This is a genomic window from Nocardioides sp. GCM10030259 (assembly GCF_042666375.1).
GTDB lineage: Bacteria > Actinomycetota > Actinomycetes > Propionibacteriales > Nocardioidaceae > Nocardioides.
In genome coordinates this window covers 1-112839 of the sequence record NZ_JBHTDF010000011.1, presented here as the reverse complement: position 1 = coordinate 112839, position 112839 = coordinate 1, and the positions used below count along the sequence as shown (strand labels likewise).

At 72.0% G+C, this 112839-nt stretch carries 102 protein-coding genes and 3 pseudogenes (1 of these 105 only partly in view); 52 read left to right on the top strand and 53 right to left on the bottom strand.

Features of this window, described 5'->3' with window-relative positions:
* The 9 genes and pseudogenes from ACFQQI_RS12205 to ACFQQI_RS12165 form a co-directional block, all read right to left on the bottom strand.
* A pseudogene (locus tag ACFQQI_RS12205) lies at positions 1 to 705 on the bottom strand (acetylxylan esterase); it reaches 254 nt to the left of the window's first position.
* Between the two features lies 1 nt (position 706).
* Positions 707 to 2995 carry a beta-glucosidase gene (locus tag ACFQQI_RS12200; protein ID WP_378563160.1) on the bottom strand — a complete coding sequence of 763 codons (2289 nt, stop codon included), beginning with the start codon at positions 2993 to 2995 and terminating at the stop codon, positions 707 to 709.
* Positions 2992 to 4035, bottom strand: a complete 1044-nt coding sequence (locus tag ACFQQI_RS12195) for a LacI family DNA-binding transcriptional regulator (RefSeq protein WP_378563157.1) — start codon at positions 4033 to 4035, stop codon at positions 2992 to 2994. Before ACFQQI_RS12195 ends, ACFQQI_RS12200 begins: the two co-directional genes overlap by 4 nt.
* Before the next feature lie 13 nt (positions 4036 to 4048).
* Positions 4049 to 4888 (bottom strand): carbohydrate ABC transporter permease, encoded by an 840-nt coding sequence (locus ACFQQI_RS12190; RefSeq protein ID WP_378563155.1) that lies wholly within the window; start codon positions 4886 to 4888, stop codon positions 4049 to 4051.
* Positions 4889 to 4896: 8 nt separating this feature from the next.
* Positions 4897 to 5880: a carbohydrate ABC transporter permease gene (locus ACFQQI_RS12185; RefSeq protein ID WP_378563152.1), complete on the bottom strand. Its 984-nt coding sequence runs from the start codon at positions 5878 to 5880 to the stop codon at positions 4897 to 4899.
* 7 nt (positions 5881 to 5887) lie between these two features.
* Positions 5888 to 7180: an ABC transporter substrate-binding protein gene (locus tag ACFQQI_RS12180; RefSeq protein ID WP_378563149.1), complete on the bottom strand. Its 1293-nt coding sequence runs from the start codon at positions 7178 to 7180 to the stop codon at positions 5888 to 5890.
* A gap of 162 nt (positions 7181 to 7342) precedes the next feature.
* Positions 7343 to 7972: a cytochrome b/b6 domain-containing protein gene (locus ACFQQI_RS12175; protein ID WP_378563146.1), complete on the bottom strand. Its 630-nt coding sequence runs from the start codon at positions 7970 to 7972 to the stop codon at positions 7343 to 7345.
* A gap of 38 nt (positions 7973 to 8010) precedes the next feature.
* Positions 8011 to 9615 (bottom strand): fatty-acid--CoA ligase FadD8, encoded by a 1605-nt coding sequence (gene fadD8, locus ACFQQI_RS12170; RefSeq protein ID WP_378563143.1) that lies wholly within the window; start codon positions 9613 to 9615, stop codon positions 8011 to 8013.
* Between the two features lie 23 nt (positions 9616 to 9638).
* Positions 9639 to 10409: an NAD(P)-binding domain-containing protein gene (locus ACFQQI_RS12165; protein ID WP_378563140.1), complete on the bottom strand. Its 771-nt coding sequence runs from the start codon at positions 10407 to 10409 to the stop codon at positions 9639 to 9641.
* 180 nt (positions 10410 to 10589) lie between these two features.
* Here ACFQQI_RS12165 and ACFQQI_RS12160 point away from each other — a divergent pair, with 180 nt between their 5' ends.
* Entirely contained in the window at positions 10590 to 11966 is a 1377-nt protein-coding gene (locus ACFQQI_RS12160) for an FAD-binding oxidoreductase (protein WP_378563137.1), read from the top strand.
* Between the two features lie 16 nt (positions 11967 to 11982).
* Here the strand turns inward: ACFQQI_RS12160 and ACFQQI_RS12155 are convergent, their stop codons facing one another.
* Both ACFQQI_RS12155 and ACFQQI_RS12150 read right to left on the bottom strand, forming a co-directional pair.
* Positions 11983 to 12660 carry a sortase domain-bontaining protein gene (locus ACFQQI_RS12155; protein ID WP_378563134.1) on the bottom strand — a complete coding sequence of 226 codons (678 nt, stop codon included), beginning with the start codon at positions 12658 to 12660 and terminating at the stop codon, positions 11983 to 11985.
* A 28-nt stretch (positions 12661 to 12688) separates the two neighbouring features.
* A complete protein-coding gene (locus ACFQQI_RS12150) occupies positions 12689 to 13732 on the bottom strand; it encodes an LLM class F420-dependent oxidoreductase (protein WP_378563131.1) in 1044 nt (347 codons plus the stop codon).
* Positions 13733 to 13807: 75 nt separating this feature from the next.
* Here ACFQQI_RS12150 and ACFQQI_RS12145 point away from each other — a divergent pair, with 75 nt between their 5' ends.
* The 4 genes from ACFQQI_RS12145 (at position 13808) to ACFQQI_RS12130 (ending at position 17399) form a co-directional block, all read left to right on the top strand.
* Positions 13808 to 14773, top strand: coding sequence for a Zn-ribbon domain-containing OB-fold protein (locus ACFQQI_RS12145; protein ID WP_378563128.1), 966 nt, complete (start codon positions 13808 to 13810; stop codon positions 14771 to 14773).
* Between the two features lie 11 nt (positions 14774 to 14784).
* On the top strand, positions 14785 to 15837 hold the full coding sequence (locus tag ACFQQI_RS12140) for a thiolase domain-containing protein (RefSeq protein ID WP_378563125.1): 1053 nt from the start codon (positions 14785 to 14787) through the stop codon (positions 15835 to 15837).
* Positions 15837 to 17000 (top strand): thiolase domain-containing protein, encoded by a 1164-nt coding sequence (locus ACFQQI_RS12135; RefSeq protein WP_378563122.1) that lies wholly within the window; start codon positions 15837 to 15839, stop codon positions 16998 to 17000. Before ACFQQI_RS12140 ends, ACFQQI_RS12135 begins: the two co-directional genes overlap by 1 nt.
* A gap of 78 nt (positions 17001 to 17078) precedes the next feature.
* On the top strand, positions 17079 to 17399 hold the full coding sequence (locus ACFQQI_RS12130) for a helix-turn-helix domain-containing protein (protein ID WP_378563117.1): 321 nt from the start codon (positions 17079 to 17081) through the stop codon (positions 17397 to 17399).
* A 7-nt stretch (positions 17400 to 17406) separates the two neighbouring features.
* On the opposite strand, the gene ACFQQI_RS12125 is transcribed toward ACFQQI_RS12130, so the two are convergent.
* The 4 genes from ACFQQI_RS12125 to ACFQQI_RS12110 form a co-directional block, all read right to left on the bottom strand.
* Positions 17407 to 18180: a maleylpyruvate isomerase family mycothiol-dependent enzyme gene (locus tag ACFQQI_RS12125; RefSeq protein WP_378563112.1), complete on the bottom strand. Its 774-nt coding sequence runs from the start codon at positions 18178 to 18180 to the stop codon at positions 17407 to 17409.
* Positions 18181 to 18194: 14 nt separating this feature from the next.
* On the bottom strand, positions 18195 to 18797 hold the full coding sequence (locus ACFQQI_RS12120) for an ATP-dependent Clp protease proteolytic subunit (RefSeq protein ID WP_378563105.1): 603 nt from the start codon (positions 18795 to 18797) through the stop codon (positions 18195 to 18197).
* Positions 18794 to 19417 (bottom strand): ClpP family protease, encoded by a 624-nt coding sequence (locus ACFQQI_RS12115; RefSeq protein ID WP_378563098.1) that lies wholly within the window; start codon positions 19415 to 19417, stop codon positions 18794 to 18796. The genes ACFQQI_RS12120 and ACFQQI_RS12115 overlap by 4 nt, the downstream gene beginning before the upstream one ends.
* Positions 19418 to 19480: 63 nt before the next feature.
* Entirely contained in the window at positions 19481 to 20362 is an 882-nt protein-coding gene (locus tag ACFQQI_RS12110; RefSeq protein ID WP_378563093.1) for an aldo/keto reductase, read from the bottom strand.
* Between the two features lie 51 nt (positions 20363 to 20413).
* Here ACFQQI_RS12110 and map point away from each other — a divergent pair, with 51 nt between their 5' ends.
* Positions 20414 to 21184, top strand: a complete 771-nt coding sequence (gene map, locus ACFQQI_RS12105) for a type I methionyl aminopeptidase (protein ID WP_378563087.1) — start codon at positions 20414 to 20416, stop codon at positions 21182 to 21184.
* 13 nt (positions 21185 to 21197) lie between these two features.
* Here the strand turns inward: map and ACFQQI_RS12100 are convergent, their stop codons facing one another.
* Positions 21198 to 22442, bottom strand: coding sequence for a cytochrome P450 (locus ACFQQI_RS12100; RefSeq protein ID WP_378563081.1), 1245 nt, complete (start codon positions 22440 to 22442; stop codon positions 21198 to 21200).
* A gap of 149 nt (positions 22443 to 22591) precedes the next feature.
* Here ACFQQI_RS12100 and ACFQQI_RS12095 point away from each other — a divergent pair, with 149 nt between their 5' ends.
* From ACFQQI_RS12095 to ACFQQI_RS12085, 3 genes and pseudogenes are all read left to right on the top strand, one after another.
* On the top strand, positions 22592 to 23755 hold the full coding sequence (locus ACFQQI_RS12095; RefSeq protein WP_378563076.1) for a steroid 3-ketoacyl-CoA thiolase: 1164 nt from the start codon (positions 22592 to 22594) through the stop codon (positions 23753 to 23755).
* Positions 23756 to 23922: 167 nt separating this feature from the next.
* A pseudogene (locus tag ACFQQI_RS12090) lies at positions 23923 to 24018 on the top strand (hypothetical protein); the annotation flags it as partial.
* A 138-nt stretch (positions 24019 to 24156) separates the two neighbouring features.
* On the top strand, positions 24157 to 24864 hold the full coding sequence (locus ACFQQI_RS12085) for a hypothetical protein (RefSeq protein ID WP_378563292.1): 708 nt from the start codon (positions 24157 to 24159) through the stop codon (positions 24862 to 24864).
* Between the two features lie 93 nt (positions 24865 to 24957).
* Here the strand turns inward: ACFQQI_RS12085 and ACFQQI_RS12080 are convergent, their stop codons facing one another.
* Both ACFQQI_RS12080 and ACFQQI_RS12075 read right to left on the bottom strand, forming a co-directional pair.
* Positions 24958 to 25839: an SDR family oxidoreductase gene (locus ACFQQI_RS12080; RefSeq protein WP_378563073.1), complete on the bottom strand. Its 882-nt coding sequence runs from the start codon at positions 25837 to 25839 to the stop codon at positions 24958 to 24960.
* A complete protein-coding gene (locus ACFQQI_RS12075; RefSeq protein ID WP_378563069.1) occupies positions 25836 to 26585 on the bottom strand; it encodes an SDR family oxidoreductase in 750 nt (249 codons plus the stop codon). Before ACFQQI_RS12075 ends, ACFQQI_RS12080 begins: the two co-directional genes overlap by 4 nt.
* 38 nt (positions 26586 to 26623) lie before the next feature.
* Here ACFQQI_RS12075 and ACFQQI_RS12070 point away from each other — a divergent pair, with 38 nt between their 5' ends.
* Genes ACFQQI_RS12070 through ACFQQI_RS12050 form a run of 5 tightly spaced genes read left to right on the top strand, consistent with a single transcriptional unit; the run spans position 26624 to position 30612 of the window.
* Positions 26624 to 27379, top strand: a complete 756-nt coding sequence (locus ACFQQI_RS12070; RefSeq protein ID WP_378563066.1) for an enoyl-CoA hydratase family protein — start codon at positions 26624 to 26626, stop codon at positions 27377 to 27379.
* Positions 27376 to 28257 (top strand): CoA transferase subunit A, encoded by an 882-nt coding sequence (locus tag ACFQQI_RS12065; protein WP_378563063.1) that lies wholly within the window; start codon positions 27376 to 27378, stop codon positions 28255 to 28257. Before ACFQQI_RS12070 ends, ACFQQI_RS12065 begins: the two co-directional genes overlap by 4 nt.
* Positions 28254 to 29006 (top strand): CoA-transferase subunit beta, encoded by a 753-nt coding sequence (locus ACFQQI_RS12060; RefSeq protein WP_378563060.1) that lies wholly within the window; start codon positions 28254 to 28256, stop codon positions 29004 to 29006. The genes ACFQQI_RS12065 and ACFQQI_RS12060 overlap by 4 nt, the downstream gene beginning before the upstream one ends.
* Positions 29003 to 30070, top strand: a complete 1068-nt coding sequence (locus ACFQQI_RS12055) for an NAD(P)H-dependent flavin oxidoreductase (RefSeq protein WP_378563057.1) — start codon at positions 29003 to 29005, stop codon at positions 30068 to 30070. Before ACFQQI_RS12060 ends, ACFQQI_RS12055 begins: the two co-directional genes overlap by 4 nt.
* Before the next feature lie 56 nt (positions 30071 to 30126).
* Positions 30127 to 30612, top strand: a complete 486-nt coding sequence (locus ACFQQI_RS12050) for a MarR family winged helix-turn-helix transcriptional regulator (protein ID WP_378563054.1) — start codon at positions 30127 to 30129, stop codon at positions 30610 to 30612.
* Here ACFQQI_RS12050 and ACFQQI_RS12045 read toward each other — a convergent pair.
* A complete protein-coding gene (locus tag ACFQQI_RS12045; RefSeq protein WP_378563051.1) occupies positions 30609 to 31574 on the bottom strand; it encodes a GNAT family N-acetyltransferase in 966 nt (321 codons plus the stop codon). The genes ACFQQI_RS12050 and ACFQQI_RS12045 overlap by 4 nt on opposite strands.
* Positions 31575 to 31650: 76 nt before the next feature.
* Here ACFQQI_RS12045 and ACFQQI_RS12040 point away from each other — a divergent pair, with 76 nt between their 5' ends.
* Entirely contained in the window at positions 31651 to 32016 is a 366-nt protein-coding gene (locus ACFQQI_RS12040) for a hypothetical protein (RefSeq protein WP_378563049.1), read from the top strand.
* 18 nt (positions 32017 to 32034) lie between these two features.
* On the top strand, positions 32035 to 32817 hold the full coding sequence (locus ACFQQI_RS12035; RefSeq protein ID WP_378563047.1) for an isocitrate lyase/phosphoenolpyruvate mutase family protein: 783 nt from the start codon (positions 32035 to 32037) through the stop codon (positions 32815 to 32817).
* Here ACFQQI_RS12035 and ACFQQI_RS12030 read toward each other — a convergent pair.
* The 6 genes from ACFQQI_RS12030 to ACFQQI_RS12005 form a co-directional block, all read right to left on the bottom strand.
* Positions 32810 to 34087, bottom strand: coding sequence for an RNA polymerase sigma factor (locus ACFQQI_RS12030; protein ID WP_378563044.1), 1278 nt, complete (start codon positions 34085 to 34087; stop codon positions 32810 to 32812). The genes ACFQQI_RS12035 and ACFQQI_RS12030 overlap by 8 nt on opposite strands.
* 35 nt (positions 34088 to 34122) lie before the next feature.
* Complete coding sequence (locus tag ACFQQI_RS12025) at positions 34123 to 34497, bottom strand: YciI family protein (protein WP_378563041.1); 375 nt, start codon at positions 34495 to 34497, stop codon at positions 34123 to 34125.
* Between the two features lie 103 nt (positions 34498 to 34600).
* Complete coding sequence (locus ACFQQI_RS12020) at positions 34601 to 35764, bottom strand: acetyl-CoA C-acetyltransferase (RefSeq protein WP_378563038.1); 1164 nt, start codon at positions 35762 to 35764, stop codon at positions 34601 to 34603.
* On the bottom strand, positions 35757 to 36350 hold the full coding sequence (locus tag ACFQQI_RS12015; RefSeq protein WP_378563035.1) for a TetR/AcrR family transcriptional regulator: 594 nt from the start codon (positions 36348 to 36350) through the stop codon (positions 35757 to 35759). Before ACFQQI_RS12015 ends, ACFQQI_RS12020 begins: the two co-directional genes overlap by 8 nt.
* A gap of 25 nt (positions 36351 to 36375) precedes the next feature.
* Complete coding sequence (locus ACFQQI_RS12010) at positions 36376 to 37179, bottom strand: SDR family oxidoreductase (RefSeq protein ID WP_378563032.1); 804 nt, start codon at positions 37177 to 37179, stop codon at positions 36376 to 36378.
* A complete protein-coding gene (locus ACFQQI_RS12005) occupies positions 37176 to 38348 on the bottom strand; it encodes an acyl-CoA dehydrogenase family protein (RefSeq protein WP_378563029.1) in 1173 nt (390 codons plus the stop codon). Before ACFQQI_RS12005 ends, ACFQQI_RS12010 begins: the two co-directional genes overlap by 4 nt.
* A 46-nt stretch (positions 38349 to 38394) precedes the next feature.
* On the opposite strand from ACFQQI_RS12005, the gene ACFQQI_RS12000 reads away from it, so the two are divergent.
* The 9 genes from ACFQQI_RS12000 (at position 38395) to ACFQQI_RS11960 (ending at position 47669) form a co-directional block, all read left to right on the top strand.
* Complete coding sequence (locus tag ACFQQI_RS12000) at positions 38395 to 39888, top strand: AMP-binding protein (RefSeq protein WP_378563026.1); 1494 nt, start codon at positions 38395 to 38397, stop codon at positions 39886 to 39888.
* A complete protein-coding gene (locus tag ACFQQI_RS11995) occupies positions 39888 to 41057 on the top strand; it encodes an acyl-CoA dehydrogenase family protein (RefSeq protein WP_378563023.1) in 1170 nt (389 codons plus the stop codon). Before ACFQQI_RS12000 ends, ACFQQI_RS11995 begins: the two co-directional genes overlap by 1 nt.
* Positions 41054 to 41926 (top strand): acyl-CoA dehydrogenase family protein, encoded by an 873-nt coding sequence (locus ACFQQI_RS11990; protein ID WP_378563020.1) that lies wholly within the window; start codon positions 41054 to 41056, stop codon positions 41924 to 41926. The genes ACFQQI_RS11995 and ACFQQI_RS11990 overlap by 4 nt, the downstream gene beginning before the upstream one ends.
* Positions 41926 to 42885 carry an acyl-CoA dehydrogenase family protein gene (locus tag ACFQQI_RS11985; protein ID WP_378563015.1) on the top strand — a complete coding sequence of 320 codons (960 nt, stop codon included), beginning with the start codon at positions 41926 to 41928 and terminating at the stop codon, positions 42883 to 42885. Before ACFQQI_RS11990 ends, ACFQQI_RS11985 begins: the two co-directional genes overlap by 1 nt.
* A gap of 4 nt (positions 42886 to 42889) precedes the next feature.
* Positions 42890 to 43294 (top strand): cupin domain-containing protein, encoded by a 405-nt coding sequence (locus ACFQQI_RS11980; RefSeq protein WP_378563010.1) that lies wholly within the window; start codon positions 42890 to 42892, stop codon positions 43292 to 43294.
* Positions 43295 to 43378: 84 nt separating this feature from the next.
* A complete protein-coding gene (locus ACFQQI_RS11975; RefSeq protein ID WP_378563002.1) occupies positions 43379 to 44563 on the top strand; it encodes a serine hydrolase domain-containing protein in 1185 nt (394 codons plus the stop codon).
* Entirely contained in the window at positions 44551 to 45684 is a 1134-nt protein-coding gene (locus ACFQQI_RS11970; RefSeq protein ID WP_378562994.1) for an NAD(P)/FAD-dependent oxidoreductase, read from the top strand. Before ACFQQI_RS11975 ends, ACFQQI_RS11970 begins: the two co-directional genes overlap by 13 nt.
* Before the next feature lie 27 nt (positions 45685 to 45711).
* Positions 45712 to 47067, top strand: coding sequence for an MFS transporter (locus tag ACFQQI_RS11965; protein ID WP_378562988.1), 1356 nt, complete (start codon positions 45712 to 45714; stop codon positions 47065 to 47067).
* Positions 47064 to 47669, top strand: coding sequence for a hypothetical protein (locus ACFQQI_RS11960; RefSeq protein ID WP_378562984.1), 606 nt, complete (start codon positions 47064 to 47066; stop codon positions 47667 to 47669). The genes ACFQQI_RS11965 and ACFQQI_RS11960 overlap by 4 nt, the downstream gene beginning before the upstream one ends.
* An 8-nt stretch (positions 47670 to 47677) precedes the next feature.
* On the opposite strand, the gene ACFQQI_RS11955 is transcribed toward ACFQQI_RS11960, so the two are convergent.
* Genes ACFQQI_RS11955 through hsaA form a run of 4 tightly spaced genes read right to left on the bottom strand, consistent with a single transcriptional unit; the run spans position 47678 to position 51304 of the window.
* On the bottom strand, positions 47678 to 48340 hold the full coding sequence (locus ACFQQI_RS11955; RefSeq protein WP_378562981.1) for a flavin reductase family protein: 663 nt from the start codon (positions 48338 to 48340) through the stop codon (positions 47678 to 47680).
* 13 nt (positions 48341 to 48353) lie between these two features.
* A complete protein-coding gene (gene hsaC / locus ACFQQI_RS11950) occupies positions 48354 to 49256 on the bottom strand; it encodes an iron-dependent extradiol dioxygenase HsaC (protein ID WP_378562977.1) in 903 nt (300 codons plus the stop codon).
* Positions 49253 to 50137 carry a 4,5:9,10-diseco-3-hydroxy-5,9,17-trioxoandrosta-1(10),2-diene-4-oate hydrolase gene (hsaD, locus tag ACFQQI_RS11945; RefSeq protein ID WP_378562974.1) on the bottom strand — a complete coding sequence of 295 codons (885 nt, stop codon included), beginning with the start codon at positions 50135 to 50137 and terminating at the stop codon, positions 49253 to 49255. The genes hsaC and hsaD overlap by 4 nt, the downstream gene beginning before the upstream one ends.
* Positions 50138 to 51304, bottom strand: a complete 1167-nt coding sequence (hsaA, locus tag ACFQQI_RS11940; RefSeq protein ID WP_378562971.1) for a 3-hydroxy-9,10-secoandrosta-1,3,5(10)-triene-9,17-dione monooxygenase oxygenase subunit — start codon at positions 51302 to 51304, stop codon at positions 50138 to 50140.
* Positions 51305 to 51433: 129 nt separating this feature from the next.
* Here hsaA and ACFQQI_RS11935 point away from each other — a divergent pair, with 129 nt between their 5' ends.
* A complete protein-coding gene (locus tag ACFQQI_RS11935) occupies positions 51434 to 52957 on the top strand; it encodes an alpha-N-arabinofuranosidase (protein ID WP_378562968.1) in 1524 nt (507 codons plus the stop codon).
* On the opposite strand, the gene ACFQQI_RS11930 is transcribed toward ACFQQI_RS11935, so the two are convergent.
* On the bottom strand, positions 52939 to 53142 hold the full coding sequence (locus ACFQQI_RS11930; protein WP_378562965.1) for a hypothetical protein: 204 nt from the start codon (positions 53140 to 53142) through the stop codon (positions 52939 to 52941). The genes ACFQQI_RS11935 and ACFQQI_RS11930 overlap by 19 nt on opposite strands.
* Positions 53143 to 53278: 136 nt before the next feature.
* Between ACFQQI_RS11930 and ACFQQI_RS11925 the strand changes: the two genes are divergently transcribed.
* Entirely contained in the window at positions 53279 to 56176 is a 2898-nt protein-coding gene (locus ACFQQI_RS11925) for an ATP-binding protein (protein ID WP_378562962.1), read from the top strand.
* On the opposite strand, the gene ACFQQI_RS11920 is transcribed toward ACFQQI_RS11925, so the two are convergent.
* From ACFQQI_RS11920 to ACFQQI_RS11905, 4 genes are read right to left on the bottom strand one after another with little or no spacing between them, the layout of a single operon-like run.
* A complete protein-coding gene (locus ACFQQI_RS11920) occupies positions 56160 to 57179 on the bottom strand; it encodes a saccharopine dehydrogenase family protein (RefSeq protein WP_378562959.1) in 1020 nt (339 codons plus the stop codon). The two genes, ACFQQI_RS11925 and ACFQQI_RS11920, sit on opposite strands and share 17 nt — an antisense overlap.
* Positions 57180 to 57183: 4 nt before the next feature.
* Complete coding sequence (locus ACFQQI_RS11915; RefSeq protein ID WP_378562956.1) at positions 57184 to 57921, bottom strand: N-acetyltransferase; 738 nt, start codon at positions 57919 to 57921, stop codon at positions 57184 to 57186.
* A 40-nt stretch (positions 57922 to 57961) separates the two neighbouring features.
* Positions 57962 to 59188: an MFS transporter gene (locus ACFQQI_RS11910; RefSeq protein ID WP_378562953.1), complete on the bottom strand. Its 1227-nt coding sequence runs from the start codon at positions 59186 to 59188 to the stop codon at positions 57962 to 57964.
* Positions 59185 to 59940, bottom strand: a complete 756-nt coding sequence (locus tag ACFQQI_RS11905; protein ID WP_378562950.1) for a DUF1684 domain-containing protein — start codon at positions 59938 to 59940, stop codon at positions 59185 to 59187. The genes ACFQQI_RS11910 and ACFQQI_RS11905 overlap by 4 nt, the downstream gene beginning before the upstream one ends.
* Before the next feature lie 87 nt (positions 59941 to 60027).
* Here ACFQQI_RS11905 and ACFQQI_RS11900 point away from each other — a divergent pair, with 87 nt between their 5' ends.
* Positions 60028 to 61161 (top strand): aromatic ring-hydroxylating dioxygenase subunit alpha, encoded by a 1134-nt coding sequence (locus tag ACFQQI_RS11900; RefSeq protein WP_378562947.1) that lies wholly within the window; start codon positions 60028 to 60030, stop codon positions 61159 to 61161.
* A gap of 24 nt (positions 61162 to 61185) precedes the next feature.
* Here the strand turns inward: ACFQQI_RS11900 and ACFQQI_RS11895 are convergent.
* A pseudogene (locus tag ACFQQI_RS11895) lies at positions 61186 to 63216 on the bottom strand (acetate--CoA ligase family protein); the annotation flags it as partial.
* Positions 63217 to 63255: 39 nt separating this feature from the next.
* Here ACFQQI_RS11895 and ACFQQI_RS11890 point away from each other — a divergent pair.
* From ACFQQI_RS11890 to ACFQQI_RS11850, 9 genes are read left to right on the top strand one after another with little or no spacing between them, the layout of a single operon-like run.
* Positions 63256 to 63912, top strand: coding sequence for a TetR/AcrR family transcriptional regulator (locus ACFQQI_RS11890; protein ID WP_378562944.1), 657 nt, complete (start codon positions 63256 to 63258; stop codon positions 63910 to 63912).
* On the top strand, positions 63909 to 65051 hold the full coding sequence (locus ACFQQI_RS11885) for a spermidine/putrescine ABC transporter substrate-binding protein (protein WP_378562941.1): 1143 nt from the start codon (positions 63909 to 63911) through the stop codon (positions 65049 to 65051). The genes ACFQQI_RS11890 and ACFQQI_RS11885 overlap by 4 nt, the downstream gene beginning before the upstream one ends.
* 1 nt (position 65052) lies before the next feature.
* Positions 65053 to 65937 (top strand): ABC transporter permease, encoded by an 885-nt coding sequence (locus tag ACFQQI_RS11880; RefSeq protein WP_378562938.1) that lies wholly within the window; start codon positions 65053 to 65055, stop codon positions 65935 to 65937.
* Positions 65937 to 66773 (top strand): ABC transporter permease, encoded by an 837-nt coding sequence (locus ACFQQI_RS11875; RefSeq protein ID WP_378563287.1) that lies wholly within the window; start codon positions 65937 to 65939, stop codon positions 66771 to 66773. Before ACFQQI_RS11880 ends, ACFQQI_RS11875 begins: the two co-directional genes overlap by 1 nt.
* The gene (locus ACFQQI_RS11870; protein WP_378562935.1) at positions 66770 to 67837 is read left to right on the top strand and encodes an ABC transporter ATP-binding protein; all 1068 of its coding nucleotides are present in this window, start codon (positions 66770 to 66772) and stop codon (positions 67835 to 67837) included. The genes ACFQQI_RS11875 and ACFQQI_RS11870 overlap by 4 nt, the downstream gene beginning before the upstream one ends.
* The gene (locus ACFQQI_RS11865) at positions 67834 to 69153 is read left to right on the top strand and encodes a flavin monoamine oxidase family protein (RefSeq protein WP_378562932.1); all 1320 of its coding nucleotides are present in this window, start codon (positions 67834 to 67836) and stop codon (positions 69151 to 69153) included. Before ACFQQI_RS11870 ends, ACFQQI_RS11865 begins: the two co-directional genes overlap by 4 nt.
* The gene (locus tag ACFQQI_RS11860; RefSeq protein WP_378562929.1) at positions 69153 to 70319 is read left to right on the top strand and encodes an acyl-CoA dehydrogenase family protein; all 1167 of its coding nucleotides are present in this window, start codon (positions 69153 to 69155) and stop codon (positions 70317 to 70319) included. Before ACFQQI_RS11865 ends, ACFQQI_RS11860 begins: the two co-directional genes overlap by 1 nt.
* A gap of 1 nt (position 70320) precedes the next feature.
* Positions 70321 to 71106 carry an enoyl-CoA hydratase-related protein gene (locus ACFQQI_RS11855; RefSeq protein WP_378562926.1) on the top strand — a complete coding sequence of 262 codons (786 nt, stop codon included), beginning with the start codon at positions 70321 to 70323 and terminating at the stop codon, positions 71104 to 71106.
* A 43-nt stretch (positions 71107 to 71149) separates the two neighbouring features.
* Positions 71150 to 73450 (top strand): sulfatase-like hydrolase/transferase, encoded by a 2301-nt coding sequence (locus ACFQQI_RS11850; RefSeq protein ID WP_378562923.1) that lies wholly within the window; start codon positions 71150 to 71152, stop codon positions 73448 to 73450.
* 9 nt (positions 73451 to 73459) lie between these two features.
* Here ACFQQI_RS11850 and ACFQQI_RS11845 read toward each other — a convergent pair whose 3' ends face one another.
* Positions 73460 to 74239 carry an IclR family transcriptional regulator gene (locus tag ACFQQI_RS11845; RefSeq protein ID WP_378562920.1) on the bottom strand — a complete coding sequence of 260 codons (780 nt, stop codon included), beginning with the start codon at positions 74237 to 74239 and terminating at the stop codon, positions 73460 to 73462.
* A gap of 128 nt (positions 74240 to 74367) precedes the next feature.
* Here ACFQQI_RS11845 and ACFQQI_RS11840 point away from each other — a divergent pair, with 128 nt between their 5' ends.
* From ACFQQI_RS11840 to ACFQQI_RS11810, 7 genes are read left to right on the top strand one after another with little or no spacing between them, the layout of a single operon-like run.
* The gene (locus ACFQQI_RS11840; protein WP_378562917.1) at positions 74368 to 75948 is read left to right on the top strand and encodes an ABC transporter substrate-binding protein; all 1581 of its coding nucleotides are present in this window, start codon (positions 74368 to 74370) and stop codon (positions 75946 to 75948) included.
* Between the two features lies 1 nt (position 75949).
* Positions 75950 to 76984, top strand: a complete 1035-nt coding sequence (locus tag ACFQQI_RS11835) for an ABC transporter permease (protein WP_378562914.1) — start codon at positions 75950 to 75952, stop codon at positions 76982 to 76984.
* Positions 76981 to 77826 (top strand): ABC transporter permease, encoded by an 846-nt coding sequence (locus tag ACFQQI_RS11830; RefSeq protein ID WP_378562909.1) that lies wholly within the window; start codon positions 76981 to 76983, stop codon positions 77824 to 77826. Before ACFQQI_RS11835 ends, ACFQQI_RS11830 begins: the two co-directional genes overlap by 4 nt.
* Positions 77826 to 79631 (top strand): ABC transporter ATP-binding protein, encoded by a 1806-nt coding sequence (locus ACFQQI_RS11825; protein ID WP_378562904.1) that lies wholly within the window; start codon positions 77826 to 77828, stop codon positions 79629 to 79631. The genes ACFQQI_RS11830 and ACFQQI_RS11825 overlap by 1 nt, the downstream gene beginning before the upstream one ends.
* 31 nt (positions 79632 to 79662) lie before the next feature.
* Positions 79663 to 80547: a 3-keto-5-aminohexanoate cleavage protein gene (locus ACFQQI_RS11820; RefSeq protein WP_378562898.1), complete on the top strand. Its 885-nt coding sequence runs from the start codon at positions 79663 to 79665 to the stop codon at positions 80545 to 80547.
* A 10-nt stretch (positions 80548 to 80557) separates the two neighbouring features.
* A complete protein-coding gene (locus tag ACFQQI_RS11815) occupies positions 80558 to 81499 on the top strand; it encodes a 3-hydroxyacyl-CoA dehydrogenase NAD-binding domain-containing protein (RefSeq protein ID WP_378562892.1) in 942 nt (313 codons plus the stop codon).
* Positions 81496 to 81939, top strand: a complete 444-nt coding sequence (locus tag ACFQQI_RS11810; protein ID WP_378562882.1) for a thioesterase family protein — start codon at positions 81496 to 81498, stop codon at positions 81937 to 81939. The genes ACFQQI_RS11815 and ACFQQI_RS11810 overlap by 4 nt, the downstream gene beginning before the upstream one ends.
* 1 nt (position 81940) lies before the next feature.
* Here ACFQQI_RS11810 and dmpG read toward each other — a convergent pair whose 3' ends face one another.
* From dmpG to ACFQQI_RS11795, 3 genes are read right to left on the bottom strand one after another with little or no spacing between them, the layout of a single operon-like run.
* Positions 81941 to 83032, bottom strand: a complete 1092-nt coding sequence (gene dmpG, locus ACFQQI_RS11805) for a 4-hydroxy-2-oxovalerate aldolase (protein WP_378562878.1) — start codon at positions 83030 to 83032, stop codon at positions 81941 to 81943.
* Between the two features lies 1 nt (position 83033).
* A complete protein-coding gene (locus tag ACFQQI_RS11800) occupies positions 83034 to 83954 on the bottom strand; it encodes an acetaldehyde dehydrogenase (acetylating) (protein WP_378562875.1) in 921 nt (306 codons plus the stop codon).
* A gap of 2 nt (positions 83955 to 83956) precedes the next feature.
* A complete protein-coding gene (locus tag ACFQQI_RS11795; RefSeq protein ID WP_378562872.1) occupies positions 83957 to 84772 on the bottom strand; it encodes a 2-keto-4-pentenoate hydratase in 816 nt (271 codons plus the stop codon).
* A 34-nt stretch (positions 84773 to 84806) separates the two neighbouring features.
* On the opposite strand from ACFQQI_RS11795, the gene kstD reads away from it, so the two are divergent.
* Entirely contained in the window at positions 84807 to 86534 is a 1728-nt protein-coding gene (gene kstD / locus ACFQQI_RS11790) for a 3-oxosteroid 1-dehydrogenase (protein WP_378562869.1), read from the top strand.
* A 101-nt stretch (positions 86535 to 86635) separates the two neighbouring features.
* Positions 86636 to 87514 (top strand): MaoC/PaaZ C-terminal domain-containing protein, encoded by an 879-nt coding sequence (locus tag ACFQQI_RS11785; RefSeq protein WP_378562866.1) that lies wholly within the window; start codon positions 86636 to 86638, stop codon positions 87512 to 87514.
* Positions 87515 to 87525: 11 nt separating this feature from the next.
* Here the strand turns inward: ACFQQI_RS11785 and ACFQQI_RS11780 are convergent, their stop codons facing one another.
* The 3 genes from ACFQQI_RS11780 to ACFQQI_RS11770 all read right to left on the bottom strand — a co-directional run bounded on the left by ACFQQI_RS11780 (position 87526) and on the right by ACFQQI_RS11770 (position 92036).
* Positions 87526 to 88353, bottom strand: coding sequence for an alpha/beta hydrolase (locus ACFQQI_RS11780; RefSeq protein WP_378562864.1), 828 nt, complete (start codon positions 88351 to 88353; stop codon positions 87526 to 87528).
* Between the two features lie 32 nt (positions 88354 to 88385).
* Entirely contained in the window at positions 88386 to 89210 is an 825-nt protein-coding gene (locus ACFQQI_RS11775) for an alpha/beta fold hydrolase (protein ID WP_378562862.1), read from the bottom strand.
* Positions 89211 to 89288: 78 nt separating this feature from the next.
* Positions 89289 to 92036, bottom strand: a complete 2748-nt coding sequence (locus tag ACFQQI_RS11770; protein ID WP_378562860.1) for an AAA family ATPase — start codon at positions 92034 to 92036, stop codon at positions 89289 to 89291.
* Positions 92037 to 92101: 65 nt separating this feature from the next.
* On the opposite strand from ACFQQI_RS11770, the gene ACFQQI_RS11765 reads away from it, so the two are divergent.
* Entirely contained in the window at positions 92102 to 92911 is an 810-nt protein-coding gene (locus tag ACFQQI_RS11765) for an alpha/beta fold hydrolase (RefSeq protein WP_378562858.1), read from the top strand.
* A gap of 81 nt (positions 92912 to 92992) precedes the next feature.
* Here the strand turns inward: ACFQQI_RS11765 and ACFQQI_RS11760 are convergent, their stop codons facing one another.
* The gene (locus tag ACFQQI_RS11760; RefSeq protein WP_378562855.1) at positions 92993 to 95713 is read right to left on the bottom strand and encodes an AAA family ATPase; all 2721 of its coding nucleotides are present in this window, start codon (positions 95711 to 95713) and stop codon (positions 92993 to 92995) included.
* Between the two features lie 78 nt (positions 95714 to 95791).
* On the opposite strand from ACFQQI_RS11760, the gene ACFQQI_RS11755 reads away from it, so the two are divergent.
* Positions 95792 to 98197, top strand: a complete 2406-nt coding sequence (locus ACFQQI_RS11755; RefSeq protein ID WP_378562852.1) for an ATP-binding cassette domain-containing protein — start codon at positions 95792 to 95794, stop codon at positions 98195 to 98197.
* Between the two features lie 4 nt (positions 98198 to 98201).
* Here the strand turns inward: ACFQQI_RS11755 and ACFQQI_RS11750 are convergent, their stop codons facing one another.
* Both ACFQQI_RS11750 and ACFQQI_RS11745 read right to left on the bottom strand, forming a co-directional pair.
* On the bottom strand, positions 98202 to 99410 hold the full coding sequence (locus ACFQQI_RS11750; RefSeq protein WP_378562849.1) for a DUF480 domain-containing protein: 1209 nt from the start codon (positions 99408 to 99410) through the stop codon (positions 98202 to 98204).
* A 30-nt stretch (positions 99411 to 99440) separates the two neighbouring features.
* Positions 99441 to 99953, bottom strand: a complete 513-nt coding sequence (locus tag ACFQQI_RS11745; RefSeq protein ID WP_378562846.1) for a 2'-5' RNA ligase family protein — start codon at positions 99951 to 99953, stop codon at positions 99441 to 99443.
* A gap of 22 nt (positions 99954 to 99975) precedes the next feature.
* Between ACFQQI_RS11745 and ACFQQI_RS11740 the strand changes: the two genes are divergently transcribed.
* Both ACFQQI_RS11740 and ACFQQI_RS11735 read left to right on the top strand, forming a co-directional pair.
* The gene (locus ACFQQI_RS11740) at positions 99976 to 100704 is read left to right on the top strand and encodes a dienelactone hydrolase family protein (RefSeq protein ID WP_378562843.1); all 729 of its coding nucleotides are present in this window, start codon (positions 99976 to 99978) and stop codon (positions 100702 to 100704) included.
* A 52-nt stretch (positions 100705 to 100756) separates the two neighbouring features.
* Entirely contained in the window at positions 100757 to 101209 is a 453-nt protein-coding gene (locus ACFQQI_RS11735; protein WP_378562840.1) for a DUF1203 domain-containing protein, read from the top strand.
* On the opposite strand, the gene ACFQQI_RS11730 is transcribed toward ACFQQI_RS11735, so the two are convergent.
* From ACFQQI_RS11730 to ACFQQI_RS11705, 6 genes are all read right to left on the bottom strand, one after another.
* Positions 101206 to 103296 carry an acyltransferase family protein gene (locus ACFQQI_RS11730; RefSeq protein ID WP_378562837.1) on the bottom strand — a complete coding sequence of 697 codons (2091 nt, stop codon included), beginning with the start codon at positions 103294 to 103296 and terminating at the stop codon, positions 101206 to 101208. The genes ACFQQI_RS11735 and ACFQQI_RS11730 overlap by 4 nt on opposite strands.
* A gap of 68 nt (positions 103297 to 103364) precedes the next feature.
* Entirely contained in the window at positions 103365 to 104528 is a 1164-nt protein-coding gene (locus tag ACFQQI_RS11725; RefSeq protein WP_378562834.1) for a lipid-transfer protein, read from the bottom strand.
* A complete protein-coding gene (locus tag ACFQQI_RS11720) occupies positions 104525 to 104902 on the bottom strand; it encodes a MaoC family dehydratase (protein ID WP_378562831.1) in 378 nt (125 codons plus the stop codon). The genes ACFQQI_RS11725 and ACFQQI_RS11720 overlap by 4 nt, the downstream gene beginning before the upstream one ends.
* Positions 104899 to 105273, bottom strand: a complete 375-nt coding sequence (locus ACFQQI_RS11715) for a Zn-ribbon domain-containing OB-fold protein (RefSeq protein ID WP_378562828.1) — start codon at positions 105271 to 105273, stop codon at positions 104899 to 104901. Before ACFQQI_RS11715 ends, ACFQQI_RS11720 begins: the two co-directional genes overlap by 4 nt.
* Before the next feature lie 8 nt (positions 105274 to 105281).
* Positions 105282 to 105785, bottom strand: a complete 504-nt coding sequence (locus ACFQQI_RS11710; RefSeq protein WP_378562825.1) for a MaoC family dehydratase N-terminal domain-containing protein — start codon at positions 105783 to 105785, stop codon at positions 105282 to 105284.
* Positions 105782 to 107956: an acyl-CoA dehydrogenase gene (locus tag ACFQQI_RS11705; protein WP_378562822.1), complete on the bottom strand. Its 2175-nt coding sequence runs from the start codon at positions 107954 to 107956 to the stop codon at positions 105782 to 105784. The genes ACFQQI_RS11710 and ACFQQI_RS11705 overlap by 4 nt, the downstream gene beginning before the upstream one ends.
* A gap of 89 nt (positions 107957 to 108045) precedes the next feature.
* Here ACFQQI_RS11705 and ACFQQI_RS11700 point away from each other — a divergent pair, with 89 nt between their 5' ends.
* Entirely contained in the window at positions 108046 to 108948 is a 903-nt protein-coding gene (locus tag ACFQQI_RS11700; RefSeq protein WP_378562818.1) for an alpha/beta fold hydrolase, read from the top strand.
* Here ACFQQI_RS11700 and ACFQQI_RS11695 read toward each other — a convergent pair.
* Positions 108914 to 110317 carry a wax ester/triacylglycerol synthase family O-acyltransferase gene (locus ACFQQI_RS11695; RefSeq protein WP_378562815.1) on the bottom strand — a complete coding sequence of 468 codons (1404 nt, stop codon included), beginning with the start codon at positions 110315 to 110317 and terminating at the stop codon, positions 108914 to 108916. The genes ACFQQI_RS11700 and ACFQQI_RS11695 overlap by 35 nt on opposite strands.
* Before the next feature lie 120 nt (positions 110318 to 110437).
* Here ACFQQI_RS11695 and ACFQQI_RS11690 point away from each other — a divergent pair, with 120 nt between their 5' ends.
* A complete protein-coding gene (locus ACFQQI_RS11690) occupies positions 110438 to 111679 on the top strand; it encodes an alpha/beta hydrolase fold domain-containing protein (protein WP_378562812.1) in 1242 nt (413 codons plus the stop codon).
* Between the two features lie 413 nt (positions 111680 to 112092).
* On the opposite strand, the gene ACFQQI_RS11685 is transcribed toward ACFQQI_RS11690, so the two are convergent.
* Positions 112093 to 112839 (bottom strand): IS3 family transposase (locus ACFQQI_RS11685; protein WP_378562807.1); only part of this gene is annotated, 747 nt, incomplete at its 5' end.

Sequence of the window (112839 nt, the reverse complement as noted above, 5' to 3'; positions counted from 1 at the left end):
GGTGTGCGGCGAGGTAGCGGACCAGCTCGAGGTACGGCTCGGTCTGCGCGATCGACGCCGCCCGGCGGAAGTCGCACAGGAACGGCACGTCGGGAAGGACCGCGGCCACGGAGGAGGGAGCCAGGGCGGCGACGGAGGTCGAGATCCCGCCGCCCTGGCTCCCTCCCGCCACGGCCACCCGGGCCGGGTCGACGCGGTCGTGACCGCGAAGCGCCTCGAGCGCGGCCACGCCGTCGGCGTACACCCGGCGGTAGTAGTACGTCGCCGGGTCCTCGACGCCGCGCGTGAGGAACCCCGGCTGCGCCGGGCCGGAGCCGCCGGGGTCGCCGGTGGCGCCGGTCGTCCAGCCGCTGCCCTGCCCGCGGGTGTCGACGACGAGGTGGGCGTACCCGGCGCTGGCCCAGAACACGTGCTCGTGCGCCAGGCCCCGGCCGCCGTTGTAGCCATGAACTGCACGACGCCGGGCAGCCGGCCCGACGAGCCGGCCGGCAGGTGCAGCCACGCCTTCACCGGCGCGCCGTCGAAGCCCGCCACGGTGACGTCGTACGTCGACACTGTGACCAGGCCGCTGTCGGCGGGCTCGAACGTCGGTGCCGGGCCGCCCGCCAGGGCAAGCGTCTCGGTCCAGAACTCCTCGAGGTCCGCGGGCACGTCCAGGGGCGGACGGTAGCGACGTGCCTCCTCGAGCGGCAGGTCGTAGTGCATGTCAGGCCGGCTCGACCACGACCGACGGCTCGAGCGCCCGGTCCGCGCCCACCTGCCGCAGCGACCCGACGAGCTCGAGCGGCAGCACCGCGCGCGCGTCGGCGCTCGACGCACCGACCCGGAGCTCCACCGCGCCCGGCTCGACGATCCGCACCAGGTCGCGCCCGGTGAAGGAGGTCAGGTCGGCGTGCAGGCCGAGGCGCACCCGCACCCGCTCCCCCGGCGCCAGGTCGACGCGCGTCGCGCCCACCAGCTGCTGGACGGGTCGCACCACGGAGGACGTCCGGTCGTGCAGGTAGACCTGCACCACCTCGGACACGTCGCGGTCGGCGTCGTTCGCGAGCAGCACCTCGACGTCGCAGGTGCCGTCGGTCGCCCACTGCCCGCCCGTCGTCGCCGACACGTCGCCCCAGGTCGCCGCGGCGTACGAGAGCCCGTGCCCGAACGGGAAGAGCGGAGTCGGGTCGACGTTGCTCACGTCGCTGCGCTGCCCGAGTACGGGCGCGAGGTACGTCGAGGGCTGGGTCGAGCCGGCGCCGGGGAAGCTCACGGGGAGCCGACCGGACGGGTTCACCCGGCCGGCGAGCACGTCGGCGATCGCCTGCGCACCCTCCTCGCCCGGGAAGAAGCCGCACACGACACCGGCCAGGCGCGACACCTGGCGGCTCAGGTCGTACGGCCGGCCGACGAGCAGCACGGCCACGACCGGCGTGCCCGTGGCGAGCAGAGCCTCGAGCAGCTCCTCCTGCCGGCCGGGCAGGTCCAGGGTCACGACGTCGCAGCCCTCGCCCGACGTACCGAGCCCGAAGAGCCCGGCCTGGTCGCCGAGGACGGCCACGCAGACGTCGGCCTCGGCGGCGGCCGCCGCAGCGGCAGCGATGTCGTCGTCGGCGCCGCCGAGGACCGGGCAGCCGAGGGCGTACGTCACGTCGAACGTGTCGGCCAGCGCCTCGCGCACCGTCGGGATCGACACGCCGGTCTCGACGTCGTCGTAGTGGGCGAGCACGTGCATCGGGAACGAGTAGCAGCCGAGCATCGCCTCGTCGGTGTCGGCCCGCGGCCCCACGACCGCGACCCGTGCGCCGGCGGCGAGCGGCAGCGTGCCGTCGTTGGCCATCAGCACGACCGACCGGCGGGCCAGGTCGAGGGCGAGGGCGCGCGCCTCCGGCGGGTCGAGGTCGACGTCGGTCGGCTCGGCCGGGGCCCAGTCGGGGTCGAGCAGCCCGAGCTGGCACTTCTGCAGCAGCACCCGCGAGAGCGCCCGGTCGACGGTCTTCTCGTCCACGAGGCCGGACGCGATGGCGTCGAGCAGCGGTTGACCGAACGCGTTGACCGACGGCAGCTCCACGTCGATGCCGGCCTCCAGCGCCAGCCGCGCGGCGTCGCCGTCGGTCTCGGCGACGTGGTGCAGGGTGCGCAGGAACGCAACGGAGAAGTAGTCGGAGACGAGCGTCCCGGTGAAGCCGAGCTCGTCGCGCAGCAGCGTCGTCAGCAGCGCCCGGTCTGCGGCGGCGGGGACCCCGTCGGTGTCGGTGTAGGAGTTCATCACCGACCGCGCACCGGCCCGCAGCGCCATCTCGAACGGCGGCAGCACGACGTCGGCGAGCTCACGGGGGCCCATCGACACCGGCGCGTGGTTGCGCGCGGCGCGCGACGACGCGTAGCCGGCGAAGTGCTTGAGCGTCGCGACGACACCCGCGCCCTCGAGGCCGCGCACGTACGCCGCGCCCATCAGGCCGGAGAGGAACGGGTCCTCGCCGAGGGACTCCTCGACCCGACCCCAGCGGTGGTCACGCACCACGTCGAGCACCGGCGCCAGGCCCTGGTGGATGCCGAGGCTGCGCATCGTCTCCGCGATCTGCGCGCCCATCCGCTCCACCAACGTGGGGTCGAAGGTCGCCGCCCAGCACAGCGGCGAGGGGTAGATCGTGGCGCGCCAGGCGTTCAGCCCGGTCAGGGACTCCTCGTGCACCTGCGCCGGGATGCCGAACCGGTTGGCCGCCACGACGTCGCGCTGGCGCCGCGCCAGGCCGCGCATCCCCTCGGCGGCCTCGACCGGCTCGGTGCCGAAGGGACGCGTGATCTGGCCGAGGCCGCCGCGGATGAGGTCGGCCCACGGCGTCATGTCTCCCATGGCGTCGCGCAGCATCGGCGCCATGTCGCCGGTCTCGGGGTCCACGCCCCACACCGACGCCAGCTGCGCGACCTTCTCGTGCACCTCCATACGGGAGATCAGGTCGGACACTCGGTCCCCGGCCGGCGCGGTGACGTCCCGCCAGAGCTCGGTCACGAGGCCGCTCCCGGCGCTGCGGTCGTGCTCCGACGCACCAGCGTCGTCTCCAGTGTCACGTGTGTCTCCTCCAGGTCGTGTCCGGCGATCAGCCCGACGAGCATCGAGATCGCCTCGTGGCCGAGGTCGCGCATCGGCTGCTGCACGGTGGTCAGCGACGGCTGCGCCAGCGCGGACTCGGGAATGTTGTCGAAGCCGACGATCGACAGCCGGCCGGGCACGTCGATGCCGAGCTCGCCGGCGACCTCGAGCGTGGCCAGTGCCGAGGTGTCGTTGGCGGCGAAGATGGCGGACGGCGGCTCCGGCAGGAGCAGCAGCTCCCGCGCGGCGTCGCGCGCCTGCTCGTGGTCGAAGGCGCCGAGCGCGAGGAGCGACTCGTCGACGGCGAGGCCGGCGGCGCCGAGCGCCTCCCGGTAGCCGCGCTCGCGGAGCTGGGCGGAGACCAGGTCGGGACGGCCGGTGACCATGCCGATGCGTCGGTGGCCCAGCTCGAGCAGGTGGTCGACGCCCAGGCGGGCGCCCTGCAGGTTGTCGGCGGCGACCGTCGGCAGGCTCGACCGGCCGGTGTGCGGGTCGACCGCGACGACCGGTCCGTCGTACTGCACGTCGGTCACGGTCGGCGTCACCAGCACGGCACCGTCGACGAGCGTGCCCATCACCCGGGAGAGGTAGCGCCGCTCCCAGCCGATGTGCTCGTCGACGCGGCCGCCGGCCGAGTAGGCGACCAGCTCGTAGCCGGAGCCGCGGATCGCGTCGGCCGCGCCCTTCAGCACCTCGGTGCTGAACGGCTCGAAGTCCGCGACCAGCACCCCGATGACGTTGGTCCGGGTGTTGCGCAGGCTGCGGGCGACCAGGCTCGCCTCGTAGCCCAGCCGGTTGATCACCGCGGTCACGTGCTCGAACGTCTCGCTCGAGACGCCGTACCGGCCGTTGATCACCTTCGAGACCGTCGAGATCGAGACGCCGGCCTCGGCGGCCACCTGCTGCATCGTCACCCGGCCGGCGGGTCGCGTGTCCCGGGTCGTCACGTCGTCATCCATCGTCCTGACCCCCTCAGCCCTTGACCGCGCCCTGGAGGCCACCGACGATGCGGCGCTGCATCGCGAGGAAGAGGATGAGCGCCGGGATCATCGCGAGCGTGGTGAACGCGAGCACGCCGGCCGTGTCGGCCGAGTGCTCGCTCGAGTAGTCCGCGACCCCCAGCGGCAGCGTCCGCATGTCGTCCTGCAGCAGGAGCAGCGGCAGCAGGTAGGCGTTCCACGACGCCACGAACGCCAGCACGCCGACCGTCACGAGCGCCGGCGCCGACAGCGGGATCGCGAGGCGCCAGAAGATCCCGATCCGCGAGGCGCCATCCATCAGCGCGGCCTCCTCGAGCTCGCGCGGCATCGCCATCAGGAACGGCCGCAGGATCACCACGGTGAGTGGCAGCGCGAACGCCGCCTGCGGCAGCGCCACGCCCCAGTAGGTGTTGCCCAGCTGCAGGTCCTGGGTGACCAGGATGAACAGCGGGATGATCGCCACCGCGGCCGGGAAGAGCAGGCCGAGCACGAACACCATGAACAGCGGCTCACGGCCGCGGAACTGGTACCGCGCGAGCGGGTACGCCGCCATCACGCCGAAGAGCACGGCCACGACCGTCGTGACGACCGCGACGATCGTCGAGTTCAGCGCGTACTGCCAGAAGTCCGGGTTCGTGACGACGTGCTCGTAGTTCCTCCAGACCCATGGGTCCGGCAGGCCCGACGGGTCACTGGCGAGCTGCTCGTTGGTGCGGAACCCGCCCAGCGCGCCGTACACGACCGGACCGACCGTCACGATGACGGCCATCAGGGCGAGCAGGTAGACCAGTGGCCCACCTGACCCGAAGGGCTTCGTGCGTCCCGGGTTCATCGGCTCCCTCACCTCTTCTCCGCAGTGTCGCGCCGAAGCACGAAGACCTGGTAGGCCAGGGCCATCACGAATCCGACCACGAACAGGATCACCGAAGCCGCGCCTGCGATTCCGTAATTGTGGCGCTGCGTGCCCTGGCTGATCAGGTACGTCGCCATCGTCGTGGTCGCGTTGGCGGGCCCGCCGCCGGTCAGGATCCAGACCATGTCGAAGAGCTGCAGCGAGCCGATCATCGACAGGAAGCACCAGGTGCGGATGGTCGGCCCGATCAGGGGGATCGCGACCCGCCGCTGCACCTGCCACCAGCTGCACCCGTCGAGCTGGGCGGCCTCGTAGAGCTCGTCGGGCACGCCCTGGAGGCCGGCCAGGAACAGCAGGATCGCCAGGCCGAGGTATTTCCAGGTCAGCACCACGAACACGGTCCACAGCGCCAGGTCCGGGGTGCCGAGGAAGCCCTGCTCGGGCGGCGTGAGGCCGACCATGCGGATCAGCCCGTCGACGACGCCGGACTCCGGCTGCAGCAGCTGGTACCAGACGACACCCGCGATGACCTCGGCGAGCACGTAGGGCACGAACACGATCGTGCGCAGCACCCCCCGGAAGCGGATCCGCCGGTTCAGCAGCAGGGCGATGGCCAGGCCCAGCGGCAGCTGGATGGCGATCGACAGCACGACGATCGTGAAGTTGTGCACGACGGCGTCGCGGAAGACGTCGTCGTTGAGCACCAGGTCGTAGTTGGCCCAGCCCACGAAGTCGTCCATCGGGCCGAAGCCCTTCCAGCGGTAGAACGACATCCGCACCGCCGAGACGACCGGCCAGACGACGAACACCGCCATCAGCGCCAGCGCCGGTGTCACGAAGAACGCGATCTCCAGCCGCTGGCGCCAGCCGGCGCCCACGGGCCGGGGGGCCACCCGGCGCGGTTCCCCGCGCCGGGTGGTCCCCATCGGGATGACGGGTGCCGCTTCGGTCGCGGCGCCCTGCTCCGTCACGGTCAGATCACTGCTCCATGTCCGCGGCCGCCTGCGTGGCGTCGACGACGTCCTGCGGGGACGCCTCACCGGCGAAGAGCAGCGCGATCTCGTCGTTCATGGCGCCACCGACGGAGGTGCCGAAGGCGGTGTCGAAGTACAGCTGGACGAACGGCGCCGCGTCGCGCACCTCGAGCAGGCCGGCCAGGGCCGGGTCCTTCACGGCAGAGCCGGCGGCCGGGTTGGTCGGCAGGCCCATGTCGTTCTCGGCGAAGCCGGTCTGCACCTCGTCGGAGAGCAGGTACTTCGCGAACTCGACCGCCTCGTCGGGAGCCTCCTCCGAGACCGCCCAGGCGTCGCCGCCGCCGAGTGCGTCGGCCGGGTCGCCCGCGCCGCCCTCGATGGCCGGGAACGGGAACCAGCCGGTGTTGTCACCCAGGCCCTTGCCATCCTCGGTGATGCCCTGCATGACGCCGGGCTCCCAGTGGCCGGCGAGCTCCATGGCGACCTTGCCGGTGGCCAGCAGGCCGGACGCGGACGTCGCGCCCTCCTGCGCCTTGGTGGTCAGGAAGCCCTTGTTGAACGGCTCGGCGGCGACGATCTCCTCGACCATCTCGCCGGCCTCGACGAAGCACGGGTCGGAGAAGTCGAGGCTGGTGACCGCGTCCTTGAGCACGTCCGAGGAGCAGGCGCGCAGCGCGCCGTAGTACCAGTAGTGCGCGGCGGGCCACTTGTCACCGGCGCCGACCGAGATCGGGGTGATGCCGGCGGCCTTGAGCTTGTCGGAGGCGTCGATGAGCTCGGCCACGGTGGTGGGTGGCGCGGTGATGCCGGCCTGCTCGAAGAGGTCGGTGTTGTACCAGAAGCCCACGACGCCGATGCTGTACGGCAGGCCGTAGGTCTTGCCGTCGATCTGCCAACCGCCGGCCGATCCGCCGATCTTGGCGATCTCCTCGGACGCGGACTCGGTGAGGTCCTTCACCATGCCGGCCTCGACGTGGTCCGCGAGCTCGCCGCCGCCGCGCTCCATGTAGATGTCCGGGATGTCCCCGGCCTGGAACGCCGCGTCGAGCTTGTCGACCATGTCCTCGTGGGCCATGGCGCTGATCTCGATCTTCACGCCGGGGTTGTCGGCCTCGAAGTCCTTCGCGACCTGCTCGTAGTAGCCCATGCCGGGCTCGTTGTTCGAGTTGTGCCACCAGGTGATCGTGGTGTCGCCACCGCTCTCCGACGAGTCGTCGTCGGAACCGCACGCCGTTGCCACCAGCATCGCGCCGGCGCAGAGCGCGGCCAGCGCCGCGCTGCGAGTCTTCGACCTCATTCGTAACCCTTCCGCTTTGGCGTACGCCGCTGCGGCGCACGTCACACAATGCCGGAAAGGTGCCATCCGGCATCGGCGAGTGTCAATCGTTGTCGATAACGTTTTCCACACTTCGCGATTTTCGAAACAAGCCGCCGTGAAGGCTACCTGCGGGGCCTCGGTTCAGAGCATCCGCGGGAGCAGTCGCCGGCCGAGCACCATGGTCAGGTGCGCGCCGAGGGCCAGGAAGAATCCGACGTGCGCGGCGATGTGCAGCGGGAGCAGGTCGTCCTCCCCCGCGACCAGCGCCAGCCCGGTCAGCGGTACGACGAACAGCAGGGTCAGCAACGCGACCTCGGTGGCGTGCACGATGCGCTGGTCGGTCGTCGTCAGCCGGCTGTCCCACGGCGGGAGGGGCGTCAGCCGGCGCCACAGCACCCGGGTCGCACCCAGCACGATCAGCAGCAGGCCGAGCAGGACGTGCAGCTCCGGGCCGGAGATCCCGTCCGTGAGCAGGTCGCCCGACCACAGGTCGCTCCAGGCGGTCCCGACGCCGTCCTCGGCCTCGTCCTCGCGAGCGTCCTGGCGGTCCTCGCACGCGTCCTCGACGCGATCGAGGCGCTCCTCCTCGGCGTCCGAGGTGTCGCCGCCGCTGCGGTCCTCACCGGGCGGGTCGCACTCGACCTGGGCGACGTCGGCCTCGGTCTCCATCGTGTAGCCCACGACGAACTGCGTCGCGATCACCAGCACCGTCAGCCAGTGCAGCGCCTTCGTGACGAGGCCGTAGCCGTGCTGACCGTTGCGCAGGGGCATGTGCGACGTCGTACCCCGCGGGCCGTCGCGGTACGCCGTCAGCCGACGGCCCGGTCGCCGGTCCAGAACTGCGCGCGCAGCGCCTTCTTGTCGGGCTTGCCGAGGCCGGTGAGCGGCAGGGTGTCGGCGACGATGACCTGCTTGGGCGACTGCACGGAGCCCTTGCGGTCCTTGACCATCTGCTGGATCTCCCCGGTCATGGTCGCGATCGACTCCTCGTCCCGCGGTGCGTCGGAGCGGAGCACGACGATCGCGGTGACCGCCTCGCCGAACTTCTCGTGCGGGGTGCCGATCACGCCGACCTGGGCCACGGCCGGGTGCTCGGCGACGACGTCCTCGACCTCGCGCGGGAAGACGTTGAAGCCGCCGGTGACGATCATGTCCTTGGTGCGGTCGACGATGTACCAGAAGCCGTCCTCGTCCTCGCGCGCCACGTCCCCGGTGTGCATCCAGCCGTCGCGGAAGGTCTCGGCGGTCTCCTCCGGCAGGTTCCAGTAGCCGCCGGCGAGCAGCGGCCCGGCCACGCAGATCTCCCCCGGCTCGCCCACCGGCACCGGCCTGCCGTCCTCGCCGAGGAGCGCCGTACGCACGAAGGCCGACGGGCGCCCGCAGGACGCGAGCCGGCGGTCGTCATCGGAGACGTGGTCCTCCTTGGCGAAGTACGTGATCGCCATCGGCGCCTCGGACTGGCCGTAGTACTGCGCGAAGATCGGCCCGAACCGGTCGATCGCCTCCTTGAGGCGCACCGGGTTGATCGCGGACGCGCCGTAGTAGACGGTCTCGAGCGACGACAGGTCCCGGGTCCGGCTGTCGGGGTGGTCCATGAGCGCGTAGAGCATCGACGGCACCAGCATCGTCGCGGTGATCCGCTGCTCCTCGATCGTGCGCAGCACCTCGGCGGGGTCGAACTTCGCGAGCACGTAGAGACAGCCGCCCTTGAGAACGGTCGGCACGAAGAACGCCGCGCCGGCGTGCGAGAGCGGCGTGCACATGAGGAACTTCGGCGACTCCGGCCACTCCCACTCGGCCATCTGGACCTGGGTCATCGTGCTCATCTGGCGCGAGAGCCCGATGACGCCCTTCGGCTTGCCGGTGGTGCCGCCGGTGTAGGTGATCGACACGACGTGATCGGGGTCCAGCGTCGCCGCCTCGAGCGGGCGGGGGTCGAACGACGCGGCCGCGGCCACCAGGTCGTGCCCGACGTGGGCGAGCTCGTCGGGGACCGGGCCGATCGTCAGGACCTTCTCCAGCTTCGGGCACCGCTCGAGCAGGCCGACCGCACGCTCGACGAACATCGGCACCGGGTCGATCGTCAGCGTCGTGATCTCGGCGTCGTTGATGACGTAGGCATGGTCCTCGAGCGAGCCCAGCGGGTGCAGCGAGCTGCGCCGGTAGCCCTGCGTCTGGCCCGCTCCCAGGATGAACAGCACCTCGGGGCGGTTGAGAGCGAGCAGCGCCCCGGCGGTGCCGCGGCCGGCCCCCAGCGCGTCGAACGCCTGGACGTACTGGCTCATCCGCTCGGCCGCTTCGCGACCGGTGATCGTGGCGTCGCCGAGGTACATCACCGGCTTGTCACGGTGCCGCTTGAGCGCCGACACCATGAGGTGGCCGTTGTGGGTCCCGACTCGCATGTCTGCCGTCATGGGACCCGACACTAGAACGTGTTCTATCTCGGGGCAATCCTCGCGAGGATCGCGTCGAGACCGGCCCGCACCGCGTCGTACACGCCCGCCTCGCCGAGGTCCCGCGCGAACTGCTCGTTGAGCCCACCCGGCGTCGCGTGCGCCCCCGCCAGGTCGGCGAAGTCGACCTCCGCCTCGCCGAGCTCTCCCGACAGGGCCGCGAACGTGTCGGCGACGTACCGCCGGGCCTCGCCCTGCGGGATGCCGCGCGCGGTCAGCCAGTCGGCGATCGTGCCGAGGTAGCGGAAGTGTGCGGCGACCGTGGCGGAGGCAGCGGCCACCGACTCGTACGCCGTCTCGTCGGCCACCGGGAGGCTGCCGCCGAGCCGGTCGAACAGGGCGACCGCCGCGGGCGTCGCCGGGTGCACCGGGGTGATGCTGCCGCGGGTCGCGACCGCCGGCAGCGGGATGCTGCGCGCTACGTCGGCGGCCGGCGCGACGAGCTCCGCGAGGCTGGCGACGTGCAGGCCCGCGACGGCGCTCACCACCGCCTGACCGTCCCGGAACCCGAGCCCCGCCAGGGCCTCGGCGGCGGCGTCCGGCCGCAGGCAGACGACCACGACGTCGCTCTCGTCGACGACCGCCTGGTTGTCGGCCGCGACGCGCACGGACGACAGGCGGGCGGCCAGCTCGGCGGCCCGCTCGGCGTTGCGCGGCGACAGCACGACGGCCGGCGGGTCGGCCACCCCGTCACACATGCCGGTGACGATCGCGGCCGCGATGGAGCCGACTCCCAGGACGCCGTAGGTGGTCACCGGGCAAGCCTGTCACCCCGTCGGGATGGCCCCGGAAACGGCCCGGATGAACGATGACAGCGCGCTGCTGCAGGGCTAACGTCGCGCCAATCAGACCCGCTGCGGACCGCCGCGGCTCGTGACGCTTCTCGACGCCCTTGTCGCCCCGGACGCGATGAGGACGAGCCTCGAGGAGGACGCATGAGCATCGAGCTGGACACCCTGCGCGCCACGATCAGGGGGCGCGTCACCGGACCGGAGGACCCCGGGTACGACGTGGCGCGCGCCGTCCGCAACGGCATGATCGACAAGCGCCCGGACGTCATCGTGCAGCCGGTCAACGCCGGCGACGTGATGACTGCGGTCAGCTTCGCCGCGGACAACGGGCTGTCGGTCGCCGTCCGCGGAGGCGCCCACAGCGTCCCCGGCTTCGGCACCAGCGACGGCGGGCTCGTCGTCGACATGTCGGCGATGAACAGCGTGCGCGTGGACCCGCGCACCCAGACCGCCCGCGTCGGCGGCGGTGCGACCTGGGGCGACCTGAACGCGGCGGCGTACCCCTTCGGGCTCGCCACCACCGGCGGCATCATCTCGACGACCGGCGTCGCCGGCCTGACCCTCGGCGGCGGCATCGGCTACCTGGCGCGCGGGCTCGGGCTCGCCCTCGACAGCCTGCTGGGCGCCGACGTCGTGACGGCCGACGGCATCTTCCACCTCGCGAGCGACAAGGACGACGCCGACCTCTTCTGGGCGATCCGAGGCGGCGGCGGCAACTTCGGCGTGGTGACGTCCTTCGAGTTCCGCCTGAGCCCGGTGAAGGACATCTACGGCGGGCCGATGTTCTTCGAGCTCGACAAGGCCGGCGACCTGTTCCGCCTCTACCGCGAGTTCATCGCCGACGCGCCGGAGCAGTTCGGCGGCTTCCCGGCGTACCAGATCGCGCCGCCGCTGCCCTTCATCCCGGAGGAGCGGCACGGGACGACGCTCTCGCTGCTGGTCGCCTGCTGGGCGGGCGACCTCGACCGTGGCGAGGAGGTGCTCAAGCCGTTCCGCGACCTCGCGCCCACGGTGGCCGAGATGGTGGGACCGATGCCGTACCCCGCCCTCAACAGCGCGTTCGACGACCTCTACCCGTCCGGCCTCCGGCACTACTGGAAGGCGAGCTTCGTCAAGGAGCTCACGGACGACGCGATCGACGCGCACGTCGAGCACGGCTCGAAGGTCCCGGTGATGACCTCGACGATGCACATCTACCCCATCGATGGTGCGTGCCACCGGGTGGCGCCGGACTCCACCGCGTTCGCCTACCGCGACGCGAACTTCGCCACGGTCATCGCGGGCATGTGGCCCGACGAGGCGGACGACGCGCAGAACATCGCCTGGGTGCGGGACTACTACGACGCCATCGCGCCCCACTCCGAGGAGGGCGGCTACATCAACTTCATGGCCGCGGACGACCAGGACCGGATCCGCGCCAACTACCAGGGCAACTACGACCGGCTGCGCGACATCAAGCGAAAGTACGACCCGGGCAACGTGTTCCGGCACAACCAGAACATCGCCCCCGCCGACTCCTGAGCCCGCGAGCGATCCGTCAGCGGCGCCCGTCGTGGTGCCGCGGCGGCCGCTCCACGCGCTTGTCCAGGATGCCGATCTTGTCGATGCGGTGCTCGGGGTTGCCGAAGCGGTCGGTCCAGTAGTTGCCGCGGGCGCGGTCCTCGGGCGTCGCGCAGGTCGAGACCGTGATGAAGCCGCGCGTCGCCTTCTTCCACGGCTTGCCGGGCACCTCGGCGCGCTGCTTGCGCAGCGACTCGGCCGACCGGAACGAGACCCATCGGGTCTTGATGATCCGGTAGACGTAGCGCCACCGCCCGCTGTCGACGAACACCTTGTCGCCGCGGTCGAGCGACGGCGTACGACCGAAGACGCCGCCGTGGGACGTCCGGTGCCCGGCCACCTGGTAGTTGCCGATCCCGCCAGGGCCCGTGCCGCCCTGCGGGCCGTGCGAGCTCGCCGCGATGCCGCGGTTCTGGATCCGGGTGCCGGGGGCGTCGTCGGTCTTGCCCCGGTAGGCGATCACCTTCAGCCGATGGATCCCGATCTTCGGGATGCTCAGTCGCGCGTTGCGCGGCTCGCCGTCGCTGTACTCGACGCGCGAGAAGGCGGCGTGACCGGCGGGACTGGCCGACGCGGACGGGAGGGGACCGGTGGCCAGGGCTGCCGCCGTGACGAGCACCACGGCAGCTGAGCCCGAGATTCGCTTCAGATGCATGCGTGGCCTATACCCACAGCGCACCGCGCTACGCGAGCAGCTCGGCGACCGACCGGACCTCGGCGGCCGACCGGCAGCTGAGCAGCAGCGTGGTCACGCCGGTCTCCTCCCACTGCGCGACCCGCTCCTTCACCTCGCCCGCAGTGCCGATGATGTGCATGTCGTCGACGAGCTCGTCGGGGATGAGCGCGGTGGCGCGGTCCTTCTCGCCACTGAGGTAGAGCTTCTGCACCTCGGCGGCGAGGTCCTCGTAGCCCATCCGCACGAAGACCTGGTTGTGGAAGTTGGCCTCCTTGGCGCCCATGCCACCCATGTAGAGCGAGACGAACGGCCGCATCGCGTCGAGCACCACCGCCTTCTCCTCGGCGCTGTCGACGACCTGGAGGTGGCAGGTCGCGGCGATCTCGAAGTCGTCCCGGGTACGGCGTGCGCCGGGACGCGCGAAGCCCTCGTCGAGCCAGGGCCGGTACATGCCGGCCGACTTCGGCGTGTAGAAGATCGGGATCCAGCCGTCGGCGATCTCCGCGGTCTGGGCGACGTTCTTCGGGCCCTCGGCGCCGAGCCAGATCGGCACGTCGGCCCGCAGCGGGTGCACGATCGGCTTCAGCGGCTTGCCGAGGCCGACGGAGTTCTCACCGCGGAAGGGCAGCGGGTAGTGCGGGCCGTCGTTGGTCACCGGCGCCTCGCGGGCCAGCACCTGGCGGATGATGTCGACGACCTCGCGGGTGCGGGCCAGGGGCTTGCCGAACGGCTGGCCGTACCAGCCCTCGACGACCTGCGGACCGCTCACGCCCATGCCGAGGATGACGCGGCCGCCCGAGAGGTGGTCGAGCGTCATCACGTGCATCGCGATCGACGTCGGCGCCCGGCCCGACATCTGCACGATCGACGTGCCGAGCTTGAGGCGCGACGTCTCCCGGCCCCACCAGGCGAGCGGGGTGAACGCGTCGCTCCCCCACGCCTCCGCCGAGAAGACGGCGTCGAAGCCGGCCTCCTCCGCTGCGGCGACGAGCTCCGCGACGCCCTGCGGGGGCTGGGCCCCCCAGTAGCCGAGCTGGAGTCCGAGCTTCATGTGTCTCTCCTGTCGTGGGGCGCATGTCGGGGGCAGGTGCTTGCCCGATCCTAGAACGTGTTCTACTTTCGGACCATGACACGAACACTGTCAGCACCGGTCACCGTAGCCTTCGACTACACCCGATCGACCGGGCCGGTGCTCGGCCGGTTCCTCACGGGTCTGCGCGAGGGCAGGGTCGTCGGCGGGCGGACGTCGGAGGGCAAGGTCGTCGTGCCGCCACCGGAGTTCGACCCGGTCACCCACGAGGCGGTCACCGACTTCGTCGAGGTCGCGCCGGTCGGCACGGTCGTGTCGTGGACCTGGGTGCCCGAGCCGGTGAAGGACCAGCCGTTCGACCGGCCGTTCGCCTTCGTGCTGGTGCGGCTCGACGGCGCGGACGCCCCGCTGATGCACGCGCTGGACGTCTCCTCCCCCGCCGGTGTCTCGACCGGGATGCGGGTGCAGGTGCGCTGGGCCGAGGAGCGGGTCGGCGCGATCACCGACATGGTGTTCGAACCTGCTCCCCCGGAGGTTGAGGTGCGAGGAGCGCCAGCGACGAGCCTCGAAACCGAAGGGGACCCCGTCACCGGCGTCATCGTGCCGGTCTCGCTCGACTACCAGTACGCCGCGAGCCCCGAGGAGTCGGCGTTCTACCGCGGGCTCAACGAGGGCCGGATCGTCGGCCAGCGCTGCCCCACCTGCCAGAAGGTCTACGTGCCGCCACGCAGCGCGTGCCCCGCCGACGGCACCCCGACGGCGGAGGAGGTCGAGGTGTCGCAGACCGGCACCATCACGACGTTCTGCATCGTCAACGTGCCGTTCCTCGGCCAGAAGATCACGCCGCCGTACGTCTCGGCGTACGTGCTGCTCGACGGCGCCGACATCGCGATCCTGCACCTGATCCTCGGCGTCGACGCCGCGGAGGTGCGGATGGGCATGCGGGTCAAGGCCGTGTGGAAGCCGCAGGAGGAGTGGACCTACTCGCTGGAGAACATCGACCACTTCGAGCCGACCGGCGACCCGGACGCCGACTACGACACCTACAAGCACCACCTCTGAGGGGCTGACAGATGAGAGACGTTGCCGTCGTCGGGTTCGCCCAGCGACAGATGCCCGAGTTCGACGGGTCGCCGACCTGCGTGGAGCTGCTCGTCCCGCTGTTCGCCGAGTGCTACGAGCAGACCGGCTGGACCCGCCGCGACATCGGGTTCTGGTGCTCGGGCTCCTCGGACTACCTGGCCGGTCGCTCGTTCTCGTTCGTGTCCGCGGTCGACGCGATCGGCGTCATCCCGCCGGTGAACGAGTCGCACGTCGAGATGGACCTGGCGTGGGCGATGTACGAGGCCTGGCTGAAGATCCAGACCGGCGAGGTCGACACCGCCCTCGTCTACGCCTTCGGCAAGGCGTCGGCCGGCGTGCTGCGGCGTACCCTCGCGCTCCAGCTCGAGCCGTACACGATGACGCCGCTGTGGCCCGACACGGTGTCGCTCGCCGGCCTGCAGGCGCGCGCCGGCATCGAGGCCGGTGTCTGGGACGAGAGGGCGATGGCCGAGGTGGCCAACCGCTCGCTGACCGACGCCGAGAAGAACGAGTACTCGATCCGCAAGGGCGGCTCGTCGGTCGAGGAGCTGCTGGCGCGGCCGATGTACGCCGACCCGCTGCGCAAGCACGACTGCTCCCCCGTCACCGACGGCGCGGCGGCCATCGTGCTCGCCGCCGACGACAGGGCCCGCGACGTGCGCGAGCGGCCAGCCTGGATCGGCGGCGTCACGCACAACATCGACCCGATGAGCATGGGCACGCGCGACCTGACGCGCTCCCCATCGGCCGCGCGGGCGGCTGCGTCCCTGGACCTCGACGGCGTCGAGCTCGCCGAGCTGCACGCGCCGTTCAGCCACCAGGAGCTGATCCTGCGCCGCGAGCTCGGGCTCGCCGACGACGTACGCATCAACCCGTCGGGCGGTGCGCTCACCAGCAACCCGCTCTTCTCCGGGGGAGGCATCCGCATCGGCGAGGCGGCGACGCGGATCTGGTCCGGGGAGGTCTCCAAGGCGGTGGCCCACGCGACCTCCGGGCCGGCCCTGCAGCAGAACCTCCTGTGCACCCTGGAAGGAAGCATCTGATGGCCAAGCAGCCCGCCGCCGTGGTCGGCGTGGGTCAGACCCACCACCGCGCGAAGCGCCTCGACGTCTCGATGGCCGGCCTGTGCCGCGAGGCCATCGACCGCGCCCTCGTCGACGCGAACATGACGCTCGACGACGTCGACGCGATCGTCGTCGGCAAGGCGCCCGACCTCTTCGAGGGCGTGATGATGCCCGAGCTCTTCCTCGCCGAGGCGCTCGGCGCGGCCGGCAAGCCGCTGCTGCGGGTGCACACGGCCGGCTCGGTCGGTGGCTCGACCGCGATCGTCGCGGCGTCGCTCGTGCAGGCCGGCGTGCACAAGCGCGTGCTCACCGTGGCCTTCGAGAAGCAGTCGGAGTCCAACGCGATGTGGGCGCTGTCGGTGCCGCTGCCGTTCAACATGCCGGTGCACGCGGGTGCGGGCGGCTACTTCGCGCCGCACGTGCGCTCCTACATCCGCCGCTCGGCGGCGCCGACGCACGTGGGCGCGATCGTCGCGGCCAAGGACCGGCAGAATGCCCTCAAGAACCCCTACGCCCACCTGAAGAACCCCGACACCACGGTGGAGTCGGTGCTCGCGTCCCAGATGCTCTGGGACCCGATCCGGTACGACGAGACCTGCCCCTCCTCCGACGGTGCGTGCGCGCTCGTGATCGTCGACGAGGACACCGCCGCCGCGTCGCCCAACCCGGCGTGGATCCACGGCACGGTGATGCGGTCGGAGGCCACCTCGGCCGCCGAGCGCGACCAGGTCAACCCGCAGGCCTCCCGCGACGCGGCCGCCGCCCTGTGGAAGCAGGCGGGCATCACCGACCCGCTCGAGCAGATCGACATGGCCGAGATCTACGTGCCGTTCTCGTGGTTCGAGCCGATGTGGCTCGAGAGCCTCGGCTTCGCCGAGGAGGGCTCGGGGTGGAAGCTGACCGAGTCCGGCGCCACGGCGATGGACGGCCGACTGCCGGTCAACTGCTCGGGTGGCGTGCTCTCGTCGAACCCGATCGGCGCCTCCGGGATGCTCCGCTTCGGCGAGGCGGCCCTCCAGGTCCGCGGGCTCGCGGGCGAGCACCAGGTGGACGGCGCGCAGCGCGCCCTCGGACACGCGTACGGCGGCGGCTCGCAGTTCTTCGCGATGTGGGTGGTCGGCGCGCAGAAGCCGACGAACTGACCCGGCCGACCGGTCGACCCGTTCCGCCGAGCGCGAACATCCGGGCACCCGACGACCCAGGCGCCGTACTGTCGGACCATGGGTGACCTGGTCGCGTTCCCGTCCCGTCCCGAGCCCGCACGCCAGCCGGAGCCGGAGCCGCTCTGGCGGGAGGCCGTCGGCCACGAGCTGCGCGAGGAGCGTCGTACGGCGGACCGCACCCTCGCCGACGTCGCGTCCGACGCGGGCGTCTCGACGCAGTACCTCTCCGAGGTCGAGCGCGGCCTGAAGGAGCCCAGCTCCGAGGTGCTGGGCGCCGTCGCCGGAGCCCTCGGGCTGCGCCTCGTCGACCTGACCGCGCGCGTCAGCCGCCGTCTCGCCAGCGGCTCGATCTCCGGGCCGGTCTGCCTCGCCGCCTGAGCGCTGATCAGTACCCGGGGAACACCCGGCGCAGGTCGTCGAGCCCGACGTTGCCCTCGACCGACACGCCCTCGGCGTAGGGGTCCTTGAGCCGCCCGCTGAGCAGCCGCACGACCGCGCCCTTCGGGCCGGTGAGCGTCGCCGTCGGGTCGGACGCCGCCGGGAGCACCGCGACCTCGTCGGCGACCCGGATGGTCGCACCGGGCACCGCGACGCGCGCCTCCTCGTCGAGCTCCGCGGCCTTGCCCGAGAAACCCAGCAGGAACGCCAACGGGCCCCGGGAGAGCTCGATCAGCAGCTCCGCCGACTCGTCGTCGATCTCGGCGGAGGGGTCGAGCCCGACGCGCACGTCCCAGGCGTGGTTGGCGAGCTCGTTGAGCCGCATGCCCAGCGCCACCACCAGCGGCACAGGCTCGGGCAGGAAGCCCAGGTCGACGGTGATCGAGGCTCGCTGCTGCTCGTCGAGCCCCTCCACCGTCGCGAGGTACGCCGAGTCGTGCTGCACGAACGCGGCGGTCTGGTCGATCGGCGACGCCGCGTCCCAGCGCGCCCAGATCGAATCGTTTCCCTCGTCCGCGACGTCCTCCCCCGCGGCGCGTGCGATCGGCTTGCGGCCGATCTCGGCGCCGCTGCCCAGGTGGGACAGCACCTGCGCGATCGTCCACTCGGAGGCCCCGCTGGGAGAGGCCAGCAGGTCCTCCTCCAGGTTCGGGATCAGGGTGACGAGGGTGTCGTGGTTCAGGCGGATCGCCGCGATCACGCGGTCGACGAGCTGGGTCATGCGACGTGAACCTCTCAGGCAGCGGGCTTCTTCCTGCTGCCGAGTACCCCATCGACGATTCCGTACGCCAGCGCGTCCTCCGCCGCCAGGACCAGGTCTCGGTCGGTGTCGTCGCGGATCTGCTCGACCGTGCGGCCGGTGTGCTGGGCCAGGATCTGCTCCATCTCCTCCCGCGCCCGCGCGATCTCCTTCGCCTGCACGGCGAGGTCCGGCAACGTGCCCTGCCCGCCACCGGAGGGCTGGTGGAGAACGACGCGGGCGTGAGGGAGCACGGTGCGCCGGCCGGGTGCGCCGGCCGCGAGGAGCACCGCCGCGGACGAGGCGGCCTGACCGACGCACGTCGTACCCACCTCGGACCTGATGAACTGCATGGTGTCGTAGATCGCGAGCATCGCCGTGAACGATCCGCCCGGGGAGTTGAGGTAGAGCTCGATCGGCATGTCCGGGCTCTCGGACTCGAGATGGATGAGCTGGGCGATCACCACGTTGGCGACGCCGTCGTCGATCTCGGTGCCGAGGTAGATGATGCGGTCGGTCAGCAGCCGGCTGTAGATGTCGACCGCGCGCTCGCCGCGGTGGGTCTTCTCGACCACGCTCGGGATCGTGTACTGGCTCATGGCCGCACCACCCCGAACGCGGCGGCGGGCCGGGCCGGCGTCACCGCGGAGGCGTCGGTCAGCACCTGGTCGACGAAGCCGTAGTCGCGGGCCTGCTCGGCGGTGAACCACCGGTCGCGCAGGGAGTCCTGCTCGACCACGTCGCGCGGCTGGCCGGTGTGCTCGGCGATCAGCCCGATCATGACGTTCTTGGTGTGCTCGAGGTTCTCGGCCTGGATCTCGATGTCGATCGCCGTGCCGCCGATGCCGGCGGAGCCCTGGTGCATGAGGATCCGCGAGTGCGGCAGCGCGTACCGCTTGCCGGGCGTCCCCGCGGAGAGCAGGAACTGGCCCATGCTCGCCGCGAGCCCCATGGCGAGCGTGCTGACGTCGTTCGGGATCAGCCGCATCGTGTCGTAGATCGCCAGCCCGGCGCTCACCGAGCCGCCGGGCGAGTTGATGTAGAGGCTGATGTCGCGGTGCGGGTCCTCGGCCGAGAGCAGCAGCAGCTCGGCGCAGAGGCGGTTGGCGATGGTGTCGTCGACCTCCTGCCCGAGCACGAGGATGCGCTGGTGGAGGAGTCGGGAGGCCAGCTGGTCGTCCAGCGAGCCGGCGGGTCGTTCGGGTGCCTGTTGGGTCATGCCGACCAGCCTTCGTCGGCGTACGCCGCGACGGAAGCGGATCCGCCGGTGGCGGATCTGCCGTCAGCGGAGGGACGCCGCCGCCAGGGCGGAGTCGAGCTGTTCCACGCTGCTGACGCCGATGATCGGCTTCCATCCCCGGGCGAGCATCCAGGCCAGGACGAGCTGCGAGGCCGGTACGCCGCGCGCGGCCGACTGCTCGCGCAGCTCGGCCAGCCGCGCGGTCGTGCCCGGGTGGTCGTAGGCCTCGGGGAACGGCCGGTCGGCCCGGTCGTAGCTGCCCTGGACCAGCGGGCTGTAGACCCACAGGTCGATCTCCGGGTGCTGGTCGAGGTAGTCGACCGTCTCGTCGTTGACGAAGCCGAAGCGGTGGTCCTTGCCCGGCACCGGGGCGCCCGGGCGCGGGTCGACGTACGACGTGGTCAGCTGCAGCGCCGTCCACGGCGTGACGCCCAGCCGCTCCGCGATCGCCCGGGCCCGCTCGACCCGCCAGGTCGGGTGGTTCGAGACCCCGAGGCGGCGTACCGCGCCCCGCTCGACCAGCCCGCCGAACGCCGCGACGGTCTCCTCGAGATCGGTGGCGCGGTCCTCGGCGTGCGCCCAGTAGACGTCGATGGTGTCGACGCCGAGCCGCTCCAGGCTCCGGGCCGCCTCGCGCTCGATGACGGCCGCGGACAGCCCCTCCGGGACCCCGTCGTCCGTCGGCTCGACGCCCACCTTGGTCGCCAGCACCAGCTCCTCGCGCAGGCCGGGGTTCGCGGCGAGCCAGCGGCCGAGCAGCTCCTCGCTCTGCCCGCCGTGACCGGTCGGCGATGACCAGAAGGCGTAGCAGTTGGCGGTGTCGAGCGTCCTGCCTCCGGCCTCGACGTAGCGGTCGAGGAGGGCGAACGACGTCGCCTCGTCGGTGCGGGTGCCGAAGTACATGGTGCCGAGCACGAGATCCACGGCCCCACCCTAGGGACTCCATCCTTTCGAGACCGTCGATAGGGTCGGTCCATGATCGAGCTCCGCACGCCCGCACAGATCGAGCAGATGCGCCCCGCCGGCCGGTTCGTCGCCGACGTGATCACCGCGCTCGCCGAGAAGGCGGACGTGGGGGTCAACCTCCTCGAGCTGGACGAGGTCGCCCACAAGATGATCCGCGACCGCGGCGCGGAGTCGTGCTACATCGACTACCACCCGTCGTTCGGCGCCTCGCCGTTCGGCAAGGTGCTGTGCACGTCGGTCAACGACGCCGTGCTGCACGGACTCCCCCACGACTACGTGCTCCAGGACGGCGACCTGCTCTCGGTCGACTTCGCCGCGAGCGTCGACAACTGGGTCTCCGACTCCGCGCTCAGCGTCGTCGTCGGCACCCCGCGCTCCGAGGACCTCGACCTGATCGCGGTCACCGGCCGGGCGCTCGAGGCCGGCATCGCCCAGGCACAGCCCGGCAACCGGCTCGGCGACATCTCCGCCGCGATCGGCGACGTGGCGCGGTCCGCGGGCCTCGGCATCAACCTGCAGTTCGGCGGCCACGGCGTCGGCCGCACCATGCACGGCGAGCCGCACGTGCCCAACGACGGCCGCGCGGGCCGCGGCCTCAAGCTGCGCCCCGGCCTGGTGCTCGCGATCGAGCCGTGGTTCCTGCACACCACCGACGAGATCTACACCGACGACGACGGCTGGACGCTGCGCAGCAAGGACGGCTCGCGCGGCGCCCACATGGAGCACACCGTGGCCATCACGGCAGATGGCCCGCTGGTTCTCACCGAGCGGGCCGCCTGACCGTCGTACGTCGTCAGCCGGTGTAGCTGACCTGCAGGGCCTTGAGCCCGTTCACCCAAGAGTGCCGCAGCCGAGCCGGCTCAGCGAGCTTGGCGATGTTCGGGGCGTGGTCGGCGATCGCGTTGAAGATCACCCGGATCTCCTGGCGGGCCAGGTTGGCGCCCAGGCAGTAGTGGGCGCCGTGGCCGCCGAAGCCGAGCTGCGGGTTGGGGTCGCGCAGGATGTTGAACGTGAACGGGTCCTCGAAGACGTCCTCGTCGAAGTTCGCGCTCGCGTAGAACAGCGCCGCCCGTTCGCCCTTCGTGAACTGCACGCCGCCGACCTCGACGTCGTGGAGGGCGGTGCGCTGGAAGACCGTCACCGGCGTGGCCCAGCGGACGACCTCGTCGACCATCGTCGCGGGCCGGTCGCGCTTCCAGATCTCCCACTGGTCCGGGTTGTCGAGGAACGCGTTCATGCCGTGCGAGATGGCGTTGCGCGTGGTCTCGTTGCCGGCGACGGCCAGCAGGATCACGAAGTAGCCGAACTCGTCGTCGGTGAGGCCGCGCTCGCCCTTGTGGGCGTTGATCAGCTTGGTGATCAGGTCGTCGCGTGGGTTGGCCTGCCGGTCCGCGGCGAGCATCATCGCGTAGCCGAGGATCTCGGCGGCCGCGACGTCGTTGTTGCCGGCGTAGTCGGGGTCCTCGCCGGCGAGCATCTGGTTGGACCAGTCGAAGAGCTTGTGCCGGTCCTCCTGCGGGACGCCGATCAGGTCCGCGATCGCCTGCAGCGGCAGCTCGGCCGCGATCTCCTCGACGAAGTTGCCGGTGCCGCGCCCCACGGCGTCCTGCACGATCTGGTTGCCGCGCCGGACCATCGTCTCCTCAAGCTCGGCGATCGAGCGCGGGGTGAAGCCCCGGGAGATGATCGCGCGCGTCGCCGTGTGCTCCGGTGGGTCCTGGTTGATGAGGATCACCCGCTGCAGCTCGATCTGCTCACGCAGCATCTCGTTGGGGAACCGGATGATCGCGCCGTTCTCGTACGTCGACCAGTTCTTGCTGTCCTTGGAGATCGCCGCGACGTCCTCGTGTCGGGTGATCGCGTAGTAGCCGGTGCCGGACTGCTCCGTGAAGCCACTGCGCCAGATCGGGTCCTGCTCGACCCACACGATCGGGTTGTTCTGGCGGGCGGCGCGGAACTCGTCGTGCGGGATCGCCTTCTGGTTCACGTCGGGATCGGTGAAGTCGAAGCCCGTCGGCAGGACGTCGGTTGCGGTCACAGGGGACTCCCTCGGGTGCTGGCTGGAACACGTTCTAGTGACTGAGACTACATACCGAAGGTACGGGAGGGAAGGCTTGGAGACGCCTCGTCCCTCGGCTCCTCGGCCCCAGGGTTGTTGTAGACAAGAACGTGTTCTAGTTTTCTTCCATGGGCACCCCCGTGATCATCGACGCCGTCCGCACCCCCCTCGGGAAGAGGAAGGGGTGGCTGGCCGGCGTGCACCCCGCCGTACTCGTCGGGCACGCGATGCGCGAGGTGCTCGCGCGCTCGGGCGTCGACTCCGACCTCGTCGACCAGGTGGTGGCCGGCTGCGTCACCCAGGCCGGCGAGCAGTCCAACGGCATGGTGCGCCGGGCCTGGCTGCACGCCGGGCTCGCCCAGCACACCGGCGGCACCATGGTCGACGCGCAGTGCGGGTCGGGCCAGCAGGCGGCCCACATGATCAACGACATGATCGCCGCCGGCACGATCGAGATCGGCATCGCCGCCGGCGTGGAGGCGATGACGCGCATCCCGCTCGGCGCCAACGTGCCGCCCGGGACCGGCGACCCGCGGCCCGCCGACTGGTCGATCGACATGCCCAACCAGTTCGAGGGAGCCGACCGCATCGCGCGCAACCGCGGTCTCACCCGCGCCGACCTCGAGGCGTTCGGCCTCGCCTCTCAGCAGAAGGCGCGGGTCGCCGTCGACGAGGGCCGCTTCAAGCGCGAGATCTCCCCCGTCACCGCGCCCGTGCTGGACGCCGAGGGCGCCGACACCGGCGAGACGCGGGTCGTCGACACCGACCAGGGCCTGCGCGACACCACGCTCGAGGGTCTCGCGTCCCTCAAGCCGGTGCTGCCCGACGGCCTGCACACCGCCGGCACGTCGTCGCAGATCAGCGACGGCGCCTCCGCCGTACTCATCATGGACTCCGACCGGGCCGCCGCCCTCGGCCTGAGGCCGCGCGCCCGGATCGTGTCGCACTGCCTCGTCGGGTCCGACCCGTACTACCACCTCGACGGACCCATCGAGGCGACCGCGAAGGTGCTCGACCGGACCGGCATGTCGATCTCGGACTTCGACCTGTTCGAGGTCAACGAGGCCTTCGCCTCGGTCGTCCTGTCCTGGGCCGGGCAGCACCACGTCGACCTGGACAAGGTCAACGTCAACGGCGGCGCGATCGCCCTCGGCCACCCCGTCGGCTCCACCGGCACCCGGCTCATCACCACCGCCCTGCACGAGCTCGAGCGCCGCGACGCCTCCACCGCCCTGATCTCGATGTGCGCCGGCGGCGCCATGGCGACCGGGACGGTCCTCGAGCGCCTCTGACGGGGCGGCGAGTTTCACCGGGTACCCGGTGAAACTCGATCTTCTGTCGAGCAGTTGCGGCCGGGAAGCACGAGTTTCTCGACAGCAGTTCTTGAACCTCGGGCCGGGAATCCACAGGCTGCGATTTCGCTGTCGTCGGCGGCGGCAAGATCGGGGACGCTGCTGCCGTGCTCGATCATCTCGCTGCTCTCTGCAGCCCGGCTGGCGTGGTGCTTCGTCGAGATGCCGTGGCGGTCGGGGTCGACGACGACGCCCTGCGCCGGCTGGTCCGGGCGGGCACGATCGTCCGCATCCGACAAGGCGCCTACGCACTCGCGGATCGCTGGGCTGCCGCGACCCCCTCCCAACGCCACCTGATGCTCGTCGATGCCGTCGCGCGTCAGTACGACGAGCATGTCGCGATGTCGCACGCCTCGGCGGCTGTGCTCCACGGGGCGCCCACCTGGGGGCTACGGCTCGACCTGGTGCACGTCACCCACTTCTCCGGCGGCGGCCGCACGGGCGCGCGTGTGATCCACCACGAAGGTGAGTGCCGTGTCGTCGACGTGACGCGCGCGAACGGCCATTGGCTGACGACACCGGCACGCACTGCACTCGACGTCGCGACCGAACGAGGCGCCGAGGTCGGCATCGTCGTGGCGAGCGACTTCCTCAACCGCGGCCTCACGAGTCGGGATGAGCTGATCCAGCTTGCCGACACACAGACCCACTGGCCGAACTCACTGGCCCACCACGTGGTCCTTCAAGTGGCCGACGGCCGGTTCGAGTCAGTGGGCGAGGCGCGGACCGGCCACCTCTTCTGGCGCTACCACCTACCGCCTCCGGTACCGCAGCGGGAGATCCGTCTCCCAGACGGACGACTCGTCGCGCAAGTGGACTTCGCGTGGCCGGAGCTCGGTGTCTTCGCCGAGTTCGACGGACGCATCAAGTACACGCGGCTGCGGCGACCGGGCGAGTCGATCGAAGACGCCGTCCTGCGTGAGAAGCGCCGAGAGGAGATGATCGTGGAGCTGACCGGCTGGCGAGTCATCCGACTCACGTGGGCAGACCTCGAGTCTCCGGACGCCACCATCGCGCGCGTACGCCGACTTCTCTCCCGAGCAGCCTGACCGCCCGGACTCCTGTCGAGGAACTCGTGCCCCTGTCGAGCAACTGCATGACAGAAGCACGAGTTTCACCGGGTACCCGGTGAAACTCGAGACCTAGGCGCCGTACACCGGCTCCGGGTCGGGCCCCTGGGCGAGCAGGTCGCGCAGGGCGGGTCCGACCTCTCCGGCCTCCCACCGGCGACCGAGGTCGCGGGCGGGGCCGTGCCGCCAGCCGAGCTCGACGGTGATCTGCGAGCCGTCGATCTCGACGACGCGGCCGGTGACGTCGCCGGCCTCCTCGGAGGCGAGCCAGGCGACGATCGGCGAGTTGTCCTCCGGCAGCGCCATGGCGGACGTGTCGAACGCCCCCTCGGTCATCCGGGTGCGCGCGACGGGCGCGATCGCGTTGACGGTGACGCCGTACCGACCCATCTCCTGGGCGGCGACCAGCGTCATCGCGGCGATGCCGGCCTTGGCGGCGGAGTACGTCGTCTGGCCGACCGAGCCCTGGAGGCCCGCACCCGACGAGGTGTTGATGACCCGCGCGGCGCGCTGGCGACCCTCCTTGGACTCCGCACGCCAGTAGGCGCCGGCGTGCCGCAGCGGCGCGAAATGGCCCTTGAGGTGCACCCGGACGACGGCGTCCCACTCCTCCTCGGCGGTGTTGACGAGCATCCGGTCGCGCACGAAGCCGGCGTTGTTGACGAGGATGTCGAGCCCGCCGAAGGTGTCGATCGCCTGCCGCACCATGGCCTCGGCCTGCGCGAAGTCGGCGACGTCGGCGGTGTTCACCACCGCGCGTCCACCGGCCGCCTCGATCTCGGCGACCACCGACTCGGCCGGGGTCTCCCCCGTCCCCTCACCGGAGATCGAGACGCCGTAGTCGTTGACGACGACGGCCGCACCGTGCCGCGCCAGCTCGAGCGCGTGCGCGCGGCCGATGCCGCGGCCCGCTCCGGTGACGATCGCGACGCGACCCTCCAGCAGGTTGCTCATACAAGTCCCTTCTGCACCAACAGGAAGGCGGGCGGCTCTCCCCCGCCGTGACAGGCGACGGTCGCCCCCGAGACGTACGACGCGAGGTCGCTCGCCAGGAACGCCGCCACGTTGCCGACCTCCTCCGGGCTGGCCATCCGGCCGGCCGGGATGGTCCGCTCGATGACGGCCACGGACGCGTCGTCGCCGTAGTGGTCGTCGGTCTGCTCGGTCCGGCAGAGGCCGACGGCGATCGCGTTGACCCGCACCTTCGGCGCCCACTCCATCGCGAGCGACGCGGTCAGGGAGTCGAGACCCGCCTTGGCCGCGGCGTACGCCGCGATCGTCGGCGCCGGGCGGCTCGACGAGATCGACGAGATGTTCACGATCGCCCCGCCGGAGTCCTGCCGCTGCATCACGGCGTTGGCCGCCTGCGCGCAGACGAGCGGCGCGAGGAGGTTGAGCCCGACGATCTTCTCGTGGAAGCGCGGCGACGCGGTGGCCGCGTCGGCGGCCGGCGCTCCCCCGGCGTTGTTGACCAGCACGTCCAGGCGGTCGAACGACGCGACGAGCTCGTGGACCGCGTCGGGGTCCCGCACGTCGCAGACGCGGTGCGTCGTACCGGGCACGGGCTCGACCTCCGACCGCGAGCAGGTGACGACGGTGGCGCCGGAGGACAGGAGCGCCCGGGTGATCCCGAGCCCGATCCCCCGCGCGCCGCCCGTGACGAGGGCGATGCGCCCGGACAGGTCCACGGCCAACGACATGCTCCACACCGTACCAAGCAAATGCTAGGTTGGCAGCCATGGGGATCACTTCCGAGCTCCGCGACGACGGCATCCGGGTGGTCACGATGGACCACCCGCCGGTCAACGCGCTGACCGTCCAGGGCTGGTACGACGTGGCCGCCGCGCTCGACGAGGCGGCCACCGACCTCGACACCAAGGTCGTCGTGCTGCGAGCCGAGGGCCGTGGCTTCAACGCGGGCGTCGACATCAAGGAGATGCAGAACAGCACCGGGTTCGACGCCCTCATCGGCGCCAACAAGGGCTGCTTCGCGGCGTTCAAGGCGGTCTACGAGTGCGCGGTCCCGGTCGTCGCGGCGGTCAACGGCCACTGCCTCGGCGGCGGCGTGGGCCTGGTCGGCAACGCGGACTGCGTGGTCGCGAGCGACGACGCCTACTTCGGCGTCCCGGAGGTCAACCAGGGCGCCCTCGGGGCCGCGACCCACATGGCCCGACTGGTGCCGCAGCACATGATGCGCACCCTCTACTTCACCGCCCGCACGATCAGGGCGACCGAGCTCGTCCAGTTCGGCAGCGTGCTCGAGGTGGTCCCCCGCGACCGGCTCGACGAGGCCGCGCTGAAGGTCGCGGGCGAGATCGCCGCCAAGGACACCCGGGTGATCCGCGCCGCCAAGGAGGCGCTCAACGGGATCGACCCGGTCGACGTCAACAGGAGCTACCGGTTCGAGCAGGGCTTCACGTTCGAGCTCAACCTGGCCGGCGTGAGCGACGAGCTGCGCGACGAGTTCGCAGGGACGGAGAAGTCGAAGAAGTGAGCAAGGGACCACGCGACAAGCGGATGACGATCGACGAGGTCGTCGGCGAGCTGAAGGACGGCATGACCATCGGCATCGGCGGCTGGGGCCCGCGCCGCAAGCCGATGGCGCTGGTGCGCGCGATCCTCCGCTCGGACCTGAAGGACCTCACGATCGTCAGCTGGGGCGGCGCCGACGTCGGACTGCTGGCCCGCGCGGGCAAGATCCGCAAGCTGGTGTTCGCGTTCGTCAGCCTCGACTCCGTGCCGCTCGAGCCGAGCTTCCAGAAGGCCCGCCAGGACGGCACGATCCCCGAGCTGGTCGAGCTCGACGAGGGCATGTTCCAGACCGGGCTGCGCGCGGCCGCGCAGCGGCTGCCGTTCCTGCCGATGCGTGCCGGACTCGGCTCCGACGTGCTGGTCAACCAGCCGTGGATCCGCACCGTGACCAGCCCGTACGACGACGGCGAGGAGCTGGTCGCCGTGCCCGCGCTGCACCTCGACGTGGCGCTGGTGCACCTGAACCGCGCCGACCAGCACGGCAACGCGACGTACCTCGGCCCCGACCCGTACTTCGACGACCTCTTCTGCATGGCCGCCGACCGCGCCTACGTGAGTGTCGAGCAGGTCGTCGACACGGCCGGCCTGACCGTCGACACGCCCGTCCAGCGGCTGCTGCTGAGCCGGATGATGGTCAGCGGCGTCGTCGAGACGCCCAACGGCGCGCACTTCACGACCTGCACGCCCGACTACGAGCGGGACGAGAGGTTCCAACGGGCGTACGCCGCCGCGGCGAGCGGCAGCGACGAGGACTGGGCCGCGTTCAGCACCCGGTTCCTCGAGGGCGACGAGGCGTCGTACCAGGCGGCCGTCACGGCCTTCGGGGAGGAGCAGGCATGAGCGCCACCAGGGCCGACGTGTGCGCCGCGGCGATCGCGGACGCCTTCAAGGACGACGGCGAGATCTTCGCCAGCCCGATGGGGATGCTGCCGATGCTCGGCGTCCGCCTCGCGAAGCTGACGAGCAACCCCGACCTCGTGATCTCCGACGGCGAGTCCCTGTTCCTCGCCGGCGTGCCGCCGCTCTTCGCGAAGGGGGACGTGGTCGAGGGCTGGATCCCGTTCCGCAAGGTCTTCGACGTCGTCGCCTACGGCAAGCGCCACGTGATGATGGGCGCGACCCAGGTCGACCGGCACGGCAATCAGAACATCTCGGCCATCGGCGACTGGAAGCAGCCCAAGCGCCAGCTGCTCGGCTCCCGCGGCGCGCCGGGCAACACGGTCAACAACCGCACGTCGTACTGGGTGCCGAAGCACTCCCCCCGCGTCTTCGTCGAGCGCGTCGACATCGTGTCGGGCGTCGGGCCGATGCTCGCGAAGGAGGCCGGCCCGGCGGCCGCCCGTTACAACGACATCCACCGGATCGTCAGCAACCTCGCGGTCTTCGGCCTCGGGCCGGACGACGAGCTGCTCCTGCTGAGCGTCCACCCGGGCGTGACCGTCGACGAGGTGCGCCAGGCGACCGGCTTCGAGCTCGACGTGCCGGCCGACGTACCCACCACGCGGGAGCCCACCATGGAGGAGCAGATCCTGATCAAGGAGGTGCTCGACCCCAAGGGGCTGCGCTTCAAGGAGGTCCCGGACCAGTGATCGAGCAGCTCCTCAGGACGCCCTTCACCGAGCTGACCGGTGTCCGCCACCCCGTCGTCCAGACCGGCATGGGCTGGGTCTCCGGACCCCGGCTGGTGAGTGGCACCGCCAACGCCGGCGGCCTCGGCATCCTGGCCAGCGCCACGATGACCTTCGACGAGCTCGAGAAGGCGATCGTCGAGGTCAAGGAGCGCACCGACCAGCCGTTCGGCGTCAACCTGCGCGCCGACGCGGCCGATGCGCCCGACCGCTGCCGGCTGCTGATCGACCACGGCGTGAAGGTCGCGTCGTTCGCGCTGGCGCCCAAGCCGGAGCTGATCGCGAAGCTCAAGGAGCACGACATCGTCGTGATGCCGTCGATCGGCGCGGCCAAGCACGCCGTGAAGGTCGCCTCCTGGGGCGCCGACGCGGTGATGGTGCAGGGCGGCGAGGGCGGTGGCCACACCGGCCCGGTCCCGACGACGCTGCTGCTTCCGACCGTGCTGGACGCCGTCGACATCCCGGTCGTCGCGGCCGGTGGCTTCTACGACGGGCGTGGCCTCGCCGCCGCCCTCTCGTACGGCGCCGCAGGCGTCGGCATGGGCACGCGGTTCCTGCTGACGCAGGACTCGGCGGTGCCCGACGCGGTCAAGCGGCTCTACCTCGAGCGGGGGCTCACCGACACGGTCGTCACCGCGAAGGTCGACGGCATGCCGCACCGGATGCTCCGCACCGACCTGGTCGCCGAGCTCGAGGAGTCGGGCGCCCTCAAGCGGATGGGCCCGACGATGCGGCGCACGCTGGAGTTCAAGCGCACCAGCGGGATGTCGTGGCTCGGACTCGCGAAGGACGGCCGCGCGATGAAGAAGGCGCAGGGCCGCACGCTCGCCCAGATGACGCTCGCGGCCAACACCCCGATGATGCTCCGCGCCGGTCTGGTCGAGGGCGACACCGATGCGGGGGTGCTCGCCAGCGGCCAGGTCGTCGGCGTGATCGACGACCTGCCGACCTGCGAGGAGCTGGTCGACCGCGTCGTCGCCCGCGCGGCCGACGAGCTGCGCCGCGCCGCGTCGTACGTGCTCTGACCCGCGTCGCGCAGACGTATGCTCTAGCGCAACGAATCGGGTCGGAGGTGTCCGCGGTGGTCGTGAGGGCGTACGACGAGGTCGTCCACGAGCTCGTGACCGCGAGCCGGGCGTTCGTCGGGATCGCGATCCGATCCATCGAGGCGTCGCCGGTCGAGGTGACCGTCTCCCAGCACCGCCTCCTGGTGCTGCTCGCCGCGCACGGACCGCAGAGCGTCGGCGACATAGCGGAGCTGCTCGGCGTGAACCCGTCCAACGCGAGCCGGCACTGCGACCGGTTGGAGCGCCTCGGGCTGGTCGCCCGAGCCCGCTCCTCCGACGACGGCCGCGTCGTGCAGATCGAGCTGACGGGCGACGGCCGCCGGGTGCTGGACGCGGTCACCGAGCAACGTCGGGCCGACCTCCGACAGGTCCTGTACCGGATGGCGCTGCCCGACGTCTCCGCCGTCGCGGCGGCGCTCCGGGCGTTCAACGTCGCGGCCGGGGAGATCGACGACGACCACTGGGTCGACCGCACGCCGACCGACGCCGACCCTTCCTAGACGGCCCGCTGGAAGTCGAGCACCCGGCCCATGACTCGGTAGCCGAGCAGCTCGTTGACGCCGATCATGTGGTCGTTGGACTCGGCGTTCCAGGTGTCGATCTCCTCCACCTGCGGCTCCTCCTCGGCGAGCCAGCGCAGCACCTCGAGCTTGAGCAGCGCCCCGAGCCGGTGCCCCCGGTGGGCGCGGACGACCGAGGTGTCGTGCTGCTCGGCGTACGCCGGCCGCTCCCCCTCGACGACCACCACGCTCTGGCCGGCGAGGACGCCCGTCGGGCGGTGCCGGGCGACGACGCGGTACATCCGGGAGCCGCGGTCGGCCCAGGCGCTCTCATAGCCGACGATCCGGTCGGCCGTGAAGACCTCGTCCTCGATGTCGAGGTCGTCGGTGGGCGCGTCGTTGATCGCGGCCGTCAGGTCCGCCAGCGCGGCCAGCGCCTCGGGGGGCGTACGCCGGGGCCAGCGCACCAGCTCGTAGTCGGGCGCGTCCGGCACGTCCAGGGCGGGGAACCCGGTGCCGACGTGCTGCCGCCGGTGGACCTCGACCGAGCCCTGCGTGAACTTGTGGCGGGCTGCAAAGGCCGAAGGTCCCGGCTGGTCCCAGGCTGCGGCGCCGACCGTGGAACGGCCCTCGGCACGGGCGCGCTCGATCATCGCCTCCAGCAACGCGCTGCCGTGGCCGCGCCGCCGGTGCTCGGGATCGATCTCGACCTCCACCCACGCCAGGTGCTGGTTGTCGTACGTCGACGTCTCGTAGTGCGCCGTCCCCACGTCGACGCCGTCGACGCGCGCCAGGAACGCCAGCGCGGGCTCACCGTCCCAGCCCCACCGCAGCTCGCCGACGCACTCGTGCTCGGTCAGCGGGTGCACCCACGGCGAGTCGACCGCGCGCGCGGCGTTCGTGACCGCGACGAGGCGGCGTACGCCGTCGCCGTCCGACGGTGCGACCTGCACGATCTCCACAGATCGAGGATGACCGTTACAGGTCCGGAGCGCACCCGGAATTCGTCCTGCACCCACGGGAGAGGAGAATGGGCGCGTGAGCGAGCAGCAGGCGAAGCCGAGGAAGCGCCCCCGCCACCTGATGGACCCCGACAACCTGCGCCGGGAGACGATCAGGGACAGCGGCTCGGGCCCGATGCACCTCGAGCCGGTGCAGAAGTGGGTCCTCTCAGTGCTCGCCGCGACGACGATCGCGCACCTGGCGGTCGGACTGGTGATCGCCGCCATGTACGTCGACGAGTCGCGCACCGACGCCCAGATCGGGCTCAACCTCGTCGCGGCGGCGTTCGGCGTCATCGCGGTCGCGGTCTTCCGGGCGATCCACCAGAAGTCCATGGCGTCGGCCTGGCTGCTGCTCGGCATCCTGCCGGGCATTGTCGGGTTGTTCCTCACCCTCGGCTGACCCCCCTAGGGTGGCCGCATGGCTGACGAGACCACCCGCCAGAAGGCATCCACGCTCCTCGAGCTCCACCAGGCCCCCGAGCTCCTCACCGTCGTCAACGTCTGGGACGTGATCAGCGCCCAGGTCGTCGCGCAGGTCGAGGGCACGGCCGCGCTGGCGAGCGCGAGCCACTCGATCGCCGCCTCCTACGGCTACCCGGACGGCGAGAACATCCCGGTCGACCTGATGCTCGAGGCCGTCGGCCGCATCGTCACCGCGACCGACCTCCCCGTCACCGCCGACCTCGAGGGCGGGTACGGCGACCCCGCGGGCACCATCCGCCGGGCCATCGGCATCGGCGTGGTCGGCGCGAACATCGAGGACCAGATGCGCCCGCTCGCCGAGGCCGCCTCGAACGTCGAGAAGATCATGAAGGTCGCCGAGGAGGAGGGCGTCGACTTCGTGCTCAACGCCCGCACCGATGCCTTCGTGAAGGGCCGGGACCGCGACCGCCGCGACGTGCTGGCCGACGCGATCGAGCGCGGCCGCGCGTTCCTCGACGCCGGTGCGCCGGTGGTGTTCGTGCCGGCGGTCCTGCAGGAGGCCGAGGTCGAGGAGATCGTCGCCGCGTGGGGACCGCAGCGGCTGACGATGATCGGGATCCCCGGCAACCCGTCGCTGGCCCGCCTCCAGGAGCTCGGCGTCGCGCGCGTCTCCTACGGCCCGATGTCCCAGAACGTCGCCCTGACCGCGCTCCAGGAGCTCGTCGAGGAGGTCCAGCGCGGCGGCGGCGTGCCGGCGTCGATGCGCCGGCTCAACTGAGCAGGTTCACCTCGGCCCGACGGCGCAGGAGTGCCCGCTCGCTCTCGTTCCTGGTGCGTGCTGCCGCCTCGGCGAACGCCTCGCTCGCCTGGGCGTGCCGGCCCGCGCGCTCGAGCAGGTCGCCGCGCACGCTCGGCACGAGCGGTGAGTCGCCGAGCGCGTCCGGTTCCAGCTCCGCCAGCACGACCAGCCCCGCGTCCGGGCCGAACGCCCGCCCGTGCGCGACGGCCCGGTTCACCTCGACCACGGGGCCGGGCGCGGCGTCGGCCAGGACGTCGTACAGGGCCGCGATCCGGCGCCAGTCCGTGTCCTCGGCCCGCTGTGCCCGGGCATGCTGGGCGGCGATCGAGGCCTGCAGGAAGTACTTCCCGACCGGCGTCCCGCGCGCGGCGAGCAGCTCGGCCTGCTGCAGGGCGGCAGTGCCGTGCCGGATCAGCGACTGGTCCCAGCGGGTCCGGTCCTGAGCCTCCAGCAGGACCGGTGCACCGGACTCGTCGAGCCGGGCGGCCATCCGCGAGCCCTGGATCTCCAGCAGCGCCTGCAGCCCGAGCACCTCGGGCTCGTCGGGAGCGAGTGCGGCCAGCATCCGCGCGAGGCGTATCGCCTCGTTCGCCAGCTCCGGGCGCATCCAGTCCTTGCCGGCGGTGGCGGTGTGGCCCTCGTTGAAGATCAGGTAGATCACGGCCATCACGTCGTCGAGGCGCTCGGCCCGCTCCGCCCCCATGGGCAGCTCGAACTCGGCATGCGCCTCGGACAGCGTCCTCTTGGCTCGCGAGATGCGCTGCCGCATGGCCGGTTCGGTGACGAGGAACCCGCGGGCGATCTCGGAGGCGCTGAGCCCGCCGACCAGGCGCAGCGTCAGCGCGGCCCGGGACTCGGCGGTCAGTGAGGGGTGGCAGGTGAGGAAGATGAGACGTAGGACGTCGTCCTCGATGTGGTCGACCTGCGCGCCGAGGTCGGGCATCTCCGCCTCCTCACCGCGAGCGGCATGGTCGAGCTCCGCCACCTTGCGGCGCAGGTTGTCGGCGCGCCGGAAGTGATCGATGCCGCGCCGCTTCGCCGTGGTCATCAGCCACGCGCTCGGGTTGTTCGGGATGCCCGTGGTGGGCCACTGCTCGAGCGCCGCCACGAGGGCGTCCTGCGCGAGGTCCTCGGCGAGCTCCACGTCGCGCGTCATCCGGGTGAGGGCGCCGACGAGGCGGGCCGACTCGGCCCGCCACGCGGCGACGATGGCCTCACCCGGGTCATCTGTCCTGGTCTCCGCCGGCACGCGGCCAGCGTAGTGACCAGCAGTGGGCCTGGCGCTCAGGCGCCGGGCGCCTCAGGGCCGTCCGAGATCTGGCGCAGGGTCGAGATCACGGTGACCTCGGGCCAGTACTTCGCGTGCAGCTCGGCGAACTCCCGCTGTTCGGCCACGGCCTCCTCGAGCGTGTCGTACTGCAGGAGGGCCCACCCGCCGACGACCTCCTTGGCCTCGGCGTACGGGCCGTCGACCCGGCTGACCTCGCCCTGCCGGACCACGAAGTTCACGGCGTCGTCGACGCCGAACAGGCCGCCGCCGTCGAGGAACACGCCCTTGGCCGCCTGCTCGCCGATGTAGGCGTCCATCGCGTCGAACAGCTCCTGAGGGGGCGTGCCGACGCCCTCCTCCATCCGCACGAATCCCATGAATCGGGGCATCCTGATCACTCCTACTGGTTGCTGGTTAGATGCTTCTCGCACCTACGTCGAACGGCAACCCGGTTCTTGGACATCGACCCCTGAAGATTTCGTACGGCTGGCGTCAGAGGCGCTCGATGATGGTGACGTTGGCCTGGCCGCCGCCCTCGCACATCGTCTGCAGACCGTAGCGGCCGCCGGTTCGCTCGAGCTCGGCGAGCAGGGTGGTCATCAGTCGCGCGCCGGTGGCGCCGATCGGGTGGCCGAGGGCGATGCCGCCGCCGTTGACGTTGACCTTGTCGTGCGGGGCGCCGGTCTCCTTCATCCACGCCAGCACGACCGACGCGAACGCCTCGTTGCACTCGAAGAGGTCGATGTCGTCGACGGAGAGGCCGGTCTTCTCGAGCGCGTGCTTCGTAGCGGCGATCGGGCCGGTCAGCATCCACACCGGGTCGTCGCCGCGCACCGACAGGTGGTGGATGCGCGCGCGGGGCTCGAGCCCATGCGTGCGTACGGCGTCCTCCGACGCGATGAGCAGGGCCGCGGAGCCGTCGCAGATCTGCGACGCCACGGCGGCGGTGATGCGACCCCCCGGAGCGAGCGGCTCGAGGCCGGCCATCTTCTCCAGCGACGTCTCGCGCGGGCACTGGTCGGTGTCGAAGACCGTGCCGTCGGGCAGCGTGACCGGCTCGATCTCGTCCTTGAACCGACCCTCCGCGATGGCGGCGCGCGCCCGCTCGTGGGAGGCGAGCGCGAACTCCTCCATCTCCCCCCGGGAGATGTCCCACTTCTCCGCGATCATCTCGGCGGAGCGGAACTGGCTGACCTCCTGGTCGCCGTACCGTGCCTGCCAGCCGGGCGACTCGGCGAACGGCGTCGAGAAGCCGTACTGCTGGCCGACGAGCATCGCGGCCGAGATCGGGATCGCGCTCATGTTCTGCACTCCCCCGGCGACCACGAGGTCCTGCGTCCCGGACATCGCACCCTGAGCGGCGAAGTGCACCGCCTGCTGCGACGAGCCGCACTGGCGGTCGATCGTCACGCCGGGCACGTGGTCGGGCAGCCCCGCGACGAGCCATGCGGTCCGCGCCACGTCGCCGGCCTGCGAGCCGATGGTGTCGCAGCAGCCCAGGATCACGTCGTCGACGGCGCCCGGGTCGACACCGGTACGGCGTACCAGCGCGGCCAGCGTGTGCGCGGCGAGGTCGGCGGAGTGCACGGAGGCGAGCGCGCCGCCGCGCTTGCCGACGGGCGTGCGGACGGCGTCGACGAGGAACGCTTCAGGCATTGGCAATCCCATCCAGGAGAATCGTCAGGTACTGGTCGGCGATGGCCTCGTGGGAGAGGCCGCCGCCGGGGCGGTACCACCGGACCGCGACCCAGACGGTGTCGCGGATGAAGCGGTAGGTGAGCGTGACGTCCAGGTCGGGGCGCAGCGCGCCGGTCTCGACGCCTTCCGTCAGCAGCGTCATCCAGACGTTGCGCGACTGGACGTTGCGCTCGGAGAGGTACGCGAAGCGCGGGAAGGCGCCCAGGTAGTCCGCCTCGTTCTGGAAGATCGCGACCTCGTGCGGGTGCTGGTCGATCGCCTCGAACGACAGCCGCACCGCGCGCTCGATCTTGGTGCGCGCGTCGTCGTCGCTGGCGAGCACCTCGTCGTACGCAGCGAACAGCTCGGACTGGAACGTCTGGAGGATCTCGTCGACCATCGACTCCTTGGAGTCGAAGTGGTGGTAGAGGCTCCCCGAGAGGATCCCGGCCGCGTCGGCGATGTCGCGGACCGTGGTGTTCTTGAACCCCTTCTCGGCGAACAGCCCGGCCGCGATGGCGCGCAGCTGGTCGCGGCGGGAGTTGGTGACGGTCTCGGCGCTCATGGCTTCATCCTCACAGTGCTGCCCCTCACGCTTGCTGGCTGCTCACGGCGACGACCTCGCCGGTCATGTACGACGCGTAGTCGCTCGCCAGGAAGACCATCACGTTGGCGACCTCCCACGGCTCAGCCGCGCGGCCGAACGCCTCGCGCTGCTTGAGCTCCGAGAGCAGCTCGTCGGAGGTCACCTTGGCCAGGAACGGGTGCATCGCGAGGCTCGGGGAGACCGCGTTGACCCGGATGCCGTGGGGTGCCAGGTCGAGGGCCGCGCAGCGGGTCAGGGCCATCACCCCCGCCTTCGCGGCGGCGTAGTGGGCCTGGCCCTCCTGGGCCCGCCAGCCGATCACCGAGGCGTTGTTGACGATCACGCCGGGCTTGCCCCCAGCGACCATCCGGGCGCCCGCGGCGCGGACGCAGCGCATCGTGCCGGTGAGCGTGATGTCCAGGACCCTGCCCCACTGGTCGTCGGTCATCTCGAGGAGGTTGACGGTGCCGCCGAGGCCGGCGTTGTTGACCATCACGTCGACGCCGCCGAGATCGTCGGCCGCGTCGAGCAGGGCGCCCACCTGCGCCTCGTCCGTGACGTCGCAGACCAGCTGCCGCACGCGGTCGGCGCCGAACTCCTCGCCAAGCGCCGCCTCCGCCTCCGCCAGCCGGCGCTCGTGGGTGTCGCTGAACACCACGGCCTTCGCGCCCTCCTCGAGCGCGCGGCGTACGACGGCGGCGCCGATGCCCGCGCCGGCCGCGGCCGTCACGACGACGACCTTGCCGGCGAGCAGGTCGTGGCCCGCGACGTACGCGGGCGTGGGCTGCTCCGGTCGGAGGGTTGTCATCCACGAGCCTCTCTGGGTAGGCCGAGCACTCGCTCGGCGAGGATGTTGCGCTGCACCTCGTCGCTGCCGCCGTAGATCGTGTCGGCGCGCGAGAAGAGGAAGAGTCGCTGCCAGCGACCGAGGTCGTAGCCCTCCGCGGCCTGCGTGGTCAGGCCTGCCGCGCCGAGCACGTCCATGGCCACCTCGCCGAGGCGCTTGTGCCAGTTGGCCCAGACCAGCTTGAAGACGGACGGGCCGGCAGCATCGTCGGAGGAGAGCCCCCTCATCGCCTGCCGCCTCATCACCTCGAGCTCGACCTTCAGGCCGGCGAGGCGGTCACGCACGACCGGGTCGTCGATGGCGCCGTTCGTCCTGGCCAGGTCGATGACGCCGTCGAGCTCGCGCGCGAAGCCGACCACCTGGGCGAGCACCGAGACGCCGCGCTCGAAGCCCAGCAGGGCCATCGCGATCTTCCAGCCCTCCCCCGGCTGTCCGACCACGAGGTCGGCGTCGGTGCGTGCGCCGGTGAAGAAGACCTCGTTGAACTCCGACCCGCCCGTGAGCTGCTCGATCGGCCGGACCTCGACCCCCTCCTGGTCGAGCGGCACCAGCAGGAAGGACAGGCCGTGGTGGCGCTGCGACCCGGGCTCGGTGCGGCACAGGACGAAGACCCACTGGCTGAAGTGCGCGTTGGAGGTCCACACCTTCTGGCCGTCGATGACCCAGTGGTCGCCGTCGAGACGGGCCCTCGTCTGCACGTTCGCCAGGTCGGAGCCGGCGTCGGGCTCGGAGTAGCCCTGCGCCCACAGCTCATCGACGGCGACGATCCGCGGCAGGAACCGGTCCTGCTGCTCGGGCGTGCCGAACGCCATCAGCGTCGGGCCGAGGAGCTCCTCGCCGAGGTGGTTGACGCGCACCGGCGCGTCGGCCTTGGCGTACTCCTCGTGGAAGATCACCTGCTGTGTGAGGCTCAGCCCGCGCCCGCCGTGCTCCTTCGGCCAGCCGACGCAGGTCCAGCCGTGCTCGGCCAGGAGCCGGTTCCACGCGACCCGCTCGTCGTGCGCCTCGTGGTCGCGCCCGGCCCCGCCGAGCCCGCGCAGCGCGGCCCAGTCACCGGTCAGGTGCTCCTCGAGCCAGCCCCGCACCTCGGCACGGAAAGCCTGGTCCTCCTCGGAGTAGGTCAGGTCCACAGGTGGTAGCCTACCAAGCACTTGCTTGGTAGGCGATGGAGGTGACATGAGCCGCACGATCCCGAGCGTGCTCCGCACTGCGGCGGAGCGATTCGGCGACAAGGCCGCGTACGTCGAGGGCGGCGTGCCGACGTCGTTCGTCGAGCTCCTCGAGCGGGTCCGCCGTACGGCGGCGGGCTACCGCGCCCGGGGCCTCGAGCCCGGCGGCCGGGTCGTCGTCTGGGCGCCGAACAGCACCGACTGGGTCGTCGCCGCGCTGGCCGTCACGTACGCCGGCGGCACGCTCGTGCCGGCCAACTCCCGCTACACGGGCCACGAGGTCGCCGAGCTCGTCGACCGCACGGACGCGGTCCTCGCCGTGGTGTCCGACGGCTTCCTGGGGCGGACCCAGATCGCCGACCTGCGGGCCGCGAGCGACCTGCCGAGCGTGCGGGAGGTCATCGACCTCGGCGCGCTCGCGTCGGTCGAGGCCGAGCCCGGTGACATCGACGCGGTCGCGGCGGCGGTCTCCCCCGACGACGTCGCCGACATCCTCTTCACCTCCGGCACGACCGGCCGGCCCAAGGGCGCGATGACCGCCCACCGGCAGACCGTCGGGGTGGCCGACACCTGGGGCGAGCTCGGCGGCGTCACCGCGGACGACCAGTACCTGGTGATCAGCCCCTTCTTCCACACCTTCGGCTACAAGGTCGGGATCATCACCGGCCTGTGCACGGGCGCGACGCTCTACCCGGTGACGACGTTCGACGTCGACGCGACCCTGCGGCTCATCGAGTCCGCCCGGATCACGGTCATCCCCGGCTCGCCGACGATCTACCAGTCGCTGCTGGCGGCCCCGAACCGGCACGACTTCGACCTGTCCTCGCTGCGGCTCGCCGTCACGGGCGCGTCCGTCGTACCCGTGGTGCTCATCGAGCGGACCCGCGCAGCGGCTCCGGAGGGCCTGGGTGTCGACCAGGTCGTCACGGCGTTCGGCATGACAGAGGCCGTCGTGGTCACGATGGCGCGGGACGGCGACCCGGCCGACCTGGTGGCCAACACCTGCGGCCGGGCGATCCCCGGCATGGAGGTCCGGGTCGACGCGCCCGACGGCGAGCAGGGCGAGCTGCTGGTGCGCGGCGACTACGTGATGCTCGGCTACCTCGACGACCCCGACGCCACCGCGGCTGCGATCGACGCGGACGGCTGGTTGCACACCGGCGACGTCGCCACCATCGACGCCCAGGGCAACATCACGATCACCGACCGGATCAAGGACATGTACATCTCCGGCGGCTTCAACGTCTATCCCGCCGAGGTCGAGCAGGCGCTGCTCCGGATGGAGGGCGTGTCCGACGTGGCCGTCGTCGGCGTCCCCGACGAGCGGATGGGCGAGGTCGGCAAGGCGTACGTCGTGGGCTCGGTCTCCCCCGAGGATCTGGTGGCGTTCGCGAAGCAGCGGCTCGCCAACTTCAAGGTGCCGCGGCAGGTCGAGCTCGTCGACGGCCTCCCGCGCAACCTGTCCGGCAAGGTGCTGAAGAACCAGTTGAGAGGCTCCTGATGGATCTGACCCTGTCCGAGTCCGAGCTGGCCTTCCAGGCCGAGGCGCGGGAGTGGCTGGCGGCGAACGTGCCGGCCGAGCCGCTGCCCTCGATGGACACCGCCGAGGGCTTCGTCGCCCACCAGGAGTGGGAGAAGCGGCTCGCCGACGCCCGGTGGTCGGTCGTGTCGTGGCCGGAGGCCTACACCGGCCGCGAGGCGTCACTGGTCGAGTGGGTGGTCTTCGAGGAGGAGTACTACCGCGCCGGGGCGCCCGGCCGGGTCTCCCAGAACGGCATCTTCCTGCTCGCGCCGATCATCTTCGACCACGGCACGCCCGAGCAGCAGGACCGGTTCCTGCCGTCGATGGCGACCGGCGAGAAGATCTGGGCGCAGTGCTGGTCCGAGCCGGAGGCCGGGTCCGACCTCGCGTCGCTGCGCTCGACAGCGCGGCGCGACGACCAGCGCGGCGGCTGGGTGCTCAACGGCCAGAAGACCTGGTCCTCGCGCGCGGCCTTCGCCCACTGGGGCTTCGGGCTCTTCCGCTCCGACGCCGAGGCCCAGCGGCACGCCGGACTGACCTACTTCCTCTTCCCGCTCGACGCCGACGGCATCACCGTGCGCCCGATCGCTCAGCTCGACGGCGAGGCGGGCTTCGCGGAGGTCTTCTTCGAGGACGTGTTCGTGCCCGACTCCGACGTCCTCGGCGCCCCCGGCGACGGGTGGCGGGTCGCGATGTCGACGGCCGGCAACGAGCGCGGCCTCTCGCTGCGCTCCCCCGGGCGGTTCTGCGCGGCCGCCGACCGGCTGGTGGACCTCTATCGAGAGCGCGGTGGTTTCGAGACAGGCGCTAGCGCGCCTTCCTCAACCACCGTGGGTGCCGGTGTGGTCGACGCGTGGATCAAGGCGCAGGCCTACCGGCTCTACACGTGGGGCACCGTCACCCGGCTGGGCGACGGCGGTGAGATGGGCGCCGCGGGGTCGGTCAACAAGGTCTTCTGGTCCGAGCTCGACATCGCGCTGCACGAGACGGCGCTCGACCTGCTCGGCCCGGAGGCCGAGGTCGACTCGCGCTGGCTCGACGGCTACACGTTCTCGCTCTCCGGCCCGATCTACGCGGGCACCAACGAGATCCAGCGCAACATCGTCGCCGAGCGGATCCTCGGCCTGCCGCGGGAGGTGCGCCGATGAGGTTCGAGCTCGACGCCGACCAGAAGGACTTCGCGAGCGCGCTGGAGAGCCTGCTCGCGTCCGCCGACACCGTCGCCGTGGCCCGCGCCTGGGCCGCCGGCGACCACGACCCCGGCCTGAAGCTGTGGGCCCGACTCGCCGACCTCGGTGTGCTGTCGCTGGCGACCGAGGCCACCCCGGTCGAGGTCTGCCTCGCGTTCGAGGCGCTCGGCCGGCACGCCGTGCCCGGGCCGTGGGTCGAGTCCGCGGCGTACCTCCCGATCGCGCTCGGACGCGAGGTCGACGGGGTCGCCACGCTCGCGCTGCCGCCCCACGTGCCCTACGCGCTCGACGCCGACGTCGCCGACACCGTGTACGTCGGCACCACGCCCGCCGGGTCCGTCGGCGAGCGGGTCGGCTCCGTCGACCCGACCCGGCGCCTCTTCCGCGTCAGCGGCGAGGGCGAGCCGAGCCGGGAGGCCTTCGACCTCGCCGTGCTCGCGACGGCCGCCCAGCTGCTCGGCGCCGGCGAGCGGGTGCTCGCCGACTCGGTGACCTACGTCAAGCAGCGCAAGCAGTTCGGGCGCGAGATCGGCTCCTACCAGGCGATCAAGCACGCGCTGGCCGACGTGCGGATCGCGCTCGACTTCGCGCGGCCGCTCGTCCTCGGCGCCGCTCTCGGCGAGATCGACGCCTCGGCGGCCAAGGTCGCGGCCGGCGACGCGGCGTACCTCGCCTCGCGCACGGGCCTCCAGGTGCACGGCGCGATCGGCTACACCCAGGAGTTCGACCTCAGCCTGTGGCTGACGAAGATCCGGGCGCTGGTGACTGCGTGGGGCACGCCCGACTTCCACCGCTCCCGCATCCTCCAGCAGCTCGGGGCGAGCTGATGGACTTCGCTCTCTCCGAGGAGCAGCAGGAGCTCGCCGCCACGGTCCGGTCGCTGCTCGACAAGCGCGCCGACCCCCGGGTGGAGCGCTACGACGAGGCTCTCTGGCGGACCCTGTGCGAGCAGATCGGTGTCGCGGCGCTGAACATCCCCGAGGAGCACGACGGGTTCGGCGCCTCGGTCCTCGAGAGCACGGTCGTGCTGGAGGAGCTCGGCCGGTCCCTGGCCCCGGCTCCCCTGCTGTCGTCACTGGTCGTGTCCGAGGCGCTGCTGGCCGGTGCCGACGACGATGCGAAGGCGCGGCTGCTCCCGCGCATCGCGGCCGGGGAGGTCGCGGCCTTCGTCGACGGTGACGCGCCGGTGCTCGACGGCGACCACGCCTCGATCGTCGTCGTCGCCATCGACGACGGCCTCTACGACGTCACCGACGCCGAGTCGACCTGGACGCCCACGATGGATCAGACGATCCGGACCGCCACTGTGAATGCCGACCTCGCCACCGCCACGCGGATCGGCGACGGGGTCGCCGCGCGCGACCGCGCCCGCAAGGTGGGCGCCGTCGGATGCGCCGCCCTCGCCACCGGCCTCGCCGCCCGGGCCCTCGACATGACGGTCGCCTACAGCAAGGAGCGGGTGCAGTTCGGGCGGCCGATCGGCTCCTTCCAGGCGCTCAAGCACCGGATGGCCGACATGCTGGTGCTGGCCGAGATGTCGCGCTCGGCGTCGTGGGCGGCGTCGTACGCCGTCTCCACCCACGCCGACGACGCCGACCAGCTCGCGCACGTCGCGAAGTCGTACTGCTGCGAGGCGCTCGCGACGATCGCCGCCGAGACCGTCCAGCTGCACGGCGGCATCGCGATCACCTGGGAGCACGACGCCCACCTGGTCTTCAAGCGCGCCCACGCGCTCGGCCAGCTCTTCGGCTCCGCACGGGAGCACCGGGCCGCTGTGGCACTCTGAGTCGATGAGCGACGAGCTCCCCCGCCCTCTCCGAGTCTTCACGCCCGCCGACCTGGTCGCGGCCGACCCGACGCCCGGCATGGACCGGGAGCGCGCGTTCGAGCTGCCGCTGCTGTGGGCCGGCCAGGTCGAGACCGCGCCCGGCGCCGCCTCCGGATGGCACCACCACGACCGCAACGAGTCGAGCCTGTACGTCGTACGCGGCGTGCTCCGACTCGAGTTCGAGGGCCACGAGGGCTGGATCGACGCCGGCCCCGGCGACTTCGTGCACGTCCCTGCGTGGACGGTGCACCGCGAGTCGAACCCGACCGACGTGCCGTCGCTGGCCGTCATCGCGCGCGTCGGCGGCGGCGTGCCGACCGTCAACGTCGGACCACCGCCCGGGTGGTCGGCTCCGAAAGGGAACTAGCCCGATCGGGCTGGGTCGATCGGCGCATTCACACCCCGCGTTCACCCGGGGCAGGGTTGAAGGTCCCGACGAACGGAGACGGCCATGCGCTGGCTCTGCGCCCTGCTGGCGGGCACTCTGCTCCTCGCGGGCTGCAGCGACGACGACCCGGGCGCTCCGGACGCGGGGCAGGGAGCCACCGCATCCAACATCGCCACCGAGCTCGAGACCGCCGTCGACGAGCAGCACGAGGCCGCCGGGGACGACCTCGACACGCTGCGCGCCGTCATCGTCGCCCAGCACGGGGAGATCGTCCTCGAGCGCTACTACGACGGAGCGGGGCCCGACGACTACTGGGACGTCGCGTCCGTCACCAAGAGCATCCTCGGCACCCTCGTCGGCATCGCCGTCGCGGACGGCGACATCCCGGGCCTGGACGCCACACTCGGCGACCTGCTCCCCGAGTACCGCAGCGACATGACCCCCGCGCTCGCAGGCGCCACGCTCGAGCAGCTCCTCACCATGACCGCCGGCACCGCGGGCACCTTCGACCACTCGGACGACGCGTGGGTCACCTCGCCCGAGCCCATCGAGACCATCCTCACCACCGCCACCGGGACGCCCGGGGAGCACTTCGCCTACTCCAACGGCGGCACACACCTCATCGGCGCCGTCCTCGAGCGGGCGACCGGCACCGAGCTCGTCCCGTACGCGCGGGAGAAGCTGTTCGACCCGCTCGACGTCGACACCCGGCCGGCGTACGAGCCACTCCCCCTGGAGGAGAACGTCGACGAGTTCGACGCCGCCGACTTCGCCTGGTGGACCGACAAGCAGGGCCTCAACGCCGGTTCGTGCTGCATCAAGCTCCGGCCCCGTGATCTTGTCAGCATCGGCACGCTCTACCTCGACGGCGGCGCCTGGGAGGGCGAACAGCTCGTGCCGGAAGGCTGGGTCCGGGAGTCGACCACCACGCAGGTCGACACCAGGGGGTACGCCGCTGCCGACAACGGCTACGGCTACCTGTGGTGGACCGGCGAGCTCGACGGACATCCCTCCTACCTCGCCTGGGGGTTCGGTGGCCAGGCGATCCGGGTCGTCCCCGACCAGGACCTCGTCGTCGTCCTCGCGTCGGCCCTGCCCTCCGGCCCCACCGACCAGGGCGTGCCGTACTACGCCGGCCTGTTCCTCACGGACGAGATCATCGCGCCGCTCCTCGTCGACCAGCCGAGGGACGAGGCGGCAGGACGGCACCGGTCCCGAGCAGCTACCTTGCGACCATGCGGGTGCTGATCCTGGGAGCGGGCTTCGGCGGGCTCGAGCTGGCAGCCACCCTGGCCGAGGGGGCCGGGGACGCGGTCGAGGTGACCCTGGTCGACGAGGCCGAGGGCTTCGTGTTCGGCTTCTCGAAGCTCGACGTGATGTTCGGGCGCACCACGGCCGAGCACGTCCTCCACCGGTACGCCGACCTCGCGCCGCCCGGCGTGCGCTTCGTGAGCACGACCGTGCGCGTCATCGACCCGGTGGGCCGCACGGTCGAGACCGACGCCGGGACGCTCGACTGCGACGTCCTCGTCGTCGCGCTCGGCGCCGACCTGGACCCCGCCGCGACACCGGGCCTCGTCGAGCACGGCCACGAGTTCTACACGGTGCCGGGGGCGTTCGCCCTGCGCGAGGTCATCGACGCGTTCCCCGGCGGCCGGGTCGTCGTCGCGGTGACGTCGACGCCGTTCAAGTGCCCGCCCGCCCCGAGCGAGACGGCCCTCCTCGTGCACGACCACCTGCGGGAGCGCGGGCTGCTCGACCGGTCCTCGGTCGCGCTCGTCATGCCGCTCCCGGCCCCGATCCCGCCCGCACCCGACGCGTCCCGGGCGTTGCTCGCCGAGTTCGAGCGGCGTGGGATCGCGTGGCACCCCGGCGCCCTGGTGCGCTCCGTCGAGCCGGACCGCGCCGTCCTCGCCGACGGCGGCGAGATCCCCTTCGACCTGCTGCTGGCGGTCCCCACCCATCGGGCGCCCGCGGTCGTCGTCGAGTCCGGGCTCACCGAGGACGGCTGGATCCCCGTCGACCCGCTCACCCTCCGCACCCGCTTCGAGGACGTGTACGCCGTCGGCGACGTCACCAGCGTCGGCACGCCCAAGGCCGGCGTGTTCGCCGAGGGGCAGGCGGCGGTCGTCGCCGCCCAGCTCGTGGACCGGGCCCGCGGCGAGGCGAGCGGCACGACGTACGACGGCCGCGGCGTGTGCTACTTCGAGTTCGGCGACCACCAGGTCGCGATGGTCGACGTGACCTTCGTGAGCGGGCAGCCGCCGGTCGGCAGCCTGGTGGGTCCGTCGGTCGACCTCGCCCGGGACAAGTCGGACTTCGGCGCCGACCGGGCCCGCCGGTGGTTCGGACGCGACTGGAGGCCGTAGCGACACCCCTGCTGTCAGGATGACGGGGTGCGTCGTGCGGTGGCCCCCCTCATCGCGGTGACCGTGGCCCTCGTGCTCGCGGACTCCGCGATCGTCACGCTCGCACTGCCGGACATCCTCCTCAACCTCGAGACCACGGTGTCCCAGGTCGCCTGGGTGCTGATCTCCTTCAACCTGGTGCTCGGGTTGGTCGCCGTACCGACCGCCGTCGGCGCCGCGCGCGCCCAGCCGCGGATCCTGGGTGCGATCGGGATCGCGGTGTTCGCCGCCGCGTCGGCGTGGTGCGCGGTCGCGCCGTCGATCGAGGTACTGATCGCCGCGCGCTGCCTGCAGGCACTGGGAGGCGCGCTGGCGCTGGTCGGCTGCCTCGAGATCCTGGTGGCGCTGTACGGCGAGCGCCGCGGCATCGCGATCTGGATCTCGGCGGGCGTCATCGGCACCGCGACCGGGCCGGTCGCGGGCGGCCTGCTCACGGAGGCCATCTCGTGGGAGGCGATCTTCGTCGTGCAGGTGCCGTTCGCCGTGCTCGCGGTGCCGGCTGCGCTGTCGGTGCGGTCCGGGCCGCTCCCGGCGCCCGCGCCGACGCTGGTTCGCCACCGCCCCGCCGTACGCCCGAACCTCACGCTCGCCCTGCTGTCGGCCGCTCTCACCGCGGCGCTCTTCCTGCTGGTGCTGCTGCTGGTCAACGGCTGGCGCCACTCGCCGGCCACCGCCGCCCTGGCCGTCTCGGTGGTGCCCCTGGCCGCGCTCGCGGCGCGCCCGATCGCCCGGTTCCTGGACCCGCCTCCCGAGGTCGAGGTCGGCGTCGGCTGCTTCCTGACCGCGGGCGGGCTGGCCGGCCTCGCGCTCCTGCCGTCCGCCGAGCTGGCCTGGACCGTCCTGCCCCAGGCACTGATCGGGCTCGGGCTCGGCCTGACGATCGACCAGCTCACCCTCCAGGCGATGCACCTGCGCATCCCGCGTGTCGAGCACGCGAGCTGGACGATCAGCGCACGCCACCTGGGTGTCGTCGTCGGGCTCGCGATCCTCACCCCGATCTTCACCGCGGACCTCATGGACGCCCAGGTCCCCGCCGAGCAGGCGATCACCGCGCTGGTGCTCGACGCGCCGATGCCCGCCGAAGACAAGGTCGCGCTCGCCCGGGCGCTCGGCGACGAGCTCACCGACCAGGAGGGCCGGGTGCCCGACCTGCACCGCGCCTTCGCGACGGCCGAGATGTCCCCGGAGTTCCGCGCCGCGGCCGACCAGCTCGAGCGCGACCTCGACGTCCAGCTGGAGCGGGCGGCGACCCGGGCGTTCCGCGACTCGTTCCTGGCCGGCGCCGTCCTCGCCCTGCTCGCGCTCCTCGTCGTGGTCGCACCGCCGTGGCGGAGGCGCTCATGAGCCTCCGGATCCTGGCCCTGCCGGTGGTCGCCCTCGTCCTGGTCGGCACCATGCTCGGCGTCCAGCTCGCGTACGGCGGCGGCACGTTCGAGCCGCTCGAGCCCGCCGACCCCTGCGTCGAGCGCTCGGTCACCTCGCAGTCCGAGGGGATCGACGCCCTCACCGAGCAGCTCGTGCTGATCGGCCTCGACGAGGCCGCGTGCACCCTCGGCACGAGCCGGGAGGCGCTGACCCTCTCGCTGGCGCGGTCCGAGGAGCCGACCGACGCCGAGATCGAGGCCCTGCAGGCCGGACTGCTGACGGCCGTCGAGCGGATGCGGGACGACGGCACGCTGCCGCCCGCGTCAGAGCTCGTCGACGACGCCCTCGACCAGGCCGACCTCAACGACTTCCTCGAGACCCTGATCCGCGCGATCCCGGACCCCGTCATCGACTCGGCACTGCCCACCGACGACGTGCTCACCCGCGCGATCGAGGACCTCGACCTGCGCAAGCTGCTGGCGAATGTCGACGACCAGCAGGCCCTGAACGAGCAGATCGAGCCGGCCGTGACCCAGGCCGTCATCGACTCGCTGCTGGACCGGCTGCGGTCGCTGGTCTGAGGGCGAGGTCAGCGCGGGTCGGTGGTGCGGTACTGCCCCCGGTAGAACAGCAGCGGCTCGAGATCCGCGTCGCCGCCCTCCACCCCGTCGTCGGTGATCAGGTCGACGACCCGGCCGATCACGACGTAGTGGTCGCCGGCCTCGTGCACGGCGTGGATCGCGCAGTCGACATGGGCGATCGCGCCCTCCAGCAGGGGCGAGCCGGTCTCGGGCGAGGGGGTCCACTTCACGTCGGCGAACTTGTCGGTCCCGCGGCTGGCCATGGTGTTGGAGATGTCGGCCTGGTCGGCGCCGAGGAGGTTCACGCAGAACTTGCCGGAGCGCTGGATCAGCGGCCACGCGCGCGACGTCTTCGCCGGGATGAAGAGCACCAGCGGCGGGTCGAGCGAGACGCTGGAGAACGACTGGCAGGTCAGGCCGACCGGCTCGTCGTTGCTGATGCCCGTCACCACGGTCACGCCCGAGGCGAAGCGGCCCAGCACGTCGCGGAAGCGCCGCGCGGCGTACACCGCCTCCGGGTCGTCGTGGACGGCGACGTCCTCGCCGGGCCGGAACTCGAAGTCGAGCTCCTGGTCGCCGAGCCAGGAGATGATCAGCTCCGGGCTCGGCCAGGTCTCCCGCGCGTCGGGGCTCATCCCCTCGGGGATCTCGTGACTGGGCTCCGAGCTCATGTAGTCGATCGTCTCACTGCGACCCAGCGCCGAAGTCGTGGCCCCAGTAGGAGACGGCGGTCGACTCCCGGGCCACCCAGCGCCCGTCGTCGACAGTCAGCCCATCGGTGCCGAACTCGACGTCGAACCCACCCGGCGACTTCACGTAGAACGAGATCATCTCGTCGTTCATGTGGCGTCCGAGCGTCGCCGACAGCGGCGCCTTGTGCTTGCGCACCCGCTCCAACGCGCGGCCGACGTGGTCGAGCTCGTCGACCTCGAGCATGATGTGCACGCACTTCGACGGGTTGGGCATCGGCAGGAACGCCAGCGAGTGGTGGCGCGGGTTGACGCCGAGGAACCGCAGCCACACCTTCGAGCCCGGCTCCTTGCCGACGAACTCGCCCGGCATGCTCATCGAGTCGCGCAGCCGGAAGCCGAGCACGTCGGCGTAGAAGCGCAGCGCCTCCACGTCGTCGAGCACCGGCAGCACGATGTGGCCCATCCCCTGGTCGCCGGTGACGAACTTCGCGGCGTACGGCGTGACGACCGGCCGCGACTCGTAGGTGATGCCGTGGAACAGCTCGAAGACGTTGTCGAACGGGTCGGAGAACCGGACCAGCTCCTGCACGCGGCGCTCGTCGAGCTCCTCGCGAGTGCCCTCCTCGAACTCCACGCCGGCCTTCTGCAGGTGCTCGCGGGCCTCCTGCAGCGCGCGGTGGTCGGCGACCTCCCAGCCCACGCAGGCGAGCTGGTCGACGTCGGCGGGGAACACCACGAGGCGGGCGGAGACCTGGTCGATGCGCCAGTACTGGTGCTCCGGGTTCGGGCCGCGCCCCTCGGCGAGACCCAGCACCTTGCCGGCGAAGGTCTTCCACTGCTCGAGGTCGGTGCTGGCCACGCGGACATAGCCCATGGACTTGATGTCGATGGTCATGCCTTGCTCCTCTCGACGTGGCGGGCCAGGAACGCGGTCGAGATCTCGGCGAACTCCTCCGCCGCCTCGATCTGCGCCCAGTGCCCGCAGTTGGGGAAGACGTGGAGCTGCGCCTTCGGGATCAGCTTGAGGGCGGCGAACGCGCCGTCGAGCGGGTTGACGCGGTCCTCGCGGCCCCAGGTCAGCAGCGTGTGCTTCCGGAGCCGGTGCGCCTCGCGCCAGAGCATGCCGTCCTCGGCGGTCTCGGGGTTCCAGAAGGACATCCCCATCGACCGCATCGCCTCCTGTGCGCCCGGCGCGGTCGCGTCGGCGAAGCGCTCCTCGACGAGCTCGTCGGTCACCAGGTCCTGGTTGACGACCATCGTCGAGATGAACGCCCGCAGCTTCTCGCGGGTCGCGTCGGCGCCGAAGTCCATGAGTCGCTGGACGCCCTCGGTGGGGTCGGCGTGGAACAGGTTGAGCGAGAGCCCGCCCGGGCCCATCAGGATCAGCCGGCCGACGCGGTCGGGGTGGCTGAGCGCCAGCCGCATCGCGGTACCGCCGCCGAGGCTGTTGCCGAGCAGGTGCACCCGCTCGACGCCGATCTCGTCGAGCAGCTTGACGACGTGGTCGGCCGAGTGCCGGTAGTAGTTGCCGACCACCGGCGGCTTGTCGGAGCCGCCGAAGCCCGGCTGGTCGATGAGCAGCGTGCGGAACGACGCGGCGAACTCCGGCAGCGCGCTGCCGAAGTTCGACCACGCCGATGCTCCCGGCCCACCGCCGTGCAGCATGACGAGCGGCAGGCCGCCCCCGAGGTCGGTCGCCTCGCCGGCCTCGTAGTAGTTCAGCGTGATGTCCCCGGCTTTCGCCGAGTGCTGGACTGACTCCTTGGTGATCGTCACTCAGTACATCCCCGGGTCGACCTTGTGCCCGAACTCGTGCGCGCCGTACATCTGCAGCGCGCGCTCGGGGTCGTTGGCGGCGTGCACGCGGCCGGCGTGGGCATCGCGCCAGGCCCGCTGCAGGTAGGTGCCGTTGGCGAGAGCGCGGCCGCCGGAGGCCTCGAAGAGCGAGTCGATGGCGTCGATCGCGCGCTGGGTGCCGAGCACCTGGTCGCGACGCACCTTGAGCCGCAGGCCGAGCGGGATCTTCTCGCCCTTGGCGACGTGCGCCTGCTCCTCGCGGATGTTGTTGACCAGCAGCGCCCACGCGGCGTCGATCTCCGAGGAGGCCTTCGCGATGCGCACCGCGGCGAACGGGTCGAGCGACGCCTTCTCGCCGAGGTACGCCGCGCGCACGCGCTTCTGCTGCATCTCGACGTGCTCGGCGTACGCGCCCATCGCCATGCCGATGATCGGCGTGGTGATGGTGCCGGTGAAGATCGAGTGGAACGGCAGCTTGTAGAGGTCGGAGGGGTTCTGCTCCTGTCCCGGCCCGAAGCAGCGACCGGTGTCGCCCATCGAGAGCGTGAACGCGTCGGGCACGAAGACCTCGTCGACGACGATGTCGTTGGAGCCGGTGCCCGAGAGCCCGACCATGTGCCAGACGTCGACGATCGTGTAGTTCTCCCGCGGCACCAGGAAGGTCTTGAAGTCGACGACGTTGCCCTCGTCGTTGAAGACCAGTCCGCCGAGCAGCACCCAGCTGCAGTGGTCGCAGCCGGACGAGAAGCTCCACTTGCCCGACAGCAGGTAGCCGCCGTCGGTCAGCTGGGCCTTGCCCGTCGGGGCGTACGACGAGCTCAGCCGCGTCGTGGCGTCGTCGGCCCAGACGGCCTGCTGCGCCTCGTCGGGGAAGAGCGCGACCTGCCACGGGTGCACGCCGACCACGCTGGAGACCCAGCCGGTCGAGCCGCACGCGCCGGCGATGTCGCGGACCGCGGTGTAGAAGTCGACCGGGTCGGCCTCGAGGCCGCCGAAGCGCTGGGGCTGGAGCAGCCGGAAGAACCCGACCTCCTCCAGCTCCTTGATCGAGGCCTCGGGGACCACGCGAAGTCGCTCGGCCTCGTCGGCCCGCTCCCGGATGCCGGGAAGCAGGTCACGGACGCCGTCGAGAACAGCCTGGGACATCGCATCTCCTGTCACATGGACGAACACCGGCAATACTAGAACACGTTCTTGTTTTGGTCGAGACGGCGGCGATTGCGGGCGTGTGAACGTCGCTTTACATCGCCGCCGACCCCTTGTAGAACCGTCGCCGTGCCGACCGCGACGCTGACCCTCGACCCCGCTTACCGGATCGGCCCGGTCGACCGGCGCCTGTTCGGGACGTTCGTGGAGCACATGGGCCGCTGCGTCTACACGGGGATCCACGAGCCGGGTCACCCGACGGCCGACGAGGGCGGGTTCCGCGGCGACGTCCTCGACCTGGTCCGGGAGCTCGGCCCGACCATCGTGCGCTACCCCGGCGGCAACTTCGTCTCCGGCTATCGCTGGGAGGACGGCATCGGCCCCGTCGAGGAGCGGCCACGGCGCCTCGACCTGGCCTGGCGGGCCCTGGAGTCGAACGCCGTCGGCGTCGACGAGTTCGTCGCCTGGTGCCGCAGGGCCGACGTCGAGCCGATGATGGCGGTCAACCTCGGCACCCGGGGCGTCCGGGAGGCCGTCGACCTCCTGGAGTACTGCAACCACCCCGGCGGCACCCACCTCTCCGACCTCCGGCGCCGGCACGGTGCCGAGGAGCCGCACGACATCCGGGTCTGGTGTCTCGGCAACGAGCTCGACGGTCCCTGGCAGATCGGGCAGAAGACGGCGGCGGAGTACGGCCGGCTCGCCGTACAGACCGCCCACGCGATGCGGCGCGTCGACCCGCGGATCGAGCTGGTCGCCTGTGGCAGCTCCGGACCCCACATGCCGACCTTCGGCGAGTGGGAGGCGACCGTGCTCGCCGAGTGCTACGACGCGGTCGACCACATCTCGCTGCACCACTACCTCGACCCCACCCACCGCAGCCCCGCCGAGCACCTGGCGAGTCCGGTCGAGCTCGACCGCGCCATCGCCGACGTCATCGCGACCGCGGACCACGTCGGCGCCCGGCTGAAGTCACGGCACCGTCTGCGCGTGGCCGTCGACGAGTGGAACGTCTGGCGCCACGCCGAGTTCGGCGGCGAGGCGTCCCTGGACTGGGCGGAGAACCGCCCGCTCATCGAGGACACCTACGACGTCACCGACGCCGTGGTCGTCGGCGGCCTGCTCCTCACCCTGCTCCGGCACGCGGACCGGGTCGGCATCGCCTGCCAGGCGCAGCTCGTCAACGTCATCGCGCCGATCCGCACCGAGCCCGGCGGGCCCGCGTGGCGGCAGACGACCTTCCACCCGTTCGCCCAGGCGGCGCGGCACGCGCGCGGCGACGTGCTCCGCGTCGAGCCGGTCGTCCCGACCTACGACACCGCGGCCCACGGCGACGTACCCCTCGTCGACGCGGTCGCCACGCACGACGAGGACACCGGCGCGCTCACGCTGCTCGCCGTCAACCGATCGACGAGCGAGCCGGTCGACCTGACTGCGCTGGTGCGCGGCTTCCCGGGTCACCGGGTCGTCGAGGCCACCACGATCGCGCCCCGCCCCGGAGCCGGCATCGAGACCGTCAACACCGCGGCGGCTCCGGACGCCGTAGCACCGGTGGCGAACCCCGACGTCCGGCTCGAGGACGGCACCCTCTCGGCGCGCCTGCCCGCGGTGTCCTGGAACGTCATCAGGCTCGGTCAGTGGTTCAGCTCGTAGTAGTAGCGCGCCATCTGGGCCTTCCGGAGCGCGACGATCTCCTCGATCCCGAGCTCTCGAGACGCGGAGCCCGATCCGCAGGAGGTGTCGGTGGTCGCCTGCGCCGATGCCCCGATCAAGGTCCCGGCAAGGCAGATGGCGGCGGCGGCCGTGGCGAGGATCGCCCTGGTGGTGAAAGCGTTCATGGTCCTGGCTCCCTGGGTGAGTGTGGACCGCGAGCGTCACCCGGCCGGCCGCATGGTTGACGACACCTGACAGAACTGGCCACCCGGGGGATGCTTCTGGGAGGGATGCGCTGCTGGGGAGGGGCAGATGGAGGGGTTGCCACGTCCAGAGCTACCGCCTGGTGCCCAGCGGGAGCTGGTCGACACGCTCCACCTGCTCCACCACGAAGCCGGCTGGCCGAGCCTGCGGAGGCTGGCCCGCGAGGCCGGCTGCTCGCACACCACCGTGTCGGCAGCATTCTCTGCCCCGCGGCTGCCGTCGTGGGGCCTCCTCGAGCTGCTCGTGCGTGCGATGGGCGGGGACGTCGGGGAGTTCCACCGGCTGTGGCTGGCGGCGAGCAGCCCAGCGGCACCGAACGTGGCTGCTCCCGCGATCGCAGGGCGCGGAGCCGAGCTCGCCGTCGTGAAGCGGCACCTCGCCTCCGGCTCCGGCATGCTGCTGGTCACGGGCGAGGCCGGAATCGGCAAGACCCGGTTGGCCGACACAGCGGTGAGGTCGGTCGCCGAGGTGTTCGTCGCCGCAGGCTCCTGCCTTCCGCTGTCCGCGCAGGTCCCGCTGCTCCCGGTGACCGACGTGCTCCGGTCGATCCGCGAGGTCGCCGACGGCCGGTGGTTCGAGCGGGCCGTGGGCGGATGTCCGCCGTACGTCGCGGCCTCGCTGGCTCGCCTGCTTCCCGAGCTCGACCAGGGCCCCGAGCCGGCGGCGACACCCGATGACCCGTGGTGGCACCAGCGTCTGTTCTCAGCCGTCGGAGCGGCGCTGTCCGCGCTTGCGGAGACGAAGCCGCTTGCCGTCCTCATCGAGGACCTCCACTGGGCCGACCCGACCACGCTCGACCTCGTCGAGCACCTACTCGTCCGATCGGGGATCCCGCCGTTGCTGGCCACCTATCGGCCGGATGACCCGTCGACTCCGTCTGCGACCGGCGAGTGGTTCGACCGGGTCCGCCGTCAGCTCGGCGTGACGACACTCGAGCTGGGCCCGCTCACCCGCGCCGAGACCGCATCGCTGGTGGAGCTCGCCGGCGCCTCCCTCGCGCCGGAGGAGGTCGACCGGGTCCACCGGCGCTCGGGAGGACTGCCCCTCTTCGCCGAGCAGCTGGCGATGCTCCAGCCCGGCGAGGACGTCCTGCCCTCGCTGCTGGGAGACCTGCTCGATCGTCGGCTGGCCGGCCTCGGCGGCGACACGTGGGCAATCGCGCGGGCCCTGGGCATCGCCGACCGTCCACTGTCCGCCGCCGAGCTGTGCAGCATCACCGGCTTGACGCCCGCAGGCCTCACCGGTGGCCTGCACCGGCTGCGCGACCGCGGTCTCGTCGGGACCGCGGGCGATGGCGGCGTACGCCTGCGCCATCCCCTGTTCGCGGAGGCGGTACGTCGGCGCCTCGTCCCGGGAGAGGCCGAGGACGAGCACCGCCGACTCGCCCGCGTCCTGGCCGAAGCACCCGATCCGTCGGCCGGGGAGATCGCGGAGCACTGGCGCCAAGCGGGCGACGACCCGGAGGAGATCGGGTGGCGGATGCGGGCGGCGCGAGCGGCCGGCGCCCGGTTCGCGGCGGCGCAGGAGGCGGACCAGTGGCGACGCGTCCTCGATCTGTGGCCGGTAGACGTGGACTCCGTCGGTGAGCCACCCCTGCGCAGGGTCGACGCGTACGTCGCCGCGATCGAGGCACTCCAGGGCATCGACTGGCCGGCGGCGGCCGGCCTGGCCGACGAGGCCGTCGATAGCGTGGACGGCACCGCCGGGCCGAGGATCGTCGATCTCTGGCTGTGCGCCGGGGAGGCCCAGGGCAACGTCGGCAACCCCGAGGCCGGCATCGCTCTGGTCGACCGGGCCCTGGACGCCGAAGTCACTCACCGGGACCCGACGACGCGAGCGCGGGCCCTGCTCAGCCGTGCCTCTCTCCTCTCCGGGCTCGACCGCATCGACGAAGCCGTCACCGCGAACGCGCAGGCCATCGAGGCCGCCCGGGTCGCCGATCCGGTCATCCACCGCAGGGCCCTGCTCTGGCAGGCCGCCCACAGCGCCGACACCGGACGTCTGGAGGAGGCCCTCGCCCACATCGGGACGGCGGCGCGCGTCCAGACCAGGGACCCCGACCCGGTGGGCGACGTCCGCACGGCGGTCTTCCACACCCACATCCTCCTGATCGCCTGCCGGAGCGCCGACGACGTCCGCGAGGCGGGACGACCCGGACTCTCAGCGGCGGCGGCCTGGGGCATCGACGACTTCCTGACCTCGGTCCTGCTCGGCAACATCTCGAGTGCGCTTCGACGCGCCGGGCGCGTGCCCGAGGCAGCGGCCGTCATCGATCCCGCGACCGAAGGGGCGCCGGAGCCGCACCGGTGGCCGACCTACAGCGAGCGCGGGATCCTGGACCTGCTCCGCGGACGCGCGGAGGAAGCCACCCGACTCCTCGATGCGGTGTCCGGGACATTCGTCGTCGACCCGGCCAACAGAGCCGAGTGCGCGCGGGACCTCCCGACGGTCGACCTGTGGTGCGGTCGCGCCCGATCGGCGTACGACCGGCTCGTCGCCGCGCTTCGGGAGCTGACGCCCGTCGAGGACTCGGCCGTGGACACCGCCGGCCTGCTGGTGCTGGCGGCCCGGGCGGCGGCGGACGTTGCCGAGGCGCCGGCCGGGTCCGCCTCGGCACGCCACGAGATGGCGCAGGAGCTCCAGGGCCTGCTCGCCGGCGCCGCGAGGGACCCGTTCGGCGGCCCGGCCTCCTACGCCGACCGCCCTGCCCTCCGCGCCACCTGGACGGCCGAGCTCGCCCGGCTCGCGGGACGCCCGTCGCTGGAGCGCTGGGTCGGAGCGGCTGCCGCGTGGGACGCCATCGGCCGTCCGCACGACTCGGCCTACTGCCGGTGGCGTGGCGCCCGCGTCGCCACCGCGACCGGACAGGCGGGCGTGGCAGCCAAGCTCCTGCGCCGCGCCGAGCGCGACGCCCGCGAGCACGTGCCGCTGCTCGCGCTCATCCGGGCGAGCTGACGACGAAGCCTGCGACGGTGCGCTCCAGGCTGGACAGCACGTCTGCCGCAGCGAACGCCTGCCCCGGCGCCAGCGCTCCCGAGCCGTTGCGTCGGCCGTCGATGAGCCGGGCCGCGCCCTCGACGATGATCGGGGCCGAGACGGCGTAGATGTCGCGTCCCGTGGCGCGGAGTCGGCGCACGTCGGCGCCGCGGCGTACGACGACGTCGACGACGAACTGCTGCTCCGACCGCCCCGCCTCGTCCGTCGCGCTCGGCGCCGGCGTCGCCGCGTTGCGGAGCTCCTCCAGGGCCGCGGTGTTGAGGTGGGAGCGGAGCTCGCCGACCTCGAGGTGCCGGTGGATCGTGATGACCTCCGAGAACGGCAGCTCGACGACGGCCTGCTCGCCGAACGGCTCCGGGTAGGCCCAGGTGCCGGTCGGCGCCGGGTTCGCCAGCGCCGCCAGCGCTCCGGCACGGATGACCTGGCGGGTCGCGGTGTTGCGGGCTCCGGTGACCCGGGTGCCCTCCGTCGGCCACCAGTGGTCGAGGCCGATCGCGACCTCGACCTCGTCGGCCCGGTGGTCGCCGTCGAGTGTGGCTGTGACGAGCAGGTCGGCGACGCCGCCGTAGAACGCCATCGCGGGGACGACCGCGACCCCGGCCTCCCGGGCAGGCCCGTCGAGCTCGCGGTAGAGCTCCTGCACGACCGGCTGCTCGGCGGTCACGTCGAGGTAGTGGGCGCCGGCCGCGACGGCGGCGCGCGCCAACGGAAGGGCCGTGTCGATGAACGGTCCGGCGCAGTTGATCACCGCGCCCACTCCGGACAGTGCCTCCCGGAGCCGGTCGGGGTCGTCGAGGGCGACCTCGCGCAGGTCGAGCGTCGTGTGGCTCGGCGCGGCGGCGGCCAGCCGCTCGGCGCTGCGGCCGGCCGGCACCGGCGTCAACCCGCGCCGCAGCAGCTCGTCGACGACGAAGCGCCCCGTGTGACCGGTGGCGCCGTAGACCAGGACTCGTGTGCTCATGCGGTCATCCTCGGGGGGTGCGGTGCCGGACCCACACGTTGGGCTCGACGTAGACGGCCGTGCCGTGCTCGGCGTCGCAGAGCACCGGGGCCAGCCCCTGCGCGACCTCGACGGGGCCGGTCCGGTCGAACGGCAGGCCGGTCCACTCACGCCACTCCTCGAGCGTGCCGGGGATGACCATCGAGCGCGGCGCGACGCGGTCGATCCGGCCGCCGGCGCGCACGTGGACGCGCAGCCAGGGATCGACGGGCAGGCCGTCGGGACGGGTCCGGAAGGCGTAGTCGACCATCGGCTCGTGGATGTCGGTCTTGCCGTTGGGCCGAACCGGCGCGACCAGCTCGTCGAACCCGTGCCGTCCGGCATTGGCGCTCATCGCCGCGAGCATCTGGCCCGAGAGGCCGGTGCCCTGCAGCCCCGGCACGATGACGATCTCGACCGCGGAGATGGCATTGGGCTCCCACCCGGACACCAGCCCGCGCAGCCCGCGCCGGATCGCGCCGTCCCAGCCGTCGTCGGGCAGGTCGTCGCCGTCGAGCACGAACGGGATCGAGAACGCCTTGGCAACGATCTCGCCGGTCTCGTCCTGGCCGACGAGCACGTAGTCGGCGAACTGCTCCACGAGCGCGTAGTAGGTGTTGCCGATCGGGTCGTGCCGCATGAACTCCGGCCACGAGGTCTCCATGTCCCAGAAGACGTCCATCAGGTCCGGGCGGTCGGCGAGGACCGAGATGCTCAGCTCCACCGGGACATCCTGTCGGACCCGGCCGCGCCGGGCACCGGAATTACGCGCGGCGGAGGGTGGTCCAGAGCAGCACGAAGGCAACGGCCTGGAGAGCGCCGACGCAGGCCACCAGCACCGCGACGTGGTCGACCACCAGCGCGCCGGCCAGCGCACCACCGCCGAGGGCACCGATGCCCTGGACCGCCGCGAAGATCCCGTACGCCGTCGCGCGCCGGCTCGGTCCGACCAGGCTCGCGACGTACGCCTTGACCGTCGAGTCCTGCACCCCGGTGGCGGCGCCCCAGACGACGATCCCGGCCAGCACCAGCCACAGCTGGTCGGAGAACGCCGCCGCCGGCACGAGCGCGACGAGCACCGGTACGACGAGCAGGATCCGCGGCCCCCAGCGGTCGTACGTCTCGCCGGTGGCGAGGGCCGCGACAGCCTGGACCGCCATGGCCAGGGCGTAGACGACCGGCACGGCGGCGAGGCCCACGATCCCGGCGTCGACGAGGCGGTAGGAGATCACCCCGAACGTCATCAGTCCGGCGGTGCTCAGCGCGGTGGACAGCGAGAACACGTGGAAGACACCCGGGAGGTCGGTGCCGAGCACGGCGGAGCGCAGGCTCCGCCTGCCCGTCGGGGCGGGGGCCGGGTCCTCGGCGGGGTCCGGCTGCGCGAGCGACGGCACGCGGCGGCGGAGCTGGGCGAGGAGCACCAGCGACAGGGCGCCCGGGATGGCCAGCAGTGCGAGGCCGGGCCAGTACTCCCCCGTCACCGCGACGACTCCGGCGAGGAGCAGGGGGCCGGCGAACGCGCCCACCTGGTCGAGGGCCTTGTGCACCCCGAAGCCGCGGCCCTGGCCGGTCTGCACCGCCATCCGCGCGAGCAGCGCGGACTTCGCGGGGCTGCGGATCGCCTTGCCGGTGCGTTCGAGCAGGATCAGCGTCGATGCGACGGCGACACCCGCGGCCCCGATGAACGGCGCGATCGCGAGCAGCGGGACGCACACGGCGGTCATCGCGTAGCCGACGACCGTCAGCCGCCAGTGCCGCTGGCTCTGGTCCGCCCAGGCGCCGGTGAACAGCCGCAGCACGAGCGCGATGCCCTCGCCTGCGCCCGTCACGATCCCGACCGTGAGCGCCGATGCACCCAGCGTGCCCAGGAACGGACCGGCCACCGAGCGCATGCCCTCGTAGACCATGTCGGCCGCCAGGCTCACGAGCCCGAAGGCGAACACGGCCCGCCACGGCGACCAGTGCGGCCTCTCGACGTTCGTCGCCGTCATGGCCGGCCGGCTCCGAGGTCCGGGATCTGCTCACCCGCCTCGACCGCGAAGGGCAGCGTGTTCTCCGCCGGCGGCAGCGGGCAGGTGACGAGGTCGGTGTAGGCGCACGGCATGTTGAACGCCCGGTTGAAGTCGATCTCCACGGTCCCGTCACGCGGCGGTGGGTCGACGAGCAGCTGGCGGTTGGCGGCGTACGTCGTGACGCCCGATGTCGCGTCCCGGAAGAGGATCCACAGCGAACCGTCCGACTCGCCCCACGCGACCAGCCGGCGCTCCGCGCCGTCGTGCACGAAGCGGACCTCGCCGACCGCCTCCCCGTCGACCGTCGGGTAGGCCTCGAACCGGCCCGCCTTCACCCACGCGGCGTCGGGCGGGTAGCAGGGGGTGCCCCGGTAGGCCCGCCGCAAGGGCGTGTCGGGGTGCCTCGGGCGCACGATGACGCTGCCGTCCCGCCCGGCCACCTCGGCGATGGCGTCGCCGAAGGCGACCTGCACGCCGGTGTAGTCGAGCGGCCCGAGCTCGTGTGCCCCCTCCGCGAGCTCGGCGTTCCCCGAGCGGAGAGTCTCCCCCGGCGCCAGCGTCACGAGGGCGCGATCGTCGGCGCCGACCCACTCACCAGGAACGTCGTCGAAGCGCTGCGGATCGTCGGTCAGCCAGTGGATCGCCGTGATGGCCAACCACCCGTGCGCGTCCCGCAGACGCCCCTCCCGGCCGTCACGCCAGGCCCGCCACTCGTCCGCGAAGTCGGTCACCCGACCATCGTTCCACCGACCGGATACGGCGCGTGCAGCGGTGCTCGAACCATGGCACCCACAACTGACTGACTGTACAGTTAGCGAATGGCGAGCGAGATCCGCAGCACGTTGCCCGGGCCGGCCTACCACTCCGACGAGACCTACGCCGTCGACAAGGAGCGGGTGTTCTACCGCAACTGGGTGTACGTCGGACGCGCGGAGCGGGTGGCCAGGCCGGGCGCCTGGCTGCGCGTCGAGATCGCCGACGAGAGCATCCTGGTCGTCCGCGGCAAGGACGAGCGGATCCGCGGGTTCTACAACGTCTGCCGGCACCGCGGCTCCCGGATCTGCGACGACGACCACGGGGAGGTGCGCACCCACCTGCGCTGTCCGTACCACGCGTGGGGCTACGCGCTCGACGGGACGCTCGTGACGACCCCGATGATCGAGAAGGACGAGATCGACCGTGCCTCGACGTCTCTCTGGCCTGTCCACGTCGACGTGTGGGAGGGCTTCGTCTTCGTGAACCTCGGCCGCGAGCAACCGCGGCCCCTCCGCGACCACCTCGCCGACCAGCAGGACGACCCGCTGGGGCTGGCGAGGTTCGGCCTGGCCGACCTGCGCATCGGCCACATCACGGTCAACGACGTGCAGGCCAACTGGAAGATCGTCATCGAGAACTACAACGAGTGCCTGCACTGCCCGACGATCCACCCCGAGCTGGTCGCCGTCGTCCCGGCGTACAAGAAGGGCAACATCTTCGAGAGCGACCGCGCCGACGGCGGTGTCTCCCTGGCCGACGGGCGTACGGCGATCGTCGACGACCCGCGGCTGCGGCTGCCGCTGCTGCCGGGGTTCCACCAGGACGGCGACCCGGAGTCCTACTACGGCGCCGGCGTCTATCCGACGATGTTCCTCGACGTCGACGGGTCGAGCTGCCTGGCGACGGCGGTGTTCCCGACCGGCCCCCGGAGCTCGCGGCTGGTGACGGAGTACCTGTTCAGCCCCGAGGCGCTCGCGGACCCCGCGTTCGACCCGTCGCCGATCGTGGAGTTCAACGAGCGGGTGACCCACCAGGACAACGAGGCGTGCGAGCGCGTCCAGCGCGGAGTGACGTCACGCGCCTTCGACCACGGCGTCTTCCCGGCCAAGGACTCCTGGGTCCACGGCTTCGACCAGCGCTACCTGCGCGACGTCGCCGACGAGGACGACACGCGCGTCGAGCGCCAGGACGCCTGAGGGCCCGGCGAGCACCGGGTTGAGCTCCAGCTCCGCGACGTCGGGATGGGTGGCCGCGAGGCGCGAGACGCGCGCGACGACCGTGGCCAGCGCGTCCACGTCGACGATCGCGCGCCCACGGGCCCCACGGAGCAGCGGGGCGCCCTGCAGGGACAGCAGCAGCCCCCGGGCGGCCTCGACCGAAACCGGTGCGATCGCGCAGGCGGTGTCATCGAGCACCTCGGTGAAGACCCCGCCGAGCCCGACCATGACGACCGCGCCGAACTTCGGGTCGCGGACGCTCCCGACGATCAGCTCAACCCCGCCAGGGACATCGGCCATCTCCTCGACGGAGACGGCCGGCGGGGACAGCCGCGCGACCAGGTCGGCGTACGCCGCCCGCGCGGCGTCGACGTCGCCGAGGTCGAGCACCACCCCGCCGCCCTCGGACTTGTGCAGTCGGCCGGTCGCCTTGAGGACGACCGGGAACCGCAGGCGTGCGAGCGCGGCGTCCAGCTCTGCTTCGTCCCCGACGGACACTGCGGCGGGGAAGGCGATGCCGGACCCGGCGACCAGGCTGCGGACCGCGTCGTACGACGTGTCGTTGACGGGCGGCGCGGGCTCCGGCACCGGCTCGGCGAGGCCCGCGGTGTCGGGCCGGACGAGTCCCGCCAGGACGGCGCACGCGCGGTCGACGTCTCGGTGGACGGGGATACCGGCCGCCCGCAGCACGTCCGCAGACGGGCTGCCGGGGTGGATCGTCTGCACCACCAGCGGCTTGGCCTGCCCGGCGACCGCGGCCGCGATCCGGGTGGCCGCCGCCAGCTCGGGCTCCGACAGGGCGGACTGCTCGGTCGCGTAGCCGCCGAAGTAGCCGGTCAGCAGCACCCCGTCGACCTGGTCCGACCCGAGCAGGCACTCGACCCCGCGGGCGTAGCTCGCGACGTCCTGCTCCCCGGCGCCGGCGAGGTCGACGGGGTTGGCGCCCGTGCCCTGCGACCCCAGCGCCGCCTCGAGCTCGGCGACCACGCCGCCGGCCAGCTCCGGCGTGGCCAGCCCGACGGCGGCGAGTGCGTCCGCGGCCACCGCGCCGTGCCCTCCTCCGTCGGTCAGGATCGCGACGCGCCGCCCCGACATCCGTCGCTGCTCGCGGAGCGCGACCAGCAGGTCGGCCATCTGGGTCGGGTGGTGCACGCGATGTGCCCCGACGGCCGCGCAGGCCGCGTCCATCACGCGCGAGCCACTGGTCAGCGAGCCGGTGTGTGAGGCCGCGCCGCGAACCGCCGCCTCGCTGTGTCCGGGCGCCAGCACGACCAGCGGCTTGCCGGCGTGCCCCAGCGCGCGGGCGGCCTCGATGAAGGCGCGACCGTCGACGACGTCCTCGGTGTACACGGCGACGGCACGCGTCCCGTCGTGATCGACACATGCACGGAGGAGGTCGACGAGCCCCAGGTCCGCCTGGTTGCCGAGCGAGACGAACCGCGAGACGCCCAGGCCCCGGGCCTCCAGGAGCCCGGCGAGGTCGAGCACGAGGTTGCCGCTCTGGCTGAGGACGGCGACGTCCCCCGCCGGAAGGACGGCGTGGGCGAGCTGGAGGCCCGTACCTGTGTCGACGATGCCGAGGCAGTTCGGACCGAGCAGCATGGCGCCGGCACCGCGGGCGAGGGCGAGCGCCTCGGCCTCGACCCGGGCACCGTCGGCTCCGGTCTCGGCGAGGCCGGCGGTGATCCCGACGATCGCGCGGGCCCCGGCGGCGACGGCGTCGCCCACCGCCGCCACGAAGCCGGTCGCCGGCACGCACAGCACGGCCAGGTCGATCGGCCGCCCGTGGGCGTCCGCCGCCGCCCGCGCCGTGGGATGGGTCGGGCGGCCGAGCACGTCGCCGCCGTTCCGGTTGACGAGGAACACCGTGCGGTCCCCCGGGGACGCCAAGGCCCGTCGGCTGAGGATGTGGCCCCACTTGGCGGAGTCCGCGCTGGCGCCGACGATCGCGACCGCCCGGGGGGCGAAGAGCGCGTCCCAGGATGCGGGTGCCGACGCCACCGGCGATCCTTGACGCCTCACGGCGCCGACCATAGCATCGCCTGACTGATTGACCAGTCAAACGGAGGCCGGGTGCCGAAGACCCAACGCGAGCGGGCCGCCGCCGACGCCCGCGACAAGATCCTCGCGGCCGCCGCCGAGTGCATCGTCCGGGACGGGCTCGCGCAGGTCCGCATGGCCGCCATCGCGCGCACCGCAGGCGTGTCCGCGGGGTTGCTGCACTACCACTTCGACACGAAGGAGCTCCTCTTCGCCGAGGTGCTCCGCTACTCGCACGCCGTCTCGGCCGAGCTCAACCAGCACGCTCTCGACACCGCCGGCGACGACGCGGCCGAGCGACTGTCGTCGTTCCTCGACCGGTGCCTGCCGAGCGACGAGCAGCGCGCCGCCGAGTGGCTGCTCTGGCAGGAGCTGGCCCTGCTGTGCATCCGGGACCCCCACCTCGCCAAGGTCGGGGCCGAGCTCTACGAGGACCTCTACGGCACCGTCGCCGACATCGTCCGCGAGGGCCTGTCCGCGGGGGTCTTCTCCACGACGCTCGAGCCGCGGTCCGTGGCCGAGTCTGCGATCGCCCTCACCGACGGCCTCGGGGCCCGGGTCCTCGCGCGGGACCCGAACCTCGGGATCGACGAAGCGCGCGCGACCATAGCCGCCACGGTCGGCGTCCTGGTCGGCCACGACGGACCGCTCCCGGCACCAGCGACGGTCGCAGGCGGGGCCGAGGAGTGACCCCCCGCCCCGGTCTCGAGCCGCCCCGCCCGACACGACGGGGGCTCCTGACCGGCGGCCTCGCGCTGGGTGCGTCGCTGGCGCTGCCCGGCTGCGCCTACATCCGCGACGACGCGCCCGCCGACGCGCCACTCCCCGAGTCGGCGAAGGCCGAGATCGACGGCGACCTCGTCTACTTCAACTGGGCCGACTACCTCGCCCCGAGCGTGGTGAAGGGCTTCCAGAAGGAGTACGGCGTCAAGGTCATCGAGTCCAACTACGACTCGATGGAGGGCATGTACGCCAAGATCGCGGCCGGCAACCAGTACGACATCGTCTTCCCGATCGCCAAGTGGGTCGTCAAGCTCCGGCGCGAGGGGAAGCTCCGGGCCATCGACCCGGCCCAGCTGCAGAACGCCGACCAGGTCTTCTACTCCGGGTCCTACTTCAACGACCCCTGGTACGACGCGGGGTCCGCGGCGTCGATCCCCTTCACGGTCTACAAGACCGGGATCGGCTGGCGGACCGACAGGGTCGCGACGATGACCGGCAGCTGGGAGGACCTCTGGAACGACGAGGGCCGCGACCGCATCTTCACCCTCGACGACCAGGACGAGGCGCTGGCCATGGCCGCGCTGCTGCTCGGCTACGACGTCAACACCGCGAAGCCCTCCGAGCTCGAGGACATCAAGGACCTCCTGATCAGCCAGAAGGAGTACCTCCGCGCGTACTCCTCCGACGACGTCAACAACATGGTGAGCGGCGACGCGTGGATCCACCACATGTGGAGCGGCGACTTCCTCTACCTGCGCGAGGGGCTGGTCGACGACCCGACGGCGTACGACTTCGAGTCGCCCAGCGAGGGCACGCCGATCAACTCCGACGCCTACGTGATCCCCACGAATGCCGAGCATCCGGGCACGGCGATGGTCTTCATCGACTACCTGCTGCGGCCCGAGAACGCGATCAAGAACATGCAGTACCTCTACTACCCGTTCCCGGTGAAGGACGCGCTGCCCGCGTTCGCCGAGCTCGCGAAGGACGTGCCGGCCTGCAACGTCGAGATCTCCGACCTGGAGAACGAGAACGTCTTCCGGCTCCTCGGCACCGACGAGGTCCAGCGCCGCGCGGCGGTGTGGACCGAGGTGAAGGCGAGCTGAGGTGGCCGGCGTCGAGCAGGTCGCGAAGCGGGCGCCGCGGTCCGCTCAGCGCACGACGCTGTGGGGCTGGCTGCTCGCGCTGCCGACGGCCTGGATGGTGCTCTTCTTCGTCTCCAGCATGGGGATCATCGTCCTGCTGTCCTTCGGCCGCACCACCAACGACGGCTACCCGGTGTTCGCGACCAGCACCGCCAACTACCGCGCGATCTGGAACGAGGTCTACCTCGAGCTCTTCCTGCGCTCCCTGGTCTACGCGCTCGCGACCGTGGTGATCTCCGCGCTGATCGCCTACCCGGTCGCCTACGCCATCGCGCTGCACGGCGGGCGCTACAAGAACGCCCTGATCGCGGCGATCGTCGTCCCCTTCTTCGCCAGCTACCTGATCCGGATGTACGCCTGGAAGGCGCTGCTCTCCGACGACGGCCTGGCCAACAGCGCGCTGCGCAGCACCGGGATCAGCGAGGGCATCACGTTCCTCAACACGCCCTGGGCGGTGATCGGCGGCCTCGTCTACGGGTTCGTGGTCTTCATGATCCTGCCGGTCTACGCGTCGCTCGAGCGGCTGGACACCTCGCTCATCGAGGCCGGGAAGGACCTCTACCACAGCCCGGTCCGCACGTTCTTCGCCGTGACCCTGCCGGCGACCCGTGCCGGCCTGTACGGCGGCGTGCTGCTGGTGTTCCTGCCGGCGCTCGGCGACTTCGTCAGCGCGCAGCTGCTGGGCGGCGCGAACACCTACATGATGGGCAACCTGGTCCAGCAGCAGTTCGCCGAGGGACAGAACTGGCCGCTGGGCTCCGCGTTGACCGTCGGCATGATGGCCGCGCTGACCGTGCTCATGGTCGCCTACCTCCGGGCGACCGCGACGCGAGGCGGTGAGCGGTGATGGCGCGCAGCCGCGGGCTCGAGCGGAAGCCGCTCGTCGCCGTCGTGGTGACGATCTGCTTCTTCGCCTGGCTCTACCTGCCGATCCTCGCCGTCGCGCTGTTCAGCTTCAACGACAGGAAGTCGCTCTCGTCGTTCTCCGGCTTCAGCCTGCGGTGGTACGACGACCTCGTCCACAACGAGGCCCTGCTCGACTCGCTGGTCGCCAGCCTCAAGATCGCGACCGTCGCGACGCTCGGTTCGCTCGTGCTCGGCACCATGCTCGCGCTCGGTCTCGAGCGGGTCCGGTCGCGCCGGGGCCGGGTCATCGGAGCGGTCACCCTCCTCCCCCTCGTCACCCCCGAGATCGTCACCGGGGTGGCCGCGCTGCTGCTGTTCACCGGGATCGGGCTCAAGCTCTCGATGACCACGGTCATCCTCGCCGAGATCACGTTCTCGATCGCCTACGTCACCGTGATCGTGCGCGGCCGGCTGGCCGGCGTCGCGCTCGAGGTCGAGGAGGCGGCTCGCGACCTCGGCTGCACGCCGTTCCAGGCCCTGCGCCTGGTGACCATCCCCACCTTCGCCCCGGCCCTGCTCGGCGCCGGGCTGCTCGTCTTCGCCCTGGTCTTCGACGACTTCGTGCTCGCGTTCTTCACCACCGGGGTCGACCCCCAGCCCCTGCCGGTGCGGGTCTACTCCTCGATCCGATTCGGCGTCTCCCCCGCCATCAACGCGATCGGCACGCTGATGCTGCTCGCCTCGGCCGCGCTGATCGTGGCCGCCCTCCTGCTCCCGCGCCTGTTCAGCCGCGGGAGCTCCAGCCTGGACCTGATCGCCGGAGGTGATCGTCGGTGAGCACCCCCTCGGTGTCCCTGCGCGGCCTGACCAAGGTCTTCGGCGGCGCGACCGTCGTCGACGACCTCGACCTCGACATCGCGAGCGGCGAGTTCTTCTCCCTGCTCGGCCCGTCGGGATGCGGCAAGACGACGACGCTGCGGATGATCGCCGGCTTCGGCGACCCCACTGCGGGCACGATCGTCGTCGACGGCGAGGACGTCACCGCCACCCCACCGCACCAGCGCGACGTCAACACCGTGTTCCAGAGCTACGCCCTCTTCGAGCACCTCGACGTTCGCGGGAACGTCGGCTTCGGCCTGCGCCGCAAGGGGCTCGACCGGCGCACGCTCGACCGGCGCGTCTCCGACATGCTCGAGCTGGTCGAGCTCGGCGACCGGGGCAAGGAGAGGCCGAGCCGGCTGTCCGGTGGCCAGCGCCAGCGGGTCGCGCTCGCCCGGGCGTTGATCAACGAGCCGAAGGTGCTGCTGCTCGACGAGCCGCTGGCCGCGCTCGACCTCAAGCTGCGGCACGCGATGCAGGCCGAGCTGAAGGCGATCCAGCGCGAGGTCGGCATCACGTTCCTCTTCGTCACCCACGACCAGGACGAGGCGCTCAGCATGAGCGACCGGGTGGCGATCATGAACCAGGGCGTCATCGAGCAGTGCGGCACGCCCGAGGACGTCTACGAGCACCCGACCTCGGTGTTCGCGGCCGGCTTCATCGGCACCAGCAACCTGATGCACGGCACCTGGTCCTCCGGCCACGTGACCGTCTGCGACACGTTCAAGATCCCGGCGCCCGGCCACGGCACCTCGGCCGAGGGGGACGCCGTCAGCGTGGCGGTCCGTCCCGAGAAGATCTGGCTCACCGACCTGACCCCGGCGATGTTCCGGGTGCCCGGAACGATCGTCGCGACCAGCTACCACGGATCCACCACCCAGTACGTCGTCTCGATCACCTCCGAGCTCACCGTCACCGTCCTCGAGCAGAACCTCCCGCGGATGCGCACCGAGGACCGGTGGAACCCCGGCGACCGCGTCGAGATCGGCTGGCTGCCCGAGCACACGGTGGTGCTCACATGACGCGCGCGGACGTCGTCGTCGTGGGCGCCGGCCTGGCCGGCCTGGCCGCCGCGCGCGACCTCGAAGCCGGCGGCGCCCGCGTCACGGTGCTGGAGGCCCGGGGCCGGGTCGGTGGGCGGGTCGAGCAGGTCGAGCTCGACGACGGCCGGCGGGTCCAGCTGGGTGGCGAGGTGGTCGGCAGTGCCCACACGAGCTACCTCGGACTGGTCGAGGAGCTCGGGCTGACCGTCACGGCGTCGTACGTCGCGGAGCCGGGCGAGATCACCCGCCAGGTACCGGGCTCGGTCGACGTCGGCGACTGGCCGTCCTGGTGCACGCCGGCCGACCGGTCGTCCTACGACCAGGTCGAGTCCGCGCTCGACAAGGTACTGGCCTCGATCGACCCCGACGACCCCTGGTCGTGCCCGGACCTGGGACGGCTGGACCGGATCAGCGTCGGCGAGTGGCTGCGCGAGGTCGGCGCCTCGCCCGGGGTGCTGCGGCTCTGGGAGCTCGTCCACCTGGGCCTGGCCGACGGCTCGATCGAGCGGCAGAGCCTCTTCGCCTACGCCCGCAAGATCGTCGTCGGCGGGACGACCGGCAGCTACGACGTCGAGCAGTGGGAGAACCTCCGGGTCGCCGAGGGCTCGGCCACCGTGGCGTCGACGATGGCCGCGGGGCTGCGCGACGTGCGCCTGTCGACGCCGGTGAGCAGCATCCGGGTCTCGTCGTCCGGCAGCGTGGTGACGACCGGCGCCGGCGAGCAGCTGAGGGCCGACGCGGTCGTCGTCGCGGTGCCGGCCGGGCCGGCGCGGGACATCGACATCGAGGGCGTGAGCGAGCCCCGGCTGACGTCCCTCCGGCGTCAGCGGCACGCCCTCGCCGCGAAGTTCGTGGCGGCGTACGACGAGCCCTTCTGGCGCGAGCGGGGACAGAATGCGCTGTCCGAGAGCGAGGGTGTCCTCGGGTCGACCTGGCCGCAGCAGCACGGCGTGCTGTCGGCGCTGGTCCCCCCGGAGCGGTACGCCGCCTTCCTGGCCGCCGACCCCGGGACGCGGACCCGCGAGGCGCTGGCGCAGGTGGCCGAGCTGTTCGGGCCCGAGGCGACCGCGCCTCGGCAGACCTGGACCCGGCTCTGGGGCACCGACCCCTGGACCCAGGGCTACGTGACGAACTGGCGACCGGGCGACGTGCTGGCCGTCGGACCGCTGCACGGCACCCACGAGCCACCGTTCTACGTCTGCGGCTCCGACCAGTGGGTCGCGGGCTACATGGAGGGCGCCGTCCGGACCGGCCGCGGTGCGGCCGCGGCCGCACTCGCAGGGAAGGGAAGCTGATGGACTTCGGGCTGACCGACGAGCAGCGCAGCATCGTGGAGGTGACCCGCGCCTTCGTCGAGCGTGAGCTGCTCCCCCACGAGGCGGAGGTCGAGCGCACGGGCGTGCTGAGGCCCGAGCTCGCCGCGCAGATCCGCGCGAAGGCGCTGGCCGCCGGCATCTACGCCGCGAACATGCCCGAGGAGGTCGGCGGCGCCGGTCTCGACACGGTCACCTGGGTGCTCTACGAGAAGGAGCTCGGCCGGGCCAACTACGCGCTGCACTACACGGGCGTCGTACGACCGTCGAACATCCTGCTGGCGGGCACCGAGGCGCAGCGCGAGAAGTACCTCTACCCGTGCGTCCGCGGCGAGAAGATCGACTGCCTGGCGATGACCGAGCCGGGCGCCGGGTCCGACATGCGCGGCATGCGCACGAAGGCGACCCGCGAGGCCAGTGATGGGCAGGGTGGCTGGCGGATCAAGGGGTCCAAGCACTTCATCAGCCACGCCGACGAGGCGGACTTCGTGATCCTGGTGGCGGTGACGGGGACGGACGACGCCGGCCGGCCGGAGATGTCGACGTTCCTGGTCGACCTCGACACCCCGGGCCTGACGGTGCATCCCGGCTACCGCAACGTCTCGCACCGTGGCTACACCAACTCGATCCTCGACTTCGACGACGTGCAGGTGGGCGCCGACGCGCTGCTCGGCGAGGAGGGCAAGGGCTTCGAGCTGGCCGGCACGTGGCTCGGCTCGACCCGCCTGCAGGTCGCGGCGTCCTGCCTCGGACGGGCCGAGCGGGCGCTGGAGCTGTCCGTTCAGCAGGCGGCGACCCGCGAGCAGTTCGGCCAGCCGATCGGGCGCTTCCAGGGCATCGGCTTCAAGCTCGCCGACATGGCGACCGAGCTGCGGGCCGCCGAGCTGATGACCCTGCACGCCGCCTGGCGGTACGACCAGGGCATCGCCACCGACGCCGACATCGCGATGGCCAAGCTCAAGGCGACGGAGATGCTCGCGATGGTGTCGGACGAGGCGATCCAGATCCACGGCGGCATGGGCCTGATGGACGAGCTTCCGCTCGAACGGATCTGGCGGGACGCCCGGATCGAGCGGATCTGGGACGGCACGTCGGAGATCCAGCGCCACATCATCAGCCGGTCGCTGCTGCGACCGTTGGGAGCCTGACATGAGCGACGTTCTGACCACCCGCGCCGAGGACGGGATCCTCGAGGTCACCCTCGACCGCCCGAAGGCCAACGCCATCGACCTCGCCACCAGCCGCGAGATGGGCGAGGTGTTCGCGTCGTTCCGCGACGACCCGGGGCTGCGGGTGGCGATCGTGCGCACCGAGGGCGACAGGTTCTTCTGCGCCGGCTGGGACCTCAAGGCCGCGGCCGACGGTGACTCCGTCGTCGGCGACTACGGGGTCGGCGGGTTCGGCGGCCTCCAGGAGCTGCCCGACCTCAACAAGCCGGTCATCGCCGCCGTCCACGGGCTGGCGATGGGCGGCGGTTTCGAGCTGGCCCTGTCCTGCGACCTCATCTACGCATCCGCGGTGACGCAGTTCGGGCTGCCGGAGATCAACGCCGGCACGCTCGCCGACGCGGCGACGATCAAGCTGCCCAAGCGGATGCCGTACCACGTCGCGATGGAGCTGCTCCTGACCGGGCGCTGGATGGCCGCCGAGGAGGCAGCCCGCTGGGGCCTGGTCAACGAGGTGCTGCGCGACGAGCAAGCGGTGCGGGACCGCGCCTGGGAGACCGCGCGCCTGCTGGCCACCGGCCCGCCGCTGGTCTTCGCCGCGATCAAGGAGACCGCCCGGGTCGCGGAGTCCCTGCGCTTCCAGGAGGCCCTGGACCTGGTCACCTCGAGCACCCTCCCGACCGTGGCGACGCTCTACTCCTCCGAGGACGGCGTCGAGGGATTCAAGGCGTTCGCCGAGAAGCGCAAGCCGGTGTGGAAGGGACGCTGAGCCTCTGGCGCCGAGGCCGTCGCGGCGTGCAGGATCTCGGATCGTGACCGCCACCGACCGCACCCGGCTCCCGCTCGACGTCGACACGACCGCCCGGCCGATCCGCCCGGTGCGTGCCGGGTCCGGTGCACCCAACGTGGTGGTCGTGCTGATCGACGACATGGGCTTCGGGGCGTCGACGGCGTACGGCGGCCCGTGCGAGATGCCGACCGCCGAGCGCTTGGCGGCGGAGGGACTGCGCTACTCCCGGTTCCACGTGACTCCCCTGTGCTCGCCGACCCGCCAGGCGCTGATGACCGGTCGCAACCACCACTCCGTCGGCATGGGCGTCACCAGCGAGATGTCCACGCCGGAGCCGGGCTACCACGGCTACCGCCCGGCGAGCGCGGCCACCATCGCGCAGATCCTCGGTGGGAACGGCTACTGCACCGCGGCGATCGGCAAGTGGCACCAGACCCCTCCGGTGGAGGTCAGCCCGTCCGGCCCCTTCCACCGGTGGCCGATGGGCGAGGGCTTCGACTACTTCTACGGCTTCATGGGCGCGGAGATGAACCACTGGTACCCGCAGCTCTACCAGGGCCGCTACGCCATCGAGCCCGACCGGCTCCCGGAGGACGGCTACCACTTGTCCGAGGACCTCGTCGAGCACGCGATCTCCTGGGTCGAGAACCAGCAGGCGATCACCCCGGACCGTCCGTTCTTCACCTACCTCGCGCTCGGCGCGACGCACGCGCCGTTCCACGTCGCACCCGAGTGGCGGGACAGGTACGCCGGCCGCTTCGACGCCGGCTGGGACGCTCAGCGGGAGCAGACGCTGGCGCGCCAGAAGCAGCTCGGGATCGTGCCGGAGTCGGCCGAGCTGGCGCCGTGGGCGGAGGGAGTCCCCCGCTGGGACGAGCTCGACGAGACCGAGCGGCGGGTCGCGGCGCGGTTCATGGAGACGTACGCCGGGTTCGCCGAGCACGCCGACGTCCAGGTCGGCCGGCTGGTCGACGCTCTCGAGGAGATGGGCGTCCTCGACGACACCCTGGTCTTCTACCTGCTCGGCGACAACGGCGCGTCCGGGGAGGGTGGTCCACGCGGCACGTTCCGCGAGCACCTCGTCGGGCACGGCATCCAGGACGACACCGCCGACATGGCCGCCCGCCTCGAGTCGCTCGGCGACCCCACGACGTACGCCATCTACCCGGCGGGCTGGGCGCTGGCGATGAACACGCCGTACCCCTGGACCAAGCAGCTCGCGCACCTGGGCGGGACCCGCGACGGCATGATCGTGCGCTGGGGCAACGGCATCGAGGCCAGGGGCGAGATCCGGCACCAGTGGCACCACGTGATCGACGTGCTGCCGACCATCCTCGAGGCCGCCGGGCTCGAGGTGCCGGCGACGTTCGCCGGGGTCGAGCAGCAGCCGATCGAGGGGACCAGCCTGGCCTACACGTTCGACGACCCCCACTCGCCCGACCGGCACACCACCCAGTACTTCGAGATGATCGGAAACCGGGGCGTCTACCACGAGGGCTGGACGGCGGTCACCCGGCACGGCGTGCCCTGGGAGATGGTGGACACGCCGAAGCGACCGTTCGACGAGGACGTGTGGGAGCTCTACGACCACGCCGACGACTGGACTCAGGCGCGTGACCTCGCTGGCGAGCACCCCGAGCGGCTCCGGGACCTGCAGCGGATCTTCGACCGCGAGGCGGAGCGACACCACGTCCTCCCCCTCGACGACCGGGTCACCGAGCGCGAGAACCCGTCCGTCGCCGGCCGGCTCGAGCTGCACCACGGCCGGTCGACGCTGTCGTTCGGCCCCCGCGTCGGGCGGCTCACCGAGGAGGCGGCACCCAACACCAAGAACCGCTCGCACGTCATCACCGCCGACCTCGAGCTGACCACCGGCACCAGCGGCGTGGTGGTCGCCCAGGGCGGCCGCTTCGGCGGCTGGTCGCTCTACGTCGTCGACGGGGTTCCCCACTACGCCTACAACTTCGTCGGCCGCGACCTGACCGTGGTCCGCGCCGCCGAGCCGATGCCGCCCGGCCGGCACGACCTCGTCGTCCGGTTCGAGTACGACGGCGGCCCTCCCGGCAGCGGCGCAGACGTGACGCTGGAGGTCGACGACGCGCCGGTCGGGTCCGGCCGGATCCCGGTCACCACCGCCTACTACTTCGCCTTCGACGAGACGTTCAACGTGGGAGTCGACCGCGGCACGCCGGTCGTCGACCACTACCTGCCGGTGCGCAACCACTTCGAGGGGCTCATCCACCGGGTGCGCTTCGACCTCGGTCCTGTCGTGGAGGCGGTCACCGACGGTGAGCGGGCCCGCGCCCACCTGACGCACCAGTGACCCACGGGGTCAGCGACCGGCGAGCTCCGCGGCGCCCTCGACCGCCACGTCTCCGAGGCCGTCGAACCGCTGGCCGGTGATCCGGTCGGGAGGCCCCCAGATGCTGAGGACGGCGACGGCACGCCCGGCGCTGTCGAGGACCGGCGCCGACACGCCCCAGGCCGACTCCTCGAACTCCCCGCGGCACACGGAGAACCCGCGCTCTCGGGTCCGCGCGAGCTCCTCCCTGAGCCGCGCGCGCGAGGTGATCGTCGTCGCGGTGTAGCGATGCAGCCGACCGCCGCGAGGCAGGTTCAGGAGGTCCGTGACCTCGTCGGGTCCGGAGTACGCCAGCAGCACCTTGCCCGTCGACGTGGCGTGCAGCGGGACCGCCATGCCCCGCCAGGTGACGGAGACGATCGCGCTGGCGACGGCCTCGGCGACGTACGTCAGCGCGCCGTCGCGCAGGACCGCCAGCGCCGCCGTCTCCCCGGTCTGCGTGGCGATCCGCTGCAACACGGCGCGCGCCGCACGCGCCAGCGAGCTGTCGCCGGCCTGGCCGGCCAGGTCGATGAGCCCGAAGCCGAGCGAGTACCACCCCGTCTCGCGGTCGAGGTGGACCAGTCGCTGCTGCTCGAGCGTCGAGAGGAGCCGCCACGTCGTGGTGCGGTTGAGCCCGACGGCCTCGGCGAGCGCGGTGGCGGTCGCCGCCGGGCCGGACGCCACCGCCACGGCGCGGAGCAGGGCGGCCGCCCGCTGCACGGACTGCACCTGCGTCGACTCACGCTCGCGCCCGGTTGCGTCACGCACACCTTGTTGCGTATCGCGAGACAACACGCGATCACACCCTTCTAGGCATTGACCCGGTCACGGGACGTCCTTATGTTCCGTAGATCACATTCGTCGATGTTCGGATAGTGAAACAGAGGAGTCACGAAGTGAACCACCCTCGCACAGGCCCGGCTCTCTCCCGGCGCCAGCTACTCAAGTACTCCGGCATCGGCGCGGCAGCGGTGGCGGGCAGCAGCCTCCTCACCGCGTGCGGCGGTGACGACGGCGGCGGAGGCGGGGGTGGCGGTGGCGCCCAGAGCTCCGGCGGCATCCTCATCCACGGCGCCACCGGCGGAGGCAGCAAGGACACCCTCGATCCGCACGCGCCGGTCACCGCCGCCGACATCGCGCGGTGCAACAACCTCTACGAGCCACTGCTGTTCTGGAACAACAACTACGAGCTGGAGCCGGCGTTGGCCGAGTCCGTCGATGCGGCCGCGGACGGCGTGACCTGGACCATCAAGCTCCGCCAGGGCGTCACGTTCCACAACGGAAAGCCGGTCACCGCCGAAGACGTGTGGTTCAGCCTCCAGCGGGTGGCCGACCCGAAGAAGCCGCAGTCGGGCGGCGGGCAGCTCTCGCAGATCATCGACTTCCAGTCGACCAAGGTCGTCGACGAGACCACGCTGTCGCTGGTGCTCAACACGAAGTACGCGATCCTCGACTCGCTGCTGGCTGAGTACACCGTCGGCATCATCCCGACCGACTTCGATGTCAACAACCCGGTCGGCACCGGCCCCTTCGCGTACAAGTCGTTCGAGCCCGGCAAGACCAGCACGTTCACCAGGTACGCCGACTACTGGGGTGACGCGGCCTTCGTCGACGAGCTGCAGATCCAGGACTTCGCGGACGACAACGCCAAGGTCAACGCCCTCCAGGCCGGCCAGATCCAGACGCTCGACAACCTGCCGTACAACCTGATCGACACCATCAAGGGCTCCGGCGCCGGCGTGCTGATCGCAGAGGGCGGCCAGTGGGTGCCGTTCACGATGCGCGTCGACACCGCGCCGTTCAACGACGTGAGGGTGCGGCAGGCGATGCGCCTGATCGTGGACCGGCAGGCGATGATCGACCAGACGCTGAGCGGGTACGGCTCGCTGGGCAACGACCTCTACGCGCCGTTCGACGTGGACTACGCCAGCGACCTGCCGCAGCGCGAGCAGGACATCGACCAGGCCAAGTCGCTGCTCCAGCAGGCGGGCCAGGAGGGGCTGCAGGTCGAGCTGTTCACCGGCGACGGCATCGGCTCGGTTGCGGTTCCGGCCGCGAACCTCTTCGCCGAGCAGGCCAAGGAGGCCGGGGTCGAGGTCAAGGTCACCAAGAAGACCGAGTTCTACGACGACGACTACCTGTCCTACCCGTTCGCCCAGGACTTCTGGAACACCCGCAACTACATCCCGCAGGCGGTCGTCGGCACCTTCCCGCCGGAGCTGGGCGGCACCTACAACGAGACGCACTGGGACAACCAGGAGCACCGCGACCTCGTCAACCAGGCCGCGGCCGAGCTCGACGAGGCCAAGCGGGCCGACCTGCTCCACCGGGCCCAGGAGATCGAGTACGACGAGGGCGGCCTGATCATCTGGGGCTTCCGCCAGCAGGTCGACGGCTACGGCGCCAACGTGCAGGGCCTGGAGCCGAGCAAGTACCTCCCGCTCGGCAACTACAAGTTCAACAAGGTCTCGGTCTGACATGACCCAGATCGCGGCACTCCAAGATCCCCTGGAGGAAGTCGCTCCTCCTCGGGGTCGCTCGGGTGCGGCCGCCTGGACGATCTGGCTGCTGCGCCGGATCGGCCTGGCGGTCCTGAGCCTCTGGCTGGTCTCCGTCCTGGTGTTCCTGGCCACCGCTGCCCTCGGCGACCCGGTGCGGGCCATCCTCGGCCGCGACTACAACTCCAACCCAGGGCGGGTGGCGCAGCTCGAGGCCCAGCTGAACTCCGACCAGGGCCTGGTCTCGCAGTACTTCAGCTGGCTCGGCGGGCTGCTCACCGGTGATCCCGGCACCTCGCTGGCCAACCAGCAGCCGGTCTGGGGGCAGATCTCCAGCAACGTCGTGAACACGCTGGTGCTGGTCTTCCTCGCAGCCGTGATCATGGTCCCGCTGGCCTTCGGCCTCGCCATGATCTCCGCCCACTACCGCCGGCGCCGACCCGACACCGTCATCCAGACGGTGCTCCTCGCGCTGGCCGGCATCCCCGAGTTCGTCACCGGCATCCTGCTGGTGGCGCTCTTCTCGACGACGGTCTTCACCATCTTCCCGGCCGTCACGATCGTCTCGCAGACCGGCCATCCGTGGGACACCCCGAAGGGCATGGTGCTGCCCGTCGCCACCCTGGTGCTGGCCGTGACGCCGTACGTGTCCCGCATCGTGCGCGCCACCCTGCTCGAGGTGCTGGACAGCGACTACGTCGAGCTGGCCCGGCTCAAGGGCATCCCCGAGCCGGTGGTGATGCGCAAGCACGCGCTGCTCAACGCGATCGTGCCCGGCATCCAGGTCATCGGGCTCCAGCTGGCCTGGCTGGCCGGCGGCGTCGTCCTCGTCGAGACGCTCTTCGCCTACCCCGGCGTCGGGCGCCAGCTCGTCGACTCGGTCCGCAACCACGACGTGCCGATGGTGCAGGCCCTGAGCATGATCATCGCCGCGTTCTACATCGTGGTGAACCTGGTCGCGGACATCCTCTCCATCCTGCTGACCCCCCGAGCGAGGACGGCGATCTCCTCATGAGCTCCACGTCGACGAGCCCGGCGCCGCAGTCCTTCTTCCGGCGCGCGCTCCGGCAGAAGCGGTTCACGGTGGGCCTGACCGTGACGGTGCTGGTCATGCTGTTCGCGATCTTCGCGCCGTTCTTCGCACCGTACGGCGAGAACGAGATCGCCGGTGCGCCGTACGCGAAGACCGGCCTGCTCGGCACCGACTACCTCGGCCAGGACGTGCTGAGCCGGGTGATGTACGGCGGGCTGGGCATCCTCGTCATCTCGGTCCTCGCCACCGTTCTGGGCATGGTCCTCGGGATCCTGATCGGGGTGGTCGCCGCCTACAGCGGCGGCTGGTGGGACGAGGTCATCATGCGCCTCAACGACGTGCTCCTCGCGTTCCCGCAGATCCTTCTGGCGCTGGTCGTGCTGACCGCGCTCCAGGACCCCGCCCCGTGGGCGATCATCGTGCTCGTCGGTGCCTCCCACGCACCACGGGTGGCCCGCGTCGCGCGCGGTGTCGCGCTCGGGATCGTCTCTCGTGACTTCGTGGCCTCGGCGGAGGCGCTGGGCGAGCGGCGGTCCCGCGTGATCGTGGCCGAGGTGCTGCCCAACATGACCGGTCCCCTCCTGGCCGAGGCCGGCCTGCGACTCACCTACTCGATCGGGCTGGTCGCCGCCCTCGGCTTCCTCGGCTTCGCCTCCGACCCCGGCGCGGCCAACTGGGGCCAGATGATGAACGAGAACCGGCTCGGCCTCGCCACCCAGCCGTGGTCGGTGCTGGCACCGGTGGCGATGATCGCGATCTTCACCGTCGGCACCAACCTGATGGCCGACGGACTCGCCCAGGTCAGCCAGCGGGGGGACGACTGATGACCGCCACGCGCCCGGACACCGAGCACCAGGCCACGCCCACGGGCGGACTCGTCGTCGAGGACCTCGGCGTCACCCTGACGGGGCGGCCGGTCGACGTCGTCGACGACATCGACCTCGTCCTGCGGCCCGGCGAGGTCGTCGGGCTGGTCGGCGAGTCCGGCTCCGGCAAGACCACGGTCGGCACCTCGCTGCTCGGCTACGCCCGGGCCGGCGCGGTCATCTCCGCCGGCAGGGTGCTCATCGAGGAACGGGACGTGCTGAAGCTGCCCTGGAAGGAGGTCCGGAAGCTGCGCGGCGAGGAGATCGCGTACGTGCCGCAGGACCCGGCCTCGGCGCTCAACCCGAGCATCCGGATCGGCAGGCAGATCGTCGAGCTGCTCGAGCTGCGTGGCATCGGTACGGCGCAGTCGCGGCTGCAGGGTGCGCGGGACGGCCTCGCCGAGGTCGGGCTGCCGAACGACGACGAGTTCCTCAAGCGCTATGCGCACCAGCTCTCCGGCGGCCAGGTGCAACGCGTCGCGCTGGCGATGGCGTTCCTGCCCAAGCCGAAGGTGCTCGTCCTCGACGAGCCGACGACGGGTCTCGACGTCACCACGCAGAAGATGGTGCTCGACACGATGGCCGCGCTCTGCCGCACGCACGGCGTCAGCGCGCTCTACGTCACGCACGACCTCGCCGTCGTGGCCAACATCGCCGACCGCGTCGCGGTGATGTACGCCGGGCAGATCGCCGAGCTCGGCCCGCGGGACGCGATCTTCGCGGCGCCGCAGCACCCCTACACGCGAGCACTGCTCGACTCGATCCCGCACCTGAGCCAGGCCCGCGCCCTCGCGGGCATCCCAGGCCGCACGCCCGCCCCGGGTGCGCGCCCGGAGGGGTGCCGCTTCAACGACCGCTGCTCGTTCGCGATCGATGCCTGCCGCGAGCAGGTCCCGCAGCTGCGCATCGTCGCGCCCGCCCACGAGGTGCGGTGCCTGCGCGCCGAGGAGATCGGCGTCTGGGACATCAACCGCGGCACCGTGCCGGACGCCGATCCCGACCGGCAGCGCGACGTGATCCTGTCCGTGTCCGGCCTCGACGTCTTCTACGGACGCAAGCAGGTCGTCCACGACGTGACCTTCGACCTGGCCAGGGGCGAGGTCGTGGCGCTGGTCGGCGAGTCCGGCAGCGGCAAGACGACGATCTCCCGCGCCGTCGGCGGCCTCCACAAGGACTGGACGGGCACCATCGACTTCGAGGGTCGTCACCTGGCCACGAGTGCGCGTCGGCGCAGCGCCGATGACCGCCGGCGGATCCAGTACATCTTCCAGAACCCCTACCTCTCGCTGAACCCCCGGCTGACCGTCGAGCAGATCATCAAGCGTCCGATGGAGCTCTTCGGGTTGGCCAAGGGCAGGGCGGCCACCGACCGCGTCGTCGAGCTCATGGACCAGGTCGCGCTCGGCTCGGGGATGCTGCACTACCAGGCCAGCCGGCTCTCCGGCGGCGAGCGGCAGCGGGTCGCGATCGCGCGCGCCCTGGCCGCCGAGCCCGACGTGATGATCTGCGACGAGATCACCTCGGCACTCGACGTGTCGGTGCAGGGCTCGATCGTCGCCCTGCTCGAGGGGCTCCGGAAGGAGCGCGGCATCAGCATGCTCTTCGTGACCCACAACCTCGCGCTGGTCCGCTCCATCGCCGCTCGCGTCGAGATCCTCCAGGCGGGCCGGGTCGTCGAGGCGGGATCGGTCGTGACCGTGATGGAGACCCCGCAGCAGGAGTACACCCGCAAGCTGCTCGCGGACAGCCCGCGGATCGACTGACACCGGACGGCACGACGAGAAGGAGTCACCCATGAACCGGAAGGTCATGATCACCTGCGCCCTGACCGGTGCCGGTGACACCGTCGGCCGGTCCGAGCACGTGCCGGTGACGCCCGAGCAGATCGCGGAGTCCGGCATCGCCGCGGCCCGCGCGGGCGCCACGATCGTCCACGTCCACGTCCGCGACCCCGAGACCGGCCGGGGCTCGCGCGACGTCGCGCTCTACCGCGAGGTGGTCGAGCGGATCCGCGCGTCGGACGTCGACGTCATCGTCAACACCACCGCCGGCATGGGCGGCGACCTGGTGCTCGACCCCCACGACCCCACGACGTTCCTCGACGGCACCGATCTGGTGAGCGGCGTCGACCGCCTCCCCCACGTCGAGGAGCTGCTCCCCGACATCTGCACCCTCGACTGCGGCAGCCTCAACTTCGGCGAGGGCAGCCTCGTCTACGTCTCGACGCCCGACATGCTCCGCGAGGGCGCCAAGAAGATCCAGGAGCTCGGCGTCCGCTGCGAGATGGAGATCTTCGACACCGGTCACCTGTGGTTCGCCAGGACCCTGGTCGAGGAGGGACTGATCGACGAGCCCGCGATGTACCAGCTCTGCATGGGCATCCCGTACGGCGCCCCGGCCGACCCGCTCACGCTCGCCGCGATGGTCAACCAGCTGCCGGACGGCGCCGTCTGGGCGTCGTTCGCGCTCGGCCCGATGCAGATGCCGTGGGTGGCGCAGTCGGTGCTGCTCGGGGGCCACGTCCGGGTCGGGCTGGAGGACAACCTCTACCTGAGCAAGGGCGTGAAGGCGACGAACGCGCAGCTCGTCGAGCGGGCGCGGACGATCGTCGAGAGCATGGGTGCCCACGTGGCCACGCCCGACGAGGGCCGCGAGATCCTCGCGTTGCCGAGCCGTTGAGGGGCCGACGATGACCCGGCTGGCCCCCGAGGACGTCCGGACCGTCACCTGCATCGGGGCCGGCGTGATCGGCGGCGGCTGGGCGGCGTACTTCCTGGCCCGCGGCTACCGCGTGGTCGCCTGGGACCCCGCGCCCGACGCCGAGGCGCGGCTGCGACACCTGGCCGGGGCAGCGTGGCCGGCGCTGACCGAGCTCGGGCTCGCCGAGGGCGCGAGCCTGGACAACCTCACGTACGAGCCGGACCTGGCGGCGGCGTGCGCGCAGGCCGACTTCGTGCAGGAGAGCGCGCCCGAGGACCTCGACCTGAAGCGCACGCTGCTCGCCGACATCGACACGGTCGCGCCTCCGGGCGTGGTGATCTCCTCGTCGACCTCGGGCTACGGGATGAGCGAGATGCAGGACAAGTGCACGCATCCCGAGCGGACCGTCGTCGGGCATCCGTTCAACCCGCCGTACCTGATCCCGCTCGTCGAGGTCGTCGGCGGCGCGGCCACCTCGCCGGAGGTCGTGCAGTGGACCTCCGAGTTCTTCCGGCAGGCCGGGAAGTCGGTCATCACGATGACCCGCGAGGTGCCGGGCTTCGTCGCCAACCGGCTCCAGGAGGCACTGTGGCGCGAGGCGCTGCACATGGTCGAGGCGGGCGAGGCGACGGTCGAGGAGATCGACCTGTCCATCACCGACGGCCCTGGTCTGCGCTGGGCGCTGCAGGGTCCGATGCTGACCTTCCACCTCGCGGGCGGCCAGGGCGGGATGGCGCACATGCTCGACCACTTCGGCCCCTCGCTGCTCTCGCCGTGGACGCGCCTCGACGCCCCGGAGCTGACGCCGGGGCTGCGCGACGCCGTGGTCGACGGGTGCGAGCGCGAGGCCGCCGGCCGCAGCATCGACGACCTCGTCGCGGAGCGGGACCGGGGTGTCATCGCGATCCTGCGGGCGCTCGGCCGCGCATGAGCGTGCTCTGGCGCGAGCCCGTCCGCGACGAATGGGTCGACTACAACGGCCACCTGTCCGAGGCCTACTACGTGCTCGCCTTCGGGCACGCGACCGACGCCGTCATGGACGCCGTCGGAATGGGGCCGGAGTACCGCGCGACCCACGACGCCTCCCTCTACACGGTGGAGGCGCACGTGCGGTACCTCGACGAGGTGGCGGCCGGCAGCGATCTCGAGGTCCGCTCGTCCGTGATCGGTGCCACCGGCAAGCTGCTCTGGATCTGGCACGAGATGTACGCCGACGGGCGGCTGCGGGCCACCGAGGAGGTGCTCGGCGTGCACGTCGTGGCGCGCTCGTCGGCGCCCTTCCCCGACGACGTCGCGACTCGCGCTCGCGCGGCGCTGGTCGACCCACCCGAGGCCGCGAGCGGACGGATCCGGCCGCTGCCGCGGGAGTGAGTCAGGAGTTGGCGGCCGCCTTCTCCTGCTCCGCCTTCAGCATCAGCGCGATGTCGATGAGCTGGTCCTCCTGGCCGCCGATCAGCTTGCGGCGACCGGCCTCGAGCAGGATCTTCGCTCCGGAGACGCCGTAGCGGTCGGCCGCGTTGCCGGCGTGCTTGAGGAAGGACGAGTAGACGCCGGCGTACCCCATCATCAGGGTCATCCGGTCCAGCTGGCACTCCTCGGGCATCGCCGGCTTGATGACGTCCTCGGACGCGTCGACGATCTGGAGGAAGTCGATCCCGGTCTCCCACCCGAGCTTGTCGCAGACGCCGACGAACGCCTCGAGCGGCGCGTTGCCGGCGCCCGCGCCGAAGCGGCGGACCGACCCGTCGATCTGGGTGGCGCCGGCCCGGGCGGCCATCACGGTGTTGGCGACGCCGATGCCGAGGTTCTCGTGGCCGTGGAAGCCGATGTCGGCCTGGTCGCCGATCTCCGCCACGAGGGCCGCGACCCGATCCGCGGTCTGCTCGAGGACCAGCGCGCCGGCGGAGTCGACGACGTAGACGCACTCACACCCGGCGTCGACCATGATCCGGGCCTGCTTGGCGAGCACCTCGGGCGGCTGGGTGTGGCTCATCATCAGGAACCCGACGGTCTCCAGGCCGAGCTCGCGGCACAGCCCGAAGTGCTGGATCGCGGTGTCGGCCTCCGTGCAGTGCGTGGCGATCCGGCAGATCTGGCCGCCGTTGTCCTGCGCGGCGCGGATGTCGTCCTTCGTGCCGACACCGGGGAGCATCAGGAACGCGATCTTCGCGCGCTGCGCGGTCTCCGCCGCGATCCTGATCAGCTCCTGCTCATCCGTCCGCGAGAAGCCGTAGTTGAACGACGAGCCGCCGAGCCCGTCGCCGTGCGTCACCTCGATGACCGGCACGCCGGAGGCGTCCAGCGCCGCGACGATGTCGTGGCACTCCTGCGCGGTGAACTGGTGCCGCTTGTGGTGCGACCCGTCGCGCAGGCAGGTGTCGGTCAGGCGCAGGTCGAGCTTGCCCCAGGGATCGTCGCCGTGGGTGCCCGACCAGGTGCGGGTGAGTGCGTTGATGTCGGTCATCTCAGGCCTCCGGGTTCGACGGGGTGAGGATCGATCGGGCAATGTTCTCCCCCACCTGGGTGGCAGCGGCGGTCATGATGTCGAGGTTGCCGGAGTACGGCGGCAGGTAGTCGCCTGCGCCCTCGACCTCGACGAAGATCGAGACCTTCACCTGGCCGCGGGTCGCCGGGGACGGCTCGTCGATCTGCGGCTCCTGGAGGAGCCGGTAGCCCGGCACGTACTCCTGCACGGCCTTCTCCATCGCCACGATCGACTGCACGATCGCGTCGCGGTCGGCGTCCGGCGGCACCGCGCAGAAGATCGTGTCGCGCATGATCATCGGCGGCTCGGCGGGGTTGAGGACGATGATCGCCTTGCCCTCGGCCGCCCCGCCGATCTCGGTCACGCCGCGCGACGTCGTCCGCGTGAACTCGTCGATGTTCGCGCGGGTGCCGGGGCCGGCGGACACCGACGCGACGGAGGCGACGATCTCGGCGTACGACACGGTCGCCGCCCGCGAGACGGCGGCAACCATCGGGATCGTGGCCTGGCCACCGCAGGTGATCATGTTGACGTTCATCGCGCCGACGTGCTCCTCGCCGTTGACCGGCGGGATGACGGCCGGGCCGACGGCGGCGGGCGTGAGGTCGACGGCGCGGATGCCGGCCTCCTCGTAGCGCGGGGCGTACTCCCGGTGCACGTACGCCGAGGTCGCCTCGAAGATCAGGTCGGGCAGCTCGTCCTGCTTCAGCAGCCAGTCGACGCCCTCGTGGGTCGACTCGAGGCCCTTGTCGGCGGCCAGCCGGAGGCCCTCGGACGACGGGTCGACGCCGATCATCCACCTCGGCTCGATCACCTCCGACCGCAGCAGCTTGTACATGAGGTCGGTGCCGATGTTGCCCGGGCCGACGATGGCGGCGCTGAGCTTGGCTCTGGCTGGCATGCTCACTCCTCGAATGTGACGCGGAGCGGCTCGAAGCCGCTGATGGTCGCCTCGACCCGGTCCCCCGGGGCGAACGGCACGAACGGGCCCAGGGCCCCGGACAGGATCAGGTGGCCGGCACGCAGCGGGTCGCCGTACCGCTTCGCCTGGACGGCCAGCCAGCGCAGCGCCTCCAGCGGGTCGCCGAGGCAGGCAGCCCCGTTGCCGCTCGACCTCTCCTCGCCGTTGATCATCAGCGACATCGTGACGTCGCGCGGCTCGAGCTCGGAGAGCGGGCGCCCCTCCCGGCCGACCACGAACAGGCCGCTGGAGGCGTTGTCGGCGACGGTGTCGGTGAAGCCGATCGCCCAGTCGGCGATGCGCGAGTCGACGATCTCGAGCGCCGGCAGCGCGACGTCCACGGCGTCGCGCACGGTCTCGAGCGTGATCTCGTCGTCGTCGATGTCGCGGGAGAGCACGAACGCCACCTCGCCCTCCACCCGCGGCTGCAGCAGCGTCGCCATCGAGATGGGGTCGCCGCCGGGGACCGCCCCGGCACTGACGTCCATGTCGCTGAGCAGGTAGCCGAAGTCGGGCTGGTCGACGCCCAACTGGGTCTGGACCGCCTCCGACGTCGCGCCGATCTTGCGGCCGACCACGGTCACGCCACCGTCCAGTCTGGCGCGGACGAGACCCTGCTGCACGGCGTACGCCGCGTCGAGGTCGTCGGTGCCGATCAGGTCGCGCACGGGCGCACACGGCTCGCGGTCGGCCTGGGCCCGGGCCAGTCGCTGGACGGCCGCCCCGATCGCTGACACGGTGGAGTCCTGGGAGGTCACGGGACGATAGTAGAACCTGTTACAGTTTCTGGCCATGACGACCCCCCTCCCTCCGCGGGACTTGGCGGAGAGCGTCGACGTCGTGGTCGTCGGCGCCGGTGGCGCCGGCATGACCGCGGCGCTAGCGGCCCAGGCACGCGGCCTCGAGACCGTGCTGATCGAGAAGAGCTCGTACTTCGGCGGCTCGACCGCGCGCAGCGGCGGCGGGGTCTGGATCCCCAACAACTACGCGCTGAAGAAGGCCGGGCAGGCCGACGACCCGGAGCTCTCGCGCACCTACCTCGACTCGATCGTGGGCGACGTGGTGCCGAAGGTCCGCCGCGACACCTACCTCGACCGCGGCCCCGAGGTCCTCGACTTCATCCGCGAGCGCACCCCGCTGCGGTTCACCTGGGTGCCGCAGTACGCCGACTACCACCCCGAGGCCCCGGGCGGCCGGCCGGCGGGCCGCTCCTGCGAGCCGGTCCCGATGGACGCGCGCTTCCTCGGCGACGAGCTCGAGCGGCTGCACCCGCAGTACACCAAGGCACCGGCGAACATGATCGTCACGCAGGCCGACTTCCGGAAGATCAGCCTCGGCCTGCGCACGCTGCGCGGCCCGGTCACGATGATGAAGATCTTCCTGCGCCGGATGGTCTCGCTGCTCCGCGGCCAGAAGATGTACGCGATGGGCAACGCGATCGCGATCGGGCTCCGCAAGGGCCTGTCCGACGCCGGCGTGCCCGTCCACTACGACACCGAGCTCACCGACCTGGTGATCGAGGACGGCCGCGTCGTCGGCGTCCGCGTGCAGCACGACGGCAGCGAACACGTCGTCCGAGCGCGGCGCGGCGTGATCCTGGGCAGCGGCGGGTTCGAGCGCAACCTCGAGATGCGCGAGAAGTACCAGCCGCAGCCGACGTCGGTCGACTGGACGACGGGGTCGCAGTTCAACACCGGCGGCGGCATCCTCGCCGGCATCGCGGCCGGCGCGCAGACCGACCTGATGGACGACTCGTGGTGGGGCCCGACGATCCCGCTGCCGTCGGGCCCGTGGTTCGCGCTCGCCGAGCGCAACCTGCCCGGCTCGATCATCGTCAACCAGGCCGGTCGCCGCTACATGAACGAGGCGCTGCCGTACGTCGAGGCCGTGCACGCGATGTACGACGGCGAGGCGACGGGCGTCGGCCACGTGCCGAGCTGGATGATCATCGACCAGCGCTACCGCAACCGCTACATCTTCGCCGGCCTGTTCCCGCGTCAGCCCTTCCCCGGCCGCTGGTACAAGCTCGGCACCATCCGCAAGGCCTCGTCGATCGAGGCGCTCGCCGGGGAGATCGACGTCCCGGCCGACGCGCTGCGCGCCACCGTCGACCGGTTCAACGGGTTCGCGAAGGCGGGTGTCGACGAGGACTTCCACCGCGGCGAGAGCGCCTACGACAAGTACTACTCCGACCCGACCGTCAAGCCGAACCCGTCACTGCACACGATCGACGAGGGACCGTTCTACGCCGTGAAGATCGTGCCCGGCGACCTCGGCACCAAGGGCGGCCTGGTCACCGACGAGCACGCCCGGGTGCTGCGGGCCGACGGCTCCGTGATCCCCGGCCTGTACGCCGCCGGCAACTGCTCCTCGGCCGTCATGGGCCACACGTACGCCGGCCCCGGTGCGACGATCGGCCCCGCCCTGACCTTCGGCTACCTGGCCGCCGAGACCATCGCCGACGGTGGTTTCGAGACAGGCGCCAGCGCGCCTTCCTCAACCACCGAGCCCGGTGGTTGAGGAGGTTGCGCTAGCAACCGTCTCGAAACCACTGACCCGGTGGTTGAGGAGGTTGCGCTAGCAACCGTCTCGAAACCACCGTTCCCCGACAGGAGACCTGAGTGCCCATCGATCCCGACGTCGCGATCGGCGCCGAGCTCGGCTCGACCGAATTCTCGTGGAGCCAGAGCGACGTGCTGCTCTACCACCTCGGCATCGGCGCGGGCTCGAGGCCGGGCGACAACCTGTCGCCCGCCGCGCTCCGCTACACCCTCGACGGCCCGGACCTCCATGTGCTGCCGTCCTTCGGCGTGGTCGCTCCGACCTTCCACGCCACCGACCCGCCGCCGCTCGACCTGCCCGGTTGCGACATCAACCTGGCCCAGGTCGTGCACGGGTCGCAGTCGATCTCCGTGGCCGGGCCGATCCCCCCGTCCGGCTCGGCCACGGTCTCCACCCGGATCAGCGAGATCTGGGACAAGGGCAAGGCCGCCGTGATCTGGCAGGAGGGCACCGCCACCTCGCCCGACGGCGAGCGGCTCTGGACCACCCGCTCGTCCATGTTCGTTCGAGGCGAGGGCGGCTGGGGCGGCGACCGCGGCTCGTCCGAGCCCGTCGAGCTGCCCGACCGCGCCGCGGACACGGACACGACGTACGACGTGACGCCCCAGCAGGCGCTGCTCTACCGGCTCTGCGGCGACCGCAACCCGCTGCACGCCGACCCCGAGTTCGCGAAGGCGGCCGGCTTCCCCGCCCCGATCCTGCACGGGCTGTGCTCGTACGGCGTCGTGCTGCGCACCCTGACGGACGAGCTGCTCGACGGAGACTCCGCGAAGGTCGGCGGCTTCGGCGTGAAGTTCGCCGGCGTGGTCTTCCCCGGGGAGACGATCCGCATCCGGGGCTGGCGTGAGGACGACCGCATCGTCGGCTCGGCCACCGTTGCCGGCGGCGAGCGCGACGGTGCGGCCGTCCTCGGCGACGTCGTGCTGACGCTCGCCTGACCGCTACGGCGTCAGGCGGCGGCCCACGGCCGGTCCGTGCGGGCGTGGTCGAGCGCCCAGTCGAGCGCCAGGTCGGCCACCGCCTCCCAGCCCGGTGCCGCGCAGGTCCAGTGGTCGCGGCCTTCGAGCTCCTGGTACTCGGTGACGGCCGGCGACTTCTTGTAGTGCTTGAAGTTCGACTTGTTCACCGACGGCGGCATGATGTGGTCCTTCTCCCCCGCGATGAAGAGCAGGGGCGCCCGGTCGGCGTCGTAGTCGACCCAGGTGTCCTGGTGGCCCGGCTTGAAGTTCGCGAACAGGCCGAACTCCCAGACCCAGTTGCCCGGGGCGGCGATCGCGTACCGCTCCCAGACCTTGCGCGACTCCTCCTCGGTGAGGGTGTTGGTGAAGGCGTAGTGGAACTCCTCGGCGGTGAACCCGACCGCCTTGTGCCGGTTGGCGGGGTTCTTCAGCGCCGGGAAGAGCGACTTCACCTGGGAGACCGGGTTGACCCGGACGCCCTCGGTCGGCGCGGAGTCGACGACCACGCCGACCGAGCCGAGGCCGCGCGCCAGCAGCAGCTGCGTCAGCGTGCCGCCGAACGAGTGCCCCATGATGATCGGCGGCGTCGCCACCGACTCGACCACGGAGGCGAGGTGGTCGACGACCTCGGGGACGGTCTGGTTGGCGATGACGTCGGGGTTCTCCCGCAGCGCCTCGACCTCGATCTCGAAGCCCGGGTACGCCGGCGTGAGCACGGTGAAGCCCTTGGCCTCGTAGTACGACACCCAGCCCTCCCAGCTGCGTGGCGTCATCCAGAGGCCGTGGACGAGGACGATGGTGTCCGGACGGTCGGTCATGATGTCTCCTCGGGTGGTGGGACGGCTGTCGGTCAGCCGTCGATGAAGGCGAGCAGGTCGGCGTGCAACCGGTCGCGGTCGGTGTCGGGCAGCGCGTGCCCGCTGCCCTCGTAGACCTTCAGCTCGGCGCCGTCGATGAGGTCGGCCGAGCGCATCCCGCCGACCTCGAACGGCACGATCTGGTCGTCGTCGCCGTGGATCACGAGCGTCGGGACGTCGATCTTCTCGAGGTCCGGGCGGAAGTCGGTGGCCGAGAAGGCCGCGATGCACTCGTACGCCGCCCGGTGCCCGCACGCCATCGACTGCAGCCAGAAGGCGTCCCGGAACCCCTGCGCGACGTCGCCGCGCCGGTTGTGCCCGAAGAACGGCCCGTCCGCAAGGTCGCGGTACAGCTGGGAGCGGTTGGCCCGCTCCCCCGCCCGGATGCCGTCGAAGACCTCGATGGGCAGGCCGTCCGGGTTGTCGTCGGTCCGCAGCATCAGCGGCGGCACCGCGCTGACCAGCACGAGCCTCGCGACGCGGGCGGTGCCGTGGCGGCCGACGTAGTGGACGATCTCGCCCCCACCGGTCGAGTGCCCGACGAGCGTGAGGTCGTGCAGGTCCAGCTTCTCGATCAGGCAGGCCAGGTCGTCGGCGTACGTGTCCATCTCGTTGCCGTGCCAGGTCTGGCTCGAGCGGCCGTGGCCGCGGCGGTCGTGGGCGATGACCCGGTGGCCGTGCTCGGCGAGGAAGAGCGCGGCGGCCTCCCACGCGTCGGCGTTCAGGGGCCAGCCGTGGCTGAGGATGACCGGGGTCCCGTCGGTCCCGAGGTCCTTGTAGAAGATCTGTGCGCCGTCGTCGGCGGTCACGTGCGGCATCGCGGGCTCCTTTGCTCGATGGGTAGGACGAGCGTCGCGGCGGAGGCGGGAGCGCGGACCACGTGAACCTCGTAGTCGTCAGTGCCCGAGGCCGTCGAGCCGGTCGGTGAGCTGGCGGCGTGAGGAGATCCCGAGCTTCTGGAAGACCTTCCGCAGGTGGTAGTCGACGGTGTTCGGGCTGATGAAGAGCTGCGCGCCGATCTCCGCGTTCGTGTTGCCCTCGCCGGCCAGGCGGGAGATCGAGAGCTCCTGGGGGGTGAGCGCGTGGTGGGGCGCCGGTCCCGTGGCGTCGACGGCGGCACCGGTCGCCTCCAGCTCGGCCCGGGCGCGCGGCAGGAACATGTCGGCCCCGGCCTGCTCGAGCACCGCGTGGGCCAGCGCCAGCTGACGGCTCGCCTCCGCCCGGCGCCGCACGCGGCGCAGCCACTCCCCGTAGAGCAGGTGCGTGCGACCGAGGTCCACCCGCGCCGTGGTGCCGTCCAGGTGGTCCAGGGCGGCGAGGTAGTGCTGCTCGGCCTCCTCGGGCGGAGCGACGAGCGCCCGTGAGCGGGCCGCGAGCCCCGCGCACCACGCCGACCCGTTGACCCCGGCGCGCCCCTCGAGGTCGGCGACGTAGCGGGCGGCGACCTCGGGCCGGTCGGTGCGCGCCGCCGCCTCGACGAAGTCCGGGAAGTACGTCGGGCCGACCTGGAGGAACGACTCCTCCACCAGCGGCAGCAGCTTGTCGTAGGCGTCGCGGTACTGGCCCTCGGCGAGGTCGCGGGTGGCGAGGGTGGCGACCGCCGCCGCCCAGACGCCGCCGAACCCGACGGCTCCGGCGCCCTCGCCGATGGCATGGACGAGCTCGCGCGGGTAGTCGGTCCAGGCCATCACGGACGCGTTGATGACGTTCTCGGCGTCGTACCCCATGACCCGCCGCACCTCGCGGACGTGCTCGACGTCCTCCACGGCCCGGCGCACGGTCCCGCCCCAGAGCTCGGAGAGCGACGAGACCCAGAGGAGCGCGTCGAGGTTGTTGAGCGCGCCCGCCTGCCGGGCCGCGACGGACGCGCGGTCCAGGAGGTCGCGGCGACCGCCGTCGTCCCAGAGGAACGTGCCGAGGGAGCCGATGGCCGACGCCATGCCGGCCAGCTGGTGGTCGGGGAGCTTCCCGATCTCGTCGAACGCCGCGCGCACGAGCGGCACCGCCTCGGCGTACGGCAGCAGCATGAGCGCGCCCATCCCCGTCAGCATGGTCGCGTAGGCGCCGTCCGCGGACGCCGCCGCGGCGGTGAGGCGGCGGCCGAGCTCGGTCGGGGTGATGCCCTCGGCCCGGCGGTCGGCGGTCATCAGGAACTGGAAGGCCTGGAGCAGCGCGTCCTGCTCGCGCGCCGGGTCGCGGCCGTGGAAGTGGTCGGCGGCCTCGACGAGCAGGCTCGAGCAGCGGGCCAGCATCGTTGCATCGACCGTGAACATGGCGAGCTGGCACTCGACCCGGATGATCCGGCCCCGGAGCATCGGATCGGTGCTGTCCCGGGCGATCGCGTCGAGGTGCGCCCGGGCGGTCTGGGCGGCGCCGACCCCGAGGGCGGCCTCCGCGGCGCCGACGAGCCGCGCCGACCGCAGCGGCCCCGGCCCCGTGAGCTCGGCGGCCCGCGCCAGCAGCGTGGAGCGCGAGGCGAGGCCGCCGCGCGCAGCGGCCAGGTCGGCGGCGCGCTCGAGCCGGTCGGCGACCGCCGGGTCCACCCCGAGCGTCGCGCGTGCGGCATGCCACGCCTCGAGCTCGACCAGCCCGAGCGACGTGGCCGCCTCGGCGAGCGCGCGGTGCACGCGGCGACGCTCGGCGCCGGTGGCCGCGTTGTAGACGGCGGAGCGCACCAGCGGGTGCCGGAAGCGCACCGACTCGTCGAGCTCCACCAGGCCGGCCACCTCCGCGAGGTCGCCGGTCTCCGCGTCGATGCCGAGCACCTCGGCCGCCGCCCGGACGAGTACGACGCTGCCGCTGGTGTCGGCCGCCGCGAGCAGCACCCACTCCTGCACGCGCGGACCGGCCGCGCGCACCCGGCGTACGTAATGACCTTCCAGCCGGCGCCCGATCGGCACCGGGTCGACGCTCAGGCCGACCGCGCTCAGCCGGTCCGAGGAGAGCTCCTGCGCGAGGTCGATGAGCGCGAGCGGGTTCCCGCCGGTCGCCTGGGCGATCTGGGTGGCGGCCGCCGGGTCGACGGGGTCGGGCAGGGCCCGGGTGAGCAGCCCGACCGCCGCGTCGGGCCCCAGGCCGTCGACGAGCAGGTCGCGGACCCCACTGAGCCGGGCTCGGACGTCGTTCTCCTCGCGCGCCGCGAACAGCAGCCCGACGGGCTCGACCTCGATGCGGCGCGCCACGAACGCGAGCACCTCGAGGCTCTCCTGGTCGAGCAGGTGCGCGTCGTCGATCGCACAGACGATCGGCTCGACCTCCGCTGCGGTCGCGAGCAGCCCGAGGACGCCGAGACCCACGAGGAAGCGGTCCGGCGCCGGGCCCTCGGCGACGCCCGCGGCGATCCGCAGCGCGTCCTGCTGGCGCGCCGGCAGCTCGTCGACGTGGTGGCGCAGCGGGATCGCGAGCCGCTGCACGCCGGCGTACGGGATCGTCGACTCGGCCTCGTGGCCGTCCAGGCGGAGGAGTCGCACTCCGGCAGCGCGGGACACAGCGTCGTCGAGGAGGGCGGACTTGCCGATGCCGGGCTCCCCCAGCAGGAGCAGCGCGCCGCCCTGCCCGTTGCGGGCGCGGCCGATCAGCTGCGTCAGGTGGCGCTGCTCGGACTCCCGGCCGAGCAGGCCCGACGTCATGACTACGTGGCTCACGTGGTCCACCGCCCCGCGCGGACCGCGAAGCATCGACGGCGTCCGATCCGATCCAGGAGGCACCCATGAACTCCAGACTCACCCGGTTGGCGGCCGCGACCGCGCTCGTCGCGCTCGCGTCGCTGACCGTCGCCCCCGCCCACACGGCCACCGCGCCGGCGGCCGACCGCGCGGCGAAGCCGACCATCGTCCTCGTGCACGGAGCGTTCGCCGACTCCAGCGGCTGGGAGGCCGTCTCGGAGCGGCTCAGCGCCCGCGGCTACCCGGTCGTCGCCTTCTCCAACCCGCTGCGCGGGCCGATCTCCGACGGCGAGTACTTGCGCCAGTTCCTCTCGACGATCGAGGGCGACGTGGTCCTCGTCGGCCACTCGTACGGCGGCGCCGTGATCACCAACGCCGCCACCGGCAACCCCCATGTGCAAGGCCTCGTGTACGTCGCGGCGTACGCGCCGGCCGCGGGCGAGAGCGTCGCCGCGGCCAACGAGCTCGGCGGCGGGCACACCGCGGTGACGAAGCACCTCATCGTGCGCCCGTACCCCGGCGCGCCCGAGGGCGACGGCGACGCCTACATCGACCCGGCGTGGTTCCACCGCCTGTTCGCCCAGGACCTCACCCGGAAGCAGACCGACTTCATGGCGACCACGCAGCGACCCGGTGCCCTCGCCGCGCTGGTGACGCCGTCCGGCGAGCCGGCCTGGAAGACGATCCCGAGCTGGTACCTCGTCGCGAAGCAGGACCGGATCATCCCGCCGGAGGCGGAGCGGGCGATGGCGAAGCGCGCCGGCGCGAAGACCGTCGTGATCGACAGCTCGCACGTCGCGATGATGAGTCACCCGAAGGCGGTCACGGCCCTGATCCGCAAGGCCGCCCGCTGAGCGACCCACCCTCCGTCGGTCCATACCGGGAACGCTGCCAGCGCCGCGGCGTTCCCGGTATCGGACGACTGACGTAGATGCCTACGTCGAGACCGGTACGACGTCGCGCAGCTGTCCCCGCGAGGTGACACCGAGCTTCGGGAACGCGTTGTAGAGGTGCGTCGACACGGTTCGCGGCGAGAGGTACAGGGCGGCGGCGATCTGCGGGTTCGTCTTGCCTGACGCCGCGAGCCGCACCACCTCGCGCTCCTGCGCGGTGAGGTCGGCCCAGGCCAGGGGCTCGGGTGCCGCGGTCGCGACACCCGCCGCGCGCAGCTCGGTGCGGGCGAGGTCCTGCCAGGCCGGCGTGCCCAGGCGGACGAAGGTCTCCAGCGCGGACTGCAGCTGGAGGCGCGCCTCGGCCTGGCGATGGCGGCGGCGCAGCCACGCGCCGTACTCGAGCTGGGCGTTGGCGAGGTCGAACGGCCACTGCCGGGACATCGGCTCCCGGACCGCGGCGAGGTGCCACGGCTCGGCGTCCTCCCCCGCCAGCAAGGCCCGGGCCCGCGCGAGGTGCAGCTGGTGGTACGGGCCGTCCCCGAGGCGCTGCTCGGCGACCGCCACGACCCGGGCCAGCTCCTCGGTGGCGCCCGCGCGTGTCGCGGTCGCGGCGTAGTGGCCGAGCTCGCGGTAGCTGATGTGCGGGTGGCGGGGCTCGCCGTCGTCGTCGAAGATCCACCGGATCTCGTGCCAGGCCCCCTGGACGTCGCTCTCGGCGAGGCGCACCCAGGACATCGTGACCCGGACGATCACCTCCAGCGCGATCGCCTCGCCGACCGCGGTCTCCTGGAGCACCCGGCCGCACAGCTCGCGTGCTCGGTCGACGTCGCCGCGGATGGCGGCCGCCCTGGCCTGCACCTCGTAGGCGTCGACCATGGCGTACGACTGGTTGCGCGACTCCGCGATGTCGAGCACGAGCCGGCCGGCCTGGTCGACCGCGTCGTAGTCGCCGACGGCGAACTGGACGAGCGCCAGCGCCGACAGCGTCTGGGTCATCTGGCCGGGCTGGTCGGCGCGCCGCATCATGTCGAGGGACCGCTCCAGGCGCTCGATCGCGACGGCCGGCTCGTCGAGGAGCCACGCCGTCGCCCCGAGCAGCATCTCGTTCCCCGCAGCGACCTCCGGGATGTCGTCGAGCACGGGCGCCTCGCGCACGAGCGCCACCAGGTCCGGCGGTCGACCGATCGGATCGACCTGCATCCGGACCCACGCCCGGGCCGCGGGGATGATCGGCGGGACCCGATCGGGCGGGAGCGCCTCGACCGCCCGCTCGTAGACCTCCAGCCACCGCTCCACCTCGCCGTCGTCCCAGCCGGACCGGTAGGCCAGCACCGCCAGGGTGGTGAGCGAGCTCCACCCCAGGTTCAGGTCGACGTCGCGCAGCAGGCCGAGCACCTCGACCAGCTGCCGCCGGGCGGCACTGGTCCGCTCCGTCTGGGCGAGGGCGTACGCCGCGAGGTGGGCGGCCCGCGCCTGGATCGCCGGGTCCTCGCTCTCCGCCTGCAACCGGATCCCGACCCGAGCGGCCCAGTCGAAGTGTCCGGCCCCGGTGTGGATGTGGGTCGCGCCCAGGAGCCGCCGGTGCCGATCGGTGGGCTCCACGCTCAGCTCGGAGGCCCGCATCATCAGCCGGGCCGCCTCGACGCTCGCACCACGCCTCAGGGCCAGCTCGGAGGCCGCGTCGAGAGCGTGGGCCACCGCCTCGTCCGGGACCACGGTCGACTCGGCGCGGTGCCACGCCTGGCGCTCGGGGTCGCCGTCGTACGCCGTCGCGAGGTCGGCGTGCGCGGCCGATCGGTCGGCCGCGGAGGCGAGCGCGTACGTCGCCGAGCGCACCAGCGGGTGGCGGAACCGCACGGCGTGGTCGGTCACGACCACCAGCCCGGCGGCCTCGGCGGGTGCCAGCGCGGCCAGCAGCGAGTCGGGCTCGACCACCTGCCCCAGCACGCGCAGGTCGCCGCCGCCGGCGGCCGCGAGGAGCAGCACGTGGAGCGTCGGCCCCGGCAGCGCGCCGAGCTGCTCGCGGAACGCCGTCTCCACGCTCGACGGGACCGCGTCGTTGCCCGCTCCGGACGCCGCGGCGCGACCGAGCTCCAGCAGCGCGAGCGGGTTGCCGGCCGCGCGCTCGAGCACCGACGGCAGCGCGAGCGAGTCGAGCCGGAGCCCGGCGTGCCTGAGCAGCGCCCTCGCGTCGGCATCGGCGAGCGGCCGCAGCGCCACCTGGGGGTGTCGGCGCAGCGGCTCCGGAGCGGAGTCGCCGCGAGCCGCGACGAGCACGGAGGCGTTCGAACCGGCCAGGCGATGGGCCAGGAACCCGAGCACCGACAGCGAGCTCTCGTCGCACCACTGCGCGTCGTCGACGACCAGCAGCACGGGTTGGGCGTCACTGGTGCGCTCCAGCCAGGCGAGGACCTCGAGCCGCAGCCGCAGCGGGTCGACCGCGGCCGGCCGCGACGGCGTGGGCAGCACGAGGTCGAGGACGTCCTCGGCCCCGGGAGCGGCGGAGAGCAGGTCGACGAGCACCCCGAACGGCAGGTCGCGCTCACCGTCGTGACAGGTCAGGGACAGCACGAGGCGTCCCTCGGCGGCGTACGCCCGCGCGGCGACGGCGAGCACCGAGGTCTTGCCCGCCCCGGGGATGCCGGTGACGACCGCCGTCCGGCTGCCGGAGTCGAGCAGGCTGCGCAGGGTCGCCAGGGTCTGGTCCCGACCGACCAGCCCGTCCAGCTCCCCTGCCCAGAACCCGCTCCCTCGGGCGCTCACGGCAGCAGCGTAGGGCCACGGACACCGCTGTGGGAGCGCTCTCAAGAGACGGACCGGGCGAATGGGTACGGAGCCGACGTGCCTGACGATGCAACCGACCACTTCGTGCGTGTCCGGGGCGCCGGCGAGCACAACCTCCGCAACGTCGACGTCGACATCCCGCGCTACGCGCTGGTCGCCTTCACCGGCGTCTCCGGGTCCGGGAAGTCCTCGCTCGCGTTCGGGACGCTCTACGCCGAGGCCCAGCGCCGCTACTTCGAGTCGGTCGCGCCGTACGCCCGCCGCCTGCTGCACCAGGTGGGCGCACCGCACGTGCAGGAGATCACCGGCCTGCCGCCGGCGGTGGCGCTGCAGCAGCGGCGTGGCGCCCCGAGCTCGCGCTCGACGGTGGGCACGATCACCACGCTCTCCAACCTGCTGCGGATGCTCTACTCGCGGGCCGGCACCTACCCCCGGGGAGCCGAGCGGCTCGAGGCCGAGGCCTTCTCCCCCAACACCGTCTCCGGTGCCTGCCCGCGCTGCCACGGGCTCGGCGAGGTCCACGACGTCGCCGAGGACCTTCTCGTGCCGGACCCGTCGCTGACCATCCGCGAGGGCGCCATCGCCGCGTGGCCGGGCGCCTGGCAGGGCGCCAACCTGCGCAGCGTCGTGGCCGGCCTGGGCATCGACATCGACAGGCCGTGGCGCCGACTGCGGAGGAAGGACCGCGACTGGCTGCTCTACACCGACGAGCAGCCGTCGGTCCTCGTCGAGCCCGAGCGGGACCGGGTCGACTACGGCTACCACGGCACCTTCTGGAGCGCCCGCAAGCACGTCATGCACGTGCTCGCCGACTCGAAGAGCGAGCGAATGCGTGAGCGGGCGCTGCGGTTCGTCCGCAGCGTCGAGTGCCGCGAGTGCCACGGGAGCGGGCTGCGACCCGAGGCGCTCGCCGTGACCTTCGCCGGGCGGACGATCGCCGACGTCAACCAGATGTCGCTCATCGGCGTCGTCGATCTCCTCCGGCCCGCGGCCGACCTGTCCGAGGCCCGCGCCGCCACGTCGAGCGCCGACTCCGGCGAGCAGACCGAGGTGGCGGTGCGGATCTGCGCCGACCTCGTCGCCCGGATGACGGTGCTGCTCGATCTCGGCCTGGGCTACCTCAGCCTCGGCCGCTCCTCGACGACCCTGTCGCCCGGTGAGGCGCAGCGCCTGCGGATCGCCACCCAGCTGCGATCCGGGTTGTTCGGCGTCGTCTACGTGCTCGACGAGCCCTCCGCCGGCCTGCACCCGGCCGACGCGGAGCCGTTGCTCGACGTCCTCGACCGCCTGAAGGCGTCCGGGAACTCTCTCTTCGTCGTCGAGCACGACCTGGACGTCGTACGCCGCGCCGACTGGGTCGTCGACATCGGCCCGGGTGCGGGCGAGGGCGGCGGACGAGTGCTCTACAGCGGCCCGGTCGCCGGCCTCGAGGAGGTCGAGGCCTCGGCCACGGGCCACCACCTCTTCGGGCGCGCGCAGCCGGTCGAGGGCCGCGGCCGCGACCCGCAGGGCTGGCTGCACCTGCGCGGCGTGAGCCGCCACAACCTGCAGGGCGTCTCCGTCGAGGTGCCGTTGTGCGTGCTGACCGCGGTCACGGGAGTCTCCGGGTCCGGGAAGTCCACGCTTGTGACGCAGGTGCTCGCCGAGGAGGCGGTCGACGACTTCGACCGGCTGGTCCTCGTCGACCAGCGACCGATCGGCCGCACCCCGCGGTCCAACCTGGCGACGTACACCGGGATGTTCGACGCCGTGCGCCGGCTCTTCGCCGCTACGGACGAGGCTCGCGCACGCGGCTACACGGCCGGTCGGTTCTCCTTCAACGTCGCCGAGGGCCGCTGCGAGACCTGCCAGGGCGAGGGGTTCGTCGCGGTCGAGCTGCTGTTCCTGCCCGGCACCTACGCGCCGTGCCCGGCCTGTCACGGCGCGCGCTACAACGACGAGACGCTCGAGGTCACGTGGCACGGCAGGAACATCGCGGAGGTGCTGGCGATGTCGGTCGACGACGCCGCGAAGCTCCTCGCCGAGGTCCCGGCTGCCGCGCGCGCCCTCGAGACCCTCCGCGACGTCGGCCTCGGCTACCTGCGGCTCGGCCAGCCGGCCACCGAGCTCAGCGGCGGCGAGGCCCAGCGCATCAAGCTCGCGAGCGAGCTCCAGCGCGCTCACCGCGGCCACGCCCTCTACCTGCTCGACGAGCCCACGGCGGGGCTGCACCCCGCCGACATCGCCCTGCTCCTCCAGCAGCTGCACCGGCTCGTCGATGCCGGCAACACGGTCGTCCTGGTCGAGCACGACCTCGACACGATCGCGTCGGCCGACTGGGTCATCGACCTCGGCCCCGGCGGTGGGGACGCGGGCGGGCGCGTGGTCGCCACCGGCCCTCCGGCCGAGGTCGCCACGGCGCCCGGAAGCGCCACCGCGCGGTACCTCGCCCGCCGGCTCCGGCGCGACGGGACCGGCCGCTAGGAGATCACGACGGCTTGCGCGCCACGACGTACAGCCGCTCGCTCGCCTCGCCCCGGTGCTCGAGCGCACCGCGGTGGTACCACTCGACGTCGACCAGCCCCGCGGCCCGCACGAGCGCGACGACGTCGGCGTGCTCGTGGAACACGAAGTCGAGGTCGATCGGTACGTCGAACCAGTCGTCGTGGTGGCGCACCTCTGCGCCGGCGTGCAGGGCGACGACCAGCCAGCCGCCGGGGGCCAGCGGCCGCGCCAGCGCCTCCACCGCGGCGGGCACCTCGGACGCCGCGAGATGGATCAGCGAGTACCACGCGAGCACGGCCGACCAGCCCGGCGCGGACGTCGGCCGCATCAGCCGGCGCAGGTCGCCGACCTCGTAGGCACCGTCGGGGTAGCGCCGCCGCGCCTCCTCGACCATCCCCTGCGAGAGGTCGATGCCGGTGGCGTCCGCGCCCGCCTCGGCGAGGTACGCCGTGACGTGGCCGGGCCCGCAGCCGACCTCCACGACCGGCCCGCCGTCGGCGTGCCCGGCCACGCGGTCGAGCAGCCAGGTCTCGAACGGCAGCGCGCGGAGCTCCTCGACGAGGTGGTCGGCGTACGCCCCGGCGACCGCGTCGTACGACGAGCGCACCCGGGCGTCCCGCGCGTCGCCGCCCGCGGCGAGCACGCTGTCCCGGTCGACGGCGGGCGCGGCGGGCGCCGCGGCACCCTCCGTCGGCAGGTCGCCGAGCAGATGCACCCAGCGGCTGTCGCGATCCCCGCTGCGCCGTGGCAGCTCGCGGACCAGGCCGCGCTCGGCCATCCCGCGCAGCGTGTCCTCGACGGCACCCCGGTCGGCGAACTGGTGCAGCCGCTCGGTGCGGGTCCGCAGCTCGCCGGGTGCCTGCGGGCCGCGGAGCAGCAGCACGGTCACGAGCGCTCGCTCGTCGTCGGCCAGCCCGAGCGCCTCGTCGAGCGTCTGGTGGTACTTCAGCGTGCGCCGTCCGGTGTCCGACCAGACGATCCGGAGCAGCCCCTTCTCCTTGAGCCGGCGGCCGACCTGCTCGACGACCTGCTCGTCGTAGTCGGTCACGGGTTCGCGGCTGTTGGACTGGTTGCACGCGGTGCGCAGGGCGTTCATGGTCAGCGGGTAGGACGCCGGCACGGTCACCTGCTTCTCGAGCAGGCTGCCGAGGACCCGCTGCTCCTCGGGATCCAGGACGGGGAGGTCGGTCACGCGTCAGACCGTACCGATCCGGGGCCGCGGCTACGAGCGTGCCTGCGCGACGGTCGTGACCCGACCGCGGTCCGGGTCCCACCGGCGGAGCTCCGTGAGCGTGAGCTCGACGTCGGCGTACCCGAGCGCGTCGACCGCTCGCTGCGCGTCGGCGCGGGCGACCCTGCGGGCGAGCGTGACGTGGGGCGACCAGCCGGCGTGCTGCCGGCCGGGCACCTGCACCCGGACGGCGAGCACGCGGCGTACGACGTCGTCGGCGATGTCGACCGCACGCGCGATCGTCAGCCGCTCGCCGCCGAGGAGCAGCAGCCCGGCGGCTCGGGCGCGCACGGGGAGCAGGCTGCCGAGCCGCGCGTGGGCGACGTCGACGGCGTCCTCCGGCAGCTCGGGCGCCGACACCACGGTGATGTGCGGGGTCTGGTGGGCGCCGGGGTGGTCGAGCATCGACGGCAGGCCGGCGTCGCGCAGCGCCTGCCAGTCCCGCAGGAGCGCCTCCCGACCCTCGTCGTCGGGGACCATCTCGAGAGCGTGGAGCTTCGGCACCGGTCCACAGTAGATTCCGCCCATGGCGCTCCCGGACAGCTGGACGCAGGGCGAGCACGCCGCCGACGGGGTCACGCACCCGACGTACCGCAAGGGCAGCGGCCCCGGCGTGATCATCATCCACGAGATCCCGGGCCTGACGCCCGAGGTGGTCGGGTTCGCCGAGGAGGTCGTCGGCGCGGGCTTCACCGTCGTGCTCCCGCACCTGTTCGGCACGCCCGGGCGGCCGATGTCGGCGGGGTCCGTCGCGTCGGTGCTGCCGAAGGTCTGTGTCAGTCGCGAGTTCACGACGATGGCGACCGGCCGGACCTCGCCGGTCGCGGGCTGGCTGCGCAGCCTGGCCCGCTCGCTGCACGAGGAGCTCGGCGGACCCGGCGTCGGCGCGGTGGGGATGTGCTTCACCGGCGGCTTCGCGCTCGCGATGATGGTCGACCGGTCGGTGGCCGCGCCGGTGCTCGCCCAGCCGTCGCTGCCCTTCGCGGTCGGACGTCGGCGCGCGGCTGACCTCAACCTCTCCCCCGCCGACCTCGCCGACGTGCGCGCCCGCGCTGCGGGCGGCTGCCAGGTGCTCGGGCTCCGCTACCGCAAGGACCCTGCCGTCGGCTCCCGCTTCGACACGCTCAGCAACGAGATCGGCGACGCGTTCATCCGGGTCGAGCTCGACGGCAAGGGCCACTCCACGCTGACCGAGCACCGCCAGCAGCACGCGGTCGACCGGGTGTTGGCGTTCTTCGGCGAGAAGCTGCGCTAGCCGCGTCCGATTCCCGCCAGAACGAGATCGGAGGGCCGCCGAGGATGGCGGCATGGACATCACCATCCACGCCCTGCCCACCGCCGTCCTCGAGCAGATGCGCGGCACCGACCCCGTGCTTCCGGTCGAGCGCGTCGTCGCCGCGGGCCGCGAGCCGTTGCGCTGCTGCCTGCGCGGCGCACGGGACGGCGAGGCCCTCCTGCTCGCGGGCTACGAGCCGCCGCTGCCCGCGTCGCCGTACGTCGAGAAGGGTGCCGTGTTCGTGCATGCCGAGCCGTGCGACGGCCCGGCTGACGACGGATACCCGCGTGACTGGGTCCGGTGGCCCCAGGTCCTCCGCGCGTACGACGAGCGCGGCTGGATCCACCCGGCGACGCGGGCGCACGACGGCACGGACCCGGCGGCCGAGCTCGCCGCGGTGCTGGCGGAGCCCGGCGTCGTGGTCGTGCACAGCCGCAACGTGGCGTACGGGTGCTACATGTTCGCGGCTGCCCGAGCGTCCTAGCCGACGTCGAGCCCGTCGAAGGCGCCGGTGTCGAGCAGCGCCTGCCAGATCTCGTCGCTGTGCAGGTCGAGCGCCTTGGGCGCGTAGTGCTTGCGGTCCTTCCAGACCGGGACGTCGCCGGTCATCGGGTCGCAGACCGGGGCTGCGGGGCACATGATCGGGTTGACGTTGACCGTGTAGACGTCGGGGTGCATCGCGGCCGCCGCCTGGTAGAAGCCGTCGGTGGGCGGCGACTGGATCGGCACCGGCACCCGGCACTGGGCGAGGTCGGTCGCGGTGGCGAGGCACTCCAGCGGCGCGTCCTGGTCCCACGGGACGCTCAGCATGCTGTCGATGATCAGCGCGCGGGAGCCGGCGTCGGTCACGGCCGCGAGCGTGTCGTCGATCGTGCGCACGAGCCGCTGCTCGAGCGTCTCCCCCGGCACGTCCTTGACGCTGCGCAGGTGGTCACGCCACGAGTCGGTGTCGCGGGCGATCTGCGACAGGATGACGAGGTCGACGTCGGTGTTCGGGATGACGTCGTGGAACGTCTCGTCGCGGACCTCCGCGCAGCGCTCCTGGGTGGCCTTGTCGTCGAAGGCGTTGTAGACGCCCAGCTGCCACGGACAGCCCTCCTGGAGGCTGACCGACAGCTTGAAGTCGTGCTGCCGGGCGAGCTTCGCGAGCGTGGGCGCGATCATCCGGGCGTGTGAGTCGCCGACGAGCATCACGTGCGGCCCGTCGCGGTCGACGATCACGCAGTTGTCCGCGTCGTCGAGCGTGCAGGTCGTGTCGTCGGTGCCGCGGTCCTCGACGTACTCCTCCCAGTCGACGCTCGGGACCGGCCCCTCCTGGTTGGACCCCGAGCCCGCCAGCGAGACCGCCCCGGTCGTGGCGAGCGCCGGGCGGTGGTCGGACCGCAGCAGGCCGGGCACGACCGTGAACGCCACGAGCACGCTGAGCGCCACCCCGACGGCGACGACGGGCCAGGTGATCGGCTGGAGCAGCGGCGACCGCCGGATCGGCTGCTCGAGCACCGAGTAGGACAGCGCCGCCAGCGCGGTCGCGAGGACGCCCGCGAGGCCGACCAGGGCCAGCGGCCCGACGTCCAGGAGCGCGCCGAAGAGGATGATCACCGGCCAGTGCCACAGGTAGGTGCCGTAGGAGATCTTCCCGAGGTACGCCGGGGTCGGCCGGGCCAGCGCTCGTGCCACGAGGCCCTGCTCGGAGCCCATGAGGCCGAGGATCAGCGAGACGGCCGCGACCGTGGCCAGCAGGCCGCGCCACGACGGCGTGACGTCGACCAGCCCGGACGCGACCACCAGCAGGCAGACCAGGGAGACGCCCGCGACCAGGCCGAGGCCCGGTCCGCGCGGCCGGAACCGGGACCGGAGCAGCAGCGCCGCCAGCACGCCGGCGAGCAGCTGGTAGAGCCGGGCACCGGTGCCGTAGTAGGCCTGGGTCGCGTCGATCGTCGCCCACACGACCTGGGCCACCACCGACGCCGCGAAGAGGACAGTGATGCCGATCAGCGTGGCGCGCCGCCACGACCGCTCGAGCCGCGCCAGCAGGAGCAGCACCAGCGGGAACGCGACGTAGAACTGCTCCTCGACCGAGAGCGACCAGAAGTGCAGGAACGGGCTGTGGTCGACGCCCTCCGCGAAGTAGTCGTTCTCCTGCGCAAGGAAGCGCCAGTTGGAGAAGTACAGCAGCGCGCTCTGGGCGTCCCCGACCAGCGGCACCCGCCGCACGCTCGACAGCACCAGCACGGACGCCGCGGACGTCGCGACCACCACGACGACGGCCGCGGGGAGCAGCCGGCGCACGCGCCGCGCGTAGAACCGGCCGAGCCGGATCGTGCCGGTGCGGCCGACCTCCTCCAGCAGGATGCTCGAGACCAGGAAGCCGGAGAGAACGAAGAAGAGGTCGACGCCGACGAAGCCGCCGGACACCGCGCCCACCCCGCAGTGGAAGGCGAGCACCAGGTAGACCGCGATCGTCCGCACGCCGTCGAGCGAGGCGTGGTGGCCCCACCCGGTCGGGTCGTCGACCGGCGCCGCGGGGTCGGCGACGGGCGTGTGCGCCGCCGGGGCCGTGGTCACAGACATCACCCAGAACCCTAGGCGCGCGACCCGACGCGTCGGAATCCGACACGGCGGTGAGCCGCGCTACATCGTCAGACGGACAGGACCAGACCGCTGGTCGGCACGCCGGTGCCGGCCGTCACGAGCACGTGCTGCACGTTGTCGACAGGGTTGACCGACGTGCCGCGCACCTGCCGGACCCCCTCGGCGATGCCGTTCATGCCGTGGATGTACGCCTCGCCGAGCTGGCCCCCGTGGGTGTTGAGCGGCAGCTTCCCGCCGATCTCGATCGCCCCGTCGGCGACGTACCCGGGCGCCTCCCCGCGCCCGCAGAAGCCGAGCTCCTCGAGCTGCATGAGGACGTACGGCGTGAAGTGGTCGTAGAGGATCGCCATCTGCATGTCGTCGGGGCCGAGCCCGGACTGCCGCCACAGCTCGCGGCCGACCACGCCCATCTCGGGGATGCCGATGTCCTGGCGGTAGTACGACGTCATCACGAACTGGTCGACGCCGCTGCCCTGCGCCGCCGCGGAGATGTACGCCGGCCGCTGAGCGAGGTCGCGCGCCCGCTCCGCCGAGACGATGACCAGCGCCACGGCGCCGTCGCTCTCCTGGCAGCAGTCGAGCAGGTGCAGCGGGTCGACGATCATCCGGGAGGCCTGGTGGTCCTCGAGCGTGATCGGCCGCTCGTGGAAGAACGCGTTCGGGTTGGTCGCGGCGTGCCGCCGGTCGGCGACCGCCACGCGCCCGAAGTCCTCCGAGGTCGCGCCGTACTCGTGCATGTAGCGCCGCGCCTGCATCGCCACCGTCGCGGCGGGCGTGCCGAGGCCCATCGGGTAGGTCCACGCGTTGTCCAGGCCGTTCGTGTTGACCTGGGTCGCGGCGGCCACGGAGACCTGGCCGAACCGGCTGCCCGAGCGCTCGTTGAAGCCGCGGTAGGCGACCACGCAGTCCGCCACGCCGGTGGCGACCGCCATCGCCGCCTGCTGCACGGTCCCGCAGGCGCCGCCGCCGCCGAAGTTGATCCGGCTGAAGAAGCGCAGCTCCCCGCAGCCGAGCTCGCGGGCCAGCGCGATCTCCGAGGAGGTGTCCATGGTGAACGTCGTGAACCCGTCGACGTCCGCGGGCGTCAGCCCGCAGTCGGCGAGCGCGTGCTGCACGGCCTCGACGGAGAGCTGGAGCTCGGAGCGGCCGGACGCCTTGGAGAACTCGGTCGCGCCGATGCCGGCGATCGCGGCCTTCCGGTACAGGCTCATGCGACCACCTTCACGGTGCCGGTCACGTGGTCGCCGACGGAGACCCGGCCGACCACCGAGATCGTCGCGATGCCGTCCTCGACCGACTCGACCGTGCCGCTGAACGTCAGCGTGTCGTAGGGGTGGGCCGGCGCGCCGAGCCGGATCGCGATGCCCTTGAGCTCGGTGTCGTGACCGGCCCAGTCGACGACGAACTTCTCGACCAGCCCGTTGGTGGTGAGGATGTTCATGAAGATGTCCTTCGACCCCGCCGCCTGGGCGACGTCGCGGTCGTGGTGGACGTCCTGCCAGTCCCGGGTCGCGATCGCGGTGCTCACGATCGTGGTCGGCGTCATCGGCAGCGACCACTCCGGGATCACGTCTCCAGCCTTCATGCTCGCCTCCAGATCGGCAGGGTCAGCTCGTCGTCGACGCGGTTCCAGTCCACCCGCAGCCGCATCCCGATCTCGATCTCGTCGTCCGCCACGTCGGCGACCTCGCCGACCATCCGGACGCCCTCGTCGAGCTCGATCAGCGCGATCACGATCGGCAGCTCCTTGCCCGGCACGGGCGGGTGCCGGTGCACGACGTACGAGAAGACCGTCCCGGTGCCCGCCGCGACGACGTGGCCGCGGTCGAGCGCGCCGCAGTCGGGGCAGGCCGGCCCGGGTGGGAACCGGAGCACGCCGCAGGCGTTGCACTTCTGCACGCGCAGCTCGCCGGCCGCCGTACCGTCCCAGAAGAACCGGGAGTCCAGCCCGATCATCGGCCGGATCATGACTTCTCCCGCGGGATGAACTTGAGCACCCGGAAGAGCATCGTCGCGACCTTCTCGTCGCCCACGTACCAGGTGTTTCGCGACGTCACGAAGTAGCCCACGCCCATCCCGGTGCTCTTCGGACCGGCGACCGACTCCAGGGCACTGGTCACGCGCAGCCGCTCGCCGACCCGCAGGTAGCGGTCGTACGACTGCTCGCAGTTCGTCCCGAGCACCGCGGTGAAGCCCTCGCGGTCCAGCACCCCCATCATCCGGCTGAGCGGGTCGTGCTCGGGGCGCCGCCGCCCGAGGCCGGGCATCGTCCACACCTGCGCCATCGACGGCGGCGCCTCGCCCTTGCGGAAGCGCTCGTTGTCGTAGCCCATCGCGTCCAGCCAGGTGCCGATCGTCGGCTGGTTGACCTCGTACGGCGCCTCCGACTCGGCGGCCTCGCCGAGCGCCTTGATGCGCTCGGCCTCGGCCATGATCCGGTCGTGGCGCTCGTCGGTCCCGCCGCTCATCGGGGCACCCTCGGCAGCCCGAGGCCGAACATCGCGATCAGCTCGCGCTGCACCTCCTGCACGCCACCGCCGAAGGTGAGGACGAGGTTCCGCTTGGACTGTCCGTCGAGATAGGTCATCAGCTGGTCGGTCTCCTGGTCCGATGGGTCACCGTAGCGGTGCACGATGTCGACGAGGTCGGCGGCGAGGTGCTGCACCTGGTCGGCCGCGAAGACCTTGGACGACGATGCGTCGCCGACCGAGATGTCCCCCTCCGCCGCGGCGCGGGCGACCTCCCAGTTGAGCAGCTCGTTGACGCGGAAGACGGTGGTGACCTCGCCCATCACGCGGCGTACGTCGGGCCGGTCGACGACCCCGGCCTTCGTGGCCCAGTCCGCGACCCGGTCGCGCAGGCCCTCGAGCCGGCCGGCGGGGCCGAGCATGACGCGCTCGTGGTTGAGCTGGGTGGTGATCAGCTTCCAGCCCTGGTTCTCCTCCCCCACGAGCATGTCGACCGGCACCCGGACGTCGTTGTAGTACGTCGCGTTGACGTGGTGCGCCCGGTCGGCCGTGATGATCGGCGTGAACGAGTAGCCCGGATCCTTCGTGTCGACGATGAGGATCGAGATGCCCTTGTGCTTCGGGGCGTCCGGGTCGGTGCGCACCGCGAGCCACACGTAGTCGGCCTGGTGGCCGCCGGTGGTCCACAGCTTCTGCCCGTTGACCACGTAGTGATCGCCATCGCGCTTCGCGGTGGTGCGCAGCGACGCGAGGTCGGTGCCGGCGTCGGGCTCGGAGTAGCCGATCGCGAAGTGCACGTCGCCCCGGAGGATCCGCTCGAGGAAGAGGTCCTTCTGCTTCTCGGTGCCGTACCTGATCAGCGTCGGGCCGACCGTCTGCAGCGTGACGGCGGGCAGGTGGACGTCGGCCCGCTGCGCCTCGTTGGCGAAGATCGTCTGCTCGATCTCGCCGAGGCCGTGCCCGCCGTACTCCTTCGGCCAGCCGACGCCCATCCAGCCGTCGGTGCCCATCTGCCGCACCACGCGCTGGTAGGTCTCGCCGTGCCGGTCGAGCGCCATGTCGCGGTGCTCGTTGCCGTCGGCGAGGCCGGTGAAGTACTCACGCAGCTCGGCCTTGAGCGCGCGCTGCTCGGTGGTGAGCTCGAGGTTCTTGGTGGTCGGGTCCTCGACGTGCACGTGCTCGGCCTGGGTGCCGAGCGCGTGGGTGATGTCGGTGACCCACGAGGAGTAGCGGTGCATCGGGTAGGTGATGTCGACGCCCATGCCGCCGTGCAGGTGGTGGCAGGTGCGCATCGCCTGCGGGGCCTCGTGGCAGGTCCAGTACGCCGCGACCGCGAGGTCGTCGGCCGCGTCGAGGCCCTGGGCGATCCGCCAGGCGGCGTTGTCGGCCGCGAGGTCGATCGTGCGCGACGCGATGTAGACGTCGGCGATCTGCATCGCCACGGCCTGGAACTCCGCGAGCGCGCGGCCGAACTGGGTGCGGCCCTTGATGTACTCCGCCGTGAGGTCGCGGGCGCCGGCCACGACGCCGGCCGCGGTCAGGCAGAGGCCCGCCGTCGCGAGGTCCGTCAGGATCCGCGCGGCGTCGGCACCCGGGAGCAGCTCGGCGGGCGCGCCGTCGAGCACGACGGTGTGCTGGGTGGTGCCGAGCGACGAGTGCGACTCGAGCAGCTCCACGCCGGGCCCGCTCGGGTCGACGAGCGCCACGACCTCGCGGTCGGCCTCGGTCGCGGTCACGAGCAGGCGGGCGGCGCGGTCGGCGTACGTGACCCCGACCTTGCGCCCGCTGACCCGCCCGTCGGCGTACGTCGTGGCAGCGGTCGCCCCCACGACCTCGCGCAGCGCCGGCGTCAGCACCGTGTCGCCCGTGGTCACGCCCCGCAGCAGCGCCTGCTGGTCCGGCGAGCCGGCGGCCGCGATCGTCAGCACGCCGCAGCACAGCGTCTCCCAGATCGGCAGCTGGATCGCCCGGCGGCCGGACTCGCGCAGCAGCACGCCTACCTCGCCGAGGCCCAGGCCCTCCCCGCCCTGCTCCTCGGGCACCGGCAGCGCCAGCAGGCCCGACGACGCGAGCGCCGACCAGGTCGCGTCCTCGGTCGCCCGGTCGAGCACCTCGCGGACGACGGACCGGACGGCCTCGGCTGCCTCCTCGATGGGCTCTGTCACGTGCATCTCCTGCTGATCGTCGGGTACCCGCAGTGCGAAACTGTAACCTGTTCTACTCCAGAACGGCACGTCCGTCGAGATCGAGGACCCTCCTGATGCTGCACCCGCGCTCGCTGGTGAAGAAGCACGTCTACGTGCCCTTCGCACGGATCCCCGAGGGCCGGATGGTGGACCTGCCGGGCCGCGGGGCGACGTACGTCACCGACACCCCGGGTCCCACTCCCGACGCTCCGACCGTCGTGCTGCTGCACGCGGTCGGGTGCACCGGCCTGCTGACGTGGTTCCCGTCCATCGGGCCGCTGTCGCGACGGTTCCGGGTGGTCACGCTCGACCTGCGCTGGCACGGCCGGGGCATCCAGTCGGAGCGGTTCTCCGTGCACGACTGCGCCGACGACGTCGCCGCGCTCGTCGACGTGCTCGGGCTCGACGAGGTGATCGTGGCCGGCTACTCGATGGGCTCGGTCGTCGCCCAGCGGGTCTGGCGGCAGCACCCCGAGCTCGTCGCGGGCCTGGTGCTCTGCGCGACGACGGACCGCTTCCGCGGCACCGTGGCGGAGCGGACCTTCCACAGCGCCCTGGGGGCCGCGATGGGCGCCACGCGCGGGCTGTCCCGCTCCCGTACGGCGGTCCGCGCGGCGCGGGTCGCCGCCCGCGGCCTCGACCTGGGCACCACCGACCTGCACGACTGGGCGTTCGCGGAGTTCCGCAGCACCTCGCCGTGGGCGGTCGGTCAGGCGGTCGCCGCCCTGGGGCGCCACCACTCGCGGCCGTGGCTCTCGCGCATCGACGTGCCCACCGCCGTCGTCGTCACGCAGCGCGACCACGTCCTGCCGGCCTCGAACCAGCTCACGCTCGCCCGCCGCATCCCCGGCGCGACGATCCACGACGTCGACGCCGGCCACGCGGCGTGCGTGCTGCAGTCGGAGCGCTTCGTGCCCGCCTTCCTGGAGGCGGTGACCACCGTCAGCGCGCGGACTCGCTCGCCACAGCCGCCGTGAGCGCGGCGAGCTCGGCGGAGAACCGCGAGACGAGGTCCTCGGCGTCGGGCATCGACTCCCTGCACGCGATGACGCCGACATGGAGCCGGCCGGCGTTGGACATCACGGTGATGTTGAGGCCCGCGCCATGGAAGACCGGACCGAGCGGGTAGAGCCCGACGATCCGGCCGCCCATGAAGTAGAGGGGCACCGGCGGACCCGGGACGTTCGAGATCACCAGGTTGTGCACGACCGGGTGGCGCTCGGGCAACCGCAGGGCGGCGTACGTGCGCACGGCCAGGCCGAAGGTCCGCGGCGCCGCGAACTCGGCCCAGTCCTGGAGCGAGTCGGCGCTGATCGCCTCGTGGTGCTCCTTCGCGTGCCGGTTGCGCTCGGCCATGTCGCGGAGCCGCTCGAGCGGGTCCTCCACGTCCGTGCCGAGCCTCGCGAAGAGCGCGGAGACCTTGTTGGCGCCGGTGGAGCGTTTCGTCCCCTCCCGCACCGAGACCGGCACGGTCGCCAGGAGCGAGCTCGCAGGAAGCTCCTCGCGGTCGGCGAGGTAGGCCCGCAACGCGCCTCCGGCGAGCGCGAGCACGACGTCGTTGACCGTGGTGCCGGTGGCGTTCTTGACCTGCCGTACCTCGTCGAGGTCCAGGTCGGCCAGGCCGATCGACCGGTGGCCGGTGATCGTGCCGTTGAACGACGTGCGCGGCGCCGAGAACGGCGCTGCCATCGCGGTGCCGGCCCGGGCCCGGTTGATGGTCCTCGTGACCAGCTGCGACGTCGGCGTCACGAGGCGTACGGCGTCGAGCGGCCGCGTCACGAGGCTGACCAGGCCGCGCCCGAGCAGCTCGGCGCGGCCGGGCTCGTAGCCGCCGCGCGGCTCCTCGGACTCCACGATCGGGTCGGCCTCGGGCTCGAGGCTGCACAGGTGGGAGAGCAGGTTGGAGCCGGAGACTCCGTCGACCGTCGCGTGGTGCATCTTCAGGAACGCGACGACCTTGCCGTCGTCGTACCCCTCGATCACCCACATCTCCCACAGCGGCTGCGAGCGGTCCAGCGGCAGCCCGGCGAGGTGGCTGGCCAGCTCGACGAGCTCGGCGTATCCGCCGGGCGCCGGCAGCGCGAGCCGGTGGACGTGGTGGTCGATGTCGAAGTGGCGGTCCTGCACCCAGATCGGGTGGTCGATGCCGAGCGGCACCTTGCGCAGCTTGCGGGTGAACTCGGGCACGTCGCGCACCCGCCGCTCGAGCTCGGCGCGGAAGGCGGCGTACGAGTAGCCGTCGGGGATGGTGCTGGGGTCGAGGACGATCAGGCCGCACACGTGCATGAGCTGCGCCGGGGTCTCGAGGTAGAGGAAGCTCGCGTCGAGCCCTGACAGGCGGTCCATGGTCCCCTCTCCCCGCGCGCTCACCGGGTGGAACGCGTTCTCGTTCCACAACGAAACGTACTCGTCCCAGGACACGGGTGACCCCGCTCACCGGGAGCCGGTCGTTCTACATTGGTAGGCATGGGGTTCCTCCGCCGACAGGTCCTGACCGCCGCGCTCACCGCCAACGCGATCCGCCCGCTGCCGGGCTTCCGGGCGGCGATCCCGTCCTTCGCCGCCGGGTGGCTGACCACGGAGCTCGCCCCACACCTGATGGCGCTGACCGCCGCCGACACCGCCTCTCACGCCGTACGCCGTGGGCGACGTCGACGTCTCGGGCTGGCCCTGGCGGCGCTGAACCTCACCGGGCAGGCGTACCTCGTCGACCAGGCCCGGCGCTCCCGCAACGACGTGGAGGACGCGCTCGTCGAGGGCCTGGGCCTCGACTACGTCGAGCAGCTCGACGCGAAGCCCACGCCCGCCGAGCTCGCGACCCCGTGGCGCAAGCTCGTGAACCCGTTCCGCCTGCGCAACGCGGACGTCATCGTCGACAAGGACGTCGCCTACGCGCCCGAGCACGGCAAGCGCGGGCTGCTCGACATCTACCGGCCGGCCGCGGGCACGGACGGCCGCGCGCCGGTGCTGCTGCAGGTGCACGGCGGCGGCTGGACGATCGGCACCAAGGATCAGCAGGGCATCCCGCTCATGCAGCACCTCGCCGCGAAGGGCTGGATCTGCGTCGCGATCAACTACCGCCTCGCACCGCGCGACCCCTTCCCGGCGCAGATCGTCGACGTGAAGCGCGCGATCGCGTGGATCCGCGAGCACATCGAGGAGTTCGGCGGCGACCCTGACTACATCGCCATCACCGGCGGCTCGGCAGGCGGCCATCTCACCGCTCTCGCCGCCGTGACCGCCAACGACCCGGACTACCAGCCCGGCTTCGAGGACGCCGACACCAGCGTCGCCGTCGCCGTCCCCCACTACGGCGTCTACGACTTCGCCGGCTCCACCGGCCTGCGCAGCGCGGAGCAGATGCGCGACCGGTTCCTCGCACCGCGCGTCGTCCGCCGTACCTGGGCCGAGGCGCCGGACGTCTTCGAGGCCGGCACTCCCCTGCTCCGCGTGGGCAAGGAGGCACCCGACTTCTTCGTCATCCACGGCGCCCACGACTCCCTGGTCGCCGTCGACCAGGCCCGCCTCTTCGTGCACCGGCTGCGCGAGGTGTCCGGCGCCACCGTCACCTACGCCGAGCTCCCCGGCACCCAGCACGCGTTCGACGTCTTCCCGTCGATCCGCTCCGCCCACGTCGTACGCGCCATCGACCGGTACCTGCACTGGCACTGGAACTCCTGGCGGCGCGAGCGGACGCTCGCTGGTTGAGAGGGCGGCGCCCCCGGTGGTTGAGCTCGTCGAGACCCCGGAAGCGCGTCCGCGCGCGGTGAGTCTCGGCACCTTGCGGGTTCGTTGGGCTTGCGACCGACAGGCAGCGACGCGGCCGCCCGGTGGTTGAGGTGCGAAGGCGCCCTGGCGCCTGAGCCTCGAAACCACCACCCCTCCCGGTTACCTGCGGGTTGGTCGTCGGCACCGGTGGTCGAGCTTGTCGAGACCCCTTCAGCGCGTGCGCGCGCGGTGAGTGTGGGCACCCTGCGGGTTCGTTGGGCTTCCGACCGACAGGCAGCGACGCGGCCGCCCGGTGGTTGAGGTGCGAAGGCGCCCCGGCGCCTGAGCCTCGAAACCACCACCCCTCCCGGTTTGAACCGCCCCGGGGTTTCCGGACACTTCGTTCGGTGTCTCTACCCGGTCGGGACGAGACGGTTTCGTGCAGCGTAGTGAACTTCCTCGGCCTGGATCGGTGTCAGGTCGTCGATGGATTCGTGGGGCCGCTCGGTGTTGAACCAGTCGACCCAGGTCAGGGTCTCCAGCTCGACGTGCTCGACGCCGCGCCAGGGACCTTCGGGGCGGATGAGTTCGGTCTTGTAGATCCCGATCTGGGACTCGGCCAGGGCGTTGTCGTAGGCGTCGCCCACCGAGCCCACCGATGGGTCCACGCCGGCTTCGATGAGCCGGCTGGTGAACGCGAACGAGGTGTACTGGCTGCCCGCGTCGGTGTGGTGGACCAGCCCGGCCAGGTCGCTGATCCCGTCGCGCTGGCGGGTCCAGATGGCGTGCTCGAGACAGTCCAGGACCAGGTCGGTGGTCATCCTCGTGGCCGCCTGCCAGCCCACGATCCGGCGGGAGTAGACGTCGAAGACAAACGCGACGTAGACCGTGCCGGACCAGGTCGCGACGTAGGTGAAGTCCGCGCCCCAGAGCCGGTTCGGTGCCGGGGCGGTGAAGTCCCGGTCGACCAGATCGCCGGGCCGCACGTCGCGTGGGTCCGCGATAGTGGTGGGGATCGGCTTGCCTCGCAGTGCTCCGGACCAGCCCTGGGCAGCCATCAGACGCTCGACGGTGCACCGAGCCACCTCGTGGCCCTGTGCGCGCAGGTGGAGCCACATCTTGCGAGCGCCGAACCGGGCACGGAATCGGTGCTCGCGCGC

Coding starts and splice junctions, on each gene's coding strand:
- ACFQQI_RS12195 (WP_378563157.1), bottom strand. CDS start 4,035: ATGGATGACGACGTGACGACCCGGGACACGCGACCCGCCGGCCGGGTG.
- ACFQQI_RS12190 (WP_378563155.1), bottom strand. CDS start 4,888: ATGAACCCGGGACGCACGAAGCCCTTCGGGTCAGGTGGGCCACTGGTC.
- ACFQQI_RS12180 (WP_378563149.1), bottom strand. CDS start 7,180: ATGAGGTCGAAGACTCGCAGCGCGGCGCTGGCCGCGCTCTGCGCCGGC.
- ACFQQI_RS12175 (WP_378563146.1), bottom strand. CDS start 7,972: ATGCCCCTGCGCAACGGTCAGCACGGCTACGGCCTCGTCACGAAGGCG.
- fadD8 (WP_378563143.1), bottom strand. CDS start 9,615: ATGACGGCAGACATGCGAGTCGGGACCCACAACGGCCACCTCATGGTG.
- ACFQQI_RS12160 (WP_378563137.1), top strand. CDS start 10,590: ATGAGCATCGAGCTGGACACCCTGCGCGCCACGATCAGGGGGCGCGTC.
- ACFQQI_RS12155 (WP_378563134.1), bottom strand. CDS start 12,660: ATGCATCTGAAGCGAATCTCGGGCTCAGCTGCCGTGGTGCTCGTCACG.
- ACFQQI_RS12150 (WP_378563131.1), bottom strand. CDS start 13,732: ATGAAGCTCGGACTCCAGCTCGGCTACTGGGGGGCCCAGCCCCCGCAG.
- ACFQQI_RS12145 (WP_378563128.1), top strand. CDS start 13,808: ATGACACGAACACTGTCAGCACCGGTCACCGTAGCCTTCGACTACACC.
- ACFQQI_RS12140 (WP_378563125.1), top strand. CDS start 14,785: ATGAGAGACGTTGCCGTCGTCGGGTTCGCCCAGCGACAGATGCCCGAG.
- ACFQQI_RS12135 (WP_378563122.1), top strand. CDS start 15,837: ATGGCCAAGCAGCCCGCCGCCGTGGTCGGCGTGGGTCAGACCCACCAC.
- ACFQQI_RS12130 (WP_378563117.1), top strand. CDS start 17,079: ATGGGTGACCTGGTCGCGTTCCCGTCCCGTCCCGAGCCCGCACGCCAG.
- ACFQQI_RS12125 (WP_378563112.1), bottom strand. CDS start 18,180: ATGACCCAGCTCGTCGACCGCGTGATCGCGGCGATCCGCCTGAACCAC.
- ACFQQI_RS12120 (WP_378563105.1), bottom strand. CDS start 18,797: ATGAGCCAGTACACGATCCCGAGCGTGGTCGAGAAGACCCACCGCGGC.
- ACFQQI_RS12115 (WP_378563098.1), bottom strand. CDS start 19,417: ATGACCCAACAGGCACCCGAACGACCCGCCGGCTCGCTGGACGACCAG.
- map (WP_378563087.1), top strand. CDS start 20,414: ATGATCGAGCTCCGCACGCCCGCACAGATCGAGCAGATGCGCCCCGCC.
- ACFQQI_RS12095 (WP_378563076.1), top strand. CDS start 22,592: ATGGGCACCCCCGTGATCATCGACGCCGTCCGCACCCCCCTCGGGAAG.
- ACFQQI_RS12085 (WP_378563292.1), top strand. CDS start 24,157: ATGTCGCACGCCTCGGCGGCTGTGCTCCACGGGGCGCCCACCTGGGGG.
- ACFQQI_RS12080 (WP_378563073.1), bottom strand. CDS start 25,839: ATGAGCAACCTGCTGGAGGGTCGCGTCGCGATCGTCACCGGAGCGGGC.
- ACFQQI_RS12075 (WP_378563069.1), bottom strand. CDS start 26,585: ATGTCGTTGGCCGTGGACCTGTCCGGGCGCATCGCCCTCGTCACGGGC.
- ACFQQI_RS12070 (WP_378563066.1), top strand. CDS start 26,624: ATGGGGATCACTTCCGAGCTCCGCGACGACGGCATCCGGGTGGTCACG.
- ACFQQI_RS12060 (WP_378563060.1), top strand. CDS start 28,254: ATGAGCGCCACCAGGGCCGACGTGTGCGCCGCGGCGATCGCGGACGCC.
- ACFQQI_RS12035 (WP_378563047.1), top strand. CDS start 32,035: ATGGCTGACGAGACCACCCGCCAGAAGGCATCCACGCTCCTCGAGCTC.
- ACFQQI_RS12025 (WP_378563041.1), bottom strand. CDS start 34,497: ATGCCCCGATTCATGGGATTCGTGCGGATGGAGGAGGGCGTCGGCACG.
- ACFQQI_RS12020 (WP_378563038.1), bottom strand. CDS start 35,764: ATGCCTGAAGCGTTCCTCGTCGACGCCGTCCGCACGCCCGTCGGCAAG.
- ACFQQI_RS12015 (WP_378563035.1), bottom strand. CDS start 36,350: ATGAGCGCCGAGACCGTCACCAACTCCCGCCGCGACCAGCTGCGCGCC.
- ACFQQI_RS12010 (WP_378563032.1), bottom strand. CDS start 37,179: ATGACAACCCTCCGACCGGAGCAGCCCACGCCCGCGTACGTCGCGGGC.
- ACFQQI_RS12000 (WP_378563026.1), top strand. CDS start 38,395: ATGAGCCGCACGATCCCGAGCGTGCTCCGCACTGCGGCGGAGCGATTC.
- ACFQQI_RS11995 (WP_378563023.1), top strand. CDS start 39,888: ATGGATCTGACCCTGTCCGAGTCCGAGCTGGCCTTCCAGGCCGAGGCG.
- ACFQQI_RS11990 (WP_378563020.1), top strand. CDS start 41,054: ATGAGGTTCGAGCTCGACGCCGACCAGAAGGACTTCGCGAGCGCGCTG.
- ACFQQI_RS11985 (WP_378563015.1), top strand. CDS start 41,926: ATGGACTTCGCTCTCTCCGAGGAGCAGCAGGAGCTCGCCGCCACGGTC.
- ACFQQI_RS11980 (WP_378563010.1), top strand. CDS start 42,890: ATGAGCGACGAGCTCCCCCGCCCTCTCCGAGTCTTCACGCCCGCCGAC.
- ACFQQI_RS11975 (WP_378563002.1), top strand. CDS start 43,379: ATGCGCTGGCTCTGCGCCCTGCTGGCGGGCACTCTGCTCCTCGCGGGC.
- ACFQQI_RS11970 (WP_378562994.1), top strand. CDS start 44,551: ATGCGGGTGCTGATCCTGGGAGCGGGCTTCGGCGGGCTCGAGCTGGCA.
- ACFQQI_RS11960 (WP_378562984.1), top strand. CDS start 47,064: ATGAGCCTCCGGATCCTGGCCCTGCCGGTGGTCGCCCTCGTCCTGGTC.
- ACFQQI_RS11955 (WP_378562981.1), bottom strand. CDS start 48,340: ATGAGCTCGGAGCCCAGTCACGAGATCCCCGAGGGGATGAGCCCCGAC.
- hsaC (WP_378562977.1), bottom strand. CDS start 49,256: ATGACCATCGACATCAAGTCCATGGGCTATGTCCGCGTGGCCAGCACC.
- hsaA (WP_378562971.1), bottom strand. CDS start 51,304: ATGTCCCAGGCTGTTCTCGACGGCGTCCGTGACCTGCTTCCCGGCATC.
- ACFQQI_RS11930 (WP_378562965.1), bottom strand. CDS start 53,142: ATGAACGCTTTCACCACCAGGGCGATCCTCGCCACGGCCGCCGCCGCC.
- ACFQQI_RS11920 (WP_378562959.1), bottom strand. CDS start 57,179: ATGAGCACACGAGTCCTGGTCTACGGCGCCACCGGTCACACGGGGCGC.
- ACFQQI_RS11910 (WP_378562953.1), bottom strand. CDS start 59,188: ATGACGGCGACGAACGTCGAGAGGCCGCACTGGTCGCCGTGGCGGGCC.
- ACFQQI_RS11900 (WP_378562947.1), top strand. CDS start 60,028: ATGGCGAGCGAGATCCGCAGCACGTTGCCCGGGCCGGCCTACCACTCC.
- ACFQQI_RS11875 (WP_378563287.1), top strand. CDS start 65,937: ATGGCGCGCAGCCGCGGGCTCGAGCGGAAGCCGCTCGTCGCCGTCGTG.
- ACFQQI_RS11865 (WP_378562932.1), top strand. CDS start 67,834: ATGACGCGCGCGGACGTCGTCGTCGTGGGCGCCGGCCTGGCCGGCCTG.
- ACFQQI_RS11860 (WP_378562929.1), top strand. CDS start 69,153: ATGGACTTCGGGCTGACCGACGAGCAGCGCAGCATCGTGGAGGTGACC.
- ACFQQI_RS11855 (WP_378562926.1), top strand. CDS start 70,321: ATGAGCGACGTTCTGACCACCCGCGCCGAGGACGGGATCCTCGAGGTC.
- ACFQQI_RS11835 (WP_378562914.1), top strand. CDS start 75,950: ATGACCCAGATCGCGGCACTCCAAGATCCCCTGGAGGAAGTCGCTCCT.
- ACFQQI_RS11830 (WP_378562909.1), top strand. CDS start 76,981: ATGAGCTCCACGTCGACGAGCCCGGCGCCGCAGTCCTTCTTCCGGCGC.
- ACFQQI_RS11825 (WP_378562904.1), top strand. CDS start 77,826: ATGACCGCCACGCGCCCGGACACCGAGCACCAGGCCACGCCCACGGGC.
- ACFQQI_RS11820 (WP_378562898.1), top strand. CDS start 79,663: ATGAACCGGAAGGTCATGATCACCTGCGCCCTGACCGGTGCCGGTGAC.
- ACFQQI_RS11815 (WP_378562892.1), top strand. CDS start 80,558: ATGACCCGGCTGGCCCCCGAGGACGTCCGGACCGTCACCTGCATCGGG.
- ACFQQI_RS11810 (WP_378562882.1), top strand. CDS start 81,496: ATGAGCGTGCTCTGGCGCGAGCCCGTCCGCGACGAATGGGTCGACTAC.
- dmpG (WP_378562878.1), bottom strand. CDS start 83,032: ATGACCGACATCAACGCACTCACCCGCACCTGGTCGGGCACCCACGGC.
- ACFQQI_RS11800 (WP_378562875.1), bottom strand. CDS start 83,954: ATGCCAGCCAGAGCCAAGCTCAGCGCCGCCATCGTCGGCCCGGGCAAC.
- kstD (WP_378562869.1), top strand. CDS start 84,807: ATGACGACCCCCCTCCCTCCGCGGGACTTGGCGGAGAGCGTCGACGTC.
- ACFQQI_RS11780 (WP_378562864.1), bottom strand. CDS start 88,353: ATGACCGACCGTCCGGACACCATCGTCCTCGTCCACGGCCTCTGGATG.
- ACFQQI_RS11775 (WP_378562862.1), bottom strand. CDS start 89,210: ATGCCGCACGTGACCGCCGACGACGGCGCACAGATCTTCTACAAGGAC.
- ACFQQI_RS11765 (WP_378562858.1), top strand. CDS start 92,102: ATGAACTCCAGACTCACCCGGTTGGCGGCCGCGACCGCGCTCGTCGCG.
- ACFQQI_RS11740 (WP_378562843.1), top strand. CDS start 99,976: ATGGCGCTCCCGGACAGCTGGACGCAGGGCGAGCACGCCGCCGACGGG.
- ACFQQI_RS11735 (WP_378562840.1), top strand. CDS start 100,757: ATGGACATCACCATCCACGCCCTGCCCACCGCCGTCCTCGAGCAGATG.
- ACFQQI_RS11730 (WP_378562837.1), bottom strand. CDS start 103,296: ATGTCTGTGACCACGGCCCCGGCGGCGCACACGCCCGTCGCCGACCCC.
- ACFQQI_RS11725 (WP_378562834.1), bottom strand. CDS start 104,528: ATGAGCCTGTACCGGAAGGCCGCGATCGCCGGCATCGGCGCGACCGAG.
- ACFQQI_RS11720 (WP_378562831.1), bottom strand. CDS start 104,902: ATGAAGGCTGGAGACGTGATCCCGGAGTGGTCGCTGCCGATGACGCCG.
- ACFQQI_RS11715 (WP_378562828.1), bottom strand. CDS start 105,273: ATGATCGGGCTGGACTCCCGGTTCTTCTGGGACGGTACGGCGGCCGGC.
- ACFQQI_RS11710 (WP_378562825.1), bottom strand. CDS start 105,785: ATGAGCGGCGGGACCGACGAGCGCCACGACCGGATCATGGCCGAGGCC.
- ACFQQI_RS11705 (WP_378562822.1), bottom strand. CDS start 107,956: ATGCACGTGACAGAGCCCATCGAGGAGGCAGCCGAGGCCGTCCGGTCC.
- ACFQQI_RS11700 (WP_378562818.1), top strand. CDS start 108,046: ATGCTGCACCCGCGCTCGCTGGTGAAGAAGCACGTCTACGTGCCCTTC.
- ACFQQI_RS11695 (WP_378562815.1), bottom strand. CDS start 110,317: ATGGACCGCCTGTCAGGGCTCGACGCGAGCTTCCTCTACCTCGAGACC.
- ACFQQI_RS11690 (WP_378562812.1), top strand. CDS start 110,438: ATGGGGTTCCTCCGCCGACAGGTCCTGACCGCCGCGCTCACCGCCAAC.